Origin of the sequence: Saccharothrix longispora (assembly GCF_030852425.1) — a bacterium.
Taxonomy (GTDB): Bacteria; Actinomycetota; Actinomycetes; order Mycobacteriales; family Pseudonocardiaceae; genus Actinosynnema; species Actinosynnema longispora.
Genome location: NZ_NSDM01000016.1, coordinates 1 through 113,945, shown reverse-complemented (window position 1 = coordinate 113,945; position 113,945 = coordinate 1). Strand labels below are relative to the sequence as shown.

Sequence of the window (113,945 nt, the reverse complement as noted above, 5' to 3'; positions counted from 1 at the left end):
GATCGACCAGCGGGCCTTGAGCGCCAGGTCGACGGTGAGCACCAGGTAGATGGCGTAGAGGAAGCCGTGCACGGGGCCGACGACGCGCATCATGGTCTCGGTGCCGCCCGCGTACTTGGCGATCATGGCGACCACGAGCAGCAGCAGGCCGACGCCGACCACGTAAGCCATGAACCGGAACCTGGTCAACGCGCCGCTCATCGCCCTACCTTCGCCTCACCGCTGGTCCCGCGCGTGGAGCTCGGCGAGCATGCGGTTGTAGGCCGCCAGCTCGTCGTCCCCGTCGTGCGCGGGTGTCCTGACGGGTTCAACGGTAACGACCGGCTTCGGCGGCTCGGCCACCGGCTCCCGGGTGCCGCCGTCGGCGGCGGCCTCGGCCTCCTCGGCCCGGCGACGGGCGTCCAACCTGCGGATGCGCCACACCATGAACGCCGGGAACAGGCCGAACAGGGGCCACTGGAACACGTAGCCGAGGTTCTGGAAGCTGCCGCCCGCCTGGGAGAACCGCTCCCACTGCCAGTAGGCGAGGCCGCAGCACACGACGAGCGCGGCCACGCAGACGGCGGCGATGGCGACGCGCTGGGGGGTGACGAGGCGGCCGTGCACACCTCAAGGGTACTTCGTGCGAGCTGAGAACCCCTCGGGCCGGGGCTCCCGCGCGGGAGCCCGCCCCTCACCGGGCGTTGGGCCCCTCGACCACAGGAGCCCGCCCCGACTCGTCGATCCGACTCAGGCCACGCCGTCCCGGCGTTGCCTCTGCAACCTGGCCACGCACCAGGCCGCCGCACTGCCCCGACGCAGGTGCTGGAGCACCGTCATCGGGCCGAGGCGACGACCGAGGTCGGCGGGCGTGAGCCCGGCCGCCCGGTAGTCCAGAGCGCGCTGGTCCAACGGGCTGATGCCCGCGTCCCACCACTGCTCCGCCTCGGACAGGTCGCCCACCAGCTGCCAGTAGCTGGCGGCGGCCGCGAGGAGGACCTCGGGCACCTCGGGCGCCCGCTTCCTCATCGCCACCACGTACGCGGGGTCCGCGGACTCGACCCTCATCAGGCCGCGGTTCCCGCCGTTCGCCCGCTGCACCGGGATGCCCGGGGACGGCGGGGCTTCCGCGAGCCACGCGTCCTTGATCCGGTTCACCTCCTGCAGCTCGGCGTCGTCCGAGCGCTCAGCCGCCCACTGCCGCAGCAGCTCGTCGACTCCGGAGTCCTCGACCATTCTGCCTCCTCGTCGGTCGAAGATCAGCCAATGCGACGCACCGTATTAGCGGGTACCGACAACCGCTAGACCCAGCTTTGTCAAAAACCCTGTTACCAGCGCGTTATAGCCCTCATTCCACCCGGACGGTGCAACGTCGCCCGCCCAATGTCACTCCCGGTGACCGCATTGAGCGGAGTTCCGCGGGCGGCCCGCGGCGACGGCTAGGCGAAGAGGCTGCGGACGAAGGTGATGATCGACTCGGCGCCCGACTGGAGCCACCCGAGCGCGGTCTTCACCGCGTCGGCCGACTCGTTGGGCTGGGTGACGAGCAGGAACAGCACCAGCGCGACCGCCGCCAGCGTCACCACCTTCTTGACGTTCACTGATCGGTCTCCGTCCGTTCACAGGGCAGGGCCCGGCGGTCGCCGTACCCGTCACGTCACCGGCCATGGTCCCTCATTCACCCGGACGATGAGCGCCCAACCCGCCGACGTCCCCCGACCGGCCGCTCCGAGGTCCGCTTGACCACGCATGGGCAGCGGCTGGCGTCACCCGATCGGACTATCAAGGGGACCAGCGGTCCCGCCGATCACCTAGATACGGGCAGTCGCCCATCCCCCGGCACGGACACCGAGGTTCAACGACATCGTCACACCCGCACAGCACATCACCTGATTGCGCCGACGCACGCACCCAGCGTGACAAAGGCCGATGTCGGCCGACGGTAATTCTCCAGTACCTCTTCAGGTGATTTCACGCGTTCATTTCCCGGTCACCCGGCCGCCTTCAGGCGACCACGCCCGCCGAACGCAGCGCCGCCACCTCGTCACCGGTGAGCCCCAACCCGGCCAGCACCTCGTCGGTGTCCGCGCCGGTGGTGGGCGGCGCGGTCGGCTCACCCGCCGGGGTCCGGTCGAAGCGCGGCGCGGGCGCGGGCTGCGGAACGCCGCCGACCTCGACGAACGTCCCGCGTTCCGCGTTGTGCCCGTGCGCCGGCGCCTCGCCGGGGGCCAGCACGGGTGCCAGGCAGGCGTCCGTGCCCTCCGCCAGCGCCGCCCACTCGTCCCTGGTCCGGGTGGCGATCGCCGACGCGATGCGCGCGCGCAGCTCGGGCCAGCGGGCCGGGTCGCGGCGGTCGGGCGCGTCCGCCAGGTCCAGCAGGGCGACCAGTTCGGCGTAGAACTTCTCCTCCAGCGCGCCGACGCTCACGTACCGCCCGTCGGAGGCCTCGTACACGTCGTAGAACGGCGCGCCGCCGTCCAGCAGGTTCCCGCCCCGCCCGCCGGACCACGCCCCCGCCGACGACATGCCGTGCAGGAACGTCGTCAGCAGCGCCGCGCCGTCGACCATCGCCGCGTCCACGACCTGGCCCCGCCCGGAGCGCTCCCGCTCGTAGAGGGCCGCCAGCAGGCCCAGCGCCAGCAGCAGCCCGCCGCCGCCGAAGTCGCCCACCAGGTTCAGCGGCACGGTCGGCGGCTGACCGGGCCGTCCGATCGGCTCCAGCGCGCCGGCCACGGCGATGTAGTTGATGTCGTGCCCGGCGCGGTCGGCCAGCGGACCGGACTGGCCCCAGCCGGTCATCCGCCCGTAGACGAGCCGGGGGTTGCGGGCCAGGCACTGCGCCGGCCCGATGCCCAGCCGCTCGGTGACGCCCGGCCGGAAGCCCTCGACCAGCACGTCGGACTCCGCGACGAGCCGCAGCACCAGCTCCGCGCCCTCGGGCCGCCGGACGTCCACGCCGATCGAGCGGCGACCGCGACCGAGGACGTCGCCGGGCACGGCCGGCGCGGCGCCCACCCGGTCGACGCGCACCACGGACGCGCCGAGGTCGGCCAGCACCATGCAGCCGAACGGCGCGGGCGCGAGGCCGGCCAGCTCGACGACCTTCAGCCCTTCCAGGGGTCCCGGCATGTCAGAGGGACCTCGCGATGATTTCCTTCATGATCTCGTTCGTCCCGCCGTAGATCTTCTGCACGCGCGCGTCCGCCCACGCGCGCGCGATCGGGTACTCGGTCATGTAGCCGTAGCCGCCGAACAGCTGCACGCACTCGTCCACGACCCGGCACAGCCGCTCGGTCGACCACCACTTGGCCATGGCCGCGGTGGGCACGTCGAGCTCGCCCGCGAGGTGCGCCTCGACGCACTCGTCGACGAACGCCCTGGTCACGCGGGCCTCGGTGGCGCACTCGGCGAGCGTGAAGCGGGTGTTCTGGAACTTGATCAGCTCGCGGCCGAACGCGGTGCGGTCCTTGACGTAGTCCAGGGTGAGGGCGACGGCGGCCTCGATGCCCGCGATCGACGCCACCGCGATGATCAGCCGCTCCTGCGGGAGCTGCTGCATGAGCTGGATGAAGCCCTGCCCCTCGCCGGTGCCGAGCAGGTTGTCGGCGGGCACGCGGACGTCGTCGAAGAACAGCTCGGCGGTGTCCTGGCCCTTCAGGCCGATCTTGTCGAGCACCCGGCCGCGGCGGAAGCCCGGCGCGGCGGCGGTCTCCACGACCAGCAGCGAGATGCCGGTGGCGCCCTGCGACGGGTCGGTCTTGGCGACCACCACGACCAGGTCGGCCTGCGCGCCGTTGGTGATGAACGTCTTGGAGCCGCTGATCACGTACTCGTCGCCGTGCCGCAGCGCCCGCGTCCTGATGTTCTGGAGGTCGGAACCGCCGCCGGGCTCGGACATGGCGATGGCGCCGACGTACTCGCCGGAGGCCATCTTCGGCAGCCAGCGCCTCTTCTGCTCCTCGGTGCCGTAGGAGGCGAGGTAGTGGGCGACGATGCCGCTGTGCACGCTGTTGCCCCACGCGCTGTCGCCGCACCGGGCCTGCTCCTCCAGCAGCACGGCCTCGTGCGCGAACGTGCCGCCGCCCCCGCCGTACTCCTCGGGGATGGACAGGCACAGCAGGCCCAGCTCCCCGGCCTTGTGCCAGAAGCCCCGGTCCACCTGCTTCTGCGCCGCCCAGCGCTCCTGGTGGGGGACGGCCTCCTTCTCGAAGAAGGTCCGGGCCAGCCCGCGCAGCTGGTCCAGGTCGTCGGTCATCCATGCGGAACGGCGAGTCGGCATGCCCCGACGGTGCCACCGACGGCGTTCCGGCGCCATGACCGCCGCCGCCACGGTGAGCGCCGATCGTGAGCGCAAATGTCATGGAGGCGTGCGGCGCACGACCGCTCATGACCGCGATGGCGCGCGTGGTGAGCTGATAAGTCACCTCGTGCGGTCATGGGCGCGGGCGGCGCGGCACCTTACCGTGGAGTACATGAGCGAAGCCTTGATCTTCGACGCGGTGCGCACACCGCGTGGCAGGGGAAAGCGCGGTTCGCTGCACAGCGTCAAGCCGATCACCCTCGCCTCCGGGGTGCTCGACGCGCTGGCGCGGCGCAACGACCTGGACACCTCGGCGGTGGACGACGTGGTGTTCGGCGTCGTGTCACCGGTCGGCGAGCAGGGCGCGGACATCGCCCGCACGGCGGTGCTGGCCGCCGGCTGGGACCTGCGGCCCGCGGGCGTGCAGCTCAACCGGTTCTGCGCGTCCGGTCTGGAGTCGGTCAACCTCGCCGCGGCGAAGGTGGCGTCCGGGTTCGAGGACCTGGTGGTGGCGGGCGGCGTCGAGTCGATGTCGCGGGTGCCGATGGGCTCCGACGGCGGCGCGTGGATGGCCGACCCGGAGACCAACATGGCGGTGAACTTCGTGCCGCAGGGCGTGAGCGCCGACCTGATCGCCACCCTGGAGGGCTTCGGCCGCGAGGACGTGGACGCCTACGCGCTGCGCTCGCAGCAGCGGGCGGCGCTGGCCCGCGACAAGGGCTACTTCGACCGGTCGCTCGTGGCGGTCGTCGACCGGAACGGCTCGATCGTGCTCGACCACGACGAGGCGATCCGCCCGGAGACGACGCTGGAGGGCCTGGCCGAGCTCAAGCCGTCCTTCGCGTTCCACGGCGACCTGGGCTTCGACGCCGTCGCGATCGACCGCTACCCCACCGTGGAGCGGATCGACCACGTCCACACGCCGGGCAACTCGTCGCAGATCGTGGACGGCGCGGCGGCCATGCTGATCGGCAACGCGCGGATCGGCGAGGACCTGGGCCTCACGCCCCGCGCGCGGATCATCGCCACCGCCGTCGTCGGCACCGAGCCCACGATCATGCTCACCGGTCCGGCCCCGGCGGCGCGCAAGGCGCTGGACAAGGCGCGGCTGGCCGTCGAGGACATCGACCTGTTCGAGGTCAACGAGGCGTTCTCGTCGGTCGTGCTGAGGTTCCAGCGGGAGCTGGACCTGCCCGACGACAAGGTCAACGTCAACGGCGGCGCCATCGCCCTGGGCCACCCGCTGGGCGCCACCGGCTGCATGATCCTGGGCACCCTGCTCGACGAGCTGGAGCGCCGGGACCTGCGCCGGGGCCTCGCCACGCTGTGCGTGGGCGGCGGCATGGGCATCGCGACGATCATCGAGAGGGTCTGATGGCCATCCACTTCGAGCGGGACGACGAGGGCATCGTCACCCTCACGATGGACATGTCGGGTTCGGCGAACGTGATGAACGCCGAGTACCACGAGGCCATGGGCGAGACCGTCGCCCGGCTGGAGGCCGAGCGGGACCACATCACGGGCGTCGTGCTGACCTCGGCGAAGAAGACGTTCTTCGCGGGCGGCGACCTCAACCTCCTCATCCGGATCACGCCCGAGAACGCGAGCGAGGCGCTCGGGTTCCTGGAGGAGGTCAAGGCCCAGCTGCGGCGGCTGGAACGGCTCGGCAAGCCGGTCGTCGCGGCGATCAACGGCTCCGCGCTGGGCGGCGGGTTCGAGATCGCGCTGGCGTGCCACCACCGGGTCGCGCTGGACGACGACCGGATCAGGATCGGCCTGCCCGAGGCGACGCTGGGCCTGCTGCCCGGTGGCGGCGGCGTGACCCGGGTGGTGCGGCTGCTGGGCGTGCAGCCCGCGTTGCCGCTGCTCATGGAGGGCAGGCAGCTGCGGCCCGCGCGGGCGTTGCAGGCCGGTCTGGTGCACGAGCTGGCCTCGACCCGCGAGGAGCTGGTCGAGAAGGCGCGGGCGTGGATCAGGGCCAACCCCGCGCCCGCGCAGCCGTGGGACGAGCCGGGCCACGGGGTGCCGGGCGTGCGGTTCGGCGACCCCGACCTGTACGGGCTGCTGGCCGCCGCCCCCGCCGTGCTGCGGAAGAAGACGCACGGCGCGTACCCGGCGCCGGAGAAGATCCTGGCCGCGGCCGTCGAGGGCGCGCAGGTGGACTTCGACACGGCGTTGCGGGTGGAGGCCCGGTACTTCGTGGAGCTGGCCACCGGCCAGGTCGCCAAGAACATGATCAACACCTTCTGGTTCCAGCTCAACGGGATCAACGCGGGCGGGTCGCGCCCCGCCGGGGTCGAGCGGTCGGCGGTGTCGAAGGTCGGCGTGCTCGGCGCGGGCATGATGGGCGCGGGCATCGCCGAGGTCAGCGCCAAGGCGGGCATCGAGGTCGTGCTCAAGGACGTGACGCTGGAGGCCGCGCGGCGCGGCGCCGGTGACACGCCGGGCATCACGCCGACCGACTCCGACGCCGACCTCGCGGGCTGCGACCTCGTCATCGAGGCCGTGTTCGAGAACCGCGAGCTGAAGAACCGGGTGCTGCCGGCGGCCGAGGCGGCGGCGCTGCCGGACGCGGTGATCGCGTCGAACACCTCCACGCTGCCGATCACCGGCCTGGCGTCCGCCGTGTCCGACCCGACCCGGTTCATCGGCCTGCACTTCTTCTCGCCGGTGCCGAAGATGCGGCTGGTGGAGATCATCCGCGGCGAGCGGACGTCGGACGAGACGCTGGCGCGGGCGTTCGACTACGTGCTGCGGATCGGCAAGACGCCGATCGTGGTCAACGACAGCCGCGGCTTCTACACGTCGCGGACGTTCGGCACGTACGTCACCGAGGCCGTGTCGATGGTCGCCGAGGGCGTGTCGCCCGCGCTGGTCGAGAACGTGGCCAAGCGGGCGGGCATGGCCGTGGGGCCGCTGGCCGTGTCGGACGAGGTGACGCTGACGCTCCAGCTCAAGATCCGGGACCAGGCGCTGGCCGACGACCCGGCGGCGGGCGCGCTGGGCGACCACCCGGCGTTCGCGGTGCTGGAGGAACTGGTCGCCGAGGGCCGCACCGGCAAGTCCGGCGGGGCGGGGTTCTACGAGTACCCGGAGGGCGGCAGGAAGTTCCTGTGGCCGGGGCTCTCGCGCTACGCCAAGGCGGACGCGGGCGTGACGGAGAAGGACGTCGAGGACCGCCTGCTGTTCATCCAGTCGCTGGAGACCCTGCGGTGCCTGGACGAGGGCGTGCTGACGTCGGTCGGCGACGCGAACGTCGGCAGCGTCTTCGGCTTCGGCTTCGCGCCGTGGAGCGGCGGCACGGTGCAGTTCGTCAACTCCTACGGCCTGACGAGCTTCGTCGAGCGCGCGGACTACCTGGCCGACACCTACGGCGAGCGCTTCCGCCCGCCGGCCTCCCTCCGCGACCGGGCCGCCACCGACACCCCCTACTGACCCGCGAGTCGTAAACCCACGCCCCGCGAGTCGTAAACCCAGCCCTCCGAGTTCCACGTTCGCGCACCGCGATCGATCACGAACATGGAACTCGGGGGGCTTGGACCTACGACTCGCGGGGCGCGAACTTACGACTCGCGGGGCTTGGGTTTACGACGCGTTGACGGTGGTGTGCCGGGTCGTGCCGTTCACGGTGACGGTGAGGGTGACCGTGGCCGGGCGCAGTGCGGTCAGGGTGCCGGTGCGCGGGTCCAGGTGGGCCGCGTGCCAGGGACGGAGGCCGGTCGGCGGGCCGACGTGCAGGTTCGGCGAGCCCGACCAGTCCGCGCTGACCGGGTGGTCCACCGGGACCTGGCGGGAGCCCTGGGTGACGGTGGCCGTGACCGGGACCGGCGCGCCCACGCGGACGACGGGCGGCGCGGTCAGGGTCAGCGCGTCCACGTGCGGGCGGACCTCGGCGGCGATCCAGTCGTCACCGGGGTGGCGCGCGCCGACGCCGAGCATGGTCCAGCCGGTGAACCCGCCGCGGCCCGCGTCACCGGCGGGGGCCTTGCCCGAGTTGCCGTTCACCAGGTACGGCACGCCGTCCACCCGCGAGGCGTGGAACAGGCCGACGTGCCCGCCGACGAACGCCGCGCCCTTGCCGGTGGTGCGCCGGAAGTCCGCCAGCCAGTCCTCCACCAGGTCGGCCTCCAGCCGGTCCGACAGCTGACTGCCCTTGGTCGGCGTCGGGTCGCGCGGCGGGTGGTGCTGCACCACGACGACCGAGCCGACCGCCGAGTGGTCGCGCAACGCCTCGCGCAGCAGCACGGCCTGCTCGAACCCGCCGCCGCGCAGGGTGCCGGTGGACGAGTCGAGCAGCACGAACCGCGTGCCCCGGTGGTCGAACACCCGGTGCGCGGCGCCGAACTCGCGGCGGAAGTTCTCGATCGTGCCCGGCCCCATGATCTCGTGGTTGCCGGGCGCGTAGTACCAGGGCAGCTCGTCGCCCAGCTCCTCGGTGAGCACGCGCCGGGCCAGCGCGAGGTCCTCGGGTGACGCCTCGTCGACGAAGTCGCCCGCGATCACCAGGAAGTCCGGTCGCTGCGCCTTGACCTCGCGCAGCGTGCGCCGCGCGGCCCGCACCAGGGCGCTGTCCGGGTCGCGCGCCACGAACTGCGCGTCCGACAGCACGGCGAACCGCCACGGCCGGTCGGCGACGGTGCCGTCCGCCACGACCAGCCGGTCCTCGACCGGCTCGGTGACGGGCAGCTCGACGCTCGGCGGCACCTTGGCCACGATGTCGTCCACGAGCACCTCCCCCGTGTACTGGCGGTCGGCGTTGATCTCGATCGTGTAGAACCTGTTCACCCGCACGGGGAACGCGAGCGCGGTGGGCACCGGCACCTCCAGGTACCGCCACCCCGTCCAGGTGATGTGCGGGCCGTACAGCGACCGGCTCTGGCCCGACGCGTCGGTGACGGTGAACGCCGTCCACTCGCCGCGGCCGTGGCCGTGGACCCACGCGCCGAGCGCCAGCGGCTGGCCGGGCACCTCGATCGGCGCGGGCGGGACGGCGTAGGCGGTGCGCGTGCCGGTCGACCGGGTGAAGTCGTAGGTCATCCGCAGGCCGGGACCGGTGCGCCCGGCGGCGGGTTCGACCGAGCCGGAGCCGCGGGCCGACCCGAACGTCCAGGACGCCCCGTCGTCGACCCCGGCGACGAGCCGCTCCTCCAGGCCGACGGTGACGGGCAGGCGCACCTCGTGCGCCCCGACGCGGGCCACGACCGTCGTGGCTCCCGGCGCGAGGGCGGTGACCGCCAGCCGGCCGTCCCGGGGCACCACCCGCACCACGGCCGGGTCGTGCTCCAGGACCAGGTCGGCGGGTTCGACCGGCGCGGTGAACCCGTCGCCGTCCCGGCCGACCACTCCGACCTCGCCGGTGGCGCCGACCTCGGGCAGGCTCAACCGCGCGGTCGTCGCGGACAGGCCCGCGAGCGGTCCCAGCACGGTCAGCGCGACCTCGCCGGACACGCCGCCGCGCCGCGCGACCGCGGTGGTCGTGCCGGGCCGGGAGGCGCGGAACACGCCGTCGCCGCCCACCCGGCCCACGTCGGGCCGCGTCGTGCGCCACTCGTGCCGCTCGTCGCGCGCCGGGCCGTAGGTCTCGTCGTACCCCTCGGCGACGAGCGGCCTGGTCAGGCCGGGGAAGACGCGGTCGGGCCGGCCGCCGGGGACGGTGCCGTCGCCGGGCGCGTCGCGCGGGTCGAGGGCGGTGCCCACCCGGAACCCGGTCAGCTCGCCGCTGCCCTCCGGCGCGTACAGGGCGAGCCCGTTGGGCACGGGCCGCTCGCCGCCCTCGGACGGGCTGTTCTCCACGCTCACCGACTCGGCGCCGGGCTCGCGCGCCAGCAGCGTCGACGAGCCGCCGCCGTCGAGGTTGAGCGCGTTGTGCGCCCCCATCTCCTTGAGCACCGAGGCGACGTCCCGGAGGCTCAGGCCCGGCTGGTACGCCGACTGGCGGCCGTCCACGGTGAGCAGGAACATCCGCTCGCCGGCGGCGTCGAAGCCGATTGCGGTGCGGGGGTTGAGCGGGTCGTCGGGCGCGACCACGACGCCGTTCTCGACCAGCAGCTGGTTGCCGCCGACGGCGGCGCGCAGGGCGGTGCCGTCGGCGGCCTTCGCGGTGTGCTCCAGGGCGACCCGCTCGCCCACCGCCAGGGTCTTGAGCACGTCGGCGCCCGCCTCGCGGCCGACGAGGGCGAAGCCGTCGGGCGGGACCGGGTCGTCGCCCGCGCGGTCGCGCAGCTCGGTCACGACGCCGCCCCGCACCACGACCTCGGTGACGCTCGTCGCGCCCCGCACGGCGCGCGCCCGGCTGTAGGAGCCCCACAGCGGGTCGAACACGCCGATCCCGCCGTTCCGGACGAGGACGTTGTTGAGCTGGTCGAGGCGGATGGACGTGCCGTCGGCGCGGGTGACGCGGCCGTCGAAGAGGACCTCCATCACGCGGCCGACGCCCGCCGCGTCCACCCCGGCGGCGCGGCGGTGGTCCGCGTCGGGCGACTTGACCGTGCGGCCGCCCTGGACGCCCACGCCCCGCGGCGCGTTGGAGTTGCCGATGTCGAAGAAGTCGCCGTTGACGGCGGCTACCGCGCGGGTCCGGTCCGCCTGGGCGGACAGCGGTTCGGCGGCCGAGACGGCGCCGGGGTGCAGGTAGTCGACGCGGGTTCCGGCGGTCAGGTCGACGGTCAGCGCGTCTCCCCGCACCCAGCCGCCCACGTCGCCGGGCTCGTACCAGTCGAAGGAGTCCAGGGTGACGCCGGGTGCGACCGGGCGGGTGCTGCGGGCGGTCTCGATCCGGCGGGCCGGGTCGACGGCGAGGGCGCGGCCGACCGGAGGTTCGAGCAGGTCCGGGGCGGACTCCGCCCGCGTCGACACCGGGGATGTCGGTGCCGGGGGTGTCGGCGCGGGTGGGGCCGGCGGTTCGGCGTGGGCGGCGGGCAGGGGCAGGAGGAGGGCCGCGACCAGGGAGGCGGCCACGGAAGCGGAGCGAGGACGTGGGGTCACGGGCACTCCCGCGGGGTGTGGTGATGAGTTTTCGCGATACCAGTGCACCGCGTGGGAGATTCGCCGGACACGTCCGTTCGGCCGCAGTTCCGCACCGGGTCAGCCGACCCCGCCCCGGTAGGTGCCGGGGCTGGTGCCCGTCCAGCGCTTGAACGCCCGGTGGAAGGCGCTCGCCTCGGAGAAGCCCAGCCGCAGCGCCAGCTCCTCCACCGATTCGCCGCCCCGCACGAGGCTCGCCACCGCCTGGTCGCGCAGCAGCTGCTCGCGCACCTCGCGGAACGACGTGCCCTCGGCCGTCAGCCTGCGGCGCAGGGTCGGCGCGCTCACGCCGAGCCGCGCGGCGACGTTGTCCAGGCCCACCACCCCGCCGCCGAGCATCCGCCGGACCTGGCTGGACGCGTCCGCGCCGTAGTCGCGCCGGGAGAGCAGCTCGGCGGGCGAGTTGCGCAGGAACCGCCGCAGCGCCGCCTCGTCCTGCACGACCGGCATCCGCAGGAACCGCGTGTCGAACGTGAGCGTGGTCGCGGGCGCGCCGAACCTCAGCGGCGCCCCGAAGATCAGGTGGTACTCCGCGCCGTGCGGCGGTTCGGGGTAGGCCAGGTCGACGCCGCGCAGCGGGATGCGCCGCCCGATCAGCCACGACGAGAAGCGGTGCCACAGCACCAGCAGCGACTCGACCAGGAACCGGTCCGGGTCGTCCACGTCCTGCGCGGCCAGGGTGAACGCGGCGGCGCCGTCCCGCTCGCCCAGCGCCATCGCGGGCCGCACGTCGAACAGCCCGTAGAACGCGAGCCCGCGCCGCAGCGCGTCGTCCAGCGACGGGCAGTGCACCGCGAGCAGGCACATCGTGGCGAACGTGCCGCGCTTGCTCGGCCTCGGCCCCAGGCCCACGAACTCGTCGCCCAGCACGTCCCACAGGGCCCTGACCAGCGTGGAGTACTGCTCGGGCGTGACCCTGGCGCGCTCGTCGCCCAGCAGCGCCTCGCCGATCCCGGCGGGTCCGAGGAACTCCGCGGGGTCGTGACCGCACCGAACCGCCCCGCGCAGCGCCGCGGTCACGTAGTGGATGGCGATGGTCCTGGTGAGCATCGCACCCAGTGTGCATCAGGTGCGGCGTGCGTCACGTCCGGGGACCGTGTGCGGCGGCGCGACTCGGGGAGAGAGGTGCCGCGCCGCCGCCAACGGGTGGCCCACCCCAGTGAGCCGGCTCCTCGTCGGTGGGGCATCCGCCCGCCCACCCACGAGGGACGTTGTGCTGCCCATCACCCTATGTGGTCTAGACCAGATACGTCAATACGGCGAAAGCCCGGAACCCGCCCGGGTCGCCGGGTTCGTGTTTCCGCGCGGTGTCACGGCTGTTCCAGGGGTGCTACGGCGAACCCGGCGGAAAACCTCTCGCACCAGATCACGACGCTGCGGACGGCGTCCAAGGCCGTTCCGGCCGGCACTTCGTAGACCTGGTCGCCCCGGTTCGCCCGCAATTTCCCCAGGTTCGTGAAACCGGAGCCGAACGCGGATTCCGGCGAGTCCGAGGGCTTGTCCGACAGGTACACGTACAGGTCCGGGCCGTCACTGGTGTCCAGCGACTCGAACTGCACGGCGTGCCCACCACCCGGCAGCCGGACCAGCGTCGCGCTGCCCGTCGTGGCGTGCTCCAGCGAGCGGAACGGGCCGGAGGCCAGCGCCACCGGCCCCGCCGGCGTCGTGGTGGTCGGGACCGCCGACGCGGTGGACGCCGCCGACGTGGCCGGGGCCGTCGCGACCGGGACGAGGAGGGCCTCGTCGGCCGTCCGGTCCGTCCACAGCCGCCACGGCTGGAACAGCGCCACCCCCACCACGAGCCCCACCACCACGACACCGGCCACCACGGTCACGACCACGCGCTTGGACATCGTCCGCCTTCCTCGTCCGTCCCCGGTCGGGGACTCCCGACAAGCCTGGCGAATCGGGCGTCACCCGTGTCCGCGAATCGCCTTACGAAGTCCTGACGTCGCGCGGCGGCGTTGTTAGGGTCACCCGGTGGGCGAAAGGGCGGGGTTGGCGGTCGTGTGCGCGCTGATGCTCGGGTGCGCCCTGTTCGGCTCGTTCCCCAGCCCCGTGCCGCTGCTGTTCGCCATCGCGGCGGTCGGCGCGGCCAACGCCGCGTTCCCGCTGATGCGCACGTTCGGCTCCGCGCTGCTCGGCGGGGTGTCGGCGGCGAGCATCGGGTTGGCCCCGGTCCCGTTCGTCACCTGCTCGTCGGAGAAGTTCACCGAGGTATTCACCTGTACGGGTGATTCGCCGACCTGGCACATGACCGGCGCGGTGCTGGTGGCGGGCCTGTCCGGGGCCGGGCTGGTGCTGGCGCGCGTGCTGGGCACGGCGACGCTGGATCGCAGGTTGGCGGCGCTGCGACGCGGGGAACGCGGGTGAGCGGGGCCGGCCCGGGCCCGCCGACCCCGCTTCCGCCGGGCGGTACTGTTCTGCCGCTCGGCGTGTGCTGCACGGATGCGTTCTGAGGAGGACTGCGGTGCGGGTGCTGTGGGCGACGTGCGGCCTGGCCGTGGCGGCGTCGGCGCTGACGGGGGTCCTCATCGGCCTGTACATCGACGCGTCGGCCGGCGGCGCGGACGCCGACATCCCCTCCTCGACCTGGATCACCGGTCGCCCGTCGACCACCACGTCGTCGACGCCGAGCGCGGTGACCACCGACGCGGTGACCGCGCCGTCGAGCTCGACCACCACGACGACGGTGAGGACCACGACGACCACCACCCCGACACCGGTCGCGCCGCCACCGCCGCCGGTGGAGACCACCGAGGCGCCGCCGCCGGTGACCACGACCACGAAGACGCGCAGCACCGAGTGGCCGTGCAGCCCGCTCAACCCGCTGCCGCCGCCCTCCTGCCGGGACTGACGCCGGGCCGACGGGACCGACGGGATCGTCAACGGGCCCGAAACGCCCGCGTCCCCGATCGGCAACCTCGCCGCAGCAGCCTGGGCGCATGGAGCCCACACCGAAGACCTGGCGGCTGCGCGTCGAGCTCGACGACAGCCCCGGCGCGCTGGCCCGGATCACCACGAGGCTGGCCGACCGGGACTGCAACGTGCTGGCCCTGTCCGTGATCCCGGTGCCCGGAGGGGTGCTCGACGAGCTGGTCGTGCGGGGCGGCGACCCGGACCTGCTGCCCGCCGACCTGGTCGCGGCCGTGCGGGCCGAGGGCGGCCGGTGCGTCGGCATCACCCGGGCGGACGTGCGCGACCTGGTGGACGCGCCGACGGCGGCCCTGCGGGCGGCCGGCCACGCCGTGCGCGACCCCGGCACGCTGTGCGACGCGCTGCGCGCCGTGCTGGCGGCCGACTCGGTGGTGGCCGTGCCCGACAGCGGCGTCGAGGACCCCGGCGAGAACTCCGCGCGACTCGTCGCGCGGGACGGCACGGTGGTCGTCGCCCGGCGCGGCTGGGCGCCGTTCACGCAGGTGGAGCTGGCGCGGGCGCGGGCACTGCTGGACCTGCTGGCGGGCGGCGGCGTGGTCGCGCCGCAGCCGACCGCGCTGGTCACCGGGGACGGCATGGCCGTCGTGCTGCGGCCCGGCCGCACGGGTGACGAGGACGCGGTGGCCGCGCTGCACGCGCGCTGCTCGATGGGCACCCTGTTCAACCGGTACCACGCGGGGGTGCGGACCGTGCCCAGGCGCTGGCTCCACCGGCTGCTCAGCCCGCCGCGCGGCACCACGGTCGTCGCCCACTGCGCCGACCGGGTCATCGCGCTCGGCCAGCTGATCCCGATGTCCACTCCGGACAGCGCCGAGGTGTCGCTGCTGGTGGAGGACGCCTGGCAGGGTCGGGGCGTGGGGACGGCGCTGCTCGGCGCGCTGGTCCGCACCGCGCGTGCCGCCGGGTACGCGGAACTGGTCGGCTGGTGCCTGCCCGCGGAGACCGGGCTGGTGCGCACGGCGGCCCGCGCGGGCCTGGTCGCGTCGACCCGCCGGGAGGACGGCCTGCACCGCGTGTCGATCTCCGCGACCGGTGCGGGGATCGCCCGTCCGGGCGTGCGTGAGAGCGCTTCCCAACAGATCGCCTCGGGCTAAGCTGGACCTCGTACGGCGATCGTCGAGGAGTGGTGCTCGTGTCCGTCCAATCGCACAGCGCCCGGCCCACGCTGGAGGACGTAGCGGCGAAGGCTGGCGTTTCCCGTGCGACGGCGTCGCGGGTGCTCAACGCCTCACCCCGGGTGAGCCCGGAGGCGCACGAGGCGGTCACCGCGGCCGTGGTGGAGCTGGGCTACCAGCCCAACCACGCCGCGCGGGCCCTCGTGACCAGGCGGACCGGCGCGGTGGCGGTGGTGTTCTCCGAGCCGGAGCCGAAGATCTTCGACGACCCGCACTTCGCGTGGCTGATCCGCTCCGCGGCGCGCGCGCTCGCCGACGCCGACGTGCAGATGGTGCTGATGCTGGTGCACTCGCCGCAGGACCAGGCGCGCGCCGAGCGGTTCCTGGCCGGCGGGCACGTGGACGGCGCGCTGATGTTCGTCCCGCACAAGGGCGACCAGATCCTCCAGGCGACGCGCAAGCTGCCGCTGCCCGCCGTCTTCGCCGGCCGCCCGTGGGGCTCGCTGCGCGGCCTGCACCTCGTGGACCACGACAACGAGGGCGGCGGCCTGCTCGCCACCGAGCACCTGATCTCGATGGGGCGCAAGAAGATCGTGTCGGTGACGGGCCCGTTGGACGAGCACTCGGCGATGGACCGGCTCGCGGGCTGGCGGCTCGCGGTGGGCGCCGACGACGAGACCACGCAGCTGATGACCGAGGACGGCGGCTTCTCCCGCGAGGGCGGCAAGCGCGCCATGCAGGCGCTGCTGGCCCGGGTGCCCGACCTCGACGCCGCGTTCATCGCCTCCGACCACATGGCGGCGGGCGCGCTGGACGCGCTGCGCGAGGCGGGCAGGCGCGTGCCGGAGGACGTGGCGGTCGTCGGCTTCGACGACCACCCGATGATCGCGCCGCACACCACCCCCTCCCTGACCAGCGTGCGGCAGGACACGACCGCCCAGGTGCGGCACATGGTCACCCACCTGCTGCGGCTGCTGCGCGAGGAGCCGGTCAAGGCGCGGCGCGAGGTGCTGCCGACCACCCTGGTCAAGCGCGAGTCCGCGCCGTAGCGGGCCGGCCCCTCCCCTCGGAGGGCCCGGCCCGCCGGACCCGGCGTCACACCACGTCGTACCCGGTCGCCGGCACGGCGTTCGCGCCCACCACGCGGGCGAGGGTGCGGCCGCTGCGCTTCACCGTGCGGACCTGCGTGGCGTAGTCCACGTGCACGATGCCGAACCGCTGGCTGTACCCGGCGGCCCACTCGAAGTTGTCCAGCAGCGACCACGCGAAGTACCCGCGCACGTCCACGCCCGCCTGCACCGCCCGGTGCACGGCGCGCAGGTGGTCGACCAGGTAGCGGGTCCGCTCGACGTCGTCCACCTCGCCGTCCACGACCTCGTCGGGGAACGCCGACCCGTTCTCGGTGACCACCAGCGGCACGTCGACGTCCCGGCCCAGGCGTTCCAGCAGGGCGGTGAACGACGACGCGTCCACCTCCCAGCCGAACCCGGTGACCTCCCCCCTCGCGGGCAGGAACTCGACCCCGCGCAGACCGGGGTGCGGGCCGCCGGGGACGAACGCCGGGTCGTCGGACAGCGCGACGCGGGTGGGGCTGTAGTAGTTGACGCCCATCCAGTCGAGGGGCGCGGCGATCACGTCCAGGTCGCCCTCCCGCACCACCGCGGACCAGTCGCCCAGCCACGCGGTGTCGGCCAGCACGTCCTCCGGGTAGCCGCGACCGGCCAGCGGGTCGAGGAACAGCCGGTTCTGGAGGCCGTCGACGCGGCGGGCCGCCTCGGGGTCGGAGTCCGGCGTCACCGAGCAGAAGTTCAGCACGATGGAGAGCCGGTGGTCCGCCGGCGCCTGCGCGCGCATCGCCTCCACCGCCAGGCCGTGACCGAGCAGCAGGTGGTGCGCGGCCTCCAGCGCGCCCTTCGGGTCGACCACGCCGGGCGCGTGGACGCCGTCGGCGTACCCGAGGAACGCCGAGCACCACGGCTCGTTGAGCGTCGTCCACAGCTGCACCCGGTCGGCCAGGCGCTCGTGCACGAACGCCGCGTAGTCGGCGAACCGGTACGACGTGTCGCGCGACCGCCACCCGCCCGCGTCCTCCAGCGCCTGCGGGAGGTCCCAGTGGTAGAGCGTCGCGACCGGGCGCACGCCCCGGCCGAGCAGCTCGTCCACCAGGCGGTCGTAGAAGTCGAGCCCCCTCGGCTCGACGCGGCCTGCGCCGGTGGGCTGCACGCGCGGCCACGCGACGGAGAACCGGTAGGCGCCCAGGCCCAGCCCGGCCACCAGCTCCACGTCCGAGGCGTAGCGCCGGTAGTGGTCGCACGCCGGATCGCCCGTGTCGCCGCCCAGCACCGCGCCCGGGCGTGCCGCGAAGGTGTCCCAGATGGACGGTCCGCGCCCGTCCTCGGTGGTGGCGCCCTCGATCTGGAACGCCGCCGTCGCCGCGCCCCACAGGAAGTCCGGCGGGAAGCGCAGCAGGTCGACCTCGGTGGCCGGGTCGGTTGTCGTCATTCGAGTCCTCACCCCTTGACCGCGCCCTGCATGATCCCGCCGACGATCTGCCGTGCCAGCAGGAGGAAGATCGCCACGACCGGCAGCACCGCGAGCGACGCGCCGGAGAGCATCAGCGAGTAGTCCGTGTAGTAGCCGCTCGCCAGCGTGGACAGCGCCACCTGCACGGTCGGGCTGTCGTTCGGGTCCAGCACGATCAGCGGCCAGAAGAAGTCGTTCCAGGCCGTCATGAACGTGAACATGCCCATCACCGCCGCCTGCGGCCGCACCGCCGGGAACGCGACGTGCCAGAACGTCCGCAGCACCGAGCAGCCGTCCACCCGCGCGGCCTCGACCAGCTCGAACGGCACGGACTCCTCGCACGCCTGGCGCATCCAGAACACCGAGAACGCGCCGATCAGCGCGGGCACGATGACCGCCTGGAGCGTGCCGTACCAGTCGAGGTCCGACATCAGCATGTAGAGCGGGATGACGCCGAGCTGCGTGGGCACCATGGACGTGCCGACGACGACCAGGAACAGCGCGTTGCCGCCCCGGAACCGCAGCCGGGCGAACGCGAAGCCCGCGAGCGTGCCGAGCACGACGTTGCTGATCGCCACCGTGCCCGCGACGACCAGCGAGTTCTGCATGGCGAGCCAGAAGTCGACGGTGTCGAACACGCGGGCCAGGTTCTCGAACAGGTTGCCGCCCGGCACGAGCGACGGCACCGCCTCGCCGAGCGCCGAGTTGTCCTTGCTGGCGATGAGGAACGAGTAGTAGAGCGGGAAGACCGACGCGAGCAGCACCACGACCAGCACCGCGTAGGCGAGCGGTCCGGCCTTGGTGGCGGAGAACTTCGCGCGCACCGGCCTCACCCCTTCGACGCGATGCGCCGCGTCACCGCGAAGTTGACCATCGCCACCACGAGGATGAGCAGGAACAGCACCCACGCGATGGCCGACGAGTAGCCCGCGTCGAACAACCGGAAGCCCTTCTCGTACAGGTACATCACCAGGGTCTGGAACTGCCGGTCGTCGCCGCCGGTGCCGGTGGCCGTGCCGCCCGGGTCGAACAGCTGCGGCTCGACGAACAGCTGCATGCCGCCGATGGTGGACACGATGACGGTGAACAGGAGCGTCGGCCGGATGCTCGGCACGGTGATCGACCAGAACACCCGCCACCGGGACGCTCCGTCGAGCATCGCCGACTCGTACATGTCCTTGGGCACGGACTGCATGGCGGCCAGGTAGATGAGCGCGTTGTAGCCGACCCACCGCCACATCACCATCGAGCTGATGGCCAGGTGCGAGGCCCACGTCTCGGCCCGCCAGTCCACCGGGTCGACGCCGACCAGGCCGAGGAGCGAGTTGACGATGCCGAAGTCGCGGCCGTAGAGCTGGGCGAACACCAGCGCCACGGCGGCGACCGAGATGACGTTGGGCAGCAGCACGCCGGCCCGCCAGAACGCCCGGCCGCGCAGTCCCCGGTCGAGCAGGGCGGCCAGGCCGAGCGCGGCGAACAGCTGGGGCACGGTCGAGAGCAGGAACAGGCTGACCGTGTTGCCCAGCGCGTTCCAGAAGTTGCCGTCGGAGAGCAGCTCGGCGTAGTTGGCGAGGCCGGTGAAGCCCTGGTCGCCGTCGATGAGCTGCCAGTCGTGCAGGGAGACCCAGGCGGTGTAGAGCAGCGGGTACAGGCCGAAGACGCCGAACACCAGGAAGAACGGCGCGATGATCAGGTACGGCGTGTACTTGCCGTCCCACCGGGTGAGCTTGTCCCGCCACGACAGGCGCACGGGCGGCGGGACGGGCGTCGTGCCCCGTCCCGCCGCCGTCCGTTCGGGCGCGACCGTCACTTGGCGGACGCCGCCTTCGCCTCGTTCACGGCCTGCTCCCACGCCTCCGCACCGGACTGCTTGCCGGTCTCCACGCGGGAGAGCGCGTTGTTGAACACCGGCGTGACCACGGAGTCCTTGGTGCCGCGGTAGGTCGGCTTCAGGTTCTCGGCGGAGTTGCCGAAGATCCGGCCGACGGGCGCGGAGTTGAAGTACTCGTTCGTGGTCGCGGTGACCTCGGGGTCCTGGTACGCGGCGGGCTGGCTGGGCAGGTTGCCGGTCTCCTTGAAGATCCGCTTCTGCTGCTCGGGCGCGGTCAGCCACTTGGCCAGCTCCGCGGCCTCCTTGACGTGCTCGCCCTGCTTCGGCACGGCCAGGAACGAGCCGCCCCAGTTGCCGCCACCGCCGGGCGCGGCGGCGACGTCCCACTTGCCCGCGGCCTCGTCGCCGGCGCCGGCCTTGATCAGCGCGAGCGCCCACGCCGGGCACGTGGTGGTGGCGAAGGACGCCTGCTTGAGGGCGACGTTCCAGTCCTGGCTGAACGGGGCCAGCGCGCCGGTCTGCTTCTTCTCGCCGAGGCTCGCGGCCAGGGTGAACGCCTTCTCCACCTTGTCGTTGGAGTCGGCGATGAAGCCGTCGTCTGCCTTGGCGAAGTAACCCTCCTCGGTCTGGTCGAGGATGGCCTTGTAGACGTTCTGGGCGGCGTCGACGAACTTCTTGTCCGGCGTCTTGGCGGTGAAGGTGTCGGCGACCTCCAGGTACTTCTCCCAGGTCGGCCAGAGCTTGCCGACCTCCTCGCGCTCGACGGGCAGCCCGGCGGCCTGGAACAGGTCGCGCCGGTAGCACAGGGCGAGGCTGCCCATGTCGGTGCCGAGGCCCAGGACGAACTTCCCGTCGTCGGTGGTGCCCTGGTTCCACTTCCAGGCCGCCCACTGGTCCTTCAGCTCCAGGGCGCCGTGGTCGGCGAGGTTGACGAACTTGTCCTTGGACTGGCGGAACTGGGCGATGTTGCCCTCTTCGATCGCCACGATGTCCGCCGCGCCCCGGCCGCCCGCGAGCTGGGTGGCGAGCTGCGTGTGGTGCTGCTCCATCTTGACCGTGCGCTGCTCGATCTCGATGCCTGGGTGCGACTCCTGGTACTCCTTGATCAGGTTGGTGAACCCGAAGTCGGAGAAGATGCCGATCGACAGCTTCACGGTGCCGTCACCCGCGTCACCTCCCCCGCCGCCGCAGGCCGCCACCAGCGTGGCGGTCAGGGCGACCGCGGTGATCGCCGTCGTCCGGCCGACCGAAGTCCTGCTCATCCGTCCTCCTCGACGCACTCGCCGGGAACCGCCCGACGTCGTGAGAGCGCTCTCATGAGAGCGCTCTCACCCTGTGACCCGCGGCACGGCACGTCAAGGAGTACCGGGATTCTCGACACCGTTCCGTAACTTTCTGAAGCGCTCCCGTAACGAGGAGCGACCAGAAATGACGTTGTGTGAGCCCGGAGGCGGCGGAACGCACGACGCGGGGTGGCCCGGCCCTCGCTCGGGCCACCCCGCACCCCGTTAGAGGCGAACCGCGCCGAACCGTGACGCGCGCCCCCGCGATTCCCGCGAACGCACGACTCGCCGGACGCGAACGCACGACACGCCGGACGCGAACGCACGACACGCGCGGTGTTCGGCGTGTCGTGCGTTCGTCCCCGGCGAGTCGTGCGTTCGCGACCCTCGTGTCGTGCGTTCGCGGTCAGGCTTCGGCGATGCCCGCGATCACGGAGGTGCGGGCCGCGCGCCGGGCGGGCAGGGCGGCGGCCAGGACCGCGGCCACCACGGCGCCCGCCAGCATCACGCCGATCTGCCCGAACGGCACGACCAGGTCGAACGGCACGGTGTCCGACGACACGGCCTCGATGACCACCCAGCCGAACCCGATGCCCAGCACCAGGCCGATCGCCGCGCCCATCACCGCCATCAGGACCGACTCGATCACCAGCATCAGGCGCAGCTGGCCCCGCGTCAGGCCGAGCGCGCGCAGCAGCGCCGACTCGCGGGTCCGCTCCAGCACCGACAGGGTGAGCGTGTTGGCGATGCCGAACAGGGCGATCACGACGGCCAACCCGATCAGCGCCCAGATGAACCCGAGCACCTGGTCGAGCTGCGAGTTCAGCTGCTCCTTGGTCTCCGCGGCGCTGTCGAGCACGGCGAGCGGCGACGCGTCGGTGACCTCCTCGACCGCCGCGCGGCCGTTCGCCGCGCCGTCGCGCAGCTTGATCAGGATGCTGTCGTAGCCCTCGGCGGCCCGCGTGAACCGCTTCGACGTCTCCAGCGTCATCAGGCCGTCCGGCAGCCCGTTGCCGGTGACCACGGCCACCACGCGGAGGTCCTGCGACCCGCCGCCCTCGGACTCGCGGACGGTGAGCGTCGACCCGACGGACAGGCCGGCCTCGGTGGCGTACTCGTCCCGCACGGCCACCGCGCCGTCGACCAGGTCGTCGAGCGAACCGCTCGTGACCTCCGGTCGGAACAGGTCGCCCAGCGCGTCGCGCGGGACGCCGTCGAAGTACGCCCGGTCGCCGTACACGCGGGTGGTGGGCGCGACCTCCTCGACCTCGGGGACCGCGGCGAGGTCGGTCGCCAGCCGCTCGGGCAGCGGGCGGTCGTGGACGGAGGACGTCACCGTGTAGTCGGCGGGCATCCGCTGGTCGATCTGGGCGTTCGCGGTCTCCTTCGCGCTGTTGGCGACCACCGTCACCAGGGACACGACGGTCACGCCGATGAGCAGCGCGGCGGTGGTCGCGGCGGTGCGCTTGGGGTTGCGGGCGGCGTTGGCGGAGGCCAGCTTCGCGGGCACGCCGAACAGCATCCGCGGCACGACGCCGAGCGCCCGGTTGACCGGTCCGACCAGCAGCGGGCCGAGGACGATCACGGCGGCGAGCAGCGCCATGGTGCCCCCGCCGCTGACGACCATCGACGCGTTCTCGTCGTCGATGCCCATGCCCAGCACGATCGCGCCGACGCCGACCACCGCGAACAGCGCGGCCGTCAGGACCCGCAGCACGCCGGTGCGCCGGACCTCCTCGCCGCTGTCGGGCTGGCTGCGCAGCGCGGCCACCGGCGGCACGCGGGTCGCCTTGCGGGCGGGCAGCACGGCGGCCAGCACGGTCACCAGGGTGCCCACGGCGAACGCGGCCAGCACGGTGGTCGCCGACACGGGCAGGCTCACCGCGCCGGTGCCGCCGTCGAAGCTCCCGATCACCTTCTGGAGCAGCGCGGAGACGCCGAGCCCGGCGAACAGGCCGAGCACGGACGCGACGAGCCCCATCACCAGCGCCTCGGCCAGCACGCCGCGGAACACCTGGGCGCGGCTCGCCCCCACGCACCGCATCAGGGCCAGCTCGCGGGTGCGCTGGGCGACCAGGATGGTGAACGTGTTGTAGATGACCATGGCCGCGACGACGAGCGCGATGAGCGCGAACGCGAGCAGCACGGTGGTGAACTCGCCGGCCTGGGAGGCGACCTGGCGCAGCGCCTCCCGCGTCAGCTCCTCGCCCGTCAGGAACCGGTAACCGTCCCCGCCGACGGCCTCGCGGAGGTCGTCCACCAGCTGCTGCTGGGTGACGCCGGGCGCGGCCACGACGACCACCTCGTAGGGCGGCCGGTCCTCGGCGAACTCCCGGAGCGCGGCGGGCGTGAGCACGACGTGGTCGTTGCCCGACACCTGGACCCGGCCGACGCCCTGCGCGTAGGTGCCGACGACGGTGAACGCGCGCTCCGACTGGTCCGGCGCCAGCAGCGTGACCGTGCCGCCGACGGTGAGCTTCGCGGTCGAGGCGGTGCGCTCGTCGACCGCGATCTCGTCGTCACCGGTCGGGTAGCGCCCGTCGACGAGGTCGAACTCGCGCAGCCGCTCGGTGGAGGCCAGCGGCGCGCCCCACGCGTTCTTGGCCTTGCCGTCGCCGCCGATGAGCGGGACGGACGCGAGGTAGCGGGTGTCGACGCCGGCCACGCCGGGGGTCTGCCGGACCTTCTCCAGCACCTCCGGCGTGATGCCCTTCGGACCGTCCTCCGACGTGCCGGACGGGGTGATGGAGGCGTCGACGTTGCGCGCGCTCCTGGCGAACTGGTCGTGCAGGCTCGCGTTCATCGCGTCGCCGAGCACGAGCGTGCCGGTCACGAACGCGACGCCGAGGGCGATCGCCACCGAGGAGAGGACGAGGCGCGCGGTGCGGGCCCGCAGGCCCGCGATGATCGTGCGGAGCATCAGGTCACGCGCCCAGGTGCTTCAGGGCCGCGAGCACGGAGTCCGCGGTCGGGTTGGCGATGTCGCCCGCGAGCCGGCCGTCGGCGAGCAGCACGACGCGGTCCGCGTAGGACGCGGCGACCGGGTCGTGCGTCACCATGATCACGGTCTGGCCGAGCTTGCGCACCGACATGCGCAGGAAGTCGAGGACCTCGGCGCCGGAGCGCGAGTCCAGGTTGCCGGTCGGCTCGTCGGCGAACACCACGTCGGGCCGCGCGACCAGGGCGCGGGCGCAGGCCACGCGCTGCTGCTGGCCGCCGGACAGCTCGGTGGGCTTGTGCGCGAGGCGGTCGCGCAGGCCGAGGACGTCGACGATGTTGTCGAACCACTCGCGGTCGGGCTTGCGGCCGGCCAGCTCCAGGCCGAGCAGGATGTTGGCCTCGGCGGTGAGCGTGGGCAGCAGGTTGAACGCCTGGAACACGAAGCCGACGCGGTCGCGGCGCAGCTTGGTCAGGTCCTTGTCGTTGAGCGAGGTGATCTCGGTGCCGCCGATGCGCACGTTGCCGCCGTCGACGTTGTCCAACCCGGCGAGGCAGTGCATCAGCGTGGACTTGCCGGAGCCCGAGGGCCCCATGATCGCGGTGAAGCGGCCCGCCTCGAAGGCGACGCTCACCCCGTCGAGGGCGCGGACCGCGGTGTCGCCCTTGCCGTACACCTTCACCAGGTTCGCGGCCTCTGCGGCGGTGCGGGTCCCGACGTCGGACACCAGTGCGGACATGCTCCCTCATTCCCTCGGTCTTCTCGATCGGGGAGAAAGCTATGGCCGGCGGGCGTAACCGGTCGTCACCTCGGCGGCGGAACGCGCCGTCAGCCGGCGGGATGACGCCGGGTGGTCCTGAGGTCTGACGCCGCCCGGTCCGGCGCCGCGTCAGTCGGGCAGGTCGAGCAGGCCCCGGTCGAAGGCGTTCGCCACGGCCTCGGCCCGCCTGCTCGCGCCGAGCTTGGCCATGATCCGGCTCAGGTGCACGCTGACCGTCTTCTCGGAGATGTAGAGCTCCTCGCCCACCTGCCGGTTGGTGCGCCCCCGCGCGACCAGTTCCAGCACCGACCGCTCGCGCGGCGTGAACGGGTCCACCCGGTCGCGCGGCCCCGTGTCGCGCAGCGCCACCCGCGCCCGCCGGGCCACCAGGTCCAGCGCCTCCCGCAACGGCGCCGCACCCAGCCGGTCGGCCACCGCGCCGGCCTGCCGCAGCGCGGTCACCGCCTCGTCGCGCAGGTCGGCGGCCAGCAGCGCCTCGGCCAGCCGCCACCGGCACACGGCCTGCTCGAACACCGCCCCGAAGTCGAACCCGTCCGCGGCGCGCCGCCACAGCGCCGGGTCGCCGGGACCGGTCAGCCGGGACTCCTCGGCGGCGGCGCGGGCCAGCCACGCGCGTCCCTCGGGGCCCAGCTCGCCGGTGCGCGGCGTGCCCAGGTCGGCCGTGGTGCGGGCGTACCCGGCCAGCTCGCGCCCGGCGCGCACCGCCGCCTCCTCCGCGGCCCGGTCGCGCCGCCGCCGCGCCCGCACGGCCAGGTCGGCGTGCCCGGCGACGCCCAGGGCCGCCAGCCGGATGCCCGCCAGGAACCACTCGTCGCCCTGGCGCGACCACTGCACGGCGTCGGCGACCCGCTCCACGGCCAGCTCCGGCTTGCCGCGCCACAGCGCCAGTTCGGCGCCCGTGCCGCCGGTGATGAGCGCGATCTGGAGGTCGCGGTGCCAGTCGGCGCGCAGCTCGCGGATCATCCGCTCGGCCTGCTCGAACTCGCCCCGGCCGACCGCGACGTGCGTGCCGGCCGCGGCGAGCCGCGCGGACACCGTGCTCGACACGCGCAGGCCCGGCGGTTCGGCGGCGGTCGCCGCGTCGTCCCACGCGCCGGTGCAGTACTTGGTCAGCACCTGGAGGATGCGCAGTTCCACGCCGAAGGAGCTCCACGTGAGGCCGGTCGCCCTGGCCCGCGCCACGCCCTCGTCGAACACCCGCGCGGCCTCGGCCGGCTCGCCCAGGTCGTAGTGGTGCACACCGAGGAAGTAGCGGGCGCGCAGCTCGGTGCTGACCGCGTCGGCCTCCATCGCGCACGCCACGGCCGCGGTCAGGTGCTCGCGGGCCGGGGACACCTCGCCCGCGGCCTCGTCGAGCAGGCCCAGCGTGGTCAGCGCGTCCGCCACCGCCGCCTCGGCGCCCGCCGCGCGGCCGTCGGCCACCGCCAGCCCGGCGCGCTCCCGGGCCCGCGCGTACTCGCGGTCGTGGCGCAGCGCCGCCGCCCACACCGCCAGCACCCAGGCGCGGGCCGGGGACGCGGGCCGGTCGCACACGAGCCGCCACGCCTCCTCGATGGCGCGGAACTCCTCGTCCTCGGTGCCGTCGAGCACCTGCAACGCCTGCGCGAAGCGCCGCCACATCTCGGCCGCGGTCTCCGGGTCGACCCCGTCGAGGACCGTCGTGCCGGTGCGGGCGAACGCGACGGCCCGCTCCGGGTGGCCGGACGTGCCCGCCGCCCACGACGCGCGGCGCAGCAGCACCAGCTCGCTCACGCCCGGCGGCCGGTCGGCCTCCGGGACGGCGGGCCACAGCTCCTGCGCCCGCTCCAGGTGCCTCAGCGCCTCGGCGGGCGCGCCGGCGGCCTGCGCCTCCTGCGCGGCCTCGACCGACGCGCGCAGCGCGCGGGGCAGGTCGTGGGACTCCAGGCTGTGGTGGGCGAGCGCGGCGGCGGCGCCCCGGCCGCCGCCGGCGGCGGTGCGGTCGGCGTACGCGGAGTGCAGGCGGGCGCGTTCACCGGGCAGCAGGTCGCCGTACACGGCCTCGCGCAGCAGGGCGTGCCGGAACGCGTAGCCGCCGGCGCGGTCCACCAGCAGCACGTGGTGCTGCACGGCCTCGCGCAGGGCGGTGTCGAGCGCGACGTCGTCCACGGCCGCCACGTCGCGCAGCAGCCCGTGCCGGACCGACCGGCCCGCGACGGAGGCGATCCGCACGACGCGCTGCGCCTCCGGTCCGAGGCGCTCGACGCGGGCCAGCAGCACCTCGGCGAGCGTCCACGGCACGTGCCCGGCGCCGGAGGTGGCGAACGCGATCAGCTCCTCGGCGAAGAACGGGTTGCCGTCCGAGCGCTCGGCGACCTCCAGCACCACGTCGTCGGGCAGGTCGTCGGACAGCGCGGCCACGAACGAGCGGGCGTCGATCGCGCTGAGCGGGGTCAGGTCGAGCCGCTGCACGGCGGGCAGCCGCACCAGCTCGGCGAGCAGGGGCCGCAGCGGGTGGCTGCGGTGCAGGTCGTCCGAGCGGTAGGTGGCGACGACGAGCAGCCGCTGCGCGCGCAGCCGGGAGAGCAGGAAGGACAGCAGGTGGCGGGTGGAGGCGTCGGCCCAGTGCAGGTCTTCGAGGACCAGCAGCACGGGCCGCTCGCCGGCCAGGTCGCCGAGCAGGCCGTGCACGGCGTCGAACAGCCGGAGCTGACCGACGTCCTGCTCGGAGCGGCGGCCGACCGGGTGCGGCGCGCCGGACACGGACCGGCCGCCCTCGTGGGCGGCCGGCAGGGCGAGTTCGGGGATCAGCGGGGCCAGCGCGGGCCGGGCGGCGACGTCGAGCAGGCCCGCCTCCCGCACCTGCCCGAGGGCCTCGGTGAAGGGCAGGTACGGGAGGCCGGTCTCGCCGACGTCCAGGCAGCGCCCGGTGAGCACGAGCGCGTCGCCCGCGGCGGCGGTCAGCTCGTCCACCAGCCGGCTCTTGCCGACGCCCGCGTCGCCGGCGAGCAGGACCGCGCCCGCCGTGCCGCGCGCGGCGTCGTCGAGGGCGGCGCGGAGCCTGGCCATCTCCCGGCTACGCGCCACCAAGGGAATTCCGGAACCGAGGCGTGCCACACCTGGCATGCTGTCACACCTCAGGCGGCCTCCGGGCGGCGATTTCCCCCCTCGCCCGCCTCCGGCGCCGCGCGGTGGCCCAGTCCCCTCCACCACGGGCGCCTCGGCGTGCGGGGCTGGCGGGAGGCGCGTGCCCGCGCCGCGTCCGCGCGCAGCGCGGCCTGCCGGTAGTCGATCTCCGCCTTGACCGCCTCGGGCGTCCACTCCATGACGTGCTCCTCGTGTCGTCGTGTCCGATGACGTGAAGAGTCGTGCTGAGGCGCCGGTGCGGGCATCGGTCGTCCGCGCGCACCGCGGGGGTGGTTCCCTTACCCGCCGCCGCGAGGCGTGGCAGGCGGCGGGTAAGGGGTGCTCCGAAGGCCTTACCCCGGACCGGTGTCAGCAGGCCCCGAGGTCGCGCCAGACGCCCCACTCGCCCGTGGCGCCGGGCTCCTCGCCCTGCGTCCACCACCGGGCCGTCCACTTCCCGCCGCGGTGCGACACCTCGTTGCCGCTGTTGTAGACCTTGGCGCGGTCCCACGCGGGCGTGGCGCAGCCCGGCTGGTCGGTCGTCGTGGTCGTGGTCGTGGTGGTCGGGTCCGGACCGCCGGCGACGCCGCGCGGGTGGTCGGAGGCGATGGCGTGGACCTGTCCGCCGAAGGTGATCCGGAAGTTCGACGGCGAGGCGATCGGCAGCTGGTAGCTCAGCGCCACCTCCACCGAGGCGCCGGGCGCCGGCGGCTGCCAGGTCGGCAGGGTCGGCTCGACGTGCTGGAAGTCGCCCCTGAGGCCGCCGACGTCGGAGCCGGAGTGGCCCTTGGCGACGACCCGCAGGCCGAAGCCCGACTGGTCGGACATGCTGCCCGGCGCGCTGGTGCCGTAGTCGAACTCGACCTTCGCGCCGCCGGGGATCGTGGTGGTGGAGTTGTCGGTGATCCTCAGCTCGGGCGTGATCGGGTAGTTGCTGTCGCCCAGCGCGAACCCGGACACGGTGGCGGAGACGTCCGGCACGCGGGACGGCGCGGGACCGGTCGCCTTGCGGTTGCCGTACGGCGCGGCGGCGCGCAGGCCCTCGTCGATCTTCGTGAGCAGGGTGTCGCCGACGGTGTACTGGCCCTTGGCGGCGACGAAGCGGTAGTCGCCCGCCAGCTCCCGGATCATGATGCCGCCGAGGCCCTTGTCCGCCACGTACTTCGCCTTCGCGGCGATGGACTGCTCGTCCTCGGTGGACAGGAAGACCTTCTTCTCGGCGTTCCACAGCCACGGCGCGGTGAGCGTGCTGTCGTAGTGGCGGGTGTAGTCGCCGGTGAGGCGGTCGGTCGGGTCGCCGACCGGGTCGAGGCCGTGCCGCGCCAGGTAGTCCGGCGTGATGCCGTGCTCCAGGTTCTTGGTGTGCCACAGGGGGTTCACGCCGCTGGGCACCTCGGCGCCGCCGGCGGTGGAGTCGTGCCACAGGTCGTCGATGCCGACCGCGCCGTGCCGCACGGGGTGGTGCTGCCGACGGTGGAACCGGTGCCGGGCGGGCACTTGGTCTGGTCGGGCAGGGCCGCGCGGCCCCACAGGCCGTCGACGCCGCCGGTGACGCCCTGCCAGCCCCGGCCGTAGAACGGCACGCCGATGTTGATGCGCCCGGCCTGCATCGCGCCGCGGTAGTAGTGGTACGCCCAGTCGGTGTTGAGGTAGCCCATGCCCTCGTACTGCGGCGCGGTGTAGACACCGCCCGCGGCCAGCTCGCCGTCCTCGCCGTCGTCGTGGAGCGCGGCGTTCGGCCCCACGAAGTGGTTCCACGCCCCGTGCAGGTCGTAGGACATCACGTCGAGGTAGTCGAGGTAGCGGGTGACCTGGTACGCCTCCTGCCCGCGCAGCGGCCAGCCCGACGCGGGCACGGCGGCGGTGAGCAGGTAGTGCCTGCCGTCCTGCGCGGAGGCGCGGTCCGGCTTCTCCCGCGGCGACTTCATGATCTTCTCGTAGCCGGCCCACAGCGTGCCGCGGTTGGCGTCGGAGATCCGGAAGTCGTCGGGGTTGCCCGCGTGGTTGTTCGACGTGGCGTACTCGTAGTCGATGTCCACGCCGTTGAAGCCGTACTCCCGGATGAACTCCACCGCCGAGTCGGCGAACGCGTCGACGGTCGCCCGGGGCTGCGCGCCGAGCTCGTAGAAGCCGCCGGACGCGGTGCGGGTGCCGTCGGGGCCGGGGAAACCGCCCGTCTCGGCCCAGCCGCCGACGGAGATCAGCGTCTTCACGTCCGGGTGCTGCTTCTTGTGCTTGGCGAGCAGGTTGAAGTGCCCCTTGTAGGACAGGGTCGGGTCGGGGTCGGCGCCCGGCCACGTCATGCCGGTGGACGGGTTGTCCGGGCCGTCGGGACCGACCGACACCCGGTACTGCGCGTCGAGGTGGGCGAACGCGTGGTTGAGGTGCGTGACCTTGTCCCACGGGATGTCGGGCGCGAGGTAGGCGGGCGTGCCGCCGCGACCGGTGCGCCAGCTCGTGAAGTAGCCGATGACGCGGCGGGCGTGGTCCGCGCCCATCCGCTCGCGGCCCTCGGTGTCGTAGACCGTGCAGTACGGGACGGCGACGCCGGGGGTCTGGTAGAGGCCGTCGGGGCGGCACTCCTCCCCGGCGGCGGCACCGGCGGGCGACGGGGACGCGGCGGTGACGACGAGTCCGGCCACCGTGGCGAACAACGCCAACAGCGGCAGCAGGTTTCCGGGACCGACCTTGCGCACTCGGGTGCCTCCTGCACCAGGCGGCGGCCACGACGCAGCTCCCCGAAAGCTCAAGAGGTCTAGACCTATCTGTCAATAGGTCCAGCCCACTCAACCGATCAGGGGTCCGCCGCGCCGGCCTCAGGTCGACGCGGCGGCGCGGGCGCGGGCCAGGCGCGCCCTGACCTGGTCGGCCTCCGGCGCGCGCAGCTCGGTCAGCAGCGCCAGCGCCCGCTGCCAGTGCGCGATCGCGCCCGGCGTGCCCTGCCGGTCGAACACGGTCGCCAGCCGGTCGTGGGCCATCGCCTGGTGGTACGGGCTGGCCGCGGCCGAGGCCACCTGGAGCGCGGTCCGCGCCGACGCCACCGCGTCCGCCTGCTCGCCGGACTCCAGCAGCACCATGGCGAGGTCGGTGTGGCAGGTGGACTCGCCGCACTGCTCGCCCACCTCCCGGTACATGTCCACGGCGGCGCGCAGCCAGGACTTCGCGTCGTCGTAGCGGCGCGACGCCAGTTGCAGCAGCCCCAGGTTGTGGTGGGCGCTGGCCTCGGCCCAGCGCGCCCCCGCGGCGCGGCTGACCGCCAGCGCCTCCCGGTAGGACGCCTCGGACTCGTCGGCGCGCCCCAGGTGCTGGAGGATGTCGGCGACCGTGGTGAGCGCGCGCGCCTGGGCGTTGACGTCACCGCAGGCGCGGGCCACCTCCAGGGCCTCGCGGTGCCGCGCCAGCGACTCGTCCATGCGCTGGAAGTGCGCCAGGGCGGCGCCGAGGTTGAACAGCATGACGAACCGGCCCTCGGGGTCGCCCAGCGTCGTGGCGGCCTTGAGCGCGGCTTCCGTGGTGTGCAGCCAGGTCGCCCGGTCGGCGCGCAGCCAGAAGAACCGGGACAGCGTGTACGGCAGCTGCCAGGCGTGCACCAGCCAGGCCCGGTCGCCGCCCTCGGCGGCCAGCTCGGCGGCGGCGATGATGTTGCCCTGCTCGGCGTCCAGCCAGGCGATGGCCTCGGCCGACCCGGCGAACCCCGGCACCTCGGCCGGCACGTGCTCCGGTGCCACCCGGACGCTGCCCCGGCCCACCGGCAGCAGGCCGTCCGCGAGGTCGGCGCAGTGCAGGTAGTAGTCGAGCATCCGGCTGGTCGCCAGGTGGCGCTCCCCGGGGGCCAGCTCGGCGGCCAGCGTGCGGGTGTAGACGCGGACCAGGTCGTGCGCGCCGTAGCGGCCCGTCTCGGTGGGCGACAGCAGGTTCGCGGTGACCAGCGAGTCCAGGGCGCGCTGCGCCTCCCCCAGCCGGACGCGGGCCATGGCGGCGGCGACGTGCGCGGTCACGTCCGGGCCGGGGTGCAGGCCCAGCAGGGCCAGCAGCCGCGCCGGCAGCGGGGACAGCGCGCGGCGGGACGCGTCCAGGGCGGCCCGCACGGTGGAGTCCTCGTCCTCCAGGCCCAGCGCGGCCAACCTGCCGTGCTCGTCGTCCAGCTCGGCCACCAGCTCGGCGACCTTCAGCGACGGCGCCACGGCCAGGCGCGCGGCGGCGATGCGCAGCGCCAGCGGCAGCCCGTCGCACAGCACGGCCAGCCGGCGCAGCGCGGCGGACTCGGTGCCGTCCCGGCCCGCCACCCGGCCGACGACCGCCACCGCGGCGTCCACGTCCAGCATGTCCAGCTCGACCAGGCGCGCCTCGGCGTGCGCGACCAGGCCGACCAACCGCCGGCGGGACGTCACCAGCACGCACGAGGGCGGGCCCGGCAGCAGGGGCAGCAGCTCGGTCGAGCCGCGGGCGTTGTCGAGCATCACGATGGTGCGCCGGTCGGCGGTGAGCGTCCGGAACAGCGCCGAGCGCTCCTCGACGGTGACCGGGAGGTCCGCCGACGACACGCCGAGCGCGCGCAGCAGGCGGTTGAGGACCTCCCCCGCGCCCAGGGGCTCCTGGTTGGGGTCGTAGCCGTGCAGGTCCACGTAGAGCTGGCCGTCCGGGAAGTCCTCGCGGACCCGGTGCGCCCAGTGCAGGGCGAGCGCGGTCTTGCCGACGCCGGCGGGACCCGTGACGACGAGGACCAGGCCGCCGTCGGGGTGGGCGGCGAGCAGGCCGTCGAGGCGGTCGAGCTCGTCGTCGCGGCCGATCAGCGTCACCGAGGCGCGCGGCAGCTGGGCGGGCGTGATGGCGGGCGCGGGCTCGGGGGTCGCGGGCAGCGTCATCGGGCGGGTGGGCGGCTCCGGCTCGGGGTTCTCCCCCGCCAGCACGGCCTGCTGGAGCTTGCGCAGCTCCGGGCCCGGTTCGACGCCCAGCTCGTCGATCAGCACCCGGCGCGCGTCCCGGTAGGCGGCCAGCGCCTCGGCCTGCCGGCCCGCCTGGCACAGCGCGCGCATCAGCAGCCCGTGCCCGCGCTCCCGCAGCGGGTGCTCGCCGACCAGGGCGGTCAGCGGCCCGACCAGCTCCGCGCCGCGGCCGATCAGCAGCATCAGCTCGGCGCGCTCCTCCTGCACGGCGAGCCGCCGTTCCACCAGGCGGTCCCGCTCCACCTCGGCGAACAGGCCGACGATCCCGCCGAGGGGTTCGCCGCGCCACAGGCGCAGGGCGTCGTCGAGGGCGTCGGCGGCGGCCACCAGGTCGCCGGCGGAGCGCAGCCGCCCGGCGGCCACCACCCCGCGCTCGAAGTCGTCCAGGTCGACCGCGCCCGCGGCCACCCGCAGCAGGTAGCCGTCACCGACGGAGGTCAGCAGCTCGGCCGGGGCGCGACGGGCGCGGCGGGGCTCCAGGGCGCGGCGCAGACCGGCGACGTAGGTCTGCACGAGGTTGACCGCGCTGGTGGGCGGGGTGTCGCCCCACACCGCCTCGATGATCTGGTCCCGGCTGACCGGGGTGTTGCGGGCGAGCAGCAGCACCGCCAGCACGGCGCGCTGCTTCGCCGCGCCGAGGTCCACCTCCGCACCGCCGCGCACCGCCCGGAGGAGGCCGAGCACCTCGAACCGCAAGCGCTCCCCGCCGACGTCTTCCACCGACCGAATCCTTCTCGAAGGTCTCTCCCGCGACCGAGCCTAGGAGATCACTTCAGTCCGGCTCCAGTCGCGCTGTAGCCGCATTCTTACGCTAAGCGTGTCCGACCGACCACACAGGGCGAACCCCCGGTGGGGAGGTTGGACCGGACAGCGGAACATCCGCTGCTCCCCCTGAACGACGAGGGCAGGCCGGCGTGCAAGGGGCATCCAGCCCGCGGCGGCGGAACGCCGGCCCGCCCTCGTCCCCTTCTCCACGTGGAGAGGGGTCATCCGGTAGGGGATGGCCCTCCTCCTTTGCCCTCCCCCAGTGGAAGGGGCCGCGGCCGGGAACCGAACCCCCGACCGCGGCCCCTTCGACGCGTCCGGGCTCAGGCCACTTCCTCCAGCTCCGCGGGTGCCGGCGCGGTGCGGGCGGCGGCCCGGCGGCGGCGCAGCACCACGACGGCGCCCACCAGGACCGCGACGCCCATGAGGCCCCACATCGCCCCGTTGAAGACCGACTCGATGTACTTCGCCGAGGCGCCCGCGGCCGAGCCGATGCCGATGTGCAGCGCCGACCAGCACACCGCGCCCGCGATCGAGGCGGGCAGGAACCGGCGGTACTCCAGCTTCGAGGCGCCCGCCGAGGCCGGCACCAGGGTGCGGACCACCGGCATGAACCGGGCGACGAACACCGCCCACGCGCCGCGCTTGCGCAGCAGGGCGCCGGCCTTGTCCCAGTGCTCCTGGCCGATCCTGCGCACCACGCGGCTCTCCCGCAGCCGGTCGCCGTACCGGCGGCCCAGGAAGTAGCCGATGCTGTCGCCCGCGACGGCGCAGACCGACACCACGAGCCACATCACCAGGAACCTGGACACGCTGGTGACCGTGGTCGCGGCGAGCAGCAGGGCGCTCTCGCCGGGCGCGATGAACCCGACGCCCAGCGTGCACTCCGCCAGCGTCAGCGCGCCCGTGACCGCCAGGACGGCGGGTTGGGGCAGACCGGCCAGTCCCTCCAGGGCGTCGGTCAGCAGAGCCATGTGTGGTCCCCCAGTGATCGCGGTGTGCGCCCGACGCGGTGAACGGCCGCGCGGGACGTGCCGCCGCGCAGGGTATGGCCTTCGGGTGTCGGACGGGTGGAGTGGGGACCCGTGGAGCGGGCCCCGGACAAGTCCACCGCGTTCGGGCGGAACCGCACATCCGACCGGAGTCTGATACGACCCCTGACCTTCGGTAGTGGTCCGGGCCGGTCGGGCTCAGGGGTGTTCGGCCGCCGGCGCGGCATCACCACCGGTCGGCCTAGGGGATCGGGGAATCAGCGCGGGTCGAGCGCGCCGTTCTTCGCGGAACCCAGGAAACGCGACCACTGCGCGGAACCGAAGTCCAACTCGCCGGCGGTTCGGTTCTTCGAATCGCGCACGCCGGCGCGCACGGCGTCGAGCGCGATTTCCACGCACTCCGGGCCGCCGGCGGACGAACGCGTGCTCTTGCGCCACTCACGTTCCATGTGCTCCCACGCTCCACAGACTAGGCGTGCTCGCGCGCCACCCGCTCGATGAGCGCGGCCGACGCCGCCGGGTCGAGCGATCGGGCGCAGAGCCGCGCGAACATGTCGGAATAGCCCGCGACATCGGCCGGCTGTTCCAAATAGACGTCGCTCCTCGTGCTTTCGATGTATACCACGTCCGGGTCGAGCTTCTCGGGGAACGCGAGTACCACGAACCGGCCGTCCATCGCGGCGTGACCGCCCGCGGCGAAAGGAATGACCTGGAGGGTGACATTCGGCAGTTCGCCGACTTCGCCGAACCTCCGCATCTGCTCGCGCATCACGGCGGGGCCGCCGACCACGCGGCGCAGCGCGGCCTCGTCGACGACGACGTGCAGACGCAGCGGGTCGTCCTCGCGCAGCAGGGCCTGGCGCGCCTTGCGCAGCCTCACCCGCCGGTCGACCTCGGCCGGGGCGGCGTGCGGCAGCACGTCCGCGATCAGCGCCCTGGTGTAGGACTCGCACTGGAGCAGGCCCGGCACCATCAGCCCCTGGTAGGCGCGCACCGACTCGGCGTCGGCCTCGAACCCGACGTAGCGGCCGGGCGCGATGTCGCCGAACTCGTCCCACCACGCCTTGCGGCGCGCCTCGCGGGCGAGCTGCACCAGCTCGTCGCGGGTGTCCGGGCCGGCGCCGTAGGCGTCGAGCATGTCGCGCACGTCGCGCGGCGTGACGCCGACGCGGCCGGTCTCGATCCGGCTGACCTTGGAGGCGGAGCACTCCAGTCGCTCGGCCACCTCCTCGATGGTGAGGTCGGCGGCCTCGCGCAGCCTGCGCAACTCGGCGACCAGCCTGCGCTTGCGCAGGGTGGGGCTGCTGCCGCGGGGCATCCGCGCCTCCTCATGACGACGACCGCCCACCAGTCTGTGCCGGTCACCCGGTGGAGCAAAGGGACGTCATCCATTCGTGTAGTGCAACTTGCAGTTCGACGGCGGGCGGGCCCAGGCTGCGTGGGCAACCGACCCGGGAAGGAGCGCTGAAGGTGTCCGTCACCGTCTTCAGCCAGCTCGACAAGTCCCTGCACGAGCACCTGGACGCACTGGTCCGCCTCGCGGCGACCGGCGACGACGAGACGGCGGTGGACCTGGCCCGCGGCGAACTGCCCCGCGTGGTCACCGCGCTCCGGTCGCTGCTCACGGAGCACACGCCCGACGAGCACGGCCGCTGCCCGACGTGCCGCACGCGCCGGTGGAGCCGCCGCCTGCCGTCGCCGTGCCGGGCCTACCTCGGCGCGCAGCTGTGCCTGACCGTGTCGGGCGACGAGCCCTCCGGTCGGCGCAGGCACCTGCGCAGCGTCGGTTAGCCCCCTGGACGAGCGGGTCCGCCCCGCTCCCGCCGGACGACACCACTCCCCGGAGGACGAACCCCGCCGGTGCCGTCCGGCGCAGTGCCCGGGGCGGGACCGGTCCCGCACCCCCGACCGGGGCCGGTCCCGCACCGCGGCCCTGCCGTCACACCCGCACCGGCTCCAGGCCGTCGCGCTCGGGGTCGACCAGGTAGACGCGGGCCTCGGAGATGTCGAAGTACATCCCCACCAGGCGCAGCGAACCCGCCGCCACGGCCTCCCGCACGATCGGGTAGGCCATCAGGTTGTCCAGCTGCTGGGCGACGTTGGCCACCGCCAGCCGCTCCACCACCGGCAGGTCCGAGTCGCCCGCGTGGAACCGGATCAGGCTGGGCTCGACCGCGCGCAGCCACGCGTGCAGCCGCGAACCGGGCCGCGCGGCGCCGTGCACGACGGCCTTCATCGCGCCGCAGTCGGAGTGACCGCACACCGCGATCGTCTCCACGGCCAGCACCTCCACCGCGTACTCGACCGCCGCGCCCACCGAGTCGTCGGCGTCCAGCGGCACCAGGTTGCCGATGTTGCGCACGCAGAACAGGTCGCCCGGTCCGCTGGTGGTGATCAGGTTGGGCACCACGCGCGAGTCGGCGCAGGTGATGAACAGCTGCCGCGGGCGCTGGCCCCGCGCGGCCAGCTCGGCCAGGAACGGGCGCACGAGCGGCGCGGTGGCGCGCTCGAACTCGCGCATGCCCCGGATCATCGGGTCGGCGCCCGCGGGGGCGCGGTCCACCGGGTCGGCGTCCCCGCGCTGCCGGGGCACGGTGACCGCGCGCGTGCGCTGCCAGTGCGACCACGGCGCGAACCAGCGCGGCAGCGGCGACAGCGGCGTCTTGCGCAGCGCCGGGATGCCCCTGGTGGCCTTGCTGAACCAGGTGTCGTGCACCTCGTCCACCTCGACGGAGCCGCCCAGCCGCTCGTAGCCGGTGCGCCAGTCGTCGATCGCCTCGTAGGCGCCGTGGTCGAGGAAGTCGATGTGCAGCTCCAGCACGACGCGCCGGCCGAGCGGGATGTCGCGCAGCGCCCGCACCAGCCGGCCCGCGCCGAGGAACACCAGCGAGCCGCGGATGACCGCGCGCCACCCGTCGTGCTCGGGCTCGACCCGCACGGAGCTGCGCGTGAGGCGGTGCAGGGAGCGCAGCGCCGCCGCCGCGACGCCCAGCAGCACGCCCTCGACCAGGCCGAGCGCGACCACGCCGACCGCGGTGACGGCGTAGGCGGTGAACTCGCCGTGCCGCCACAGGGCGCGCATCCGCCGCACGCTGACCAGCCGCACGCCCACGACCAGCAGCACGCCCGCCAGCGCGGCCAGCGGGATCAGCTCCAGCACCGAGCCCAGCGCGAGCACGAACACCGCGATCCACACGCCGTGCAGCACGGTCGAGGCGCGGGTGCGGGCGCCGGCGGCGACGTTGGTGGAGCCGCGCGCGATGCCGCCGCTGACCGGCAGGCCGCCGAGCGCGCCGGCGACGGTGTTGGCCACGCCCTGCGCGACCAGGTCGCGGTCGAGGTCGGCGCGCGGTCCGGGGTGGAGCTTGTCCACCGCGACCGCGGACAGCAGCGACTCGACGGCCGTCACCACGGCCACGGCGAGCACGGCGAACGCGATGCCCGCGACCGCGCCGGACGGCATGCGCGGCAGCACGAGCTGGTCCAGCGCGTTCTCCGGGAGGTCGACCCTGGCCGCGGGCAGCCCGCTGCCCGCGGCGGTCGCGGCCAGCACGGCGACCAGCGGCGCGGGCACGTACGAGGAGCGCGGCACGGCGGGCCACGCGACGAGCACGACCACCGCGACCGCGCCGACCAGCAGCGCGCCGCCGCCCACCGGGCCGGTCAGCCGGGCGAGGTTGTCGAGCACGGAGGGACCGGCCCGGCCGCCGAGGACGACGACGAGCTGGCCCACCGCGATCGTCACGCCGATACCCGCGAGCAGGCCGTGCACCACGGCCGGAGACAGGGACAGCGCGACGCGGCCGACGCGGGTGAGGCCGAGGGCCACCTGCACGAGGCCCGCGCCGGCGGTGATCATCGCGGTGGCGGCCCAGCCGTACTCGGCGATGATCCCCGAGGTGATCACCACCATGCCCGCCGCCGGGCCGCTGACGGTGAGCGGCGCGCCGCCGAGCGCGCCCGCCACGACGCCGCCGACGACGGCCGAGACGAGGCCCGCGATCAGCGGCGCGCCGGTCGCGGCGGCGAAGCCCAGCGACAGCGGCACGGCGATCAGGAACACCACGACCGAGGCGGGCAGGTCGTGCCGCAGCACGCCGGCGAGCCCGCCCGGTGGGCCCGCCGTGGTGTGCTCGCCGGCGTGGGACTTGGTGGGACGTGGTCGGTCCATCGCGTTGTCCGTCCTGTGTGGAGTGACCGGTGCGGTCCGGTCCGGTGCGGTCTGGTTCGGGTGCGCGGGGCCGACGCCCGGCGGTGGCCGGGGGCGTCGGGCGGGTGGGGTGCCTACCGCCGTGCCGGGGGCAGCGGCGGGCGCGGCCGGGGGGGCGGCGAGTCGGGGCTCGGCCCTGGCGCGGTGGTGGGGGGTCGCCACGGTGGCACCTCCGTGTCGGCACAGTGGACGTGTCGGCACAGCCCGCGTCGTACAGGTCGCGTCGGGACCATCATGACGACGGAGTGGCGGATCTGACAGCCGTTCCACCCGGTCGTGTTGATCATCGGGTGGGCCGTCACTGCTGGTGACGGCCGTCTAGCGGCCGACCGCCGCGTACGCCCGGTGCACGGCGAGGGCACCCGCGCACACGCCGACGAGGACGGCGGCGACGTGGCCGACGGCGTCGGGGTCGGGCAGTGGGCCGGTCCAGCGGGCGCCGAGGGCGGCGCAGGCGAGCGGGAGCGCCGCCCAGGGGACGCGCAGCACGCCGGGCGCGAGCGGGGTGACCGCGCCCGCCGCCGCGAACGCCACGCGGTCGACGCCCACGTCCGCGTGGTGGGCGAAGTCCTGGGCGTAGGGGGCGCAGGACAGGACGAGGGCCGTCACGAGGGCCGCGCCGACGTGGCCCGCCAGGGCGACGGACGCCGCGCGCCACGGGCCGACCTCGCGCTCCAGGGCGCCGAGGAACACCGCGACGGCGAACAGGGCGAGGCCGGCGAGGACGACCCCGTGGGCCGGGTCCAGCACGAACGCGCTGCCCAGCAGGGCGCTCACCGGGTGGTGGTCGAGGGTGGCGGCGCTGGTGCTCAGCGACTCCCGCACCTGCGCCGACATCCCGTCCGCGAACACGAACCCGGTCAGCAGCGCCAACGCCGTCACGGCCAGCAGGTAGCCGGCCGTGACGGGGTTCCGCCGGAAGCGCTCACGCACCCGGCCATGATCGGGGCGCGGGCGTCAGGCGTCCACTTGGGACCTGTCACCCGACCAGAGGGTGTGGAAGCTGCCCTCGCGGTCGGTGCGGCGGTAGGTGTGGGCGCCGAAGAAGTCCCGCAGGCCCTGGACGAGCGACGCGGGCAGGCGCTCGGAGCGCAGGCCGTCGTAGTAGGCCAGCGCCGACACGAAGCCGGGTGCGGGCACGCCCGCGGACACCGCCTTCACCACGACCCGGCGCCACGCCGCCTCGGCGTTCGCGACCGCGTCGCGGAAGTAGTCGTCGACGAGCAGCGAGGCCAGCCCGGGCTCCTTGTCGTACGCCTCGCGGATGCGGTCGAGGAACCGGGCCCGGATGATGCACCCCCCGCGCCAGATCGTGGCCATGGCGCCCAGGTCGAGGTCCCAGCCGTACTCGGCGCCCGCCGCGCGCATCTGGTCGAAGCCCTGCGCGTAGGCGACGACCTTGGACGCGTAGAGCGCCTGCCGGACGTCGTCGACGAGCTGCTCGACGTCCTGGTCCGAGACGGCCGGCTCGCCCGCGCCGAACGCCCGGCGCACCGCCTCGCGCTGGCCCACCCGGCCGGACAGCGAGCGGGCGAACACCGCCTCGGCGATGCCGGTGACCGGGACGCCCAGCTCCAGCGCCTCCTGCACGGTCCAGCGGCCGGTGCCCTTCTGCTCGGCCTCGTCGGCGATCACGTCCACCAGCGCCGCGCCGCTCCCGGCGTCGACGTGGCCGAGCACCTCGGCGGTGATCTCGACCAGGTAGGACTCCAGGTCGCCGGTGTTCCAGCCGCGGAACACCTCGGCGATCTCGGCGGGCGCCAACCCGCCGACCCGCCTGAGCAGGTCGTACGCCTCGGCGATGAGCTGCATGTCCGCGTACTCGATGCCGTTGTGGACCATCTTGACGAAGTGGCCGGCGCCGTCGGGTCCGACGTGGACGCAGCACGGCACGCCGTCCACCTGGGCCGCGATGGACTCCAGGACCGGCCCGAGGTGCCGGTAGGACTCCTCCGACCCGCCGGGCATGATCGACGGCCCGTTGAGCGCGCCCTCCTCGCCGCCGGAGATGCCGGCGCCGACGAAGTGCAGGCCGGTCTCCTTCAGCGCGGCCTCGCGGCGGCGGGTGTCGGCGTAGTGGGCGTTGCCGCCGTCGATCACCATGTCGCCGGGCTCCAGCAGGGGCGCCAGCTCGTCGATGACCGCGTCGGTGGGGGCGCCCGCCTTCACCATGATGATGATCTGGCGGGGTGTCCGGAGGCTCGCGACGAGCTCCTCCAGCGTCTCGGCGGGCACGAAGTCGCCCTCGTGGCCGTGCTCGGAGATCAGCGCCTCGGTGCGGGCGGAGCTGCGGTTGTGCACGGCGACGCGGAAGCCGCGCCGGGCGAGGTTGCGCGCCAGGTTGCTGCCCATGACGGCGAGCCCGGTGACGGCGATCCGCGCGGGTGCCTCGGAGGTGGTCATCCCCCAAGCCTGCCGAAGTCCGGGCCCGCGCGCACCTGTGCGACCCCCTGAACGCGGAGGGCCGCTGTGCGCGACCGGGGCTGTAACATCGTGAAACAGGATGTGGAACAAGGGAGTGGCATGACCAGGGCGACCGTGCGGGATGTGGCGAAGGCGACCGGGTTGTCCATCGCCACCGTGTCCCGCGTCCTCAACGGCCAGGCCAACGTCGCCCGGCACACCCGCGAGCTGGTGCTGCGGGCCGTGGACGAGCTGGGCGCGCAGGCGCCGAGGCCGCGGGGCGCGAAGCCGGTCGGCTCGATCCACGTGCGCTGCCCGTACCTGCTGGACGACTACTTCGGCCTGATCGTGTCGAGCGTGGCCGAGACCCTGGCCCTGCACGGCAGGCAGGTGCTGCTGGACGCCGGCACCCCCGGCCAGCGCACCACCGTCCTGCCCGGTCTGCCCAGCCGCTCGGACGTGGACGGCGCGCTGCTGATCCTGCCGCCGGAGCCCGCCGAGGAGCTGGTGCGGCTGCGCGACCGGCGGTTCCCGTTCGTGGTCGTGGACCCGCGCACCGAGCTGCCGCGCGACGTGGCGTCGGTGTCGGCGGCCCACTTCGCGGGGGCGCGGCGGCTGATGGCGCACCTGGTGGAGCTGGGGCACCGGCGCATCGGCATCATCGGCGGCCCGTCCGACTGGCTGGCCGCCGACGGCCGGCTGGCCGGGTACGCGGCGGCGCTGTCGGACGTCGGCGTGCTGCCCTCGGCGGAGCTGCTGCGGCACGTCGACGAGCCGACCACCGGCCACGGCCACCGGGTCGCGCGCGAGCTGCTCGGCCTGCCCGACCGGCCGACCGCGCTGGTGGCGTTCAACGACAAGATGGCCGTCGGGGTCCTGCGCGCGGCCCGCGAGCTGGGGTTGTCGGTGCCGGGCGACGTGTCCGTGGCCGGGTTCGACGACCTCGACCTGAGCCGCGCCACGCGACCGGAGCTGACCACCGTGCGGCAGCCGCTGCAGGAGATGGGGCGGATGGCCGTGACGCTGCTGATGCGCCTGCTGGAGCGGCACGAGCTGGAGGCGCTGCACGTCGAGCTGGCCACGGAGCTGGTGGTGCGCGAGTCCACGGGACCCGTCCGGCCGGCTTGACGCGGACCGTTCCACACCTCTTTCACGGTATTTACCGGGCTGGGCGCGCGACCTTGACACCCGTCGCGGATGCATTGTTTCCTTTGTTCTACGAGCAAGTTCCACATTTGTTCCATTTGTTACAAGTCGCCGCTGTCCCCTGTCCACAACGTCGTGAAAGGAGTCCGAGGTGCCCTCATCCCACCGTCGGGCTTTCATCAGCGCCGGCGTCACGGCGGTCGCCTTCGCCGCCGCCATCACGGCCGTCCCCTCCCCCGCCGCGGTCGCCGCGGGCGAGTCGGTCGCCATCCACCTGACCACCACCTCGGACAGCGGCGGACGCACCGTCACGCGCGGGCTCCAGCCGCAGTCCCCCGTCGCGTTCAGCACCAGCGCGGGCGGCGCCACGCACACCATCACCGTCAACGAGGGCATGACCTACCAGCAGTTCGAGGGCGGCGGCGCGTCGATCACCGACACCACCGCCCACCTGCTGCGCGGTGGCGCCGTCTCGGCCGCCACCCGCGACGCGGTGATGCGCAGGCTGTTCCACCCGGTCGACGGCATCGGCCTGTCCTTCGTGCGCAACCCGATCGGGGCGTCCGACCTGTCGCGGCCCGGCCACGTCTCGCTCGACGACACGTGCTGCGACCTCGACGACTTCGGGGCCAACGGCTACGACACGAACGTGCGGCTGCTCACCCAGCAGGCGCGCCAGCTCAACCCCGCCCTCACCGTCAAGGGCGTGCCGTGGAGCGCGCCGGGCTGGATGAAGGACAACGGGCGCATGGACCAGATGGGCTGGCTGAAGTGGGAGCACTACCCCACCTACGCCCAGTACCTGGTCAAGTACGTGCAGAGCTACCAGGCCGCCGGCGTGCCGATCAAGTACATCTCGGTGCAGAACGAGCCGAACTGCTGCCAGGCGTCCAACCCGACCGCGATGGACTACCCCGGCATGAGCTGGAACCCGGCCGGCCTGGTCGAGTTCACCAAGAACTTCGTGTACCCGGCGTTCCGCGCGGCGGGCCTCACCACCAAGGTGATGGTGCACGACTGGAACTACGGCGACTACGCCAACTTCGGCGCGGCCATCCTGGGCGACGCGGGCGTGCGCGACGACCCGCTGTTCGGCGGCATCGCCTGGCACGGCTACTTCGGCGAGCCGGCCGTGGGCACGCAGGTGCACGACCAGTACCCGAACGTGAAGCAGTTCAGCACGGAGCACTCCGGCGGCACGTGGATCTCGAACCAGCACAACGAGGACCTGGCCGACATCGTCGACTACGCCCGCAACTGGAGCGGCAGCCTGGTGAAGTGGAGCCTGGCGCTCAACCAGAACAGGGGCCCGCACAACGGCGGCTGCGGCACGTGCACCGGCCTGATCACCGTGCAGGAGGGCGGCGCGCGCGCCGGCCAGGTCGACTACACGGTCGAGTACTACACGACCGGTCACCTGACGAAGTTCGTCAAGCCGGGCGCGCACCGGATCGACTCGACCGCCAACGGCACCGTGCGGAACGTGGCGTGGAAGAACCCGGACGGCTCCAAGGCCCTGATCGCGCACAACGGCGGCACGTCGGCGCAGTCGATCCGGGTGGACTGGGGCAACCAGGCGTTCACCTACAACCTGCCCGCCCGCACGACCGCGACGTTCACCTGGTCGGGCACGCCGGGCGGCGGCAACCCGCCCGTCGGCGGCGCCATCACCGGCCTGGGCGGCAAGTGCGTCGACGTGGCGGGCGGCTCGTCGGCCGACGGCACCGCGGTGCAGCTCTACACGTGCAACGGGTCGGCCGCCCAGCAGTGGACCCGGCCCGGTGACGGCACGATCCGCGCGCTGGGCAAGTGCCTCGACGTGAAGGACCGGTCGACGGCGGACGGGGCGCAGCTCCAGCTGTGGTCGTGCGGCGGGACGGCGAACCAGCAGTGGAACCTCACGGCCGGGCGCGACCTGGTGAACCCGGCGGCGGACAAGTGCGCCGACGCCACCGGCAACACCAGCGCGGACGGCACCAGGCTCCAGATCTGGACCTGCACGGGCGCGGCGAACCAGAAGTGGACCGCGGCCTGACCCGGTGAACGGCGGGGACCCGTCCCGATGGCGGGCCCCCGTTCCCCGGGCACCCCCCGGGGAGGCGTGGTCCGCCCGGTGACGGCGGCTGCCGGGCGGACCACGCCGCGCTCTGCCGCCGCGGATCTCCCGCTGCGGATTTCCTGCGGTGAGCCGAACCGGGTTCCGCCGCCGGCACCGCGGACGTTCCACGATCGGGTCATGAGACTCCGCGCGCTCGTCCTCGCCGCCACCACCCTCGCCACCGCACTGGTGGCCCCCGGCCAGGCGTCGGCGACCTGGTCCCTGACCACCGCCCAGCGCCGGGCCTACCTGGCGCACTACGCGCCGGTGCTGCTCAAGCGCGGTGACGAGAACGACGGCAAGGCCGGCCGCGACTGGATCACGAACTTCGACTTCGACCGCGACGGCGACTACGCCACGAACCGGGCGAACTGGCGCGACGTGCCCGCGCACGTGGCGGGCGGCCACCCCGGCTGGCGGATCAGGCCCACCCTCTACACCGCGCTGCTGGAGTTCACCGAGGGCGGCTCGAAATCGCTGGTCCTGCTGTACCACGTGTACAACGCGGCCGACAAGGACGGCCGCGAGATCCACGACTGGGAGCGCGTCGAGATCGTCGTGCGCGGGGTGACCGGCACGCCGGGCGGGGCGGGCGAGTCGTTCGCCAACGCCACCGTGACGCACCACAAGGACCACGTCATGCGCCGCGCGTCCGACCCCGACGTGCGCTTCCTCGGCTCCCACCTGCTGCTGTGGCAGGCCGACGAGAGCGACTTCGACCTGCCGTCCGCGGGACCGCACGCGCACGAGCTGCGGTACGTCACCGACCCGTGGGCGACGATCGCGGGCCGGATGGCGTCCGGGGCGAAGGCCGAGGTGCACATCTCCGGCGCCGACGACGCGCGCAACGTGCACTACGCGTTCGTGCCCGGCGGTGCGGCGGACGCGGTGGCGGCGTTCGGCGCGGTCCCGCTGACCCCGTCGGCGGCCAGCCGCGTCGACAACGGCACGAAGGTGGCGTGGCCGCAGGTCAAGCGGCTCACCTACGAGCTCCAGGACCTCGCCGACATCGTCCCGTCGCACTGGTCGGGGTCGGCCTGGCAGCGGCACTGGCTGGCCGACGACGTGGTCGACGTGCGGTTCGAGACGCCCGCGCTGGGCATCGGCACGGGCGTGCAGCGGTTCCACAACCGCTCCCGCGACAACGCCGCCTCCGACCTCACCGACGGCCGCGAGGGCTACCTGTCGAAGGCGTGGTTCTTCGGCGCGTACTCCGCCGAGCTGGACGAGGACACCCCGTCGGGCTCGGACGACTTCGGCGGGTTCGCCGGGACCGGCGTGGACAGCGCGGGCCGCACGCGCGGCGCGGTGAGCGGCGACCCGGCCTCGCACGGCGCGTACTGGCGGCAGCACGAGTACTTCGTGCACGACGGCGGCCTGGACGACGCCAGGAGCCGCGAACGGGGCACCTGGCTCGCGCCGGGCTGGCACCTGCCGGTCAACGGCGGCTTCGACGGCCGCTGGCAGCCGCTGTTCGACGACCTCCCGTGACCCTCTTCGGGGAGCTGCCCGCTAGTCGACCAGCAGGTCCCAGGGTTGCCCCTCGCGCAGCGCGGAGGTCGCCACCAGCAGCCGGTCCCGCACGGCGACGGTCACGCCGCCGGCGACCGCCACGTCCCGGTTCCGGGCGCGCAGCCGCTCGGTGAGCACCCGGCCGTCCCGCGGCGACAGGGGTTCCTCCAGGACGCCGAGCAGGAACGTCCCCCGGTCCGGGTGCACGGGGTCCACGGGCACCCACCGGCCCCGGAGCCGCCGGTCCGCCAACCGCACCGGGGTCTCCGGCGCCGACGCGTACAGCTGCCGCGTGAGCAGGGGCAGCGTTTCCCGACCGGCCGAGAACATCGCCTCGGCCGACCCCGGGCCGGTCGACCGGGGCGGGGGGCGTTCGGCGTCCGGTCCCGCGCCGGGCGGGCCGTCCGGGTCGACGGGCGCCCGCGCGTCCCCCGCCGCTCCGGCGGGCACGTCGTCGGCGGGCACGTCCTCGGTGGGCACGTCCTCGGTGGGCACGTCGAGGTACAGGTTCGACGACGGGGGCCGGGACTCGCCGATCGGGGCGTCGAGCCAACTGCCGCCTTCGGCGGACGAGTAGAGGTTGACCGTGACCCCGGCCTCGGTCAGGTGCGCCCAGGTCATGACCAGGGGCTGCTTGTGGGCGTCCACCCAGGGCAGCAGGGTGTTGAGCCGCTTCTCCTGCTGGAGGGTGGACGCGGCGGGGCGGGACGACCGGCCGCGGGCCTCACCGGCCAGCAGCAGGTCCGCCGTCCGGAACAGCAGGTCGGGGCGCACCCGCGACTTCGCGTACTTCCGCGCCAGCGACACCGGGAGGGCGTCGAAGTCGCGCAGCGCGTCCGGGCCCGCGACCCACTCGTAGGCGCTCTGCACCGCGGCGGACAGCATGCCGAGCCCGAACGACTCGCTGACGAAGCGCCGCACGTGCGGGGAGCTGGACGCGAACCCGCCGCCCGCCAGGTGGAGCGCGCCGTCCGCCTTGTCGAGCAGGCAGCTCCGCAGGAGGCGCAGTTCGTCGACGCGCGTCGCGTACTCGATCCGCAGGGACGCCGTCGGGGCCATGGCGTTCACGAGGATGACGTCGGCCACGTCGACGGGCAGCTTCCGGAGATCCCCGTACGGGGCGATGCCGTACACCAGCGGCAGGTCGTCGGGTCCGGTCCTGGTCGTCCAGCGGAACTGCCGAAGGGTCACCCAACTCATCCGCCCAGCTTAGGGACCGCCCGGTCCGAAGATCACCCAGCTGCCCGCCGCCGCTGCACGACCAGCGGCGGCGGGCGCTCTCCTAACCGGTGGCGCGGTAGGCCTCGCCGGCCCGGTTGGGTGTGCCGCCGGGCAGGTACAGCCCCGTGCCCGGCTTGTCGGCGGGCAGCGCGAACCACGCGTACCGCTCCAGGTAGGGCAGGCCCTCCAGCATCCGCGACGACCCGCCGGCGAAGTCGGCCAGCTGCCGCTCGTCCGGGTAGCGCACGCCGCCGCCGGAGAAGTCCATCAGCGAGTACTCGGTGAGCCAGACCGGCAGGCCGTAGCGGGCGCTCACCGCGTCCAGGTAGTTCCTCAGGTGCCCCACGGCGGCCGGGCCGAAGTCCGAGCCGTACCAGTGCAGCGCGATGAAGTCGACGCGCAGGCCGCGCTGCTCCGCGCCCGCCATGAACCGGTCGAGCCAGCCGCCCGGCTTGTCGGCGCTGTGCGCCACGGCGGGGCTGCCCAGGCGCATCCCCGTCGCCTGGAGCCGCGGCCACAGGTCCAGCGCCTGCTCCACGGTCATGTTCGACTGCTCGGCGAGGTCGGGCTCGTTGAACCCGAGCAGGGTGGTGCCCTGCCGCGCGACCGCCTCCAGGTCGGCCGGGGTCACCGTCTTCGCGCCCCAGATCATCGGCACGTACTCGACGCCCGGCGGCACCTGGACGTTCTCCGGGGTCGTCGCCCAGTTGTAGACCCAGCCCGCGCCGATGTCGGACAGCGCCCGCGTGACGCCGTCGAAGTGCCAGGTGCTGACGCCCTTCTTGGCCGACGCCGCCGCGGGCGGGCGGGGTGGCGGCGGCGCGGCGGCGACCGGTCGGGCGGCGGTCGTCGCCGCGGTGGTGGTCGTGGTGGTCGCGCCCGTCGTGGTGGGTGCGGTGGTCACGGGCGCCGTCGTCGTGGTCGTGACGGCGACCGGCGCGGCCACCGGCAGCGGCGGTGGCGGGTCGTTCGGCAGCAGCACCACCCCGCCCGCGACCGCCGCCACGGCCGCGGCGGCGACCAGTGGCTTGGCGGCGGCGTGCGCCCAGAACCCCTTCTCCACCGCGATCGCGGCCTTCGACCCGGTGGTGGGCCGCACCACGACCGCGGGATCGGCCGGGAGCACCGCGGTCCCCGTCTGCCCGAGCAGGTCGAGGCCGGGCGGCAGCGGCACGAGCGGGATGCGGGCGACCAGGCCGTCCACGTTCGCCAGGTCGTCGAAGCCGCGCGCGCAGCGGTCGCACTCGCGGGCGTGCCGCACGATCCGCTTGCGCCACAGCGCGCCGGGCACGCCGTCCCAGCCGGAGACGACGGCGGCCAGGTCGTCGCAGCGCGGCATGGCCAGCACCCGCACGACCACGCGGGCCGCGTCGAGCTGCGCCTTCATCCGCTGGACGCGCACGGCGGCGTGCTGCGGGGTGAGGTCCAGCGCCTCGGCCAGCTCGGCGCGGGTGATCCGGCCCACCGACTCCAGCCACCACAGCGACAGCAGCTCGCGCTCGTCGTCCCCGATCCACCGGGTGGCGGCGACCACCTCGCGCCGCTGCCCGCGCAGCTGGAGCCGCGTGATGGCGTAGTCCGCGAAGTCGGCGCCGGGGTCGGCGCGGTCGAGCACCTCGTGGTCCACCGGCAGGGGCGCGTTCCGCCGGTGCCGGTCGCGGACCTGGTTCATCGCGATGACGAGCAGCCACGACCGGAACGACTCCGGGTCCTGGAGCTTCGACAGGCCGTCCACCGCGCGCAGCATGGTCTCCTGGACCACGTCGTCGGTGTCGGGGTGCCCGCCGAGGGCGCGGCCGACGACGTTGTAGACCAGCGGCAGGTAGTCCGCCACCAGCGCGTCCAACGCGCCGGGCTCGCCGCGCTGCGCGGCCGTCACCGCCGCGGCGTCCCCTGGTGTGCGCATACCGATCCTCTCACCCGAGCCGGACTCACCCCCAGGAGACGACCGGTGCGCGACACCATAACCACTTTTCCCGAACCCGAGGGTCCAACGTCCAGGTCGGGTGAGTTCTACGTTCGGGCTTGACGCTGTGACGCCCGAACGTAGAACTCAGGGGACCTGGGCGTTGGACCCTCGCGGCCCGGGTGGGCCGGTCAGGTGGTGAGGACGGTGGCGGCCATGGTGATCAGGGCGGCGCCGCAGGCGCGGTCGAAGAACGGGCGCACGCGCGGGTGGGCGAGCAGGCGGGCGAGGCGGGTGGCGAGGGGGACCACGACGGCCCAGAAGCAGGCGAAGACGGTCACCGCCACCGCGGACAGGAGCGCGGCCTGGGGCAGGGGCGGGGCGGTCGGGTCCATGGCCTGCGGCACGAGGCTGAGGAAGATCAGCATCACCTTCGGGTTCAGCAGGTCGCACAGGAGGCCGCGCAGGAACAGCGAGCGGTCGGACGTCGCGGCCCGGCGGATCGGGCCGCCGCGACGGGCCGCGCGCAGGGTGGCGAAGCCCAGGTACGCGAGGTAGGCCGCGCCGACCGCCTTCACCGCCAGCAGCGCCGCCGGGGCCGCGGCCACCAGCGCGGAGAGGCCGAGGGTGGCCAGCAGGGCGTGCACGAGCAGCCCGGTCACCACGCCCAGCGCCGTCACCGCGCCGTACCGCGCGCCGCGCACCGCGTTCCCGGTCACCAGCACGAAGTCCGGACCGGGCACGACGGTGACCACGACGAGCGCGAGCAGGAAGGACGTCCAGGCGATGTGCACGCCGCGATCGTGTGACACCGGTTCGGTTCCGCTCCACCGCGCACGTACCGTGTGCGGTTGTGGGCGAGGTAGCCGAACTGGATTCGGTCGACTGGCAGATCCTGGAGGAGTTGCAGAACGACGCGACCCTCCAGAACCGGGCGCTCGCCGACCTCGTGGGCATCGCGCCCTCGACGTGCCTGCAACGGGTGCGCCGACTGCGCGAACTCGGTGTGATCACCGGGTTCCACGCCGTGGTGGACCCGCGCGCCGCCGGCCTGTCGCTGGAGGCCGTCGTCTCGGTGAACGTGCGCCCGCACACCCGGCCGGTGGTGGCGGCGTTCCGGGCGTTCGTCATGGCGCAGCCGGAGACCCGCTCCCTGTTCCACGTCAGCGGCACGGCCGACTTCCTGGTGCACATCGCGGTCGCCGACAGCACGCACCTCCAGGCGTTCCTGGTGGACAAGATCGCCTCGCGCACCGAGGTGCGGAACCTGACCAGCTCGGTGGTGCTCGAACGCGTCGAGACCCGCGCCCTGACCCCGCCCGGCGACCGGCGTCCGACCCACCGCAGGCGGCGCGTCTACCGTGCGGGGCATGAAGCCTGAGGAGTTCCGCCGGATCGGCCACGAGGTGGTCGACTGGATCGCCGACTACCGCGCCCGCGTCGAGGACTTCCCCGTGCGGTCGCAGGTGGAGCCCGGCTGGGTGCGGGGGCAGCTGTCCGCGCTGCCCGAGCGCGGCGAGGGGTTCGGCCCCCTGCTCGCCGACCTGGACCGGGTCGTGCTGCCCGGCACCACGCACTGGCAGCACCCCGGGTTCTTCGCGTACTTCCCGTCCAACGCGTCCCTGCCGTCGGTGCTCGGCGACCTGCTGTCGTCGGGCCTGGGCGTGCAGGGGATGCTGTGGGCCACCTCGCCCGCCGCCACCGAGGTCGAGCAGCACCTGATGGACGAGCTGGTGGCCGCGATGGACCTGCCGCGGTCGTTCCTGGGCGGCGGTGTCATCCAGGACACGGCGTCGTCCGCCGCGCTGGTCGCGGTGCTGGCGGCGCTGCACCGCTCGTCCGGCGGCACGTGGCGGCGGTCCGGCGTGGACGGTGCGGAGACCGTGTACGTGTCGTCGCAGACCCACTCGTCGCTGGAGCGGGCGGCGCGGCTGGCCGGGCTCGGCGAGCAGGCCGTGCGGTCGGTCCCCGTGTCACCGTCCACCCTGGCCATGGACGTCGCCGCCCTCGCCGAACGGGTGCGCGCCGACGTGGCCGCGGGCCGGCGCCCGGTCCTGGTGTGCGCGACGGTCGGCACCACCGGCACCGGCGCGGTCGACCCGCTGCGCGAGATCGCCGACGTGTGCGCCGAGCACGGCATCTGGCTGCACGTGGACGCCGCGTGGGCGGGCCCGGCGGCCCTGTGCCCGGAGTTCCGCGACCTGTTCGACGGCCTGGAGCGGGCCGACTCGTTCACCGCGAACGCGCACAAGTGGATGCTGACCGCGTTCGACCTGTCGCTGTTCTGGACGGCCCACCCGGGCGTGCTGGTGGACGCCCTGGCGATCCTGCCCGAGTACCTGCGCAACACCGCGACCGAGTCGGGCGCCGTCGTCGACTACCGCGACTGGCAGATCCCCCTCGGCCGCCGGTTCCGCGCGTTGAAGCTGTGGTCGGTGCTGCGCTGGTACGGCCTGGAGGGCGTGCGCGCCCACCTGCGCGGCCACGTGGAGCTGGCGGCGCTGCTGGAGTCGTGGGTCGGCGCGTCGGAGGACTGGGAGCTGGTCACGCCGCGCACGCTGTCGCTCGTCACGATCGCCCGCCGGGACGGCGACGACGCGACGCGCGCGGCGATGGACCGGGTCAACGGGTCGGGCCGGGTCTTCGTCACGCACACCGTGGTGGACGGCCGGTTCGCGATCCGCGTGGCGATCGGCGCCGAGGCGACCCGGGAGGAGCACGTCCGGGCGCTGTGGAAGGCGCTGGACGCCTGAGGTGCGCCGTGCCACCGGGGCCTTCCCGGTGGCACGGCCGCGGGCTCACCCGAAGGCGATGGTCTCCAGCACCGCGCCGGCCGCGTCGCGGGTGGTCACCGTGCCCGACACCCCCGCGGCGGCCCCGCCCGGCACGGGGAGGGCGACGCTGCCGGCGACCGGTTCGGCGGTCACCTCGTCCCGCCCGGTCACGGACAGGACGACGGTGGCCACCCGGTCGTCCAGCACCTCCGCCAGCAGGGCGAGCGAGTCGCTCGCCGTGTACTCCACGCCGCTCTCGGGATCGGTCTCCGGCGTGAAGCCGTGGTAGGCGGTCGTCCCGCGCACGGTGCGGCCGACGACGCCGACGTGCGACGGGGCTTCGACCTCGCGGGTCAGGTCCTGCACGGCGCTCCTGCCGTCGGCGTGGCAGGTCACCAGGAGCCCGTCGTAGAAGCCCAGCTGGATCGACTCGCCGAGCGCGGCGGCCGTGTCCATCCCGGGCCGCCACGCGTCGGGGTCGGCCACCGGCGGCTGGTGGGCGGCCAGGCACCGCCCCAGGCGGGCCCCCTCGGGGCTGGTGCGGTCACCGCCTGGGCCGTCCCGGTCGACGACGGTCGCCGGCGGTGCGGGCGCCACCAGGGCGGTGTGCTCCTGGAGTTCCGAGGAGTCGCCCACCTCGCGGACGGCGGTGAGCCGGTCGGTGGTGGCCCGGTCGATGGCGGGCCGGTACGAGTTGGGCGCGAGCCAGACGGCGCCGAAGCGGGCGGTGTACGCCCTCGGCGACTCCGCGTCGGGGCCCAGGGCGAACTTCCGCGGGTCGGGCCCGGTGAACCCGGCCAGCGAGCCGGTGGCGGTGGCGAAGGACACCGCGAGGGCTCCCGGGTCGGCGACCGGCGCGGACGCGGTGACCGCGCGGGGCGTCAGCTCGCAGAACACCACGCCGGCGGGGGTCGTGAAGGCGACCAGGTCCACGCGGTCCTTGGACGCGGTGGCGATCGGCACCCACCCCTCCGCGCCGCCGCAGCGGGACGCCGCGCCGCCGGGGGCCTCCCCCTCGCGGACCCGGTACCAGCTCCCCTGGTCGGGCATCGGGAGTTCGGGGACCGCCGCCCGCCGCTCGGCCGGGTCCACGGCGGTCCCGGCGGGCGGGAACGCCGCGACCGCCGCGATCCCCGCGACGGCCACCGCCGCCGCCACCGCCGCCGGCGCGCGCGGGGACCGGCGCCGGCGCATCCCCTCGTGGAGCTTCAGCCGGGCCGCGCCGCGCACGTCGTCGGGCAGCGGGCGCTCGGAGGGCAGGTCGAGGTCATGCATCGTCGTCCCCCTGGGTGAGGTCGCGGAGTCGGGCACGGGCGCGGGACACGCGGGAGCGCACGGTGGCCTCGGTGATGCCGAGCAGCCGGGAGGCGTCCGCCGCGGACATGCCGCCGAGCAGGCACAGCCGGGTGATCTCCCGCTCGGCGCGGGGCAGCCGCTCGACGGCGGCGAGCACCGCTCGCAGCCTGCGCGCGGCGACGTCGGAGTCGGCGACGCCCTCGGCGTGGTCGGCGTGCGGTTCGCGGGCGCCCAGCCGCCGGAGCAGGCGCACCAGGCGGGCGCCGGCGCGGCGTTCGTCGCGGGCCAGGTTGGCGGTGACGGTGAACAGCCACGGACGGGCCGACTCGCGGGCGAGCACCACCCGGGACCGCAGCCGCCAGGCGGTGAGGAACGTCGCCGACAGCAGGTCATCGGCGCTGCTCCAGGACGCGGTGAGCCGGTAGGCGTAGTTCCACACCGCCTCGGCGTGCCGCTCGAACAGGGCGGTGAACGCGGCGTCCGCGTCCGGGCCCCGGGAGGTGGCGCGCAGCCACAGCTCCCGGTCGCCTTCGGGTGGCGGTCCCTCGCGGGCGTCGGTCGGCGCCGTCACGCCGGTCGCACGGGTGGTCATGCTCTTGTGGGGCCGGCTCACCCGCACGTGTGGCGTGCCGGGCGGGTGACCCGGGTCACCCGCGGCGCGCGGGCCGCTAGTCCAGCACCCGCAGCAGGCCCTCCTGGACCACGGTCGCGGCCAACTGCCCGTCCCGGGCGTAGAAGCGGCCCGTGGCCAGGCCGCGCGCGCCCGACGCGGACGGCGAGGCGCAGTCGTACAGGAACCACTCGTCGGCGCGGAAGCGGCGGTGGAACCACATGGCGTGGTCGAGGCTCGCGCCCAGTACCTTGTCCGTGCCCCAGTACACGCCGTGCTTGACCAGCACCGAGTCCAGCAGGGTCATGTCGGAGGCGTACGCCAGCACGCACACGTGCAGCAGGTCGTCGTCGGGCAGCGTGCCGTCCGCCCTCATCCACACCTGGCTGCGGGCCTCGGACGGGCCGTCCTCGCGGGCCTTCCACGGCGGCGTGGTCACGTAGCGGATGTCGATCGGCCGGGGCAGCCGGGCCATGCCGACCTTCTCCAGGTACCCGGCGGCCGACTCGGCGTAGGTGGGCAGCTCCTCCGGCGACGGCACGTCGGGCATCGGCTCCTGGTGGTCCAGGCCGGGCTCGTCGAGCTGGAAGGACGCCGACAGGGAGAAGATCGCCTTGCCGCGCTGGACGGCCACCACGCGGCGGGTCGTGAACGAGCGGCCGTCGCGGATGCGGTCCACCTCGTACACGATCGGGATGCGCGGGTCGCCCCCGCGGATGAAGTACGAGTGCAGGGAGTGCACGCGCCGGTCCGGCTCGACGGTCCGGCCGGCCGCCACCAGCGCCTGGCCGGCGACCTGCCCGCCGAACACCCGCACGGGCGACTCGGCGGGCGACACCCCGCGGAAGATGTTCTCCTCGACGCGCTCCAGGTCCAGCAGCGCGACGAGGCGGTCGAGCACGGGCTGCCCGTGCGGGACGCCGTCCGCGTCCCGGGGTACGTCCGAGAACCCGGCGGTAGCCGCGGCACGGGCAGCCTCGGTCACGTCATCTCCTAAGCGTGGTCTTCCTCCCCCAGGCGGTGGACCCGGATGAGGTTGGTGGAGCCGATGGTCCCCGGCGGGGAGCCTGCCACGACCACCATCAGGTCGCCCGCCTGGTAGCGGCCGATCGACAGCATGGACAGGTCCACCTGGCGGACCATCTCGTCGGTGGAGTCCACCTTAGGCACGATGAACGTCTCCGTGCCCCAGGTGAGAGCAAGCTGACTGCGCACGCTCGGCTCCGGCGTGAACGCCAGCAGCGGCAGGTGCGTGTGCAGCCGGGCCAGCCGCCGCACGGTGTCACCGGACTGGGTGAACGCGACGAGGGCCTTGGCGTTCAGCCGCTCGCCGATGTCGCGCGCCGCGTAGGAGATGACGCCGCGCTTGGTGCGCGGGACGTGCGTCAGCGGCGGGACCACGACGGACTCGGTCTCGACGGCCTCGATGATGCGGCCCATGGTCCGCACCGACTCGATGGCGTACCGGCCGACCGAGGTCTCGCCGGACAGCATCAGCGCGTCCGCGCCGTCGAGCACCGCGTTCGCGACGTCGGACGTCTCGGCGCGGGTCGGGCGGGAGTTGGTGATCATCGAGTCGAGCATCTGGGTGGCCACGATCACCGGCTTGGCGTTCTCGCGGGCGATCTGGATCGCGCGCTTCTGCACCAGCGGGACGTGCTCCAGCGGCAGCTCGACGCCGAGGTCGCCGCGGGCGACCATCACGCCGTCGAACGCGAGCACGATGGCTTCGAGGTTGTCGACCGCCTCGGGCTTCTCGATCTTGGCGATGACGGGCTTGCGGCCGTGGCCGACCCGGTCCATGACCTGGTGGACCAGGTCGATGTCCGCGGGCGAGCGCACGAACGACAGGGCGATGAAGTCCACGCCCAGGTTGAGCGCGAACTCCAGGTCCTCGATGTCCTTCTCGGACAGGGCCGGCACGGAGACGTCCATGCCGGGCAGGGACAGGCCCTTGTTGTTGCTGACGGGGCCACCCTCGGTGACCTCGCAGACGACGTCGGGGCCGTCGACCTCGAGCACGGTCAGGCCGACCTTGCCGTCGTCCACCAGGAGGCGGTCACCGGCCTTGGCGTCCTGGGCCAGCTGCTTGTAGGTGGTGGAGACCCGGTCGTGGGTGCCCTCGACGTCCTCGACGGTCACCCGAACGACGTCACCGGTGCGCCACTCGACCGGACCGTGGGCGAACCGGCCGAGCCGGATCTTGGGTCCCTGGAGGTCGGCGAGGATGCCCACCGCGCGCCCCGACGCGTCGGCCGCGTTGCGGACGAGGTCGTAGACCTGCTTGTGGTCGGCATGGCTGCCGTGGCTGAAGTTCATCCGGGCCACGTCCATACCGGCCGCCACCAACTCGTTGACCTTGTCCTCGGTCCCGGTGGCAGGGCCCATCGTACAGACGATCTTCGCGCGTCGACTCACGTTAGGTCAGAGTAGTCCTTGTCACTGGACCGATCAGGATGTACCCGGGGGTAACCTCCGCGAAACGGGGAGAATGGCCCTCGTGGGCCCGAGAATCCTTCCGTTCGTGACCGCGGCGTTGCTGAGCGTCATCGTCCTGTTCACCCCGCAGTCAGGTGTGCCGGACTCCCCGCCGGGGACGGACAAGGTCGTCCACTGCCTGCTGTTCGCCCTGCTCGCGGCCACGGGCCTGTACGCCCGGCTGCCGCGCGTGCCGCTGCTGGCGGGCCTGGTCGGCTACGCGGCGGTCTCGGAGGTGCTCCAGTGGCTCCTGACCGCGCTGGGGCGCGGCGGCGACGTGCTGGACGCGCTGGTGGACGTGGCGGGCGTCGCGGTCGGCGCGCTGGTGTTCCGGCTGCTGCCGGTCAGCGGCGGAAGCCGACCTCGCTGAGGCCGACGTGGTCGGCGCACCAGTCGACCAGCGGGGTGACGTCGCGCCACGCGTCGCGGACGCGCTCCAGGCTGCCCGGCTCGTGCAGGACGTCGTCGGGCGGCCACACCTTCGCCACGTAGATCCGCCGGTGCTTGAGCAGCTCGATCCGGGGGTGCCCGGGGTCGGCGCCGCGCGGCGCGCGCTTGAGCTTGTCGCCGCGAAGCTCCCACCCGGCGTCGACGAGGCCCGCGACCAGCTTCTCCAGCCGCTCGCCGCGCACGTCGTCGGCGACGGACTCGCGGTAGCGCGCGAGCTGGTCGGGGGCCATCGCGAACGACCCGCCGGCCACGAACAGGCCCTCCGGTCCGACCTGCACGTAGTGCGCGCCCCCGCCGCGGCCCAGCTCGACCACGCCGCCGCAGTGGTCCTTGTAGGGCGTCTTGTCCTTGCTGAACCGCACGTCCCGGTACGGCCGGAACACCTTGCCCTTGCCGAACTCCGGCTCCAGGGCGGCGAGCAGCGCCTCCATCGGCGCGCGGACGTCGGAGTGGTAGACGTGCTTGTGCTCGTCCCAGTAGGGCTTCGAGTTGTCGACCACGAGCCCGTCGAAGAAGTCGATGGCGTACTCGCCGAAGCCGGTGAACTCCACGGCGCGCAGTCTACGTCCGGTGCCCCGGCGCTACGGTGATCCCCATGGCAGGCCTGAGCTTCGACCGCTACCGCACGGAGATCGTCACCCAGACCGAGCAGCTGGTGTCGCAGGTGGACGGCGCGGACTTGGCGACGCCCGTGCCGACGTGCCCGGGCTGGGACCTCGGCAGGCTCCTCCACCACGTCGGCGCGGGGCACCGGTGGGTCGAGGAGGTCGTCCGGAGCAGGGCCGTCGAACCGCTGCCCGACGACGCCCTGCGCGTCGAGCCCGACGAGCACCCCGCCGACCACGGCACGTGGCTCGTCGAGGGGGCGCGGCAGCTGTCGGACGCCCTGGGCGAGGCCGGGCCGGAGGCCGAGGTGTGGACCGCCGCGCCGGGCGGGAAGCCGGTCTTCTGGGCCCGCCGCTTCACGCACGAGACGCTCGTGCACCGCGTCGACGCCGCCCTGGCGCTGGGCGAGCCGGTCGAGGTGGCGCCCGAGGTCGCCGTGGACGCGCTCGACGAGTGGATGGAGCTGGGCGCCCTGCCGGAGATGGTCGAGTTCCACCCGGAGCGCCGCGAGCTCCTCGGCCCCGGCCGCACGCTGCACCTGCACGCCACGGACGCCGACGACGCCGAGTGGGTGGTGGACCTGACCGGTGACCGCGTCACGTGGCGGCGGGCGCACGAGAAGTCGGCCGTGGCGGTGCGCGGACCGGTGGTGGACCTGCTGCTGACCGTGTACGGCAGGCAGGCCCCGCCGGACGTCGTCGGCGACCGCGCGCTGCTCGACTTCTGGCTCGGACGGGTCAGCTTCGGCTGACGGGTGCGGCCGTCCCCGACGCCGTTGTCGGGGACGGCCGGCGGGGCGCCTACACCACGGCGAGCGGGAGCTGGTTGGGGATCACCGGCGCCGGCAGGTCGGACGAGCCGGTCAGGAAGCGGTCCACCGCGTTGGCCACCGAGCGGCCCTCCGCGATGGCCCACACGACGAGGGACGCGCCGCGGTGGGCGTCGCCGCAGACGAACACGCCGGGGGCCTGCGTCTGCCAGTCCGAGCCGCACGAGACGGTGCCCCGCGAGGTGAGGTCGATGCCCAGGCCGTCGAGCAGCGGCATGTGCTCGACGCCCTCGAAGCCGATCGCCAGCAGCACCAGGTCGGCGGGCAGCAGCTCGACCTCCTCGGACGTCGGCACGACCACGCGCCGGCCCGAGGCGTCCCGCTCCACCCGCACCTTGCGCAGCTGGATCTGCCGCACGTGCCCGTCCTCGTCGCCGACGAACTTCTCGACGGCCACCGCGAACTTCCGCTCGCCCGCCTCCTCGTGCGCGGGGTAGGTGCGCAGCACCCACGGCCACACCGGCCACGGCGAGCGCTCGTCGTCGCGCCGCGACGGCGGCATCGGGTACTGGTCGAGCTGGAGCACCGAGGCCGCGCCCTGGCGGGCCGCCGTGCCGTAGCAGTCGGCGCCGGTGTCGCCGCCGCCGATGATCACGACGTGCTTGCCGGCCGCGTCGATCGACGGGGCCCCGTCGCCCTCGCACGCCCGGTTCGCGGGCACGAGGTGCTCCATCGCCAGGTGGACGCCGGCCAGCTCGCGGCCCGGCGTCGTGGTGTCGTCGCGGCCGCGCAGCGCGCCCACCGCCAGCACCACGGCGTCGAACTTCTCCCGCAGCTCCTCGACGGTCAGGTCCACGCCGACCTCGCAGCCGGTGACGAACCTCGTGCCCTCCTTGCGGAGCTGCGCGAGCCGCCGGTCCAGGACCTTCTTCTCCATCTTGAACTCGGGGATGCCGTAGCGCAGCAGGCCGCCGAGCCGGTCGTCCCGCTCGAACACGGTGACCTCGTGGCCCGCGCGCGTCAACTGCTGGGCCGCCGCCAGCCCGGCCGGGCCGGAGCCGACGACCGCGACCCGCCTGCCCGACACGACCTGCGACTGGCTGGGCTGCACCAGCCCCTGCTCCCAGGACACGTCCGCGATGGTCTGCTCGACGCGCTTGATCGCGACCGGGCCGCCCGCGTCGTGGCTGATCGACAGCACGCACGCCGCCTCGCACGGCGCGGGGCACAGCCGCCCGGTGAACTCCGGGAAGTTGTTCGTCGCGTGCAACCGCTCCGACGCCTGGCCCCAGTCGCCCCGGCGGACCAGGTCGTTCCACTCCGGGATCAGGTTGCCCAGCGGGCAGCCCGCGGACCCCGAGTGGCAGAACGGGACGCCGCAGTCCATGCACCGCGACGCCTGGGTGCGCACCTGCGAGTCGCGCACGTCGGGCTCGACGTCGAGGTACACCTCGTCCCAGTCGCCCAGCCGCTCGGACACCGGGCGCTTCTTCGCCTCGGCGCGGGAGTGCTTCAAGAAACCGTACGGGTCAGCCACGGCTGGCCTCCATGATCGCCTGGTCCACGTCCCGACCCTCCGCGCGGGCGAGCCTCATCGCTTCGAGCACGCGCTGGTAGTCGCCGGGCATGACCTTGGTGAACGCGGCGGAACGCCGGGGCCAGTCGCCGAGCAGCGACGCGGCCACCGCCGAACCGGTGAGCTTGTGGTGCTTCTCCACCACCTCGCGGAGCCAGCGCAGGTCGTCCGCGCCGGGCCGCTGGAGCTCGACCTGCGCCCGGTTGACCGCCGCCGGGTCCAGGTCGAGCACGTACGCGATGCCGCCGGACATGCCCGCGGCCAGGTTGCGGCCGGTCGGCCCGAGCACCACGGCCCGGCCGCCGGTCATGTACTCGAACGCGTGGTCGCCGACGCCCTCGGCGACGGCCAGCGCGCCCGAGTTGCGCACGCAGAACCGCTCGCCGACGCGCCCGCGCAGGAAGATCTCGCCCGCCGTCGCACCGTAGCCGATCACGTTGCCCGCGATGACCTGCCGCTCGGCGGCGAACGGCGCGTCCGGGTGCGGGCGGACCACGATCCGGCCGCCGGACAGGCCCTTGCCGACGTAGTCGTTGGCGTCTCCGACCATCTCCAGCGTGATGCCGCGCGGCACGAACGCGCCGAGGGACTGGCCGGCCGAGCCGGTGAGCGTCACGTGGATCGTGTCGTCGGGCAGGCCGTCGCCGCCGAAGCGGCGGGTGACCTCCGCGCCGAGCAGGGTGCCGACCGTGCGGTTGACGTTGCGCAGCGGCAGCTCCAGCCGCACGGGGTGCGCGTCCTCCAGCGCCGCCTCGGCGAGCTGGATGAGCGTGCGGTCCAGGGCCTGCGCGAGGCCGTGGTCCTGCTCGCGGACCTTGCGCTTGGCCGTGCGGTACGGGGTCTCGGGCACCGCGAACACCGGCGACAGGTCCAGCCCGGCCGCCTTCCAGTGCTCGACGGCCCGGTCGGTCTCCAGCAGCTCGGCGTGGCCGACGGCCTCGTCGATGGTGCGGAAGCCGAGCGCGGCCAGGTGCTCCCGAACCTCCTGGGCGACGAAGTGGAAGAAGTTCACCACGTGGTCGGCCTGGCCGGTGTAGCGCTTGCGGAGCTCCGGGTTCTGCGTCGCCACGCCCACCGGGCAGGTGTCGAGGTGGCAGACGCGCATCATGACGCAGCCCGCGACGATCAGCGGGGCGGTGGCGAAGCCGAACTCCTCGGCGCCGAGCAGCGCGGCGACCACCACGTCGCGGCCGGTGCGCAGCGCGCCGTCCACCTGCACGGTGATGCGGTCGCGCAGGCCGTTGAGCAGCAGCGTCTGCTGGGTCTCGGCGAGGCCGATCTCCCAGGGCGTGCCCGCGTGCTTGAGCGAGTTGAGCGGGGACGCGCCGGTGCCGCCGTCGTGGCCGGAGACGAGCACGACGTCCGCGTGCGCCTTGGCGACGCCCGCCGCGACCGTGCCGACGCCGACCTCGCTGACCAGCTTGACGTGCACGCGGGCCTGCTCGTTGGCGTTCTTCAGGTCGTGGATGAGCTGGGCGAGGTCCTCGATCGAGTAGATGTCGTGGTGCGGCGGCGGCGAGATGAGGCCCACGCCCGGCGTGGAGTGCCGGGTGCGCGCGATCCACGGGTACACCTTGTAGCCGGGCAGCTGGCCGCCCTCGCCGGGCTTCGCGCCCTGCGCCATCTTGATCTGGATGTCGCTGGCGTTGACCAGGTACTCGCTGGTGACGCCGAACCGGCCGGACGCGACCTGCTTGACCGCGCTGCGCCGCTCCGGGTCGTACAGGCGCTCCGGGTCCTCGCCGCCCTCGCCGCTGTTGGACCGGCCGCCGAGCCGGTTCATCGCGATGGCCAGCGTCTCGTGCGCCTCGGCCGAGATCGAGCCGTAGGACATGGCGCCGGTGTTGAAGCGCTTGACGATCGAGGAGACCGGCTCGACCTCGTCGATCGGGACCGGGGTGCGGCCCGCGGTCCTGAGGCTGAACAGGCCGCGCAGCGTGCCGCCCTGGCGGGACAGCGCCTCCACCTCGGAGGTGTAGCGGCGGTACACGTCCTCCTTGCCGGTCCTGGTGGCGTGCTGGAGCAGGAACACCGTCTCCGGCGTGAACAGGTGCAGCTCGCCCTCGCGGCGGTAGGCGTACTCGCCGCCGACCTCCAGCCTGCGGTGCACCCGGTCGGTCGGGTTGTCCGGGTGGGCGCGGCGGTGGCGCAGCGCCACCTCCTCGGCCAGCACGTCCAGGCCCGCCCCGCCGAGCTTCGACACCGTGCCGGTGAAGTACTCGTCCAGCAGGTCCTTCGACAGGCCGACGGCCTCGAAGACCTGGGCGGCGGTGTACGCGCCGACCGTGGAGATGCCCATCTTGGACATGATCTTCAGGGTGCCCTTGACCAGCGCGGTCACGTAGTTGCGCACGGCTTTGCGCGGCTCGATGCCGGTGATCGCGCCCTGCGCGATCAGGTCCTCGATCGTCTCGAACGCCAGGTACGGGTTGACGGCGGCGGCGCCGTAGCCGAGCAGCGCGGCGATGTGGTGCACCTCGCGGGCGTCGCCCGTCTCCACGACGAGCGCCACGCGCAGCCGCTCCTTGGTGCGGACCAGGTGGTGGTGCACCGCGGAGACCAGGAGCAGCGACGGGATCGGCGCCATCCGGTGGTCGGAGTCGCGGTCGGACAGCACCAGGGTGCGCGCGCCGTTCGCGATGGCCTCGGACGCCTCGCGGCGCACCCGCTCGACGGCCTCCGCCAGGGCCGCGCCGCCGCCGTCCACCTCGTACAGGCCGGACAGGACGGTGCACGCGAAGCCCGGGAGGTCGCCGTCGTCGTTGATGTGGATGAGCTTGGCCAGCTCGTCGTTGTCGATGACCGGGTAGGTCAGCTTGATGTGGCGGCAGCTGACCGGGCCGGGCTCCAGCAGGTTCTGCTCCGGGCCCATCACCCGCGAGACGCTGGTGACGATCTCCTCGCGGATCGCGTCCAGCGGCGGGTTGGTGACCTGGGCGAAGTTCTGCACGAAGTAGTCGTAGAGCAGGCGCGAGCGCTGCGAGAGCGCGGCGACCGGGGTGTCGGTGCCCATCGAGCCGAGCGGCTCGGCGCCCGCCGTGGACATCGGGGCGAGCAGGACGCGCAGCTCCTCCTCCGTGTAGCCGAAGGTGAGCTGGCGGCGCACCACCGACTCGTGGCTCTGCACGACGTGCTCGCGGTCGGCGAGGTCGGCCAGCTCCAGCAGGCCCGCGTGCAGCCACTCGTCGTAGGGCGACTCCTCGGCGAGCCGGGACTTGACCTCGTCGTCGTCGACCAGGCGGCCCTGCGCGGTGTCGACCAGGAACATCCGGCCCGGCTGGAGGCGGCCCTTGGCCACGACCTGGTCCGGGGGCACGTCGAGCACGCCGGTCTCGGAGGCCAGCACGACGCGGCCGTCGGCGGTCTGCCACCAGCGGGCCGGGCGCAGGCCGTTGCGGTCGAGCACCGCGCCGACCAGGGAGCCGTCGGTGAACGTGACGCAGGCCGGGCCGTCCCACGGCTCCATCAGGCTGGCGTGGAACTCGTAGAACGCGCGGCGCTTCGGGTCCATCGACACGTGGTTCTCCCACGCCTCGGGGATCATCATCAGCACCGCGTGCGGCAGGCTCCGGCCGCCGAGGTGCAGCAGCTCCAGCACCTCGTCGAAGCTGGCCGAGTCCGAGCCCTCGGGGTGGCAGATCGGGAACAGCCTCGTCAGGTCGCCCGGGATGAGGTCGGAGGCCAGCAGCGCCTCGCGGGCCCGCATGCGGTTGCGGTTGCCGCGCACGGTGTTGATCTCGCCGTTGTGGGCGACGTACCGGAACGGGTGCGCCAGCGGCCACGACGGGAAGGTGTTGGTGGAGAAGCGGGAGTGGACCAGGGCGATGGCGGACGCGAGCCGCTCGTCGCGCAGGTCGGGGAAGAACGCGGGCAGCTGGCCCGTGGTCAGCATGCCCTTGTAGACGATCGTCCGGGCGGACAGCGACGGGAAGTAGGTGCCCGCGCCGGCCGCGGCGGACTCGTGCTCGACCCGCTTGCGCAGGGCGAACGTGAGGCGGTCCAGGTCGACGCCGGTGCGGCCGTCCTCGCCGCGGACCACCAGCATCGCGAAGTGCGGCATCACCGAGCGGGCGGTGGGGCCGATGCCGGCGTTGTCCGGGTCGGTCGGCACGTCGCGCCAGCCCAGGACGACCAGGCCCTCCTCGGCGGCGATCCGCTCGGCCAGCCCGACGGCCTCGGCCCGCTGCCCGGCGTCCGCGGGCAGGAACGCGATGCCCGCCGCGTAGCCGCCCGCCCCGGGCAGCTCGAAGTCGAGGACGTCGCGCAGGAAGGCGTCGGGCAGCTGGAGCAGGATGCCCGCGCCGTCGCCGCTGGTGGGCTCCGCGCCCGCGGCGCCGCGGTGTTCGAGGTTGGCCAGCGCGGTGAGCGCGTCGACGACGATGTCGTGCGAACGCCGGCCCCGGATGTCGGCGACCATGGCCACACCGCAGGCGTCACGCTCCGCAGTCGGGTCGTAGAGCCCCTGCGGGGACGGGATGGCGGAGAAGATCACTGCGCAGACCTCCTTCGTCGTCCTGCTAGAGAACGAGTCCTCGTGTCCAGTTCCTGGATTCCGGCTGCTGGGCACGGGACGACGATGGCCCGCGTGTTGACGCGACTTTAACAGTCGTGAAACCGAACCACACCATCCTTCGGGTGATCTCGGTCGTCGACGCGTAACGATTCGATTCCCCGGAACGACAGTGGGGCCGACGTTGTTACGCGTTGTTAAGCATAACCGACCGGTAGGCGCACCGCCCCGCGGTGAGAGCCGCGTGACACGCCCGGGTGACCCGTGTCGGTGATCCGGACCACAGCGTCTCGAATGCCGGAGGCCCCGGCGCTCTCGGGAGCGCCGGGGCCTCGTGCGTGCGCGGGCACGTCGGCGGACAGCTGCCGACGGAGGGGTGTCAGCGGGCGCCCGCGCCGGCGGGCTGCTCCTCCTCGACCTCGTCCTCGCCGTGCCGACGGTCCATCAGGGCGTCCACGTCGACCCGGTCCGGGTCGTCGAGGACCTCCCTGAGCCGGTCCCGGTCCAGCTGGCCCTGCCAGCGGGCCACGACCAGCGTGCCCACGCCGTTGCCGATGACGTTGGTGATGGCCCGCGCCTCGGACATGAACCGGTCGATGCCCACGATCAGGGCGATGCCGACGGCCGGGATGGCGCTGTTCGCCTCGAACGCGCTCAGCGAGGCGGCGAGGGTGACCAGGCCCGCGCCGGTGACGCCCGCCGCGCCCTTGCTGGCCAGCAGCATGAACAGCAGCAGGCCGATCTGGGTGCCGAGGCCGACGTCCGTGCCGGTGGCCTGGGCGATGAAGATCGCGCCCATGGTCAGGTAGATGCACGTGCCGTCGAGGTTGAACGAGTAGCCGGTCGGGATGGTCAGGCCGACCACCGACTTGTCCGCGCCCGCCGCCTCCATCTTGACCAGCATCCGGGGCAGCACCGACTCGCTGGACGACGTGCCGAGCACGATCAGCAGCTCGTCCTTGATGTAGCGGAGGAACTTGAAGATCGAGAACCCGGCGTAGAGCGCCACGCCGCCCAGCACCAGCAGGACGAACAGCAGGCAGGTGGCGTAGAAGGAGCCCATCAGCCAGGCGAGCTTGCCCAGGATCGTGCCGCCGAACTTGCCGATCGTGTACGCGATGCCGCCGAACGCGCCGATCGGCGCCGCGTACATGACGATCTTGATGACGCCGAACATGACCTTGGCGACGGTGTCCAGGGCCCGCACGACCCGCTCGCCGGTCCTGCCCATGCCCGCCACGGCCACCGCGACCAGGACCGCGACCACCAGGACCTGGATGAGCTGGCCGTCGGTGAACGCGCCGAAGAACGACTTCGGCACCAGGCTGAGGATGAACCCGGTGACCCCGGTCTCCGCGGTCTTGGCGTCCTCCAGGGTCTTCGCGGCGGCGTCGTCGTTGATCGGGATGGCCGGGCCGTGGTGGCCGGGCTGCACGACGTTCACCACGAGCAGGCCGATCGCCAGCGCGACCGTGGTCATGGCGGTGAAGTACAGGATGGTGCGCAGCGCCAGGCCGCCCGCCTTGGCGAGGTTGCCCAGGCCCGCGATGCCCACCACGATCGTGCAGAAGATGGTGGGCGCGATGACGACCTTCACCAGGGCGACGAAGAAGTCGGCGAGCCACTTCATGCCCGACGCCTGCGCGGGGAAGGCGTAGCCGACGACGACGCCGAGCACGATCGACACCAGCACCCAGAAGTACAGGTGCTTCCAGATCGGTTTACGGGTCTCGGTCTTCGCGACCACGACTCCTCCAGGGGCTCCATCGCGACTGTGGGGTTGGGTCGTGATCCTGGGCACACGCCGGGGCCCGGTAAAGGGCGCGCGGGGAAACTTCAGGTCCCTCTGACGTAACACCCCGTTCACCGGCCGTCGGGGTTAACCTGCGACGCGTGCCCGTCTCCCGGCGCTCGGTGCTGCTCGCCGCCCTCGCGGCGGGCGTGCCCGCCTGCACCGCCGCGGAGGTCCCCGCCCCGGAGGAGCTGGTGCTCGCCACCGGTCCCGACGGCGCGGTGTTCCAGGAGGTCGGCGGCGCCCTCGCCGAGGCGCTGGCCGACCGACTGCCCGCCACCCGCGTCGTCGCCCGCCCGACCGGCGCGTCGGTGGAGAACGTGCGGCTGCTGGCGGAGGGACAGGTCCACCTGGGACTGTCCTCACTGGACCCGGTCGACGGCGCCCTGCTCAGCGCGGACGACCCGAACGGCATCAGCGCGGTGGGCCGGCTCTACGACAGCTTCATGCAGGTCGTCGTGCCCGCGTCCGCGCCGGTCCGGCGGCTGGCCGACCTGGCGGGCAGGCCGGTGTCGTTCGGCCCGGTCGAGTCGGGCTCCGAGTTCACCGCCACCCGCCTGCTCGACCTGCTCGACGTGCCGGTGGACGCACGGAACATGGCCCACGACGAGGCCGCGCACCGGCTGGCCGGGGGCGAGCTGGACGCCCTGTTCGCGCTGACCGGCATCCCCACCCCGGCGGTCAGCGGCATCCTCGGCACGTTCCCCCTGCGCCTGCTGGACCTGCCCGAGGAGGCCGAGCTGCTGGCCGACACCTACCGCGGCCCGTACGTGCCCGCGACGATCCCGGCGACCACCTACGCCGGCCTCGGCCCGTGCCGCACGTTCGCCGTGCCGAACCTCCTGCTGGCCCGCACCTCGCTGTCCGCCGACCTCGTCGAGGTGGTGACCCGGACCGTCTTCACCGAGTCCGCCCGCATCGCGGCCGACCACCCGGAGGCGAGCCGCATCAACGTGCGCACCGGCATCGCCACCGGCCAGGTGCCACTGCACCGCGGCGCCGAGCGCTGGTTCCGGGCGAACAAGCGCTGACCGCCCGCCGTCAACCCGCCCACCGGTCGAGCGCGGCGCGCAGGAACGCGTCCCGGCGACGCGCCAGGACGTCCGCCGTCAGGTCGGTGCGGCCCTGGTCGTGGATCGCGGGCAGCCAGGCCGCCACGTCGGCCGGGCCGCTCAGCGCGGCCACCACGTCCCACCGGGCGACGTCCCGCGCCGGCCCGCCCGCCGCGGCGCACCACCCGTCGAGCACCAGGTCGGGGGCGTCCCCGCCGAGCAGCATCGCCGCGTCGCAGCGCAGGTTCCCCAGGTCGACGCCGGGCGCGCCGACACCCGCGCACTCCCAGTCGACGACCCCGGACACCTCGTCGCCGACCCACAGCACGTTGCCCAGCCACAGGTCGGCGTGGACGAGCACGGTCGGCCCGACCGGCGCGGGCAGGCGGTCCACCCGCGCCACGGCCTCGGCGACCGGCGCCGACCCGACCGCGTCGCGGACGCGGACGAACCCGCCACCCGGTCCGTCCATGGGCCACCGGCGGACCGGCAGCCCCGGCCGCGGGTCCACGACGACCTCGTGGAGGGCCGCCGCGGCGGCGCCCAGCGCCCTCAGCCGGGAGGCGGGCGGGTCGGGCGGCATCGCGCTGCGGCCGGGCAGCGCCGTGGTGAGCAGCGCCGGGGAGCCGGCCTCCGCGCCGTCGACGTCGGCCGCGAGCACCCTCGGCGTCGGCAGGGCGTGCCGCTCCGCGAGCCGCAGCGCCGCGACCTCGGTCACGAACCGCGCGCGGACGTCCGGGTCGTGCCGGCCGGTCCGGAGCACGGCCGGGGGACGTCCGTCGAGGTCGAGCAGCCAGGGCGACCCGCCCTCGCGCAGCCCCCGCGAACCCACCACCCGCGCGGCGCGGCGTTCCACCCAGCGCAGCGCGCCTCCCGCGGGACCGGTCACAGCGGCACGCTACCGGTGCCGCGCGTGGAGCCGGACCACCGCGTCCAGGCCGTGCGGCTCGGCGGCGCGCAGGGTCAGCGCGCCGCCCGCCGACTCGATCAGCTCCGCGCAGATCGACAGGCCCAGGCCGGTGCCCGCGACGTTCTGGTGGCGCGGCGCGCGCCAGAAGCGGCCCAGGGCGTCGGCGCGCTCCCGCTCGGTCAGGCCCGTCCCGTCGTCGGTGACGTGCAACTCCACCCGCCCGTCGGCGGTCCGGCCCCAGACCCGCACGCGGGTGCCGCCGGACAGCCGGATCGCGTTGCCGACCAGCTCGTCGAGCACGCTGCCCAGGCCGCCGGGCGGCTCCAGGACCCGCAGGTCCGGCGGCACGTCCACGTCGAGGCCCACCCCGCCCGCCGACGCCAGCGCCCGCCAGCCCGGCACGTGCGTGGCGAGCAGGCCGTCCACCTCGACCGGTTCGGCGGCGGAGGCGCTGTCCAGGCGGGTCGCGGCCAGCAGGGTGTCCAGCACGCGGCCCATCTCCTCGGCCTCGTCCACCGCGATGCGGTGCGCCTCGCGCCCCTCCTCGCCGGTCACGTGCGGCTCCAGGTTGTCCACCGCCAGGCGCAGGCTCGCCAGCGGGTTGCGCAGCTGGTGGGAGGCGTCGGAGACGAACGCCCGCTGCCGGCGCAGCGCCCGGCCGACCACGCCGACCATGGCGTTGAAGCTCGTCGCGAGCCTGCGCAGCTCCGGTGGCCCGCCCACCTCGTCGGCCCGCGCGTCCAGCTCGCCGCCGGCGACCGCGGCGGTGGCCTCGTCCAACCTGCGGACCGGCCGCAGCACCCACCGCGACATCGGCCACGCCACCGCCGCCACCCCCAGCATCGGCACCAGGCCGACGAGGGCCAGCAGGCCCCACTGGCGCAGGATCGCCGAGCGCAGGCCGCCCGTCGGCGAGACCGTCACCACGGCCGCGACCACCTCGCTGTCGCGGCCCACCGGTTCGACGACGACCAGGTCGACGTCCTCCCACGGCCACACCGACTGGTCCGTCTCACCCCGGTAGCCGCCGAACGCCGCCTCCAGGCCCGTGGTCACGGTCGGGTCGGTCAGGTCGAACGGCTCCCGCGACGCCGCCACCACCGCGCCGTCCGTGCCGATCAGACCCGCCCGGATGCCGTACAGCCGGTCGTAGCGGACCAGTTCCTCGCGCAGCGCCGTGAGGCGGCCGGACGCCAGGGCGTTCTCCGCCAGCGAGGCGAACCGGCTCGCGTCGCCCAGCCGGTCCAGGTACGTCTCCTGGCTCTCCCGCTGCACCACCGCGAACGCGAGCGGCACGCCCAGGGCCGCCACCAGCGCGACGAGCAGCGGCACGATCAGGGCCAGCAGGCGGCGCAGCACGTGGGGCAACCTCCCCGGGGTGGTCCGCGTCATCCAGGTCGAGGGCCGTGGTGGCCCGTGACGAGGGGGAGTGGAAATGGTACGCAGAACTGCGCTGCTGCTCGCGGCGGTGCTGGGCGTGGCCCTGGCCGCGCCGGGCGCGGCGACGGCGGCCGACGCGTGCGCGCCGGTCGACTGGGGCTCGGGCGACGAGGTCGTCGCGTCGGGCACCCAGGGCGCGCTGACGAACGTCCGCGCCGGGCAGCACGAGTGCTTCGACCGGCTGGTGTTCGACTTCAGCGGGGTGAACGAGGGCTACTCGGTCGGGTACGTGAGCGAGGTGACGCAGGAGGGGTCCGGCAACGTGGTCCCCCTGCGCGGTGGCGGCAAGCTCCAGGTCGCCGTCTCCTCCCCCGCGTACGACGGCGGCGGCAACCCGACCTACACCCCGGCCGACCGGCGGGAGCTGGTCGACGTGACCGGCTACGCGACGTTCCGGCAGGCGGCGTGGGCCGGGTCGTTCGAGGGGCGGACGACGATCGGCCTGGGCACGCGCGCCCGGCTGCCGTTCCGGGTGTTCACCCTGCCGGGGCGGGTCGTCGTGGACGTCGCGCACACCTGGTGAGCTCACGGGGTGTGGGTCGCCGCCGCGCGGTAGCCCACACCCCGGATCGTCTCGATGCGGACCGCGTCCCCGAGCTTGCCGCGCAGGGCCGCGATGTGCGTGTCGAGGGTGCGCGACGGCGCCTCCCAGTGCGCCTGCCACACCTGGTCCACGATCAGGTCGCGGCTGACCACCGTGCCCGCGCGGCCCACCAGCAGCGCGAGGAGGTCGAACTCCTTGCGGGTCAGCGGCACGGGCACGCCGTCCACCCTGGCCTCCCGGCTCGCCGGGTCCAGGGTCAGCGGACCGAGCGTGACCTCGTGCCCGCGGTGCTCGCGCTCGGCGGCGCGGGCCGCGCGGGTGCGGCGCAGCACCGCCTCGACGCGGGCCAGCAGCTCGGCCGTGCCGAACGGCTTGACCACGTAGTCGTCGGCGCCCAGGCGCAGGCCGAGGACCCGTTCGCGCTCCTCGCCGCGGGCGGTCACGGTGATGACCGCCGTGCCCGGGCGGCGGCGCAGCTCGCGCAGCACGTCCAGGCCGTCACCGTCGGGCAGGCCGAGGTCCAGCAGCACGACGTCCGCGGCCGGGGCCGTCAGCGCCGACGCGGCCGTGCCCACCCGGTGGACCTCGTAGCCCGCGTGCTTCAGGGCGGTGAGCAGGCCGCGCGCCACCCGGTCGTCGTCCTCGACGACGAGGATGCGCACGGTCGCCTACTGGCCCGGCTTGTCGCCGTGGTCCCCGGGATCGGTGTCCGGCACCGTCTTCCTGTCGGGCACCCCGGCGGTGTCGCCGGTGGTGTCGCCGGTGGTGTCGCCGGTCGCCGTCCGGTCCGCGGCGGTCTCCCCCGCGCCGGTCCTCCCCGCGCCGGTCGCCCCTCCGGCGTCGTCCTGCTCGCCGTCGGGGTCGGGCCGCACGATGACCTCGCGGTCGCCCTTCTTCGCGGCCAGCACGAAGTAGGCGACCGCGCCGAGGAACACCAGGACCGAGGTGATGACGTTGATGCGCATGCCGAAGACCTGGGTGGCCGGGTCGACGCGCATGATCTCGATCCAGAAGCGGCCCGCCGTGTAGCCCGCGACGTACAGCGCGAACACCCTGCCGTGGCCGAGGCGGAAGCGGCGGTCGGCCCACACGATCAGCAGCGCGACGCCGACGTTCCACAGCAGCTCGTAGAGGAACGTGGGGTGCACGACGTCGATCGGCGTGTGGTCCAGCGCGACGCCGCCCAGCTCGTCCTTGAACCCGGTGTCCGGGTCGACCCGCTCGTAGATCTCCAGGCCCCAGGGCAGCGTGGTGGGACCGCCGTAGAGCTCCTGGTTGAAGTAGTTGCCGAGGCGGCCGATGGCCTGCGCCAGCACGATGCCGGGCGCCAGCGCGTCCGCCATCGCGGGCAGCGGGATGCCCTTGCGGCGGCACGCGATCCACGCGCCCACGCCGCCCAGCGCGATGGCGCCCCAGATGCCGAGGCCGCCGTTCCAGATGGCCAGCGCCTCCAGCGGGTTGCGCCCCTCGCCGAAGTACTTGTGGTAGTCCGTCGCCACGTGGTAGAGCCGGCCGCCGACCAGGCCGAAGGGCACCGCGAAGACCGCGATGTCCGTGACCTCGCCCTTCAGCCCGCCGCGGGCCACCCAGCGGCGCTCACCCCACCAGATCGCCGCGACGATGCCGGCGATGATGCACAGGGCGTAGGCGCGGATCGGGATCGGTCCCAGCTGCCAGACGCCCTGGTCCGGGCTGGGGATCGTCGCGAGGTAAGTCGTCACCACGCCGACCACCGTAGTGGGTGCCCGGGGGTGCTCTGCGCCGACAGCTCGATTGTTACCGGGAAGGGGCGTTCGCGCTCCGGCACGCCGTCCCGGCCGCGGGCGCTCTCGACGTGCTCCCCTGTCGTGTGGAAGGAGGGAGCGGGGTGGGCGGCCACGAGCCCGCTGTGCCCGCGCCCACCGACGGTTCCGGCCCTCACAGCCCCCGGACCGCGTCGTTCACCCGAGCGTGCGCGCTACACCGTTGCGGTCTCGCGACGGACCCCGCCGGCCAGCTCCCGGGTCAGCGCCTCCACCGTGCCGTCCTCGACCGCCGACACGAACGCGGACCCCACGATCACGCCGTCCGCGAACGCCGCCAGCTCGGCCGCCTGCGCGCCGTTCCGCACGCCCAGCCCCACGCCCACCGGCAGGTCGGTGTGCTCGCGCACCCGCCCGACCAGCGCCGGAGCGGCCGACGACACGACGTCGCGCGCACCCGTCACGCCCATCACCGACGTCGCGTACAGGAACCCCCGCGACGACCGGGCGGTCATCGCGATCCTCTCCTCCGTCGACGACGGCGCGACCAGGAAGATCCGGTCCAGGTCGTGCTCCTCGGTCGCGGCGATCCACTCCGCGCCCTCGTCGGGCACCAGGTCGGGCGTGATGACGCCCAGGCCGCCGGCCGCCGCCAGGTCGCGCGCGAAGCGGTCCACGCCGTACGCCAGCACCGGGTTCCAGTAGGTCATGACGACCGCCCGCCCGCCCGCCGACGCCACCGACTCGACCACGCCGAACAGGTCGCGCACCCGGAAGCCCTCGCGCAGCGCCCGCTCGGCCGCGCGCTGGATGGTGGGGCCGTCCATCACCGGGTCGGAGAACGGCAGGCCGACCTCCACCAGGTCGCACCCGGACGACACCATGGTCCGCAGCACGTCCTTCGAGCCCTCGACGGTGGGGTACCCGGCGGGCAGGTAGCCGATCAGCGCCGCGCGCGACTCCGCCCGGCACGCCTCGAACAGCGGGGCAAGCCTGCTCATGCGTCCACTCCCAGCCCGAACCACTTGACGGCGGTGTCCATGTCCTTGTCGCCGCGCCCGGACAGGTTCACCAGGATGAGCGACTCCGGTCCCAGCTCGCGGCCGAGCTTGATCGCGCCGGCCAGCGCGTGCGCCGACTCGACCGCCGGGATGATGCCCTCCTCGCGGGAGAGCAGGGCGAACGCGTCCATGGCCTCCGCGTTCGTCACCGGCCGGTACTCGGCGCGGCCGATGTCCTTGAGGTGGGCGTGCTCGGGACCGACGCCCGGGTAGTCCAGGCCCGCCGAGATGGAGTGCGCCTCGGCGATCTGCCCGTCGGCGTCCTGGAGGACGTACGACATGGCCCCGTGCAGCGAGCCCGGCGTGCCCTTGGTGAGGGTGGCGCCGTGCCGCGCGGTCTCGATGCCGTCGCCGCCCGGCTCCAGGCCGACCAACCGCACGGACGGGTCGTCGATGAAGCCGTGGAAGATGCCGATCGCGTTCGACCCGCCGCCGACGCACGCGGCGACGACGTCGGGCAGGCGCCCCGCCTTCTCCAGGACCTGCTGCCGCGCCTCGATGCCGATGACGCGGTGGAAGTCGCGCACGAGCACCGGGAACGGGTGCGGTCCCGCCGCGGTGCCGAGCAGGTAGTGCGTGTCGTCGACGTTGGCGACCCAGTCGCGCAGCGCCTCGTTGATCGCGTCCTTGAGCGTCCGCGAGCCGTTCTTCACCGGGACGACCTCGGCGCCGAGCAGCCGCATCCGGGCCACGTTGAGCGCCTGCCGCTCGGTGTCGACCTCGCCCATGTAGATGACGCAGTCCAGGCCCATCAGCGCGCACGCGGTGGCCGTGGCCACGCCGTGCTGGCCCGCGCCGGTCTCGGCGATGACCCGCCTCTTGCCCATGCGCTTGGTCAGCAACGCCTGGCCCAGCACGTTGTTGATCTTGTGCGAGCCGGTGTGGTTGAGGTCCTCGCGCTTGAGGAACACCCGCGCGCCGCCCGCGTGCGCCGCGAACTTCGGCGCCTCGGTGAGCAGCGACGGGCGGCCCGCGAAGTCGCGCAGCAGCCGGGCGAACTCGTCCAGGAACTCCGGGTCGACCCGGGCCTTCTCGTAGAACGCGGCGAGCTCGTCCACCGCGGCGATCAGGGCTTCCGGCATGAACCGGCCGCCCCACGGCCCGAAGTGACCCCGCTCGTCCGGGTCGTGGGGTGTCGGAGCCAACTGGCCGCGCGACATGCGCTCTCCTCCTACCGGCTGGGCCGGGGGCACGCGGGGTGCGACCCCGCCGTCACCAGCTTGTTCACCGCGACCTTGGGGTCGCCGCTCGTCACCAGGCTCTCGCCGACCAGCACCGCGTCGGCGCCCGCCCCCGCGTACGACATCAGGTCGCCCGGCCCGGTGACCCCGGACTCGGCGATCTTGATGGTGTCGAAGGGCAGGCCGGGCGCGATCCGCCCGAAGACGTCCTTGTCCACTTCCAGGGTGTGCAGGTTGCGGGCGTTCACGCCGATCACGCTCGCCCCCGCCTCCAGCGCCCGGTCGGCCTCCTCGGCCGTGTGCACCTCGACCAGGGCGGTCATGCCCAGCGACTCGACCCGGTCCAGCAGCGACACCAGCGCGTTCTGCTCCAGCGCCGCCACGATCAGCAACACCAGGTCGGCGCCGTGCAGGCGCGCCTCGTGCACCTGGTACGGGCTGACGATGAAGTCCTTGCGCAGCAGGGGGACCCCCACCGCCGCGCGCACCGCGTCGAAGTCGGCCAGCGACCCGCCGAAGCGGCGCTGCTCGGTCAGCACGCTGATGCACCGCGCACCGCCCAGCTCGTACTGGACGGCCAGCTCCGCGGGCTCCGGGATGTCGGCCAGCGCCCCCTTCGAGGGACTGCGCCTCTTGACCTCGGCGATCACGCCCACGCCCGGTCCGCGCAGGACCGCCATCACGTCCTGCGGCGGCGACACCTTGGCCGCCTGCGCCCTCAGCGCGTCGAAGGGCAGTGCCGCCTCGCGCACGGCGAGGTCCTCGCGGACACCTTCGATGATCGACTCGAGAACGGTCATCCGAGCACCTCGCCCGGCTCCGTCGGACCTTCCGGTTCCCTCGCAAGCTCCCGCACGTCACGCTCCCCTTCCCGCCACGAGGATGCTAACCCCGTCACGGACCGCGTCCGGCCACCGGGGGTCACCGCGTTCGCCCTGCTGACCGGGGTCCTCACGGGCCCACGTGCGCGAACGTGCGGCATCGGCCGGTCACCCGGGGGCCACCGGGGCGTCAGTCGCGGTCCGTCGGGTCGTCACCGCGCTCCAGGGCGTTCCACAGCTCGCGCTCGGGGTCGGCGTTCCGCCGCGCCGCGCCGGGCGTCTGGTAGCCGCCGCCCAAGCGGGGCATCGCCGCGCCCCTGACCAGCAGCAGCAGCCCGGCCGCGGCCATCAGCAGCACGCCCGCGAGGGCGACGGCGTACGCCCCGGCCGGCGGCGAGGCCGCGACGACCACCCGGCTGACCACGATGGCCGCGAGCACCACCAACGCGCCCAGCACGCGGCGCATCCAGCCCGCGAGCGCCACGGCGGCGGCCACGGCCGCCACGCAGAACAGCGCCATCGGCACGAGCGCGGGCTGCACCTCGGCGCCGGTCGCGTCCGGCTTCACGCGGGTGGCGCCCCACGTCATGGTCGAGGTGACCCACAGGGCGCCCGCGGCGAGCACGAGCAGCAGCACGGCGATCCACAGTGGACGGCGCAGGGCCGCCCGCCGCCGCGCCGCCGCGGCTTCGGGGTCGGCTTCGGGGACCGGGGGGACGGACTCGGGCTCAGACACCGGCCGGGTCCGCCGCCGGGGCCATGGTCTGCGCCGTGGCGATGGCCGACAGGACCGCGCCCGCCTTGTTCAGGCACTCGTTGTCCTCGGCGACCGGGTCCGAGTCGGCCACGATCCCGCCGCCCGCCTGCACGTACGCCACGCCGTCGCGCACCAGGGCGGTCCGGATGGCGATGGCGGTGTCCGCGTCGCCCGCGAAGTCCAGGTAGCCGACGACGCCGCCGTACAGGCCGCGCCTGGTCGGCTCCAGCTCCTCGATCAGCTCCATCGCGCGCGGCTTGGGCGCGCCGGACAGGGTGCCCGCCGGGAAGCACGCCGCCACCGCGTCGAACGCGGTCCGCCCCTCGGCCAGCTCGCCGGTGACCGTGGACACGATGTGCATGACGTGCGAGTACCGCTCGACCTTGAAGAAGTCGACCACGGTCACCGAGCCCGGCTTGCACACCCGGCCCAGGTCGTTGCGGCCCAGGTCGACGAGCATGAGGTGCTCGGCGCGCTCCTTGTGGTCGGCCAGCAGGTCCTTCTCCAGCAGCGCGTCCTCCTCCTCGTCCACACCGCGCCACCGGGTGCCCGCGATCGGGTGGGTGGTCGCCTTGCCGTCGCGCACCGTGACCAGGGACTCGGGGCTGCACCCGACGATGTCGAAGTCGTCGAGCCGCAGCAGGTACATGTACGGGCTGGGGTTGGACGTGCGCAGCACGCGGTAGACGTCCAGCGGGTCGGCGGTGGTGCGCATCTCGAACCGCTGCGACAGCACGACCTGGAACGCCTCGCCCGCGCGGATGGCCGCCTTCGCCTTCTCCACGACCTCGTGGTGCTCCTCGCGCGTGCGCCGCCGGGTGAACTCCGGCTTGGGCCGGGAGAACACCGCGGCCGTCGCGGGCGCGGGCGCCTGGAGGTCGCGCGTCATGAGGTCCAGCCGGGCCACCGCGTCGTCGTAGGCCGCGTCCACGCGCTCCGGCGAGTCGTCCCAGTTGATGGCGTTGGCGATGAGCGTGACCGTGCCCTCGTGGTGGTCCAGGGCGGCGAGGTCGGTGGCGAGCAGCATGACGAGTTCGGGGACCCGCAGGTCGTCCTCGGCGAGGTCCGGCAGCCGCTCCAGGCGGCGCACGGCGTCGTAGCCGATGTAGCCGACCATGCCGCCGGTCAGCGGGGGCAGGCCGGGCAGCGGGTCGGTGCGCAGCACCTCGATGGTCTCGCGCAGCGCCGCCATCGGGTCGCCGCCCTCGGGGAGGCCGACGGGGTGCGGCCCGATCCAGTGCGCCTCGCCGCCGGTGGCGGTCAGCGCGCCCGCGCTGCGCACGCCGACGAACGACCAGCGCGACCAGGAGCGGCCGTTCTCGGCCGATTCGAACAGGAACGTGCCCGGCCGGTCCGCAGCCAGCTTGCGGTACAGGCCGACCGGTGTCTCCGCGTCCGCCAGGAGCCGCCGCACCACGGGGACGACCCGCCGCTCGGCGGCCAGCTCGCGGAACTCCTCGCGCGTCGGGCTGATCTCGCCCAGACCCGCGCCTGCACCGATGACGCTCACCATGGGCGACATTGTGCCCAATGCGGGCCCCCCGGTCCGCCTCCGGGCGAATTCGCCACGCGGTGGACGATTTGCGCCGGTCACCGATGATGGAGCCGTGGACCACAGCCCGAACCGCACCGAACCCAAGCGCCGAGGCCGCCGCGCGGGCGGTGAGGACACCAGGGCCGCCCTGCTCCAGGCCGCGCGCGAGGTGTTCGTCGAACGCGGTTTCGAGGGGGCGACGGTGCGCTCCATCGCCTCGCGGGCCGGGGTGGACGCGGCGATGGTCAACCACTGGTTCGGCGGCAAGGAGGGCCTGTTCGCCAAGGCCGTGCTCCAACTCCCGATCGACCCGAACACCCTGGTCGAACGCCTGCTCGACGGTCCGCCGGAGCTGATCGGCGAGCGGATCGTGCGCAACTTCGTGACCATCTGGGACGCCACCGGCGGCGGCCAGTTCGCGGCCATGGTCCGCAGCATCACCTCGCAGGAGCAGGTCGCCGAGGTGCTCAGGCAGTTCTTCGTGCAGACCCTGCTCAGGCGCGTCATCGCCCACCTCGGCTCGTCCGACGCCGAGCTGCGCGCCACGCTGACCGCCAGCCAGATCTTCGGCATGGGCATCGTCCGGTACGTGGTGCGCATCGAGCCGTTCGCCTCGGCCGACGTGGACACGATGGTCAGGGCGATCGCGCCGAACCTCCAGCGCTACCTGACCGGCGACATCAGCTAGCCGGGGCCCGCTCCTCTGGCGCCAGCAGCAGGTCGGCGTCGAAGCACGTCGCGTCGCCGGTGTGGCAGGCGCCGCCGACCTGGTCCACGACGAGCAGCACCGCGTCGCCGTCGCAGTCCAGCCGCACCTCGTGGACGTGCTGCACGTGCCCGGACGTCTCGCCCTTCACCCACTGCCGCTGCCGGCTGCGCGAGAAGTACGTGGCGCGGCGCGTGGTCAGCGTGCGGTGCAGGGCCTCGTCGTCCATCCAGGCCACCATCAGCACCTCGCCGGTGCCGCGCCGCTGCACCACGGCGCACACCAGGCCGTCCTCGGTGCGCTTGAGCCGGGCGGCGATCGACGGGTCGAGCGCGCTGGTCACCTGCGTCCTCCGGTGAAGTGGATGAGTGCGGGTCGGGTGTTGAGCAGCACCACGGCGAACACGTGGGCCGCGGAGAGCAGGCCGGAGAGCACCCTGACCCACACCGGGCCCTGGTTGAGCACGGCCAGCAGGTGGATCAGGGCCACCAGGCCGAAGACGAACGCGGCGGTCAGCCGGGCGGGGCGCCACCCGGCGGCCAGGCCGACCGACGCCAGCAGCCCCAGCACGGCGACGACCACCGGGAACCGCACCCAGGTCGCGTCGGCCTCGACCTGCCACTGCACGACGCCCATGAGCACGAACAGCGCCGCGCCCGCCCCGCCGATGGCGGTCGCCAGGAACACCTCGACCGGCGCGTTGCGGGGGTGGAGCATCAGCGGACCTCCACGCCGGCGTCGCGCAGGCTGTTCTTCACGTCGCCGATGCGCAGCGCGCCGAAGTGGAACACGCTGGCGGCGAGCACCGCGTCCGCGCCCTCGGCCACCGCGGGCGGGAAGTGGTCGAGCCGCCCGGCCCCGCCGCTGGCGATGAGCGGCACGTCCACGACCGCGCGGGTCAACCGGATCAGCTCCAGGTCGAACCCGGCCTTGGTGCCGTCGGCGTCCATCGAGTTCAGCAGGATCTCGCCGACGCCCAGCTCCTGGCCGCGCGCGGCCCACTCGACCGCGTCGACGCCGGTGCCCTCGCGGCCGCCGTGCGTGGTGACCTCGAAGCCGGACGGCGTGGGCCGCCCGCCCTCGGGCACTCGGCGCGCGTCGACCGACAGCACGATGCACTGCGCGCCGAACCGGCGGGACAGCTCGCCCAGCAGCTCGGGGCGCACGATGGCCGCCGTGTTCACGCTCACCTTGTCCGCGCCGGAGCGCAGCAGCTTGTCCACGTCCTCGGGCGTGCGCACGCCGCCGCCCACGGTGAGCGGGATGAACACCTGCTCGGCGGTGCGGCGGACCACGTCGAACGTGGTCTCCCGGTCGCCGGAGGACGCGGTCACGTCCAGGAAGGTCAGCTCGTCTGCCCCCTCGGCGTCGTAGGCCCGCGCCAGCTCGACCGGGTCGCCCGCGTCGACGAGGTCGGTGAAGTTGACGCCTTTGACGACCCGCCCCCGGTCGACGTCCAGGCAGGGGATCACGCGCACCGCTACTGACATGGGCAAAAGCCTACGGGGATCACCCGATCGTGGTTCGCGCGGGACATCCGGCCCGAAGTGTGCTTAACTGTACGAGGTCGAAGGTTTTGTGTCCGTGTCATCCACGCTCGCGAAACGCGTTTGAGCGTGTGATTCCTCAGGGTCCATGCGTTTGGACCGGCCCCGTCGGTGCGTTCGCCCGGCGGCAGCAGTATGAGGAGATTTGAAGATGGCTCAGGGCACCGTGAAGTGGTTCAACTCCGAAAAGGGCTTCGGCTTCATCACCCCGGAGAACGGTGGCGCGGACGTGTTCGTCCACTACTCGGAGATCCAGAGCGGCGGCTACCGCAGCCTGGAGGAGAACCAGCGGGTGAGCTTCGACGTCGGCCAGGGCGCCAAGGGCCCCCAGGCCACCAACGTCCAGGCCATCTGACCTGACGTGACGTCGAGGCCCTGTCCCCCACCAGGGGGGCGGGGCCTTTGCTCTTTCCCGGCCCCCATACGTTGGGGGCATGGACCTCGGAGACGGCAAGTACCTGCTGCTGACCACGTTCCGCCGCAGCGGCGTGGCGGTACCCACCCCGGTGTGGGTGGCCCATGACGGCAGCGCGCTCTACGCGTGGTCGGCCGCCGACGCGGGCAAGGTCAAGCGCATCCGCAACAACGGCGAGGTGCGGATCGGTCCGTGCGACGTCAGGGGCAGGCCCACCGGCGAGCAGGTGCCCGCCCGCGCGTCCCTGATGGACCGCGAGGGCAGTGAGCGGGTGCGGTCGATGATCGCGCGCAAGTACGGCCTGTTCGGCCGCATCACCCTGCTCGGCAGCCGGCTGCGGCGCGGCCCGGAGGGCACCGTCGGCATCGAGATCCACCCGTCAACCGGGAGTTGACGCCCTCTCGCGCGTCAACCTACAGTTGACGCATGGTCGTCACCCCGGTGCAGCTCACCGACCTCATCGTCGCCGTCGCGGCCGAGCACGCCGACGCGCTCGGCCGGCTGACGGCCGCCGTGGAGCTGAGCGGTCAGCTCGACGAGCTGGGCGACCACCTCATCGGGCACTTCGTGGACGAGGCTCGCCGGTCGGGCGCGAGTTGGACGGACATCGGCGAGAGCATCGGCGTGACGAAGCAGGCCGCGCAGAAGCGGTTCGTGCCGAAGGAGTCGGCCGACTTCACTCCGGCCGCGTTCGACCGCTACACCGACCGGGCGCGGCGGGTCGTCGTGCTGGCCCGCCACCACGCCCGGTTCAGCGCGCGGATCGGCACCGAGCACCTGCTGCTGGGCCTGCTCGACGAGTCCGGCGGCCTGGCCGCGAAGACCATCGCCCAGCTGGAGGCCGCCGAGGGCACCACGCGGCTGACCGTGCTCAAGAGGCTGGACCCGACCGTCCACGAGCGACCCGACCCGCAGCCGTTCAGCACGCACTGCAAGAAGGCGCTGGAGCTGGCCGTGCGCGCGTCACTGCGCCTGGGCCACCGCTTCGTGGGCACCGAGCACGTGCTGCTCGGCCTGCTCGCCGAGCACGACGGCACCGCCGCCGCGGCCCTGGCCGACACGGGGGTCACCAGGGAGGCCGCGGAGGCGCACGTCGTGCGGGAGATCGACGACGCGATCAGCCGCGCACAGCGGCGAGCGCCTCGGGGAGCGTGAACGCGCCCGCGTACAGCGCCTTGCCGACGATCGCGCCCTCCACGCCGTCGCGGTCCAACGCGGCCAGCGCCACCAGGTCGGCGACGCTCGACACGCCCCCGGAGGCGATCACCGGCGCGTCGGTGCGCGCGCAGACCTCGCGCAGCAGGTCCACGTTCGGGCCGGTGAGCGTGCCGTCCTTGCTCACGTCGGTCACCACGTAGCGGGCGCAACCGTCGCGGTCGAGGCGCTCCAGCACGTCCCACAGGTCGCCGCCGTCGGTCGTCCAGCCGCGGCCGGCCACCCGGTAGCCCTCCCCGGTGATCCGCACGTCCAAGCCGACCGCGATCTTCTCGCCGTGCTCGGCGATGGCCTTCGCGCACCACTCGGGGTTCTCGATCGCGGCGGTGCCCAGGTTGACCCGGGCGCAGCCGGTGGCGAGCGCGGCGGCCAGCGACGCGTCGTCCCGGATGCCGCCGGACAGCTCCACGGCCACGTCCAGCTCGCCGACCACGCGGGCGACCAGTTCCCGGTTGCTCCCCCGGCCGAACGCGGCGTCGAGGTCGACCAGGTGGACCCACTCCGCGCCGTCGCGCTGCCACGCGTGCGCGGCGTCGAGCGGGCTGCCGTAGGAGGTCTCGGTGCCGGCCTCGCCCTGGACGAGGCGGACGGCCTGGCCGTCGACCACGTCGACGGCCGGGAGGAGCGTGAAAGTCACGCGAACAGCCTAGTTGACGGTCTTGAGCCAGTTCTCCAGCAGGTGCGCGCCCGCGTCGCCGGACTTCTCCGGGTGGAACTGGGTCCCCCACAGCGGTCCGTTCTCGACCGCGGCGACGAACCGGTCGCCACCGTGCTCGGACCACGTCACCAGCGGCGGCGTGAGCGCGCCGGTGTCGTTCAGCTCCCACTTCCGCACGCCGTAGGAGTGGACGAAGTAGAACCGGGTGTCCGCGTCGAGGCCGGCGAAGAGCTTCGAGCCCTCGGGCGGCTGCACGGTGTTCCAGCCCATGTGCGGCACCACGGGTGCCTCCAGCCGCTCCACCGTGCCGGGCCACTCGCCGCAGCCCTCGCTGTGCACGCCGTGCTCGATGCCCTTCTCGAACAGGATCTGCATGCCGACGCAGATGCCGAGCACGGGTCGCCCACCGGCCAACCGCTGCCCGATCAACCGGCCGCCCTTGACCGCGTTCAGGCCCTCCATGCAGGCGGCGAACGCCCCGACGCCGGGCACGACCAGCCCGTCGGCCTCCAGCGCGGCACGGTGGTCGGCCGTCACCTCGACGTCGGCCCCCACCCGCTGGAGCGCCCGCTCGGCGGAGCGGAGGTTGCCAGATCCGTAGTCCAGAACGACGACTCGTGCCACACCACCAGCCTACCCCGGGTCGTGGACCAGCCCGGCGAGTCATAGGTCCACGCCCCGCGAGTCGTACGTTCACGCCCCGCGAGTCGTACGTTCGGCCTTACCGCGAGCGGACCTCGGCAGGCCGCAGGTGTTCGACTCACGGGGCGTGGACCTACGACTCGCGGGGCGCGAGCTTACGACTCGCGGGGCGTGGACCTACGACTCGCGGTCAGGGGAGGGGGGAGCCGCCGGTCACCGGGACCACCGGGAGGACGGTGTTGATGGGGTGGCCGGCCGTGGTCGGGAGGGTGGTCACCCAGGCGTCGGCGCGTCCCTCGTCGACCAGCGCCCTGACCTCGGCCGCGTCGGGCGGCAGGGCTGCGGGGCCCGGCCTGGCGTCCAGGCGCCACCAGCGCAGCAGGCCGACCAGGCGGCGGGGCGAGCCGGTGAAGCCCGCCTGCTCGCCGTCGGTCCACACCTCGCCGTTCGGGCTCCAGCGCACGAGGAGGGCCGACGTCCCGGTCGCCCGCACGCGCCCGGCCAGGTCGTCCGCCGCCGCGAACCCGATCTGCCTGCGCGGCAGCAGCACCGTCCCGGACGCCACGGGCACCAGCGCGGCCGGGCCGGCCAGCGCGCGGTGCAGGTTGAGCTGGAGCTCGGCGGTCGGCGCGGGTGTCCAGATCAGGGTTCTCGGCACGCTCACAGGCGGAGATCATGCCGCAGCCGCCGGCGGGCCGAACATCCGACGCACGGCCGCGGCGACACCCGGCACGTCGAGGTCGTGCGCCGAATCGTGGTCCTCGGCCGTGCCGTAGGCGCGCAGCTCGGCGTCCCGGCGCACCCCGAGCGACCGCAGCCGGTGCGGCACGTCGGCCAGCGCCTCGGCCACCAGGTGCGCCGACGTGCCCTCCAGGTACGGCTCCACCAGCAGCACGTCGTTCGCCCGCCCCCCGCGGACGGCGGCGAGCAGGCCGGCGGCGTCGAACGGCCGGACCGTCGTGGCGTAGAGCACGGTCACGTCGACGCCCGCGGTGGCCGCGAGCACGGTGTCCAGCACCGGCCCCACCGCCACGACCACACCCCGGGCCCCGCGCCGCACCTCGGTGAACCCCTCGACCACCGGGTGCGGCGACGCGTTCCGCCGCAGCGAGAGCCTGATGTAGACGCGGTCGTCGCCCGCCAGCGCGCGGCGCACGAGCGGGCCGACCTCCTCCGGGTGCCCCGGCACGTGCACGGTCCAGCCGGGCAGCGTGTCGAACAGCGCCACGTCGCCGGGCGCCTGGTGCGTGCGACCCCACGCCGGGTCGTCGTAGGAGGCGCCGATGCTCACCAGCACCCCGCCGACGTCCTGGTGGCCGAAGTCCAGCTTGACCTGCTCGAACGGTCGCTCGACCAGGAACGGCGCGTAGCTGTGCACCACGGGCCGCATCCCGGTCAGCGCCAGCCCCGCGCCGACGCCCACCATGGCCTGCTCGCGGATGCCGACGTTGACCACCCGCTCCTGCGGGCGGAACGCGTCGCGCGAGATCTCCGCGAGCACGACGACCACGCGCGGGTCGTGCCGCATGACCTCCTCCACGGTGTCCACGAACACCTGCCGCATGCCGCTCACCGCTCCCCCTCGACCTTCGCCACCACGACCAGCGGACGACCGGGGTGGGCCTGCGTGAGCGCGTCGTGCAGCGCGCCGTGATCGCGTCCATCCACTGTGGACGTCTGCCAGCCCTCGACGGCGAACCGCGCGGCCACCCCGCCGGGCCAGCCGTGCGTGCCCGACTCGTTGTCCACCACCACGGTGGTCAGCGAGTCGAGCCCGAACCGCCCGGCCAGCGCGATGGCCTCGTGGTTGCTGCCCTCGTCGAGCTCGGCGTCGCCGACCAGCACCACGGTCCGCGCCGAGCGGCCCTGGAGCCGCAGGCCCAGCGCGGTGCCGACGGCCAGCGGGAGCCCGTGGCCGAGCGATCCGCTGCCGATCTCCGCGCCGGCGACGAGGACGCGGTCCGGGTGCTGTCCCAGCGGCGAACCCCACGACGTCCAGTCGTCCAGGAGGGACGGTTCCAGGAACCCCTTGGCGGCCAGCACCGCGTAGTAGACCATCGGCCCGTGCCCCTTCGACAGCAGGAACCGGTCGCGGTCCGGGTCGTCCACCCGGTCCGGCGACACGTCCAGCACCCGGTCGTAGAGCACCCACAGCACGTCGAGCGTGGACGCCGCCGCCCACTCGTGCTTCTCGTCCCCCGTCATGCGCCGGAACAACGCGGGGAGGTCCGCGTGACCCGGCTCGCTCTGCACCGTCATGAACCCAGCGAACAACCTCGACTTAAGTCGAGGTCAACACCTAGGATGCGCACGTGGCCAAGTTGCCGGAGATGTTGACCATCGGCCAGGTGGCCGAGCGCAGCGGCGTGCCGCACACCGCGCTGCGGTTCTACGAGGAACGGGGCCTGATCGCGTCCGAGCGGACGGCGGGCAACCAGCGGCGGTACCCGCGGTCCGTGCTCCGGCGGCTGGCGTTCATCCGCACCGCGCAGCGGGTCGGCCTGTCGCTGGAGGACGTGCGCGACGCGCTGGCGGCCCTGCCCGACAACCGGACGCCCACCAAGTCCGACTGGAGCAGGCTGTCGGCCGGCTGGCAGACCGAGCTGGACGCCCGGATCGACGCGCTGATCCGGCTGCGCGACCGGCTGACGTCGTGCATCGGGTGCGGGTGCCTGTCGCTGCGCAGTTGCTACCTGCACAACGTCGGGGACGAGCAGGCCGCGGACGGGCCGGGCGCGCCGAAGCTGAAGCCCGCGAGCGAGGGCGGCACGTGAAACCCGCTTGTGCGGCGTGCTGCACTTGAGGTCGTGCAGGAGAAGAACGACGTGGTCCGCTTGTCGAAGCGGATGTCCAAGGTGCTGCGGCACGCCCCCGGGTCGGCCGGGCTGACCCTCGACGCGGCGGGCTGGGTGGACCTCGACCGGTTCGTCGCGGCGCTGCGGGTGCCGCGCGACCGCGTGCTCGACGTCGTGGCGCGCAACGACAAGAAGCGCTTCGAGGTGGTCGACGGCCGCATCCGCGCCGCCCAGGGCCACACGGTGGAGGTCGAACTGGGCCTGCCGGTGGCGGAACCGCCCGCGGTGCTCTACCACGGCACGGTCGGCTCGGTGCTGCCCGACGTCCTGCGGGACGGCCTGCTGCCGATGCGGCGGCACGACGTGCACCTGTCGGCGACGGTGGAGACGGCGGTGCGGGTCGGGTCGCGGCGCGGCCGGCCGGTGGTGCTGGTGGTGGACGCGGCGGCGATGCGCGCCGACGGCCACGAGTTCCGGGTGAGCGCGAACGGCGTGTGGCTGACCTCGGCCGTGCCGCCGCGCTACGTGAGCACCCTGCCGGCGTAGACGCGCCGGGTGAGCCAGTCGAGCCCGGCCACGACGTCGTCGGCGGCCAGGCCCAGCACCTGTCTCTGGTACCGGTAGACCTCCGGCGCGAGCGGCGCCATGAGCGCGTCCACGACCGCCGCCGGCGCGTCGTCGACCAGCGACTCCACGTGCCGCCGCCAGAACCCGTAGGCACCCGCGCGGAGCCGCGCCCCGCCCCTCTCGGCGCCGAGCACCAGGTGCAGGTGCCGCTCCAGCAGCGCGATCATGGCGCGGTAGAAGGCCGCCAGCCGCTCCTCGGGGGCCGCACCCGGCCCCAGGGGCGGCGGACCGCCCAGGATGCGCTCCGTGATCCCGGCCTCGTGCTCGTCCAGCAGGGCCTGCGCGATCGAGGTGACGTCCGGGTAGCGCCGGTAGAGCGTGGCCCGCCCGACCCCGGCCGCCCGCGCGATGTCCTCCATGGTGACCCCGACGGCCCCGCCGGCGGCGAGGAACACCTCGTCCGCCGCCGCCAGCACCCGGGCGCGGTTGCGGGCCGCGTCAGCACGTTCGCGGGGACGGCCGGCCACCGCGGCGGCCTCGGCTGGTGACGACATGTGACCAACCATACGCAGACAGCCAAGCAGGGGCACGGTGCATCGTTCAACAATCCAACAGCGTCCCGCCGGACTGTCGAACGACGCGCCGCGGTCTAGACGAACCAGGCGACGGCGCCGCCCACGGCCATCAGGGCCAGGACCGCCAGCACCACCGACAGGCCCCGCGCGGTCTTCCACGTGCTGTACACGCCACCGAGCAGGAAGCCGGCCAGCGCCAGCAGCCCGATCACCACCAGCGACTGGGACACCTACAGCACGCCCTTGGTCGAGGGGACGCCCCCGACGCGCGGGTCCGGCTCGACGGCCGCCCGCAGCGCCCTGGCGACGGCCTTGAACTCCGCCTCCGTGATGTGGTGCGGGTCCCGGCCGTACTCCACGCGCACGTGCAGCGCGATGCCCGCGTGGAACGCCAGCGAGTCGAACACGTGCCGGTTCAGCACGAACGGGTAGTTCCCGCCGATCGTGAAGGCGTTGAACTGCTCCGGCTCTCCCACGTGCACGCAGTACGGCCGCCCCGACACGTCGACCGCGGCGTGCGCCAGCGTCTCGTCCATGGGGATCCAGGCGTCGCCGAACCGGCGGATGCCCGCCTTGTCCCCCAGCGCCTCGCGCAGCGCCTGCCCGAGCACGATCGCCACGTCCTCCACCGTGTGGTGGGCGTCGATCTCCACGTCACCCGTCGCCCGCACGACCAGGTCGAACGACCCGTGCACGCCGAGCGCCGTCAGCATGTGGTCGTAGAACGGCACCCCCGTGTCGATCTCGACCTTGCCCGTGCCGTCGAGGTCGATCTCGACGTGCACCGACGACTCCCTGGTGGTGCGCTCCACCTTGCCGACCCGGCTCACCGGTCAACCTCCCTGCTCGCCGCGAGGAACGCGTCGTTCTCCTCCGGAGTACCGACCGTCACCCGCAGATGTCCGGCGATGCCGACGTCCCTGATCAGCACACCGCGTTCCAGATACGACCGCCACGTGGCCCGCGCGTCCTCGAACCACCCGAACAGCACGAAGTTCGCGTCGCTCGGCACCACCGCGAAGCCCATGGCGGTCAACTCCGCCACCACCCGGTCGCGCTCGGCGGCGAGCTTCGCGACGGACCCCAGCGTCTCCGGGGCGTGCCGCAGCGCCGCCCGCGCCGCCGCCTGGGTCAGCGCCGACAGGTGGTACGGCAGCCTGACCAGCAGCAGCGCGTCCACCACGGCGGGCGCGGCGGCGAGGTAGCCCAGCCGTCCCCCGGCGAACGCGAACGCCTTGCTCATGGTCCGGCTCACGATCAGCTTGGCCGGGTGGTCGGCCAGCAGCCCGACCGCCGAGGGCCGCGACGAGAACTCCGCGTACGCCTCGTCCACCACGATCACGCCGGGCGCGGCCTCGATCAGCACCCGCAGGTCGTCGAGCGGGAGGCTCTGCCCGGTCGGGTTGTTCGGGCTGGTCACGAACACGACGTCGGGCGCGGCGGAGGCGATGGTCCCGGCGGCGCGCGCCACGTCCAGCGAGAAGTCGGCGCGGCGCGGCGCGGGCGCCCACCCGGTGCGCGTGCCCGCCGCGATGATCGGGTGCATCGAGTACGACGGCTCGAAGCCCAGCGCCGTCCGCCCCGGTCCGCCGAACGCCTGGAGGACCTGCTGGAGGATCTCGTTCGACCCGTTCGCGGCCCACAGGTTGGCAGCGGTCAGCGGCACGCCGGTCGCCGACGCCAGGTAGGCCGCGAGGTCGTCGCGCAGGGCCACCGCGTCCCGGTCGGGGTAGCGGTGCAGTTCGGCGGCCGCCGCGGCGACCTCCTTGGTCACGTCGTCCACGAGGCCGGGCGTGGGCGGGTACGGGTTCTCGTTCGTGTTCAGCCGCACCGGCACGTCGAGCTGCGGCGCGCCGTAGGGGGTGCGTCCGCGCAGGTCGTCCCGCAGGGGCAGGTCGGCCAACTCCACCCGCTCGCCGACGGGCTTCACCGGCGGAACCTCGCCGTCACGGCCTGGCCGTGGGCGGGCAGGTCCTCGGCCTCGGCCAGTGCCACCACGTGGTGCGCGACCGAGCGCAGCGCGTCCTCGTCGTAGTCGACCACGTGGATGCCGCGCAGGAAGGTCTGCACGGACAGCCCGGACGAGTGCCGCGCGCAGCCGCCGGTGGGCAGCACGTGGTTGGAGCCCGCGCAGTAGTCGCCGAGCGACACCGGCGAGTGCGCGCCCACGAAGATCGCGCCCGCCGCGCGGACGCGTGCCGCGACCGCGCGCGCGTCGGCGGTCTGCACCTCCAGGTGCTCGGCCGCGTACACGTCGACGACCCGCAGCCCGTCGTCCAGGGTGGACACCAGCACGACGCCGGACTGCGGACCGGTCAGCGCGGTGCGCACCCGTTCGTGGTGCTTGGTGGCCCCGACCTGGCGCTCCAGCTCGCGGTCCACCGCGTCGGCCAGCTCGTCGGACGTGGTCACCAGCACGCTCGCGGCGAGCGTGTCGTGCTCGGCCTGGCTGATCAGGTCGGCGGCCACGTGCACCGGGTCGGCCGTGTCGTCGGCCAGCACGGCGATCTCGGTGGGGCCGGCCTCGGCGTCGATGCCGATCACGCCGCGCAGCAGCCGCTTGGCGGCGGTCAGGTAGACGTTGCCGGGCCCGGTGACCATGTCGGCGGGCTCCAGCCCGGAGCCGTCGGTGTCCGTGCCGCCGTACGCGAGCAGGGCCACGGCGAGCGCGCCGCCCACCGCCCACACCTCGGTCACGCCGAGCAGCGCGGCGGCGGCCAGCACGGCCGGGTGCGGCAGGCCGCCGAAGTCCGCCTGCGGCGGCGAGCAGACCACCAGCGACTCGACCCCGGCGAGCTGCGCCGGGACGACGTTCATCACCACGCTCGACGGGTAGACGGCCAGGCCGCCGGGCGCGTACAGGCCGACGCGGCGCACCGGGACCCACCGCTCGGTGACCGTCCCGCCGGGCACGACCCGGGTGGTCGTGTCGGTGCGGCGCTGGTCGGCGTGGACCGCGCGGGCACGGGCGATCGACTCCTCCAGCGCGGCGCGCACGGCCGGGTCCAGCTCGGCCAGGGCGCGCTCCAGCTCGGCGGCGGGCACGCGGACGGCGGCCGGGCGGACCCCGTCGAACCGCTCGGTGTGCTCCAGGACCGCGTCGACGCCGCGGGTGCGCACGTCGTCCACCAGCGGTCGCACGTGATGCAGGACCGCGTCCACGTCGACCTCGGCGCGCGGCAGCGCGGCACGCAGTTCGGCGGGTGACGGGACTCGACCTCGCAGGTCGATGCGGTTGAGCATGCCCACAAGGGTAAGCGGTCGACAATTCCGTCAACTGTCAGCCCGGGGCCGCGTGGCGAACCCGACAAACGGGGGCTACCTCGATCCGTGAGCGAGGGGCGACGCTGCGTGGGCACATCTCCGTCGCAAACCCTGCTGATGATGGAGGCTTGATGTTCACCAAGCGGCGCGGCCTCGTGGCCGCCGCGATCGTCGCGAGCGCGGCCCTGGTGCTGCCCCTGCACACCGGGTCGGCGCAGCCTTCGACGGCGCAGTCCCCCGAGCGGACCCTCTTCGAGGTCACCGCCACCACGCCGGAGGCGCGGACGAAGGTCGCCCGGACCGGGGTCGACGTCCTCGGCCAGTCCGGCGACACACTCACCGTGATCGCGGAGCCCCGCCAGCAGTGGGCGCTGCGCGCGACCGGCCTGCGGCTGAAGTCCCTGGGCGACGCGGACGCGGAGCTGGCCGCCCTCGGCGCGGCCGACTTCACCGACCGCGTTCCCGGCGAGGTCGGCGCGCAGGACTTCCCGTCCGGCTACACGGGGTACCACAACTACGCCGAGATGGTCTCCGAGCTGAACCAGGCGGTCAGCGACCACCCGAACCTGCTCACCCTGCGCAGCATCGGCAAGTCGTACCAGGGCCGCGACATCTGGGCCGTCAAGATCAGCGACAACCCGGGGTCCGACGAGGCCGAGCCGGAGGCGCTGTTCACCTGCAACCAGCACGCCCGTGAGCACCTGACCGTGGAGATGTGCCTGCACATCGTCAAGCGGTACACGGACAACTACGCGTCGAACAGCACGATCAGGAACACGGTCGACAGCCGGGAGATCTGGGTCATCCCCAGCGTCAACCCGGACGGCGCGGAGTACGACATCGCCACCGGCTCGTTCCGCGCGTGGCGCAAGAACCGGCAGCCGAACTCCACGGCGGTCGGCACCGACCCCAACCGCAACTGGGGCCACCAGTGGGGCTGCTGCGGCGGCTCCAGCGGCAGCGGCTCGTCCGACACCTACCGCGGCACGGCGGCGTTCTCCGCGCCGGAGGTCGCCCGGGTCCGGGACTTCACCAACAGCCGCGTGGTCGGCGGTGTGCAGCAGATCAAGTCGCACATCGACTGGCACACCTACTCGGAGCTGATCCTGTGGCCGTACGGCTACACCTACAACGACACCGCGCCCGGCCTGGACGCCACCCAGGCCAACGTGTTCCAGACGATGGGCCGGCGGATGGCCGCGCTGAACGGCTACACCCCGCAGCAGGCCAGCGACCTGTACGTCACCGACGGCAGCGTCGACGACTGGATGTGGGCGGCGCACAAGATCTGGAGCTACACGTTCGAGATGTACCCGAAGTCCGCGAGCGGCACGAGCGGCTTCTACCCGCGTGACACGCAGATCGCGACCCAGACCGCGCGGAACGACACGGCGGTCCAGCTCCTGCTGGACTACACCGACTGCGTTCCCCGCATCACCGGCCGCACCTGCTGACCGGCGACACCCGGGAGACGTGCCCGTCGGGGGAACCCGGCGGGCACGTCCGCGTCAGCGGGCGGTGACCTCGCCGACCAGCCGCACGGCCCGGTCCACCTCGTCCAGGCCGACGAAGTAGTGCGGTGAGGCGCGGACCACCTCGGTGAGCCCGCGCCGGGTCATGTCGAGCAGCGTCGAGGGGGCGCCGCTCACGGTGACCGTCACGCCGCGCCCGGCCAGCCGCCGCTTCACCTCGTCGGCGGCCAGGCCGTCCGCGGTGAAGGTGACGATGCCGGAGCGGCGCTCGCCGATGTCGCGGACGGTCACGCCGGACAGCGCGGACAGGCCGTCGCGCAGCCGCCCGGCGCGTTCGCCGACCTCGCGCTCGATCACGTCGAGGCCCTTGGCCAGGGCGTGGCGCACGGCGGCGAGCAGGCCGAGCCGGTCGGCGACGCTCGTCTCCCACACCTCGTGCACGCGGGCGTCCTCGCGCAGCCGGACCTCGCCGGGCCCGGTCCACCGCGCCCCGTGCAGGTCGACGAGCCGGGGGCGCAGCACCTCCGCCGCCGCGCGCCGCACCACCAGCACGCCGGTGCCGCGCGGGCCGCGCAGCCACTTGCGGCCGGTGCCGGTGACCACGTCGACGCCCAGCTCGTCCGCGCGCACCGGCAGCTGCCCGATCGACTGGCACGCGTCGAGCAGCACCAGCGCGCCCACCTCGTGCGCGGCGGCGGCGACCTCGCGCGCCGGGTTGACCAGGCCGCTGTTCGTGGGCGCGTGGGTCAGCGAGACGAGCTTGACCCGCTCGTCGAGCATCGCGGTCAGCGCGTCGAGGTCCACCTGCCCGCGCGGGTCGGACGGCACGACCTCGGCGACCGCGCCCACCTCCCGCGTCCGGCGCAGGATCGGGATGGCGGTGCCCGCGTACTCGGCCTCGCTGATGAGCACCCGGTCGCCCTCGGCCAGCGGCACGGCGTCGAACGCGGTCAGCCACGACCGGGTCGCGCTGTCGGTGAACGCGACCTCGTCCGGCCGCGCGCCCAGCAGCTCGGCGACCAGGCCGTACCCGGCCTCCAGGTCGGCCTCGCGCTCCTCCGCGGCCAGGTACCCGCCGACCTCGGCCTCCCGGCGCAGGTGCGCGACGACCTCGTCCACGACCTCCCGCGGCGGGAGGGAGGAGCCGGCCGAGTCCAGGAAGATCGTCATCGGGGCGCCCACTTCTCCAGGTTCCACCAGGGTCCCCACGACAGCGCGCCGTGCACGTGCGGGTCCACCACGGGCTGGTAGCCGGTCCAGTTCTCCCGCACCACGTACGCGTGCTGCACGGACGCCAGCACGACCATGCCCGGCGAGGCCAGGTAGGCCCGCTGGAACTGCTTGTACGCCGCCGCCCGCTGCGCCGGGTCCAGCAGCGTCCGCCCGGTGTCCAGGGCGGCGTCGACCCGCGGGTTCGAGTAGCCCCACGGGTTGCCGGTGTGCAGCACCGGGTAGGTCGTCGGGTCGGGGTCGAACGGCGAGCCGCCGCCGTGCAGCAGGGCGTCCGCGCCGAGCCGGCCGGCGATCGCCTCCCGGCCCAGGCCCGCGAGCTGCACGTCCACGCCGACCGCCTTGGCGTCCGCGGCGAACGCGGTGGCCAGGTCGGCGCGGACCGCGTCGCCGAGCGGGTACATCAGGGTGAACCGGGCGGGCACGCCGTCGCGCACGCGCACGCCGTCCGCGCCGCGCGCCCAGCCGGCCTGGTCCAGCAGGAGGTTGGCCAGCACCTCGTCGTGGGGGAACTCCGCGTCGGGGTCGAGGAACTCCGGCAGGGCGTCCGGCACCGGCGTGCTCGCCGGGCTGCCCTTGCCGCCGAGCAGGCCGTCGACCAGGCCCCGCCGGTCGACGGCGTGGTTGAGCGCCATCCGGATCGCGCCGTCGCCGGTCACCGGGCCGGTGGGCAGGGTGACGGAGCGCAGGTCGGCGCTGCGGTGCGTGATGACGCGCAGCCCGTCGCCGTCGGACTCGTCCGCGAGGCGCGGCGGCAGCTCGGCGCCGTCGAACTCGCCCGCGCGCATGCGCTGGGCGCGGGTGTTGTCGTCCGGCACGAACACCACGGTGAGCTTGCGGATGCGGGGCTCGCCGGCGAAGTGGGAGGCGTTGGCCTCCAGCACCATCCGGTCGCCCTTCTTCCACTCCACCAGCTTGTACGGGCCGGTGCCGACCGGTCGGACGTCGGCCAGCGGCACGCCGAGCGCCTCGCTGGGCAGGATGCCGAGCGTGAGCAGGTGCGGGAACGCGGCCCAGGTGTGCGCCAGGGTGAACCGGACCGTGTGCACGTCGAGCTGCTCCACGCCGGTCAGGCCGGCGTACCCGGCCCGCTCGGTCGAGCCGGTGGCCGGGTCCAGCAGCGCCCGGTAGGTGGCCAGGACGTCCTCGGGGCCGAACGTCGTGCCGTCGGCGAACGTCACGCCCTCGCGCAGGGTGACGGTCCAGCTCAGGCCGTCCGCGGCGGGCTCGGGCGGTTCGGCGGCGAGCTGGGGCCGCACGCTGCCGTCCGCGCGGTGCTCGACCAGGCCGTCGTAGATCTTGGAGACGCCGCCGCGGCCGTAGCCGAGCAGCGGGTTCAGCGAGGTCGGCTCCTCCGGGTCGGCGAGCACGATCGAGCTGCCGTCCGGGGTTCCCTCGGCGCTCTGCGTCGGGCCGCCCGTGCACCCCGCGGCGACGAGGGCGAGGGCGGTGAGGACGAGCGGGGGCAGGAGGGAGCGCACGGTTCCCGACACTACCTAGAGTGGGTGGCATGCGTGTCGCCCTGTGCCAGATCAGCTCCTCCACCGACCCGGCGGCCAACCTCGACCTGGTGCGGGAGGGGACGGCGCGCGCGGCGGCCGACGGCGCCCGCGTGGTCGTGTTCCCCGAGGCGGCGATGTGCCGGTTCGGGGTGCCGCTCGGACCGGTCGCCGAACCGCTGGGCGGACCGTGGGCGACGGCGGTGCGCGACGTCGCCCGCGAGCACGGCGTGGTGGTCGTGGCGGGCATGTTCACGCCCGCGCCCGACGGCCGCGTGGCGAACACCCTGCTGGTGACCGGCGGTGGGCACCACGTGGGCTACGACAAGATCCACCTGTTCGACGCGTTCGGCTTCACCGAGTCGCGCACCGTGGCGCCGGGGTCGTCGGTGGTGGCGGTCGAGGTGGACGGGGTCGTGCTGGGCCTGGCCACCTGCTACGACGTGCGGTTCCCGGAGCTGTTCCGGGCGCTGGCGGACCGGGGCGCGTCGGTGGTGCTGGTGTGCGCGTCGTGGGGCGCCGGCCCGGGCAAGCGGGAGCAGTGGGAGCTGCTGGTGCGCGCACGGGCGCTGGACTGCACGTCGTGGGTGCTGGCCTGCGGCCAGGCCGACCCGGCGACCGACCACGGCGGCGCGCCGACGGGCGTCGGCTTCAGCACGGCCGCCTCGCCGCTGGGCGCGGTGGTCGGGCAGCTGGCGGGCGAACCCGGGACCCTGCTCGTCGACGTCGACGCGGAATCGGTCGAGGCCGCCCGGCGCACGCTGCCGGTCCTCGCGAACCGCCGCCTGTGAATCCCTTTCGGGGGGTCGCGCATCCCTCGTACGTGTGGTGACCCGCATGGGTGTCCGCGTGGCCCGGGAAGCCCTTCTCCGGAAGAGCAGCGACGGCGAAGGGGAACGCGATCATGATCAACCAGGCCGAAGTGGACCGGCTGTACGACTGCGAGGTCATCGACGAGCACGGCGAGCGGATCGGCTCCGTCAAGCAGATCTGGCTCGACGACCGCGACGGCCGGCCGATGTGGGCCTCGGTGCACACCGGCCTGTTCGGGCTCAGGGAGTCGTTCGTCCCGATCCAGGACGCGACCATGGGCAACGGCACCATCACCGTGCACGTGGACAAGCAGCAGGTGAAGGACGCGCCGCGGGTGGACGTGTCCGACCAGCACATGTCCGACGAGCAGCAGGACGAGCTGTACGCGCACTACGGGATGATCCCCGCCCACCGCAGCGGCGACCACGACCGGCTGCCCGGCGGGAAGGCCCGCTCCGGCGGGCAGGCCGCCGGGGGCATGGCCGCCGGCCCGGCGGCGGGCGGCGGGGTCGCCGACCGGACGCCGGGCAGCGCCGACGAGCGCGGGGTGGCGTCCCGCCAGGGCCGCCACGAGACCCGCGCCGACGACGCGGTGACCAGGTACGAGGAGGACGTCCACGTCGGCACGCGCGAGGCGGAGGCCGGCCGGGTGCGCCTGGTGAAGCACACCGTGACCGAGCAGCGGGACATGACGGTGCCGGTCACGCACGAGGAGGTCAGGGTCGTCCGCGAACCGGCCGACGGCGCGCCGACCGACCGGGCGTTCACCGACGAGGAGGCCTCGGTGACCCTCCGCCGCGAGGAGCCCGTGGTGGAGAAGACCACGAAGCCGGTCGAGCGGGTGCGGCTGGAGAAGGAGGCCGTCACCGAGCAGGAGCGCGTCAGCGGCCAGGTCCGCAAGGAGCGCGTCGACGTCGAGCGCGACGACCGCCGCGACTCCTGACCGGTGCACCTCCCGACCGAACGCGCCCGCGTCCCCGTGCCGGGACGCGGGCGCCCTCCCGTCGCGCTCAGCGCAGGTCGAGCCCGAGGTCCAGGGCGGGCGCCGAGTGGGTCAGGCCGCCGACCGCCAGGTAGTCCACGCCGGTCTCCGCGTACGCCCGGGCCACGTCGAGGGTCAGCCCGCCCGACGCCTCCAGCCGCACGCCGCCCGCCCGCCGGACGGCCTCGGCGCAGTCTGCGACGGTGAAGTTGTCCAGCAGCACGAGCTCCGCGCCCTCGGCGACGGCCTCGTCCAGCTGCTCCAGCGAGTCCACCTCGACCTCGCACGCCAGGTCGGGCGCGTGCGCGCGCACCGCGGCCAGCGCGGCCCGCACGGACCCCGCCGCCCGGACGTGGTTGTCCTTGATCAGCACGGCGTCGCCCAGGCCCAGCCGGTGGTTCACGCCGCCGCCCGCGCGCACCGCGTACTTCTCCAGCAGCCGCAGGCCCGGCAGGGTCTTGCGGGAGTCGCGGACGGCCGCCCGGGTGCCCGCGACCTCGTCCACCCACGCGGCGGTCAGCGTCGCGATGCCGGACAGGTGGCACACCAGGTTCAGCGCGGTGCGCTCGGCGGTCAGCAGCCCGCGCACGGGACCGCGCAGCACGAGCGCCGGTTCGCCGGGGACCGCCTTCGAGCCGTCCTCGCGCTCCGCCAGCACCTCCACGTCGGTGACCTGGCGGAACACCTCCAGGGCGGCGGGGACGCCGGCGAGCACACCGGCTGCGCGGGGCGTCAGCTCGGCCACGGCCACGGCGTCCGCGGGCACGGTGGCCTCGGTCGTCGCGTCCGGTCCGTAGCGGAGGTCCTCCGCCAGGGCGGTCGCGATCACGCGCCGCAGGTCGTCGAGGTCCAGGTCGTTCATGCCACTCCCCTCGCCGCGACCGGGTCGGCCAGCACGGGCTGCCCGGACGGGTTGAGCCGGACGACGTGGCTGCGCCGCCCGCGCAGGTCGTCGCGTTCGGTGAAATCGGTGCGCACGTGGCAGCCGCGCGACTCCTCGCGCTCGGCCGCCGCCGCGATCAGGGCCCGCGCCGCCACGGTGAGCGCCGCGTCCTCGACCAGCTGCCGGGTGTCGAGCACCCGGTCGACCGTGGAGAGGTCGAGCACCGAGCCGACGACCGCCAGGCCCTCGGCGTCGCGCCCGATGGCCGCGTAGCGGGACATCACGCGCTGGAGCGAGTCGCGGTCGGCGACCGGCGCGGTCGGCAGCGACGCCGTGCCGGCGCACCGCGCCAGGAGGCCCACCGCCAGGTCCGCCGCGACCGCCTCGGCCGCGCGCGTGCCGACGACCAGCCCTTCCAGGAGGCTGTTGGACGCCAACCGGTTCGCGCCGTGCAGGCCGGTCCGGGCCACCTCGCCCGCCGCGTACAGGCCGGTCACGCCGGTCCGTCCGTCCACGTCGGACACGACGCCGCCGCACGCGAAGTGCGCGGCCGGGGCCACCGGGATCGGCTCGGCCGACGGGTCCACCCCCGCGGCCAGGCACGCCGAGTGGACGGTCGGGAACCGCCGCGCGAGGTCCGGGATGCCGGTCGCGTCGAGGAACACGTGGTCGTCCACGCCGCCGGGCGCGCCGGCCAGGTGCCGGGTGATCGCCGCGGCCACGACGTCGCGCGGCGCCAGGTCCTCCAGCGGGTGCACGCCGCGCATGACCCGCGCGCCGGTCGCGTCGACCAGCACCGCGCCCTCGCCGCGCACCGCCTCGGTGACCAGCGGGCACCGGCCGCGCGCGCCGCGCCCGGTGTAGAGCACGGTCGGGTGGAACTGGACGAACTCGACGTCCGCCGCGACCGCGCCCGCCCGCAGCGCCAGCGCCAGGCCGTCGCCGGTGGCCACCTCGGGGTTCGAGGTCGCCTGGTAGAGCTGCCCGAGGCCACCGCTGGCCAGCAGCACGGCGGGTGCGGTCAGCACGCCCGGCACGCCGTTGCCGTCGAGCACCAGCAGCCCGCAGACCTGGCCGAGCGGCGTGCGCACGGCGTCCACCGCGATGTGGTCCTCCAGCACCGGGACCTGCCCGTGGGACGCGGCGAGCAGCGCGCGCTCCACCTCGGCCCCGGTCGCGTCGCCGCCGGCGTGCACGACGCGGAACGCGCTGTGCCCGCCCTCCCGCGTGCGCGCCAGGGCGCCGCCCGGCAGGGCGTCGAACACGGCGCCGCGCTCGCGCAGCCGGGTGACCGCCGCCGGACCGCCGCCGACCACCGCCCGCACGGCGTCCTCGTCGCACAGGCCCGCGCCCGCGACGAGCGTGTCCACCACGTGCGCCTCGACGGAGTCGCCCTCGTCGTGCTCGCCGGGCAGCACGACGGCGACGCCGCCCTGCGCCCACCGGGTGTTGCCGTCGCCGCCGGACGCCTTGGTCACGACCAGCACGCGCAGGCCCAGCTCACGCGCGCGCAGCGCCGCCGTCAGGCCGGCCACCCCCGTGCCGACGACCACCAGGTCGGCGCGGGCCTCCCACAGCGGGCCCCGTCCCGGCGTGGCGCTCACTCGCCGCCGCCGGGCTGCCCGATCTCGATCATGCGCTGCACGGCGCCCCGGGCGCGCTCGGCGGTCCCCGGGTCCACGTGCACCTCGTCCTTGCCCTCGCGCAGGCCGCGCAGCAGGGCCGTCGGGGTGATCATCTTCATGTACCGGCACGACGCACGGTCGTTCACCGCGCGGAAGTCGATCTCCGGCGCGGCGCGGCGCAGCTGGTGCAGCATGCCGATCTCGGTGGCCACGAGCACCGACGTGGCGCTGGTGGCGCGGGCTGCGGTGATCATGTCGCCGGTGGAGAGGATCTTGACCTTCTCCGCCGGGACGGTGCCCTCGCCCGCGAGGTAGAGCGCGGAGGTCGCGCAGCCGCACTCGGGGTGGATGAACAGGTCGGCGTCCGGGTTGTCGGCCGCGCGCCGCGCCAGCTCGGGGCCGTTGATGCCCGCGTGCACGTGGCACTCGCCCGCCCAGATGTGCAGGTTCTCGCGGCCGGTCTCGCGCTTGACGTGCGCGCCGAGGAACTGGTCCGGCAGGAACAGCACCTCGCGGTCGGCCGGGATCGAGGCCACCACGTCCACCGCGTTCGACGACGTGCAGCAGATGTCGGTCTCCGCCTTCACCTCGGCGGTGGTGTTCACGTAGGACACGACGACGGCGCCGGGGTGCTCGGCCTTCCAGGCGCGCAGCTCGTCGCCGGTGATCGAGTCGGCCAGCGAGCAGCCGGCGCGCTCGTCCGGGATCAGGACCGTCTTGTGCGGGGCCAGGATCTTGGCGGTCTCGGCCATGAAGTGCACGCCGCAGAACACGATGGTGGACGCGTCGCTCGCGGCCGCGATGCGGCTGAGCGCCAGCGAGTCGCCGGTGTGGTGGGCGATGTCCTGGATCTCGGGCAGCTGGTAGTTGTGCGCGAGGATGACGGCGTCCCGCTCCCGGGCCAGCCGCAGCACCTCGTCCCGCCAGTCGGCGTCGGGCTCGATGCCGTCGTACGCGCCGTCCGAGGTTCGCTCCACGTAAGCGGTAGCGACCATGCTTCCTCCTTGGGCCAAGGTTTTCGCCTATCGGTCGAAAACACTGCCGATAGTATCAGCCGGTGGGTCTCGCGGGACATGAGGTGCTGGCCGCAGTGCTCCAGGTGAGAGCCGGATCACTCCAGGTCATGTTGTGGCGGCGCGCGCGGGAACCGCACGCTCACCGCTGGTCACTGCCCGGAGGCGGTCTGGGGGATTCCGAGGACGTCGAGTCGTCGATCCGGCGCCAGCTGGCGGAGAAGGTCGACGTGCGACAGTTGTCACACGTGGAGCAGCTGGCCGTCTTCAGCAACCCCGCCCGGGTGCCCGGACCGCGCGTCGTGGCGACCGCGTTCCTCGGCCTGGTGCCCTCCGACATCGACCCCGTCGTGCCGTCGGACACCGAGTGGCACCCCGTGGACTCCCTGCCCCCCACCGCGTTCGACCACGAGTCGATCTGCCGCCGCGCCCGCAGCAGGCTCGCGTCCAAGCTGTCCTACACCAACCTCGGCTTCGCGCTGGCGCCGCCGGAGTTCACCATCTCCGCGCTGCGGTCGCTGTACTCGGCGGCGCTGGGCTACACGGTGTCCGCGACGAACCTCCAGCGCGTGCTGTCCCGCCGGGGCCTGCTCGAACCCACCGGCGCCACCGCGCCGCCCGGTCCGTCCGGCGGCCGGCCCGCGGCGCTGTTCCGCTTCTCCTCGGGGGAGATGCGGGTCACGGACCCGTTCGCCGTGCTGCGGCCACCCGCCACCCGTAGCTTGGGTCCGTGACCACGACGCTCCCCCTGTTCCCGCTGGGTACCGTGCTGCTGCCCGGGGCGTCCCTGCCGCTGCACGTGTTCGAGCCCAGGTACCGCCAGCTGACGGTGGACCTCGTGACGGGCGCCGTGCCGGACCGGACGTTCGGCGTCGTGTCGATCAAGCAGGGCTGGGAGGTGGGGTCGGAGAACGTCGAGGCGCTCCACGCGGTCGGCTGCACGGCCGTGCTCCAGGACGCGAAGCGCCTGCCGGACGGCCGCTTCGACCTGACCACGCGGGGAGGGCGGCGGTTCCGCCTGCTGGAGGTCGACGAGGAGAGCGCGCCGTACCTGGTCGGCTCGGTCGAGTGGCTGCCCGACGCCGCGACGCCGCCCGAACTGGAGGCCGCCCTCCCGCTGCTGGCCGCCGGCGCCCGCGCCGCCCACGGCCGCTACCGGGAAGTCGCCTACCAGGGCGACGGCCACCGCCCGCCGGCGGACGACACCGGTCCCGACGAGCTGGCCTACGCCCTGGCCGCCGACTGCCTGCTCACCATGGAGGACCGCCAGCACCTGCTGGAGGAGACCTCGCCGGCCCGCCGGCTGCGCATGATCCGCCGGGTCATGCACCGCGAGGCGGGCATCCTGACGGCGCTGAGCGCGGTCCCGGCGCCGCTGTCGGAACTGGGCCACCTCCCCCACCGCAACTGATCCCGCGCGCCCGCGCCCCGGTCACCCCGCCGCCCGCGGGAGGGCCGGGGCCCTTCGCGCGCCCGCAGCGCTCACCCGATCGTTCCCGTGTTGATTCGCCCTATTGCCCCCTGGTGGGATTGTTCAACAATCCCCTACGGTGTGGTCCACGGCACATCCCTCCGGCTGCGAGGTGACCCGACATGAGCACGACAGACACCACACCCACCGCCACCGGCCCGTTCGCGTGGTTCCACACCCTGGGCCGCAACGGCAAGCGCGCCTTCGTGGGCGCGTTCGGCGGCTACGGGCTCGACGCCTACGACTTCCAGGTCCTGCCCCTGGGCCTGGTCGCCATCACCGCCTACTTCGGCATCAGCCAGGGCCAGGCGGGCCTGCTGAACACCGTCACGCTGGTCGTCTCGGCCATCGGCGGCGCCGTCGCGGGCATCCTCGCCGACCGCATCGGCCGCGTCCGCACCCTCATGATCACCGTGATCACGTACGCCGTCTTCACCGTGGCCTGCGGTTTCGCCACCAGCTACGAGATGCTGATGGTCTTCCGCGCCCTCCAGGGCCTCGGCTTCGGCGGCGAGTGGGCGGCGGGCGCGATCCTGGTGGCCGAGTACTGCAAGCCCCGGTACCGGGGCCGCACGATCGCGTTCGTGCAGAGCTCGTGGGCCGTCGGCTGGGCCCTCAGCGTGATCGTCTACACCGCCGTGTTCAGCTTCGTGCCCCAGGACACGGCCTGGCGCGTGCTGTTCTGGACCGGCGCGATCCCCGCCGTCCTCGTCTTCTACATCCGCCGCAACGTCGAGGACGCGCCCAGGGCCGACGAGGTCCGCGCGACCAGCACCCGCAAGGGCAGCTTCCGGGAGATCTTCCGCGCCCCGCTCGGCCGCACGACGTTCTTCGCCGCGCTCCTCGCCACCGGCGTCCAGGGCGGCTACTACACGCTCGCCAGTTGGGTCCCGACGTTCCTCAAGACCGAACGCGGCCTCAGCGTCGTCGGCACGGGCGGCTACCTGACCCTGCTCATCGGCGGGGCGTTCGCGGGCTACCTCACCGGCGGCCACCTGACCGACCGGCTGGGCCGCAAGCGCACGTTCACCCTGTTCGCGGTGCTGAGCGCGCTGCTGATCGTGCTGTTCACCCAGATCCCGGCGGGCGGGAACGGCATCCTGCTGCTCGTCACGTTCCCGCTCGGCTTCAGCACCTCGGCCATCTTCAGCGGCTTCGGCTCGTACCTCGCCGAGCTGTACCCGACGGACCTGCGCGGCACGGGCCAGGGCTTCACCTACAACTTCGGCCGCGGGATGGGCGCGCTGTTCCCGACGGCGGTGGGCTTCCTGGCCACCACGATGGGCGTCGGCGGCGCGATGGTGTTCGGCGCGCTCGGCTACGGCATCGCCGTGGTCGCCCTGTTCGGCCTGCCCGAGACGAAGGGAGTGGAACTGCGATGACGACGACGACCCCCCGGGAGGTCCGCCGCGCGCACGCCGGCCCCACCGCCGGTCTCGCCGACGGCTACGCCCAGGCCAACCTGATCGCCGTGCCGCGCGACTGGGCCTACGACGTCCTGCTGTTCGCCCAGCGCAACCCCAAGCCGTGCCCGATCCTCGACGTCACCGACGAGGGGAGCAGCGGCACCGTGCTGGCGGACAACGCCGACCTGATGCGCGACCTGCCCCGCTACCGCGTGTGGGAGCACGGCGAGCTGCGCGGCGAGTTCACCGACGCGGCGCCCTTCTGGCGCGACGACCTGGTGGCGTTCCTCATCGGGTGCAGCTTCACCTTCGAGTCGCGGCTCAGGGCCGCCGGCGTGCCGCTGCGGCACGTCGAGCAGGGGCGCAACGTGCCGATGTACGTCACGACGATCCCCTGCCGCCCCGCCGGCCGGCTGCACGGCCCGATGGTCGTGTCGATGCGGTACGTCCCGGCCGCGCTGGTCGGGACGGCGTGGGAGGTGACCGCCCGGATGCCGGCCGTCCACGGCGCGCCGGTCCACGTGGGCGACCCCGCCGAGCTGGGCATCCCGGACCTGGACCGGCCGGACTTCGGCGACCGCACCGAACCGCACGACGGCGACGTCCCCGTGTTCTGGGCGTGCGGCGTCACCCCGCAGGCCGCGGTCGTGGCGTCGAAGCCGCCGTTCGCGATCACGCACGCGCCGGGGCACATGTTCGTCACCGACGTGCCCGACACCGCGTACGCGCTCTGACGGGCTACCCCAGCCGTCGCCCGAGGTCGTCCATCCCGTTCCACGCGGCCAGGCAGCCGTAGGCCAGCGCCGCGCCCAGGGGCCACGCGAGCAGTCCCCACCACGTCTCCAGGACGGGGGCCAGCGCGATCACGTCGCCGACCCCGGGCGCGGCGCCCAGCGCGTACTCCCCGCCCGCGGCGCCGAGCCCGGTGCGCTGCGCCAGGAACCCGGCGAGGGCCGACCCGAGCACCGCGCCCAGCATCACCACGGGACCGCGCCGCTCGCGCAGCATCCACACCGCGATGCCGATCAGCAGCCCGGCGACCAGCCCGATCAGCACGAACAGCATCAGCCCGTCGAGCCGGTGGTAGCTCTCCCCGGTCACCGGGACCAGGGACGCGTCGTCCTGCACGACCACGTTCTGCGGCGGCGCGAGCCACGCCCACAGCCACCCGGCGGGCAGCCCCACCAGGGCGACGGCCGACAGCACGGAGAACGCGGGCAGCAGGTCGCGCTTCACCACGACCCGCGGCCGGCGCACCACGTAGTAGTGCTCGAACGCCGGCGCGGGTGGCACCCGAACGGGCGCGACCCGCTCGTCCACCGGTTGCTCCGCCACCCGACGACCTCCCTGCACCCCGCGGCCACCGCACCCGTGACCGGATGCAGGGCAGGTTACCGCGCGGAGGTGGTCTCCCCGTGCCGGCTGCACGTGGCGGTCCAGCCGGCCGGGGTCACCTGCACCACCATCCGCCGCGCGCACCGGGCGCAGAAGCGCGGCGGGTCGATCACGCCCAGCCGGGCCGCGCACGCCGCGTGGTCCGCACCGGCCACCTCGCCGCCGCAGTACCCGCAGTACGTCGCGGCGCCCGTCGTCACGGCATCCGCCATCAGAGGGTCTTGCCCAGTTCCTTGATCGGCATGGACAGCTCGGTGAGCATGTCGAGGTCCTGCTGCGCGGGCCTGCCGAGGTTGGTCAGGTAGTTGCCGACGATGATCGCGTTGACCCCGCCGAGCATGCCCTGCTTCGCGCCCAGGTCGCCGAAGGTCAGCTCGCGCCCGCCCGCGAAGCGCAGGATCGTGCGGGGCAGGGCCAGGCGGAACGCGCCGACCGCGCGCAGCGCGTCCGGGCCCTCGACCACCGGGTAGTTCTCGTACGGCGTCCCCGGGTTGGGGATGAGGAAGTTCAGCGGCACCTCGTCGGGCTCCAGCGCGGCCAGCTGCACGGCGAACTCGGCGCGCTGCGCCAAGGTCTCGCCCATGCCGATGATGCCGCCGCAGCACACCTCCATGCCCGCCTCGCGGATCATGGTCAGGGTGTCCCACCGCTCCTCCCACGAGTGGGTGGTGACCACGTTCGGGAAGTGGGAGCGCGCCGTCTCCAGGTTGTGGTTGTAGCGGTGGACGCCCATCGCCACCAGCTCGTCCACCTGCTCCTGGGTGAGCATGCCGAGCGAGCACGCGATCTGGATGTCGTTGCCGTCCTCGCGGATGGCCTCGATGCCGTCGCGGACCTGGGACAGCAGGCGCTTGTCGGGGCCGCGCACCGCCGCCACGATGCAGAACTCGGTCGCGCCGGTCTCGGCGGTCTGCCGGGCGGCCTTCACCAGGCCGGGGATGTCGAGCCACGCCGAGCGCACCGGGGACGGGAACTGGCCGGACTGCGAGCAGAAGTGGCAGTCCTCGGGGCAGCCGCCGGTCTTGAGCGACACGATGCCCTCGACCTCGACCTCCGGCCCGCACCAGCGCATCCGCACCGCGTGCGCCAGTTCCAGCAGGTCGGGGATGCGCTCGTCGGGCAGCCGGAGGACTTCGAGCACCTGCTCCTCGGACAACCCGACGCCCCGCTCCAGCACCTGCTCGCGCGCGACTCCGAGGACGTCGACCTGTTCGGGGGCTGCGGTCACGACTTCTCCTCCATCGTCGGCGGTGGTCGGCGGCCAGTCTGCCGCACGGACCACCGGGTGCCCAGCGACGTACGTCACTGGGTCCGCATCACTGTTCCGGTGTCACTGTTCCGGGCGGCACGAGTGCGACGCGGTGAACTCCTCCGGGTCGAACGTGCCGCCGAACCACGGCGACAGGCCGGCGCGGGCCGCCCCGGTGAACTCGGCCCGGCCGAGCGCCGCCGCGCCGTCGGGCAGCACGCCGAGCAGCGGCGCGCCGGCGGCCTCGGGCAGGTCGACGAGGTTGCTCAGGGAGGCCAGGTCGGGGTCGGCGGGCCAGCGGCCCACCACCACGCCCACCGACTCCAGGCCGCGCCGCAGCAGGGCCTCGGCCGTCAGCGCGGTGGCGTTCAACGTGCCCAGGCCCGCCTGGGCCACGACCAGCACGGGGGCGTTGAGCGCCCACGCGGCGTCGGCGATCGTCGAACCGGCCTCGTCGAAGCGCACCAGCAGCCCGCCCGCGCCCTCCACGAGCACCAGGTCGTGCGTCGCGTCCAGCTCCACGGCGGCGGCGGCCACGTCGGCGGGGTGCACGGTCGGCTGCCCGGAGCGGCGCGCGGCGGTGGCCGGGGCCAGCGGCTCGGGATAGCGCCGCAGCTCACGGGTGGTGACCGGGCCGGCGAGCCGGGCCACCTCGGCCAGGTCCCCCGGTTCGCCGTCGGCGATGCCGGTCTGCGCGGGCTTGAGCACGGCGACCCGTCGGCCGTCGGCGACCGCCAGGGCGGCCAGGGCCGCGACGACCACCGTCTTGCCGACCTCGGTGCCCGTGCCGGTGATCACGAGGACGCTCACGGGCTCTCACCCTAGGCCTGCACGGAGCGTGGCGATCGTCCGCGTTCTACAGTCACCGGCATGGGTGAGATCGTTCTCTACGGTGCGAACTGGTGCGGTGACTGCCGGCGTGCGAAGGCGTGGCTGCGGGAGCACGCGGTGCCGTTCACGGAGTTCGACGTCGAGCACGACGACGCGGCCCGCGACCGCGCGGTCGAGCTGGCCGGCGGCAGGAAGAACATCCCGGTCGTCCTGCTCCCGGACGGCCGGGTGCTCGTCGAGCCGACGAACACCGAACTGGCCGCCGCGGTCGAGGTCTGACGTGGGCGGGTCCGGCAGACGCGGGCGTCGTCGGCGGAGCGGTCCGCCGGGCGGGACGGCGTACGCCGCCGGGCGGCAGGCCGTGCGGGCACAGCGGAACTGGTTCAACCGGCAGGGCGGCGGGACGCAGACCCTCGTCGTCCTCGGCGGGATCGGGTTGGCGGTCGGGCTGCACTTCCTGCTGTGGGGCGAGGTCATCCCCGCGGTGGGCGCGCTGGTCGGCCGGGTACCGGTGCTGTCGACCGTCGTCGGCTGGCTGTACGGCGGCGGCGCGGTGATGGCGTGGGGCGTCTACGCCGTCAACCGCGCGACGGCGAACCCCGCGGTGCGGAAGAGGCTGCTCACCACGGCGTGGGCGTGGACGCCGATCGCCCTGGCGTGCTTCCCCAGCGACTACGCCGACTCCACCGCGCTGCCCACCGACTACTGGGCGGGCGTGTACGCGAGCGCGTACGGCGTGATCATCGTCCCGCTGGCCGGCATCGTGATCAGCCTGCTCTCGGCGTTGCTGGTCAAGCTGTTCCCGCGGCTGGGGGACGTGGACGGCGGGTGGCTGGGCTGGGCCTGGATCGGCTACTCGGTCCTGCTGCTGGTGTGGGCCTCGACCCTGCTGCGCACGTGAGGGGGGTGCGACGTGGGCAAGAAGGGCAGGCGCAGGCGGCGGCAGGCCGAGAGCGCGCGCAGGTACGACGAGGAGGTGCTGGCCCCTCGCCTGCGGCAGGTGGCGATCGCCGCCGCGGCGGAACGTGCGAGGAGGGTGGTCCCCGCGCGGGAGAACTGGTTCGCCCGGCAGCGGTTCGGCGTCCGACTCCTGGTCGTGCTGCTGGTGGCCGCCGTCGTGGTCGCCGGGCACTTCCTCGTGTGGGGCGGGCTGATGCCGTGGGCGGGGTACGCGTTCGAGGAGACCCAGGTGTTCTCCACCGTGGCCGGCTGGCTGTGGGGCGGCGGCGCGATCGCGATGTGGGGGGTCTACGCGATCAACCGCGACACGGCGGACGCGGCCATCAGGACGGACCTGGTCGCGCTGGCGTGGACGTGGACGCCGGTGGCGCTGGCGTGCCTGCCCAGCGGTCTCGCCGACTTCGCCGCCCTGCCCCCGGACTACGCGGCGGGCGCGTTCGCGGGCGCGTACGGCGTCGCCGCGATCTGCCTGGCCGTCCTGCTCTCACCGGTGGCGACCAGGCTGTTCCCCCGCCTCGGGCGGACCCGCAGCGCGACGCTGGGGTGGCTGTGCGTGGGCTACTCGGTCCTGCTGCTGGTGTGGGCGTCAACGCTGCTGCGCACGTGACGCCTCGGCCGCCGCCACCACGGCGGCCGAGATCGCGGCCACGTCGTCGTCCGTGCTGACGAACGGCGGCATGGTGTAGATCAGGTCCCGGAACGGGCGCAGCCACACGCCGCGGTCGACGGCCGCGGCGGTGGCGGCGACCACGTCGACCTGGTGGTCGAGCTGCACCACGCCGATCGCGCCCAGCACCCGCACGTCACCCGGCGCGTCGGCGAGACCGGCGCGCAGCCCGTCCGAGACGCGCCCCACGGCGCCCCTCCAGTCCTGCGACAGCAGCAGTTCCGTCGAGGCCAGCGCCACCGCCGAGGCGAGCGGGTTGCCCATGAACGTCGGGCCGTGGGCGAGCACGGGCACCTCGCCGCGCGAGATGCCGTCGGCCACGGCGGACGTGCACAGGGTCGCCGCCATCGACAGGTAGCCGCCGGTCAGCGCCTTGCCCACGCACATGACGTCCGGGCTGATCCCGGCGTGGTCGGCGGCGAACAGCTCGCCGGTGCGGCCGAAGCCGGTGGCGATCTCGTCGAAGACCAGCAGCACGTCGTGCGCCAGGGTCAGCTCGCGCAGCACGTGCAGGTAGCGCGGGTCGTGGAACCGCATGCCGCCCGCGCCCTGCACCACGGGTTCGACGACGACGGCGGCCAATTCGTGCGCGTGCCGCTCGACCAGGTCGGCCAGCACCCGCACGTAGTCGGTCTCCAGCTCGCGCGGCGGCGCGGGGGCGAACACCTGCTCGGGCAGCACGCCCCGCCACAGCGAGTGCATCCCGCCCTCCGGGTCGCACACGGACATCGGCTGGAACGTGTCGCCGTGGTAGCCGCCGCGCCAGGTCAGCAGCCTCCGCTTCTCCGGGCGCCCCCGGGAGCGCCAGTACTGGAGGGCCATCTTGACCGCGACCTCGACGGACACCGACCCCGAGTCGCACAGGAACACGTGCTCCAGCGGCGCGGGCGTGATCTCCACGAGCTTCGCGCACAGCGCCACCGCGGGCTCGTGGGTGAGGCCGCCGAACATCACGTGGCTCATCCGGCCGAGCTGGTCGCGCACCGCCGCGTCGAGCACGGGGTGCCGGTAGCCGTGGATCGCGGCCCACCACGACGACATGCCGTCGACCAGCTCGCGCCCGTCGTCCAGCCGGAGCCGGACCCCCGAGGCCGACGAGACCACCAGCGGCTCCAGGGTGCCCGGCATCGGGCCGTACGGGTGCCAGACGTGCGCCCGGTCCAGCTTCAGCAGTTCATCGCGCTCCACGGGGCGTGAGGTTAACCGGCAGCTCCACCAGCCCCCTGATCAGCGTCCCCGGCCGCCACGGCAGCGACTCCGGGTCCTCGGTCGGCGTCACGTCGAAGCGCTCCAGCAGCATGCCCACGGCGATCTCGCCCTCCAGCCGGGCCAGCGGCGCGCCCAGGCAGAAGTGGATGCCGTGCCCGAACGCCAGGTGCCCGCCGGTCGGCCGGGTGATGTCGAACCGGTCGGCGTCGGGGAACTTCGCCTCGTCCCGGTTGCCCGACAGCAGCGACACCAGCACCAGGCTGTCCTTCGGGATGACCACGTCGCCCAGCTCGACGTCCTCGGTGGTGTAGCGCACCGTCGCCTGGTTGATCGGGCTCTCGTAGCGCAGGAACTCCTCCACCGCGCCGGGCAGCAGCGACGGGTCGTCGCGCAGCTTCGCCAGCTGGTCGGGGTGGCGCAGCAGGTGGTAGACGCCGTTGGCGATCAGGTTGACCGTCGTCTCGTGCCCGGCGACGAGCAGCAGGAACGCCATCGCGATCAGCTCGCCCTGGTCGAGCCGGTCCCCGTCGTCGCCGGCGTGGACCAGCTCGGAGAAGAAGTCGTCACCGGGGTCGGCCCGCTTGTGCTCGACGAGCTGGAGCAGGTAGCCGGCCATCGCCTGCCCGGCCGCCTGGATGTCCACCGGCTCGAAGCTGCCGCCCACCAGCACGTTCGACCACTGCCGGAAGTCGTCGCGCCGGTCCATCGGCACGTCGAGCATCTCGCAGATGACCGTGATGGGCAGCGGGAACGCCAGCGCGTCCACCAGGTCGACGTCACCCCGCGCCGCCGCCTCGTCCAGCAGGGACCGGGTGATCTCCCGGACGCGGGGGCGCAGCAGCTCGACGCGGCGGGCGGTGAACGCCTTGGTGACGAGCTTGCGCAGCCGCGTGTGGTCCGGCGGGTCCATGTTCAGCATGGTCCTGGCCAGCGACTCGTCGAACGCCGGTCCCTCGACCCCGTCCGGGCGGGACAGCTCGACCACCCGCCGGAAGCCCTCGTGGTGCTTGCTGAACCTCGGGTCGGCGAGCACCGACCGGGCCTCCTCGTACCGGGTCACCAGCCACGCCCTGGACCCGCGCGGCAGCACCACCCGGGTCGCCGCCGCTCCCTCGCGGAACGCGGCGTGGTACGCGTGCGGATCGGCGAAGTACTCCTCGCCCAGCACGTCGAGACCGGCGATCTTCTCCCCCATCGGAGAGCCCCTCCCAGTTTGAGTTAACCCTGTTCACTCAAACGAATCGAGAGGTGCTCGTGTCCCCGCAACCGGCCGGTATCACCCGATCAGCCCAAGCACCCCGGACCGAGCAGCGCCTTCAGGTCTCCCATCAGGGACGGGGTGGGGGCGACCCGGAGCGCGTCGTCCAGCTTCAGCAGCGTGTTGCGGCTGCTGTTGATGACGAGGTTGAGGTGCACCTCGGTCGAACCCGGGTGGGCGCGCAGCACCTCCTTGAGGGAGGTCACCGTCCTCGGGTCGCACCGCGACGCGGACAGCTTCAGCTTCAGCGCCTGCGACCCCAGCTCGGCCAGGTCCGGCACCACCAGGTCGTTGGCGATCAGCGAGGTCCGGTCGTCCCGCTTCGCCACCCGCGCCTTGACCAGCACGATCGCGTCCTCGGCCACCGACATGCCGTGCACGATGTAGCTCTTGGGGAAGAACAGCACCTCGATGCCGCCGGCGAGGTCCTCCAGCATCGCCGACGCCCACGGCTCGCCGTTCTTGTTCACCCGGCGCGTCACCGAGGCGAGGATGCCGCCCAGCGTGACCTGCTGCCCGTCCGGCACGTCGCCTTCCAGGATGCGCGCGATCGAGGTGTCCGAGTAGGACGAGAGGATCTGCTCCACGCCGTTGAGCGGGTGGCCCGACACGTACAGGCCCAGCATCTCCCGCTCCAGGGTGAGCTGGTGCTTGGACTCCCAGTGCTCCTCGGGGATCCTGACGTCGAACACCGACGCGCCGTCGTCGCCGCCGCCGTCGCCGAACAGGTCGAACTGGCCGCGCGCCTCCTCCTTCTTGGTCAGCATGACCGCGTCGACCGCCTCGACGTGGACCATGTGCAGGCCCTTGCGCGGGTGGCCGAGCGAGTCGAACGCGCCCGCCTTGATCAGCGATTCGACGACCTTCTTGTTGCACGCCTGGGCGTCGACCTTGCGCAGGAAGTCGGAGAAGTCGGTGAACTTCCCCTTCTCCTTGCGGGTCGCGATGATCGCGTCGACCACGTTCGCGCCGACGTTGCGGATCGCGCCCAGGCCGAACCGGATGTCGTCCCCGACCGCGACGAACTCGCGTTCCGACTCGTTGACGTCCGGCGGGAGCACCGTGATGCCCATCCGGCGGCACTCGGCCAGGTAGATGGCCGACTTGTCCTTGTTGTCCGAGTTCGTGGTGAGCAGGGCGGCCATGAACTCGGCCGGGTAGTTCGCCTTGAGGTACGCGGTCCAGTAGGAGACCAGGCCGTACGCGGCGGAGTGCGCCTTGTTGAACGCGTAGTCCGCGAACGGGACGAGGATGTCCCACAGGGTCTTGATCGCGTCGGCCGGGTAGCCGTTGTCGAGCATGCCCTTCTCGAAGCCGGCGAACTCCTTGTCCAGGATCTCCTTCTTCTTCTTGCCCATCGCGCGGCGCAGCAGGTCCGCCTGGCCGAGCGAGTAGCCCGCCAGCTTCTGCGCGATCGCCATGACCTGCTCCTGGTACACGATCAGGCCGTACGTCGTGCCCAGGATGTCCTCCAGGGCGTCGGCCAGCGCCGGGTGGATCGGCGTGATCTCCTGGAGCTTGTTCTTGCGCAGCGCGTAGTTCGTGTGCGAGTTCGCGCCCATCGGGCCCGGGCGGTACAGCGCGCCCACGGCCGAGATGTCCTCGAAGTTGTCGGGGCGCATCAGCCGCAGCAGGTCCCGCATGGGGCCGCCGTCCAGCTGGAACACGCCCAGCGTCTCGCCCTTCGACAGCAGGGCGTAGGTCTTCTTGTCGTCCAGGCCGAGGTGGTCGAGGTCGACCGGCGCCTTGCCGTTCAGCTCGATGTTCTTGAGCGTGTCGTCGATCGTGGTCAGGTTGCTCAGGCCCAGGAAGTCCATCTTCAGCAGGCCGAGCGTCTCGCACGTCGGGTAGTCGAACTGGGTGATGATCGAGCCGTCCTGCGGGCGCATCCAGACCGGGATGTGGTCCGTCAGCGGCTCCGCGGACATGATCACCGCGCAGGCGTGCACGCCCGCGTTGCGGATCAGGCCCTCCAGGCCGCGGCCGGTGTCGATGATCTCCTTGACCTGGGGGTCCGTCTCGTAGAGCGCCCGGACCTCGGCCGCCTCGGAGTACCGCTTGTGCGCCGGGTCGAACACGCCCGACAGCGGGATGTCCTTGCCCATCACGGCGGGCGGCATGGCCTTGGAGATGCGGTCGGCCACCGCGTAGCCCGGCTGCCCGTACAGCACGCGGGCGGAGTCCTTGATCGCCGCCTTCGCCTTGATCGTGCCGAACGTGATCACCTGGGCGACCTTGTCGGCGCCCCACTTCTCGGTCACGTACCGGATCACGTCACCGCGCCGGCGCTCGTCGAAGTCGATGTCGATGTCGGGCGGGCTGACGCGGTCCGGGTTGAGGAACCGCTCGAAGATCAGGCCGTGGGCCAGCGGGTCGAGGTCGGTGATGCCCATCGCGTAGGCGATGAGCGCGCCCGCGGCGGAACCGCGGCCCGGGCCGACGCGGATGCCGTTGGCCTTGGCCCAGTTGATGAAGTCGGCGACCACCAGGAAGTAGGACGGGAAGCCCATCTGGAGGATGACGCCGATCTCGAACTCGACCTGCTTCTCGTGGACCTCGTCCACGCCGTCCGGGAACCGGCGGCGCATGCCGGCCCAGACCTCCTCGCGGAAGTAGTCGGCCTCGGTCATGCCCGCCGGCACCGGGTAGCGCGGCATCAGGTTCTGGAAGGCGAACATGCCGGTCGTGTCGACCTTCTCCGCCACCAGCAGGGTGTTGCGGCAGCCCTGCTGCCAGGCGTCGGACGAGTCGATCGCGCGCATCTCGTCGGGCGACTTCAGGTGGTAGCCGGTGCCGTCGAACTTGAACCGGGTCGGGTCCTGGAGCGTCTTGCCGGTCTGCACGCACAGCAGCGCCTCGTGCGCCTCGCGGTCCTCGGCGTAGGTGTAGTGCGAGTCGTTCGTCACGACGAACGGGATGGCGAGCTTCCTGGCGATCTCCAGCAGACCGCCGCGCACCCGGCTCTCGATCTCGATGCCGTGGTCCATCAGCTCGACGAAGAAGTTGTCCGCGCCGTAGATGTCGCGCCACTTGGCGGCGGCCTCCAGGGCCTCCCGCTCGTGGCCGAGGCGCAGGCGGGTCTGCACCTCGCCGGAGGGGCAGCCGGTGGTCGCCATGAGCCCCGCCGAGTGCTCGGCGATCAGCTCGGCGTCCATGCGCGGCCACTTGCCCAGCTGGCCCTCCGTGGAGGCCCGGCTGGAGAGCTTCATCAGGTTGTGCAGGCCCTCGTTGGTGCGGGCCCAGATGGTCTGGTGGGTGTACGCGCCGCTGGCGGAGACGTCGTCCGACTTCTGCCCCGGGTCGCCCCACAGCACGCGCTTCTTGTTGAAGCGGGACTCGGGGGAGAGGTACGCCTCGATGCCGATGATGGGCTTGACGCCGGCGGCGGTGGCCTGCCGGTAGAAGTCGTAGGCCCCGTACATGTTGCCGTGGTCGGTGATCGCGGCCGCGGGCATGCCCATCCGCTCGCACTCGGCGAACATGTCCTTCAGCTTCGCCGCGCCATCGAGCATCGAGTACTCGGTGTGCACGTGGAGGTGCACAAACGAGTCGGACACCCTAACCCCCTTGTGTACCACATACGGTGAACGGATCGCGGGGACGAGACCGCCGCCCGCAGCACACTAGTCCGACCGTGGAAGCGACGACCAGTCGACGGGCCGATGCCGCGAAGATCGCACCGAGCGGGTAGCGTTCGGTGGTGTGGTAACGCCGGACCCCGTAGACGCACGCCTGCTCGCGCTGCTCGCCGAGTCGGGCCGGGCGGCGGTCCACGAGCTGGCGGCCAAGCTCGGCATGGACCCGCGGGAGGCGGCCACCCGGCTGATCACCCTGTCGGGCAGCGGCCTGCCGCTGCTGGTCGGCGTCGAGTGCGACCCGAACGGCATCCGCAAGGCGCTCGCCAACAGCATGGCCTGGGGCAACTACGCGGGTCCGCCCGCCGGGCAGGTGCGCGGCACGCCCAGCGGGCCGTACCCCGGCGCGGGCACACCGTCGGGCCCCTACCCGCCGTACGCCCCGCCGCAGGGCCCGCCCAGCCAGCCGTTCCCGGCGCAGCCGCAGCCGCACCAGTCCGGCCCCGTGCCGGCGCCCGAGCCGATGAGCGTGTGGGGGGTGCCCGGCACGTCCGGCTGGGCGCGGGGCGACCAGCAGCCCACCCCGCGCTCGCGCACCGGCAAGATCGGCAGCGCGCTGGAGACCGAGGGCCTGGAGGGCGCCCGGCTCACGATCCAGCTGGTCGAGGTCGTCGACCCGGCCGACTTCCTGTTCACCGCCGCCGGCTACAAGCTGGCCCCCGGCGAGCGGGCCGTGGTCGTGCACACGGAGCTCGCGAACACGGGCAAGGTGCCGTTCAACGCGCTGCCCGACATGTACCTGGTGCTGATGACGACCACCGGCGAGACGGTGGGCAAGGCCCCCGTCTCCCTGTCGTCCCGGCCGCCGCACAAGATCGGCGTGCAGCCGGGCGAGACGGCCGGCGGGCACACCGTCTACGTGCTGCCGGAGGACACGGCGATCTTCTCGGTCCGCTGGAGCTCCCGCCCGGAGACCGACCTGAACACCCTGGTCTGGACGATCGACGACTAGGTGTTCTGTCCTGTGAGGTTGGGGACGCGGCTGGCGGGTGGTTGGCCCTTGAGCGCGGTGTGGCCGCGGTGGTGATTGTAGGTGTGCAGCCATCGCGGCAGTGCCGCTCGTCGTT

The 113,945-nt window shown here is 73.7% G+C and carries 104 protein-coding genes and 1 pseudogene (1 of these 105 running past the window's edge); 33 read left to right on the top strand and 72 right to left on the bottom strand.

The features are described 5' to 3' along the window. From CKY47_RS30825 to CKY47_RS30800, 6 genes are all read right to left on the bottom strand, one after another. Nucleotides 1-201, bottom strand: the 5' portion of a protein-coding gene (locus CKY47_RS30825; RefSeq protein WP_306749842.1) for a DUF3817 domain-containing protein. 102 nt of this gene lie to the left of the window's left edge; the window shows 201 of its 303 coding nt (coding positions 1-201); it begins with the start codon at nucleotides 199-201; the stop codon falls past the left edge of the window. Between the two features lie 15 nt (nucleotides 202-216). After that, nucleotides 217-606 (bottom strand): hypothetical protein, encoded by a 390-nt coding sequence (locus CKY47_RS30820; protein ID WP_306749841.1) that lies wholly within the window; start codon nucleotides 604-606, stop codon nucleotides 217-219. A gap of 123 nt (nucleotides 607-729) precedes the next feature. Further along, complete coding sequence (locus CKY47_RS30815; RefSeq protein ID WP_306749840.1) at nucleotides 730-1,215, bottom strand: helix-turn-helix transcriptional regulator; 486 nt, start codon at nucleotides 1,213-1,215, stop codon at nucleotides 730-732. A 203-nt stretch (nucleotides 1,216-1,418) separates the two neighbouring features. Beyond that, a complete protein-coding gene (locus CKY47_RS30810) occupies nucleotides 1,419-1,580 on the bottom strand; it encodes a hypothetical protein (protein ID WP_306749839.1) in 162 nt (53 codons plus the stop codon). Between the two features lie 403 nt (nucleotides 1,581-1,983). Continuing rightward, nucleotides 1,984-3,108: a CaiB/BaiF CoA transferase family protein gene (locus tag CKY47_RS30805; RefSeq protein ID WP_306749838.1), complete on the bottom strand. Its 1,125-nt coding sequence runs from the start codon at nucleotides 3,106-3,108 to the stop codon at nucleotides 1,984-1,986. Nucleotide 3,109: 1 nt separating this feature from the next. After that, nucleotides 3,110-4,258, bottom strand: a complete 1,149-nt coding sequence (locus tag CKY47_RS30800) for an acyl-CoA dehydrogenase family protein (protein WP_306749837.1) — start codon at nucleotides 4,256-4,258, stop codon at nucleotides 3,110-3,112. 193 nt (nucleotides 4,259-4,451) lie between these two features. Between CKY47_RS30800 and CKY47_RS30795 the strand changes: the two genes are divergently transcribed. Together CKY47_RS30795 and CKY47_RS30790 are read left to right on the top strand one after the other, a co-directional pair. Continuing rightward, nucleotides 4,452-5,654 (top strand): acetyl-CoA C-acetyltransferase, encoded by a 1,203-nt coding sequence (locus CKY47_RS30795; RefSeq protein ID WP_306749836.1) that lies wholly within the window; start codon nucleotides 4,452-4,454, stop codon nucleotides 5,652-5,654. After that, nucleotides 5,654-7,714: a 3-hydroxyacyl-CoA dehydrogenase NAD-binding domain-containing protein gene (locus CKY47_RS30790; RefSeq protein WP_306749835.1), complete on the top strand. Its 2,061-nt coding sequence runs from the start codon at nucleotides 5,654-5,656 to the stop codon at nucleotides 7,712-7,714. The genes CKY47_RS30795 and CKY47_RS30790 overlap by 1 nt, the downstream gene beginning before the upstream one ends. 150 nt (nucleotides 7,715-7,864) lie before the next feature. On the opposite strand, the gene CKY47_RS30785 is transcribed toward CKY47_RS30790, so the two are convergent. From CKY47_RS30785 to CKY47_RS30775, 3 genes are all read right to left on the bottom strand, one after another. Next, the gene (locus tag CKY47_RS30785) at nucleotides 7,865-11,263 is read right to left on the bottom strand and encodes a phosphodiester glycosidase family protein (protein ID WP_306749834.1); all 3,399 of its coding nucleotides are present in this window, start codon (nucleotides 11,261-11,263) and stop codon (nucleotides 7,865-7,867) included. Between the two features lie 99 nt (nucleotides 11,264-11,362). Continuing rightward, nucleotides 11,363-12,352, bottom strand: coding sequence for an AraC family transcriptional regulator (locus tag CKY47_RS30780; RefSeq protein WP_306749833.1), 990 nt, complete (start codon nucleotides 12,350-12,352; stop codon nucleotides 11,363-11,365). Between the two features lie 260 nt (nucleotides 12,353-12,612). Further along, complete coding sequence (locus CKY47_RS30775) at nucleotides 12,613-13,155, bottom strand: DM13 domain-containing protein (RefSeq protein WP_306749832.1); 543 nt, start codon at nucleotides 13,153-13,155, stop codon at nucleotides 12,613-12,615. A 127-nt stretch (nucleotides 13,156-13,282) separates the two neighbouring features. On the opposite strand from CKY47_RS30775, the gene CKY47_RS30770 reads away from it, so the two are divergent. From CKY47_RS30770 to CKY47_RS30755, 4 genes are all read left to right on the top strand, one after another. Next, nucleotides 13,283-13,675 carry a hypothetical protein gene (locus CKY47_RS30770; RefSeq protein ID WP_306749831.1) on the top strand — a complete coding sequence of 131 codons (393 nt, stop codon included), beginning with the start codon at nucleotides 13,283-13,285 and terminating at the stop codon, nucleotides 13,673-13,675. Nucleotides 13,676-13,772: 97 nt separating this feature from the next. After that, complete coding sequence (locus CKY47_RS30765) at nucleotides 13,773-14,159, top strand: hypothetical protein (protein ID WP_306749830.1); 387 nt, start codon at nucleotides 13,773-13,775, stop codon at nucleotides 14,157-14,159. An 88-nt stretch (nucleotides 14,160-14,247) separates the two neighbouring features. Continuing rightward, a complete protein-coding gene (locus tag CKY47_RS30760; RefSeq protein WP_306749829.1) occupies nucleotides 14,248-15,333 on the top strand; it encodes a GNAT family N-acetyltransferase in 1,086 nt (361 codons plus the stop codon). 38 nt (nucleotides 15,334-15,371) lie between these two features. Further along, nucleotides 15,372-16,403 (top strand): LacI family DNA-binding transcriptional regulator, encoded by a 1,032-nt coding sequence (locus CKY47_RS30755; protein WP_306749828.1) that lies wholly within the window; start codon nucleotides 15,372-15,374, stop codon nucleotides 16,401-16,403. Between the two features lie 46 nt (nucleotides 16,404-16,449). Here the strand turns inward: CKY47_RS30755 and CKY47_RS30750 are convergent, their stop codons facing one another. From CKY47_RS30750 to CKY47_RS30690, 14 genes are all read right to left on the bottom strand, one after another. Continuing rightward, nucleotides 16,450-17,856 (bottom strand): GH1 family beta-glucosidase, encoded by a 1,407-nt coding sequence (locus tag CKY47_RS30750; protein WP_306749827.1) that lies wholly within the window; start codon nucleotides 17,854-17,856, stop codon nucleotides 16,450-16,452. Nucleotides 17,857-17,864: 8 nt separating this feature from the next. Then, on the bottom strand, nucleotides 17,865-18,701 hold the full coding sequence (locus CKY47_RS30745; protein WP_306749826.1) for a carbohydrate ABC transporter permease: 837 nt from the start codon (nucleotides 18,699-18,701) through the stop codon (nucleotides 17,865-17,867). A 5-nt stretch (nucleotides 18,702-18,706) separates the two neighbouring features. After that, a complete protein-coding gene (locus CKY47_RS30740; RefSeq protein WP_371320766.1) occupies nucleotides 18,707-19,627 on the bottom strand; it encodes a carbohydrate ABC transporter permease in 921 nt (306 codons plus the stop codon). 56 nt (nucleotides 19,628-19,683) lie between these two features. Continuing rightward, complete coding sequence (locus CKY47_RS30735) at nucleotides 19,684-20,970, bottom strand: ABC transporter substrate-binding protein (RefSeq protein WP_306749825.1); 1,287 nt, start codon at nucleotides 20,968-20,970, stop codon at nucleotides 19,684-19,686. A gap of 427 nt (nucleotides 20,971-21,397) precedes the next feature. Then, nucleotides 21,398-23,911: an ABC transporter permease gene (locus CKY47_RS30730; protein ID WP_306749824.1), complete on the bottom strand. Its 2,514-nt coding sequence runs from the start codon at nucleotides 23,909-23,911 to the stop codon at nucleotides 21,398-21,400. A gap of 4 nt (nucleotides 23,912-23,915) precedes the next feature. Continuing rightward, complete coding sequence (locus tag CKY47_RS30725) at nucleotides 23,916-24,668, bottom strand: ABC transporter ATP-binding protein (protein WP_306749823.1); 753 nt, start codon at nucleotides 24,666-24,668, stop codon at nucleotides 23,916-23,918. Between the two features lie 150 nt (nucleotides 24,669-24,818). Then, the gene (locus CKY47_RS30720; protein WP_306749822.1) at nucleotides 24,819-27,794 is read right to left on the bottom strand and encodes a helix-turn-helix transcriptional regulator; all 2,976 of its coding nucleotides are present in this window, start codon (nucleotides 27,792-27,794) and stop codon (nucleotides 24,819-24,821) included. Between the two features lie 11 nt (nucleotides 27,795-27,805). Next, nucleotides 27,806-27,994, bottom strand: coding sequence for a hypothetical protein (locus CKY47_RS30715; RefSeq protein ID WP_306749821.1), 189 nt, complete (start codon nucleotides 27,992-27,994; stop codon nucleotides 27,806-27,808). Between the two features lie 169 nt (nucleotides 27,995-28,163). Then, the gene (locus CKY47_RS37075) at nucleotides 28,164-29,249 is read right to left on the bottom strand and encodes a chitinase C-terminal domain-containing protein (RefSeq protein ID WP_371320763.1); all 1,086 of its coding nucleotides are present in this window, start codon (nucleotides 29,247-29,249) and stop codon (nucleotides 28,164-28,166) included. Then, nucleotides 29,171-30,490, bottom strand: coding sequence for a glycoside hydrolase family 18 protein (locus CKY47_RS37070; protein ID WP_371320762.1), 1,320 nt, complete (start codon nucleotides 30,488-30,490; stop codon nucleotides 29,171-29,173). Before CKY47_RS37070 ends, CKY47_RS37075 begins: the two co-directional genes overlap by 79 nt. 120 nt (nucleotides 30,491-30,610) lie before the next feature. Continuing rightward, nucleotides 30,611-33,460: an AfsR/SARP family transcriptional regulator gene (locus CKY47_RS30705; protein WP_306749820.1), complete on the bottom strand. Its 2,850-nt coding sequence runs from the start codon at nucleotides 33,458-33,460 to the stop codon at nucleotides 30,611-30,613. 368 nt (nucleotides 33,461-33,828) lie between these two features. Beyond that, the gene (locus CKY47_RS30700) at nucleotides 33,829-34,479 is read right to left on the bottom strand and encodes a DedA family protein (RefSeq protein ID WP_306749819.1); all 651 of its coding nucleotides are present in this window, start codon (nucleotides 34,477-34,479) and stop codon (nucleotides 33,829-33,831) included. 275 nt (nucleotides 34,480-34,754) lie between these two features. After that, nucleotides 34,755-34,946, bottom strand: a complete 192-nt coding sequence (locus CKY47_RS30695) for a DUF397 domain-containing protein (protein WP_306749818.1) — start codon at nucleotides 34,944-34,946, stop codon at nucleotides 34,755-34,757. 20 nt (nucleotides 34,947-34,966) lie between these two features. Beyond that, the gene (locus tag CKY47_RS30690) at nucleotides 34,967-35,815 is read right to left on the bottom strand and encodes a helix-turn-helix domain-containing protein (protein ID WP_306749817.1); all 849 of its coding nucleotides are present in this window, start codon (nucleotides 35,813-35,815) and stop codon (nucleotides 34,967-34,969) included. A gap of 152 nt (nucleotides 35,816-35,967) precedes the next feature. Between CKY47_RS30690 and CKY47_RS30685 the strand changes: the two genes are divergently transcribed. After that, nucleotides 35,968-36,288 (top strand): hypothetical protein, encoded by a 321-nt coding sequence (locus CKY47_RS30685; RefSeq protein ID WP_306749816.1) that lies wholly within the window; start codon nucleotides 35,968-35,970, stop codon nucleotides 36,286-36,288. A 148-nt stretch (nucleotides 36,289-36,436) separates the two neighbouring features. Here CKY47_RS30685 and CKY47_RS30680 read toward each other — a convergent pair whose 3' ends face one another. The 3 genes from CKY47_RS30680 to gndA form a co-directional block, all read right to left on the bottom strand. Beyond that, nucleotides 36,437-38,668 (bottom strand): SulP family inorganic anion transporter, encoded by a 2,232-nt coding sequence (locus CKY47_RS30680; RefSeq protein WP_306749815.1) that lies wholly within the window; start codon nucleotides 38,666-38,668, stop codon nucleotides 36,437-36,439. Nucleotides 38,669-39,025: 357 nt separating this feature from the next. Continuing rightward, nucleotides 39,026-39,640, bottom strand: a complete 615-nt coding sequence (locus CKY47_RS30675; protein ID WP_306749814.1) for a rhomboid-like protein — start codon at nucleotides 39,638-39,640, stop codon at nucleotides 39,026-39,028. 24 nt (nucleotides 39,641-39,664) lie between these two features. Further along, nucleotides 39,665-41,110 carry an NADP-dependent phosphogluconate dehydrogenase gene (gene gndA, locus CKY47_RS30670; RefSeq protein ID WP_306749813.1) on the bottom strand — a complete coding sequence of 482 codons (1,446 nt, stop codon included), beginning with the start codon at nucleotides 41,108-41,110 and terminating at the stop codon, nucleotides 39,665-39,667. 120 nt (nucleotides 41,111-41,230) lie between these two features. Between gndA and CKY47_RS30665 the strand changes: the two genes are divergently transcribed. The 3 genes from CKY47_RS30665 to CKY47_RS30655 all read left to right on the top strand — a co-directional run bounded on the left by CKY47_RS30665 (nucleotide 41,231) and on the right by CKY47_RS30655 (nucleotide 45,845). Further along, a complete protein-coding gene (locus CKY47_RS30665) occupies nucleotides 41,231-42,238 on the top strand; it encodes a LacI family DNA-binding transcriptional regulator (protein ID WP_306749812.1) in 1,008 nt (335 codons plus the stop codon). Between the two features lie 169 nt (nucleotides 42,239-42,407). Further along, a complete protein-coding gene (locus CKY47_RS30660; RefSeq protein WP_306749811.1) occupies nucleotides 42,408-44,291 on the top strand; it encodes a ricin-type beta-trefoil lectin domain protein in 1,884 nt (627 codons plus the stop codon). Nucleotides 44,292-44,492: 201 nt separating this feature from the next. Continuing rightward, complete coding sequence (locus CKY47_RS30655; protein ID WP_306749810.1) at nucleotides 44,493-45,845, top strand: hypothetical protein; 1,353 nt, start codon at nucleotides 44,493-44,495, stop codon at nucleotides 45,843-45,845. A gap of 21 nt (nucleotides 45,846-45,866) precedes the next feature. Here CKY47_RS30655 and CKY47_RS30650 read toward each other — a convergent pair whose 3' ends face one another. The 3 genes from CKY47_RS30650 to CKY47_RS30640 all read right to left on the bottom strand — a co-directional run bounded on the left by CKY47_RS30650 (nucleotide 45,867) and on the right by CKY47_RS30640 (nucleotide 49,787). After that, nucleotides 45,867-47,066 carry a hypothetical protein gene (locus CKY47_RS30650; RefSeq protein WP_306749809.1) on the bottom strand — a complete coding sequence of 400 codons (1,200 nt, stop codon included), beginning with the start codon at nucleotides 47,064-47,066 and terminating at the stop codon, nucleotides 45,867-45,869. Nucleotides 47,067-47,148: 82 nt separating this feature from the next. Next, nucleotides 47,149-48,993: a sigma-70 family RNA polymerase sigma factor gene (locus CKY47_RS30645; RefSeq protein WP_306749808.1), complete on the bottom strand. Its 1,845-nt coding sequence runs from the start codon at nucleotides 48,991-48,993 to the stop codon at nucleotides 47,149-47,151. A gap of 191 nt (nucleotides 48,994-49,184) precedes the next feature. Continuing rightward, a complete protein-coding gene (locus CKY47_RS30640; protein WP_306749807.1) occupies nucleotides 49,185-49,787 on the bottom strand; it encodes a LysE family translocator in 603 nt (200 codons plus the stop codon). Nucleotides 49,788-49,846: 59 nt separating this feature from the next. Between CKY47_RS30640 and CKY47_RS30635 the strand changes: the two genes are divergently transcribed. Next, nucleotides 49,847-50,374 carry an Lrp/AsnC family transcriptional regulator gene (locus tag CKY47_RS30635; protein WP_306749806.1) on the top strand — a complete coding sequence of 176 codons (528 nt, stop codon included), beginning with the start codon at nucleotides 49,847-49,849 and terminating at the stop codon, nucleotides 50,372-50,374. Continuing rightward, a complete protein-coding gene (locus CKY47_RS30630) occupies nucleotides 50,364-51,746 on the top strand; it encodes an aminotransferase class I/II-fold pyridoxal phosphate-dependent enzyme (RefSeq protein ID WP_306749805.1) in 1,383 nt (460 codons plus the stop codon). The genes CKY47_RS30635 and CKY47_RS30630 overlap by 11 nt, the downstream gene beginning before the upstream one ends. A gap of 45 nt (nucleotides 51,747-51,791) precedes the next feature. On the opposite strand, the gene CKY47_RS30625 is transcribed toward CKY47_RS30630, so the two are convergent. The 4 genes from CKY47_RS30625 to pyk form a co-directional block, all read right to left on the bottom strand. Then, the gene (locus CKY47_RS30625; RefSeq protein WP_306749804.1) at nucleotides 51,792-53,042 is read right to left on the bottom strand and encodes a hypothetical protein; all 1,251 of its coding nucleotides are present in this window, start codon (nucleotides 53,040-53,042) and stop codon (nucleotides 51,792-51,794) included. Beyond that, complete coding sequence (locus CKY47_RS30620) at nucleotides 53,035-53,655, bottom strand: RNA polymerase sigma factor (RefSeq protein WP_306749803.1); 621 nt, start codon at nucleotides 53,653-53,655, stop codon at nucleotides 53,035-53,037. The genes CKY47_RS30625 and CKY47_RS30620 overlap by 8 nt, the downstream gene beginning before the upstream one ends. A gap of 76 nt (nucleotides 53,656-53,731) precedes the next feature. Then, entirely contained in the window at nucleotides 53,732-54,658 is a 927-nt protein-coding gene (tesB, locus tag CKY47_RS30615; protein ID WP_306749802.1) for an acyl-CoA thioesterase II, read from the bottom strand. Between the two features lie 8 nt (nucleotides 54,659-54,666). Then, on the bottom strand, nucleotides 54,667-56,091 hold the full coding sequence (pyk, locus tag CKY47_RS30610) for a pyruvate kinase (protein ID WP_306749801.1): 1,425 nt from the start codon (nucleotides 56,089-56,091) through the stop codon (nucleotides 54,667-54,669). 106 nt (nucleotides 56,092-56,197) lie between these two features. Between pyk and CKY47_RS30605 the strand changes: the two genes are divergently transcribed. Then, on the top strand, nucleotides 56,198-56,521 hold the full coding sequence (locus CKY47_RS30605; RefSeq protein ID WP_306749800.1) for a VanZ family protein: 324 nt from the start codon (nucleotides 56,198-56,200) through the stop codon (nucleotides 56,519-56,521). Here CKY47_RS30605 and CKY47_RS30600 read toward each other — a convergent pair. Next, entirely contained in the window at nucleotides 56,496-57,152 is a 657-nt protein-coding gene (locus CKY47_RS30600; protein WP_306749799.1) for a DUF2461 domain-containing protein, read from the bottom strand. The genes CKY47_RS30605 and CKY47_RS30600 overlap by 26 nt on opposite strands. A gap of 44 nt (nucleotides 57,153-57,196) precedes the next feature. On the opposite strand from CKY47_RS30600, the gene CKY47_RS30595 reads away from it, so the two are divergent. Next, nucleotides 57,197-57,958, top strand: a complete 762-nt coding sequence (locus CKY47_RS30595; protein WP_306749798.1) for a maleylpyruvate isomerase family mycothiol-dependent enzyme — start codon at nucleotides 57,197-57,199, stop codon at nucleotides 57,956-57,958. A gap of 49 nt (nucleotides 57,959-58,007) precedes the next feature. Here the strand turns inward: CKY47_RS30595 and CKY47_RS30590 are convergent, their stop codons facing one another. The 3 genes from CKY47_RS30590 to dctA form a co-directional block, all read right to left on the bottom strand. Then, nucleotides 58,008-59,513 (bottom strand): glutamate synthase subunit beta, encoded by a 1,506-nt coding sequence (locus tag CKY47_RS30590; protein ID WP_306749797.1) that lies wholly within the window; start codon nucleotides 59,511-59,513, stop codon nucleotides 58,008-58,010. Further along, the gene (gltB, locus tag CKY47_RS30585) at nucleotides 59,506-64,044 is read right to left on the bottom strand and encodes a glutamate synthase large subunit (RefSeq protein ID WP_306749796.1); all 4,539 of its coding nucleotides are present in this window, start codon (nucleotides 64,042-64,044) and stop codon (nucleotides 59,506-59,508) included. Before gltB ends, CKY47_RS30590 begins: the two co-directional genes overlap by 8 nt. 397 nt (nucleotides 64,045-64,441) lie before the next feature. Continuing rightward, nucleotides 64,442-65,809 (bottom strand): C4-dicarboxylate transporter DctA, encoded by a 1,368-nt coding sequence (gene dctA, locus CKY47_RS30580; protein ID WP_306749795.1) that lies wholly within the window; start codon nucleotides 65,807-65,809, stop codon nucleotides 64,442-64,444. Nucleotides 65,810-65,955: 146 nt separating this feature from the next. Here dctA and CKY47_RS30575 point away from each other — a divergent pair, with 146 nt between their 5' ends. Next, entirely contained in the window at nucleotides 65,956-66,885 is a 930-nt protein-coding gene (locus tag CKY47_RS30575) for a TAXI family TRAP transporter solute-binding subunit (RefSeq protein WP_306749794.1), read from the top strand. A gap of 10 nt (nucleotides 66,886-66,895) precedes the next feature. Here CKY47_RS30575 and CKY47_RS30570 read toward each other — a convergent pair whose 3' ends face one another. Further along, nucleotides 66,896-67,795: a phosphotransferase family protein gene (locus CKY47_RS30570; RefSeq protein WP_306749793.1), complete on the bottom strand. Its 900-nt coding sequence runs from the start codon at nucleotides 67,793-67,795 to the stop codon at nucleotides 66,896-66,898. Nucleotides 67,796-67,804: 9 nt separating this feature from the next. Then, entirely contained in the window at nucleotides 67,805-69,208 is a 1,404-nt protein-coding gene (locus CKY47_RS30565) for a sensor histidine kinase (RefSeq protein WP_306749792.1), read from the bottom strand. Nucleotides 69,209-69,251: 43 nt separating this feature from the next. On the opposite strand from CKY47_RS30565, the gene CKY47_RS30560 reads away from it, so the two are divergent. After that, nucleotides 69,252-69,779, top strand: a complete 528-nt coding sequence (locus CKY47_RS30560) for an AMIN-like domain-containing (lipo)protein (RefSeq protein ID WP_306749791.1) — start codon at nucleotides 69,252-69,254, stop codon at nucleotides 69,777-69,779. 2 nt (nucleotides 69,780-69,781) lie between these two features. On the opposite strand, the gene CKY47_RS30555 is transcribed toward CKY47_RS30560, so the two are convergent. The 7 genes from CKY47_RS30555 to CKY47_RS30525 all read right to left on the bottom strand — a co-directional run bounded on the left by CKY47_RS30555 (nucleotide 69,782) and on the right by CKY47_RS30525 (nucleotide 76,875). Then, nucleotides 69,782-70,462: a response regulator transcription factor gene (locus CKY47_RS30555; RefSeq protein WP_306749790.1), complete on the bottom strand. Its 681-nt coding sequence runs from the start codon at nucleotides 70,460-70,462 to the stop codon at nucleotides 69,782-69,784. Between the two features lie 6 nt (nucleotides 70,463-70,468). Next, a complete protein-coding gene (gene lgt, locus CKY47_RS30550; protein ID WP_306749874.1) occupies nucleotides 70,469-71,521 on the bottom strand; it encodes a prolipoprotein diacylglyceryl transferase in 1,053 nt (350 codons plus the stop codon). A gap of 236 nt (nucleotides 71,522-71,757) precedes the next feature. Beyond that, nucleotides 71,758-72,543, bottom strand: coding sequence for a tryptophan synthase subunit alpha (trpA, locus tag CKY47_RS30545; protein WP_306749789.1), 786 nt, complete (start codon nucleotides 72,541-72,543; stop codon nucleotides 71,758-71,760). Then, entirely contained in the window at nucleotides 72,540-73,763 is a 1,224-nt protein-coding gene (trpB, locus tag CKY47_RS30540) for a tryptophan synthase subunit beta (RefSeq protein ID WP_306749788.1), read from the bottom strand. Before trpB ends, trpA begins: the two co-directional genes overlap by 4 nt. An 11-nt stretch (nucleotides 73,764-73,774) precedes the next feature. Further along, nucleotides 73,775-74,584, bottom strand: coding sequence for an indole-3-glycerol phosphate synthase TrpC (gene trpC / locus CKY47_RS30535; RefSeq protein ID WP_306749787.1), 810 nt, complete (start codon nucleotides 74,582-74,584; stop codon nucleotides 73,775-73,777). A 211-nt stretch (nucleotides 74,585-74,795) separates the two neighbouring features. Then, nucleotides 74,796-75,341 carry a Trp biosynthesis-associated membrane protein gene (locus CKY47_RS30530; RefSeq protein ID WP_306749786.1) on the bottom strand — a complete coding sequence of 182 codons (546 nt, stop codon included), beginning with the start codon at nucleotides 75,339-75,341 and terminating at the stop codon, nucleotides 74,796-74,798. After that, the gene (locus CKY47_RS30525) at nucleotides 75,334-76,875 is read right to left on the bottom strand and encodes an anthranilate synthase component I (RefSeq protein ID WP_306749785.1); all 1,542 of its coding nucleotides are present in this window, start codon (nucleotides 76,873-76,875) and stop codon (nucleotides 75,334-75,336) included. The genes CKY47_RS30530 and CKY47_RS30525 overlap by 8 nt, the downstream gene beginning before the upstream one ends. A gap of 94 nt (nucleotides 76,876-76,969) precedes the next feature. Between CKY47_RS30525 and CKY47_RS30520 the strand changes: the two genes are divergently transcribed. Continuing rightward, the gene (locus CKY47_RS30520) at nucleotides 76,970-77,584 is read left to right on the top strand and encodes a TetR/AcrR family transcriptional regulator (protein WP_306749784.1); all 615 of its coding nucleotides are present in this window, start codon (nucleotides 76,970-76,972) and stop codon (nucleotides 77,582-77,584) included. On the opposite strand, the gene hisI is transcribed toward CKY47_RS30520, so the two are convergent. Genes hisI through hisF form a run of 3 tightly spaced genes read right to left on the bottom strand, consistent with a single transcriptional unit; the run spans nucleotide 77,577 to nucleotide 79,092 of the window. Further along, entirely contained in the window at nucleotides 77,577-77,945 is a 369-nt protein-coding gene (gene hisI, locus CKY47_RS30515) for a phosphoribosyl-AMP cyclohydrolase (RefSeq protein ID WP_306749783.1), read from the bottom strand. The genes CKY47_RS30520 and hisI overlap by 8 nt on opposite strands. Next, nucleotides 77,942-78,319 carry a hypothetical protein gene (locus CKY47_RS30510; RefSeq protein ID WP_306749782.1) on the bottom strand — a complete coding sequence of 126 codons (378 nt, stop codon included), beginning with the start codon at nucleotides 78,317-78,319 and terminating at the stop codon, nucleotides 77,942-77,944. Before CKY47_RS30510 ends, hisI begins: the two co-directional genes overlap by 4 nt. After that, a complete protein-coding gene (gene hisF / locus CKY47_RS30505; RefSeq protein WP_306749781.1) occupies nucleotides 78,319-79,092 on the bottom strand; it encodes an imidazole glycerol phosphate synthase subunit HisF in 774 nt (257 codons plus the stop codon). Before hisF ends, CKY47_RS30510 begins: the two co-directional genes overlap by 1 nt. Nucleotides 79,093-79,300: 208 nt before the next feature. Here hisF and cspE point away from each other — a divergent pair, with 208 nt between their 5' ends. From cspE to CKY47_RS30490, 3 genes are all read left to right on the top strand, one after another. Then, nucleotides 79,301-79,504, top strand: a complete 204-nt coding sequence (cspE, locus tag CKY47_RS30500) for a transcription antiterminator/RNA stability regulator CspE (RefSeq protein ID WP_306749780.1) — start codon at nucleotides 79,301-79,303, stop codon at nucleotides 79,502-79,504. A gap of 79 nt (nucleotides 79,505-79,583) precedes the next feature. After that, nucleotides 79,584-79,958, top strand: a complete 375-nt coding sequence (locus CKY47_RS30495) for a PPOX class F420-dependent oxidoreductase (RefSeq protein ID WP_306749779.1) — start codon at nucleotides 79,584-79,586, stop codon at nucleotides 79,956-79,958. A 32-nt stretch (nucleotides 79,959-79,990) separates the two neighbouring features. Then, nucleotides 79,991-80,719 carry a Clp protease N-terminal domain-containing protein gene (locus CKY47_RS30490; RefSeq protein WP_306749778.1) on the top strand — a complete coding sequence of 243 codons (729 nt, stop codon included), beginning with the start codon at nucleotides 79,991-79,993 and terminating at the stop codon, nucleotides 80,717-80,719. Here the strand turns inward: CKY47_RS30490 and priA are convergent. From priA to CKY47_RS30465, 5 genes are all read right to left on the bottom strand, one after another. Next, nucleotides 80,682-81,416 (bottom strand): bifunctional 1-(5-phosphoribosyl)-5-((5-phosphoribosylamino)methylideneamino)imidazole-4-carboxamide isomerase/phosphoribosylanthranilate isomerase PriA, encoded by a 735-nt coding sequence (gene priA / locus CKY47_RS30485; RefSeq protein WP_306749777.1) that lies wholly within the window; start codon nucleotides 81,414-81,416, stop codon nucleotides 80,682-80,684. The genes CKY47_RS30490 and priA overlap by 38 nt on opposite strands. Nucleotides 81,417-81,425: 9 nt before the next feature. Then, complete coding sequence (hisH, locus tag CKY47_RS30480) at nucleotides 81,426-82,061, bottom strand: imidazole glycerol phosphate synthase subunit HisH (RefSeq protein ID WP_306749776.1); 636 nt, start codon at nucleotides 82,059-82,061, stop codon at nucleotides 81,426-81,428. Nucleotides 82,062-82,269: 208 nt separating this feature from the next. Further along, complete coding sequence (locus CKY47_RS30475; RefSeq protein WP_306749775.1) at nucleotides 82,270-82,743, bottom strand: hypothetical protein; 474 nt, start codon at nucleotides 82,741-82,743, stop codon at nucleotides 82,270-82,272. Nucleotides 82,744-82,752: 9 nt separating this feature from the next. Then, nucleotides 82,753-83,643: a transketolase family protein gene (locus tag CKY47_RS30470; protein ID WP_306749873.1), complete on the bottom strand. Its 891-nt coding sequence runs from the start codon at nucleotides 83,641-83,643 to the stop codon at nucleotides 82,753-82,755. A gap of 5 nt (nucleotides 83,644-83,648) precedes the next feature. Further along, nucleotides 83,649-84,338, bottom strand: coding sequence for a thiamine pyrophosphate-binding protein (locus CKY47_RS30465; RefSeq protein WP_306749774.1), 690 nt, complete (start codon nucleotides 84,336-84,338; stop codon nucleotides 83,649-83,651). A gap of 53 nt (nucleotides 84,339-84,391) precedes the next feature. Between CKY47_RS30465 and soxR the strand changes: the two genes are divergently transcribed. Together soxR and CKY47_RS30455 are read left to right on the top strand one after the other, a co-directional pair. Beyond that, on the top strand, nucleotides 84,392-84,853 hold the full coding sequence (soxR, locus tag CKY47_RS30460; protein WP_306749773.1) for a redox-sensitive transcriptional activator SoxR: 462 nt from the start codon (nucleotides 84,392-84,394) through the stop codon (nucleotides 84,851-84,853). 33 nt (nucleotides 84,854-84,886) lie between these two features. After that, nucleotides 84,887-85,420 (top strand): RNA 2'-phosphotransferase, encoded by a 534-nt coding sequence (locus CKY47_RS30455; RefSeq protein ID WP_306749772.1) that lies wholly within the window; start codon nucleotides 84,887-84,889, stop codon nucleotides 85,418-85,420. Here the strand turns inward: CKY47_RS30455 and CKY47_RS30450 are convergent. The 5 genes from CKY47_RS30450 to hisD form a co-directional block, all read right to left on the bottom strand. Beyond that, entirely contained in the window at nucleotides 85,396-85,995 is a 600-nt protein-coding gene (locus tag CKY47_RS30450) for a TetR/AcrR family transcriptional regulator (protein WP_306749771.1), read from the bottom strand. The two genes, CKY47_RS30455 and CKY47_RS30450, sit on opposite strands and share 25 nt — an antisense overlap. 95 nt (nucleotides 85,996-86,090) lie before the next feature. Next, complete coding sequence (locus tag CKY47_RS30445; RefSeq protein ID WP_306749770.1) at nucleotides 86,091-86,246, bottom strand: CG2302 family histidine operon protein; 156 nt, start codon at nucleotides 86,244-86,246, stop codon at nucleotides 86,091-86,093. Then, entirely contained in the window at nucleotides 86,247-86,846 is a 600-nt protein-coding gene (gene hisB / locus CKY47_RS30440) for an imidazoleglycerol-phosphate dehydratase HisB (RefSeq protein ID WP_306749769.1), read from the bottom strand. Beyond that, nucleotides 86,843-87,946 (bottom strand): histidinol-phosphate transaminase, encoded by a 1,104-nt coding sequence (locus CKY47_RS30435; protein ID WP_306749768.1) that lies wholly within the window; start codon nucleotides 87,944-87,946, stop codon nucleotides 86,843-86,845. The genes hisB and CKY47_RS30435 overlap by 4 nt, the downstream gene beginning before the upstream one ends. After that, nucleotides 87,943-89,259 (bottom strand): histidinol dehydrogenase, encoded by a 1,317-nt coding sequence (gene hisD, locus CKY47_RS30430; RefSeq protein ID WP_306749767.1) that lies wholly within the window; start codon nucleotides 89,257-89,259, stop codon nucleotides 87,943-87,945. The genes CKY47_RS30435 and hisD overlap by 4 nt, the downstream gene beginning before the upstream one ends. A gap of 152 nt (nucleotides 89,260-89,411) precedes the next feature. On the opposite strand from hisD, the gene CKY47_RS30425 reads away from it, so the two are divergent. After that, on the top strand, nucleotides 89,412-90,734 hold the full coding sequence (locus tag CKY47_RS30425; protein ID WP_306749766.1) for a M14 family metallopeptidase: 1,323 nt from the start codon (nucleotides 89,412-89,414) through the stop codon (nucleotides 90,732-90,734). Nucleotides 90,735-90,788: 54 nt separating this feature from the next. Here CKY47_RS30425 and CKY47_RS30420 read toward each other — a convergent pair whose 3' ends face one another. Beyond that, entirely contained in the window at nucleotides 90,789-91,922 is a 1,134-nt protein-coding gene (locus CKY47_RS30420; RefSeq protein ID WP_306749765.1) for an aminotransferase class V-fold PLP-dependent enzyme, read from the bottom strand. Beyond that, nucleotides 91,919-93,463, bottom strand: coding sequence for an ABC transporter substrate-binding protein (locus tag CKY47_RS30415; RefSeq protein WP_306749764.1), 1,545 nt, complete (start codon nucleotides 93,461-93,463; stop codon nucleotides 91,919-91,921). Before CKY47_RS30415 ends, CKY47_RS30420 begins: the two co-directional genes overlap by 4 nt. A gap of 29 nt (nucleotides 93,464-93,492) precedes the next feature. Between CKY47_RS30415 and CKY47_RS30410 the strand changes: the two genes are divergently transcribed. Then, the gene (locus CKY47_RS30410; RefSeq protein ID WP_306749763.1) at nucleotides 93,493-94,272 is read left to right on the top strand and encodes a carbon-nitrogen hydrolase family protein; all 780 of its coding nucleotides are present in this window, start codon (nucleotides 93,493-93,495) and stop codon (nucleotides 94,270-94,272) included. Nucleotides 94,273-94,385: 113 nt separating this feature from the next. Further along, the gene (locus CKY47_RS30405) at nucleotides 94,386-95,237 is read left to right on the top strand and encodes a DUF2382 domain-containing protein (protein ID WP_306749762.1); all 852 of its coding nucleotides are present in this window, start codon (nucleotides 94,386-94,388) and stop codon (nucleotides 95,235-95,237) included. A 67-nt stretch (nucleotides 95,238-95,304) separates the two neighbouring features. Here the strand turns inward: CKY47_RS30405 and nadC are convergent, their stop codons facing one another. From nadC to nadA, 3 genes are read right to left on the bottom strand one after another with little or no spacing between them, the layout of a single operon-like run. After that, complete coding sequence (gene nadC, locus CKY47_RS30400) at nucleotides 95,305-96,138, bottom strand: carboxylating nicotinate-nucleotide diphosphorylase (protein ID WP_306749761.1); 834 nt, start codon at nucleotides 96,136-96,138, stop codon at nucleotides 95,305-95,307. After that, nucleotides 96,135-97,763 (bottom strand): L-aspartate oxidase, encoded by a 1,629-nt coding sequence (locus CKY47_RS30395; protein ID WP_306749760.1) that lies wholly within the window; start codon nucleotides 97,761-97,763, stop codon nucleotides 96,135-96,137. Before CKY47_RS30395 ends, nadC begins: the two co-directional genes overlap by 4 nt. After that, entirely contained in the window at nucleotides 97,760-98,779 is a 1,020-nt protein-coding gene (nadA, locus tag CKY47_RS30390) for a quinolinate synthase NadA (RefSeq protein ID WP_306749759.1), read from the bottom strand. The genes CKY47_RS30395 and nadA overlap by 4 nt, the downstream gene beginning before the upstream one ends. Nucleotides 98,780-98,841: 62 nt before the next feature. Between nadA and CKY47_RS30385 the strand changes: the two genes are divergently transcribed. From CKY47_RS30385 to CKY47_RS30370, 4 genes are all read left to right on the top strand, one after another. After that, nucleotides 98,842-99,531, top strand: coding sequence for an NUDIX hydrolase (locus tag CKY47_RS30385; protein WP_306749758.1), 690 nt, complete (start codon nucleotides 98,842-98,844; stop codon nucleotides 99,529-99,531). Beyond that, nucleotides 99,528-100,208 carry an LON peptidase substrate-binding domain-containing protein gene (locus tag CKY47_RS30380; protein ID WP_306749757.1) on the top strand — a complete coding sequence of 227 codons (681 nt, stop codon included), beginning with the start codon at nucleotides 99,528-99,530 and terminating at the stop codon, nucleotides 100,206-100,208. Before CKY47_RS30385 ends, CKY47_RS30380 begins: the two co-directional genes overlap by 4 nt. A 182-nt stretch (nucleotides 100,209-100,390) precedes the next feature. Then, a complete protein-coding gene (locus tag CKY47_RS30375) occupies nucleotides 100,391-101,650 on the top strand; it encodes an MFS transporter (protein WP_306749756.1) in 1,260 nt (419 codons plus the stop codon). Then, the gene (locus tag CKY47_RS30370) at nucleotides 101,647-102,408 is read left to right on the top strand and encodes a putative hydro-lyase (protein ID WP_306749755.1); all 762 of its coding nucleotides are present in this window, start codon (nucleotides 101,647-101,649) and stop codon (nucleotides 102,406-102,408) included. The genes CKY47_RS30375 and CKY47_RS30370 overlap by 4 nt, the downstream gene beginning before the upstream one ends. A gap of 4 nt (nucleotides 102,409-102,412) precedes the next feature. Here CKY47_RS30370 and CKY47_RS30365 read toward each other — a convergent pair whose 3' ends face one another. The 4 genes from CKY47_RS30365 to bioD form a co-directional block, all read right to left on the bottom strand. After that, nucleotides 102,413-103,009, bottom strand: coding sequence for a DUF2567 domain-containing protein (locus CKY47_RS30365; RefSeq protein ID WP_306749754.1), 597 nt, complete (start codon nucleotides 103,007-103,009; stop codon nucleotides 102,413-102,415). 56 nt (nucleotides 103,010-103,065) lie between these two features. Further along, on the bottom strand, nucleotides 103,066-103,281 hold the full coding sequence (bsaP, locus tag CKY47_RS30360) for a biotin synthase auxiliary protein BsaP (protein ID WP_306749753.1): 216 nt from the start codon (nucleotides 103,279-103,281) through the stop codon (nucleotides 103,066-103,068). Next, nucleotides 103,281-104,297, bottom strand: a complete 1,017-nt coding sequence (gene bioB, locus CKY47_RS30355) for a biotin synthase BioB (RefSeq protein WP_306749752.1) — start codon at nucleotides 104,295-104,297, stop codon at nucleotides 103,281-103,283. The genes bsaP and bioB overlap by 1 nt, the downstream gene beginning before the upstream one ends. A gap of 102 nt (nucleotides 104,298-104,399) precedes the next feature. Further along, entirely contained in the window at nucleotides 104,400-105,128 is a 729-nt protein-coding gene (gene bioD, locus CKY47_RS30350) for a dethiobiotin synthase (RefSeq protein ID WP_306749751.1), read from the bottom strand. Between the two features lie 60 nt (nucleotides 105,129-105,188). On the opposite strand from bioD, the gene CKY47_RS30345 reads away from it, so the two are divergent. The 3 genes from CKY47_RS30345 (at nucleotide 105,189) to CKY47_RS30335 (ending at nucleotide 106,716) form a co-directional block, all read left to right on the top strand. After that, nucleotides 105,189-105,428 (top strand): glutaredoxin family protein, encoded by a 240-nt coding sequence (locus tag CKY47_RS30345; protein ID WP_306749750.1) that lies wholly within the window; start codon nucleotides 105,189-105,191, stop codon nucleotides 105,426-105,428. A gap of 82 nt (nucleotides 105,429-105,510) precedes the next feature. After that, nucleotides 105,511-106,050: a hypothetical protein gene (locus tag CKY47_RS30340; protein WP_306749749.1), complete on the top strand. Its 540-nt coding sequence runs from the start codon at nucleotides 105,511-105,513 to the stop codon at nucleotides 106,048-106,050. Between the two features lie 12 nt (nucleotides 106,051-106,062). After that, complete coding sequence (locus CKY47_RS30335; RefSeq protein WP_306749748.1) at nucleotides 106,063-106,716, top strand: hypothetical protein; 654 nt, start codon at nucleotides 106,063-106,065, stop codon at nucleotides 106,714-106,716. Here the strand turns inward: CKY47_RS30335 and CKY47_RS30330 are convergent. The 3 genes from CKY47_RS30330 to dnaE all read right to left on the bottom strand — a co-directional run bounded on the left by CKY47_RS30330 (nucleotide 106,696) and on the right by dnaE (nucleotide 112,800). Next, a complete protein-coding gene (locus tag CKY47_RS30330) occupies nucleotides 106,696-107,964 on the bottom strand; it encodes an adenosylmethionine--8-amino-7-oxononanoate transaminase (protein ID WP_306749747.1) in 1,269 nt (422 codons plus the stop codon). The two genes, CKY47_RS30335 and CKY47_RS30330, sit on opposite strands and share 21 nt — an antisense overlap. Continuing rightward, a complete protein-coding gene (locus CKY47_RS30325) occupies nucleotides 107,951-109,180 on the bottom strand; it encodes a cytochrome P450 family protein (RefSeq protein ID WP_306749746.1) in 1,230 nt (409 codons plus the stop codon). The genes CKY47_RS30330 and CKY47_RS30325 overlap by 14 nt, the downstream gene beginning before the upstream one ends. An 89-nt stretch (nucleotides 109,181-109,269) precedes the next feature. Continuing rightward, nucleotides 109,270-112,800, bottom strand: coding sequence for a DNA polymerase III subunit alpha (dnaE, locus tag CKY47_RS30320; RefSeq protein WP_306749745.1), 3,531 nt, complete (start codon nucleotides 112,798-112,800; stop codon nucleotides 109,270-109,272). Nucleotides 112,801-112,945: 145 nt separating this feature from the next. On the opposite strand from dnaE, the gene CKY47_RS30315 reads away from it, so the two are divergent. After that, a complete protein-coding gene (locus tag CKY47_RS30315; protein WP_306749744.1) occupies nucleotides 112,946-113,830 on the top strand; it encodes an Lrp/AsnC family transcriptional regulator in 885 nt (294 codons plus the stop codon). Here the strand turns inward: CKY47_RS30315 and CKY47_RS30310 are convergent. Beyond that, nucleotides 113,827-113,945, bottom strand: a pseudogene (locus tag CKY47_RS30310) (IS481 family transposase); the annotation flags it as partial. The gene CKY47_RS30315 and the pseudogene CKY47_RS30310 sit on opposite strands and share 4 nt — an antisense overlap.

Coding starts and splice junctions, on each gene's coding strand:
- CKY47_RS30815 (WP_306749840.1), bottom strand. CDS start 1,215: ATGGTCGAGGACTCCGGAGTCGACGAGCTGCTGCGGCAGTGGGCGGCT.
- CKY47_RS30805 (WP_306749838.1), bottom strand. CDS start 3,108: ATGCCGGGACCCCTGGAAGGGCTGAAGGTCGTCGAGCTGGCCGGCCTC.
- CKY47_RS30800 (WP_306749837.1), bottom strand. CDS start 4,258: ATGCCGACTCGCCGTTCCGCATGGATGACCGACGACCTGGACCAGCTG.
- CKY47_RS30795 (WP_306749836.1), top strand. CDS start 4,452: ATGAGCGAAGCCTTGATCTTCGACGCGGTGCGCACACCGCGTGGCAGG.
- CKY47_RS30790 (WP_306749835.1), top strand. CDS start 5,654: ATGGCCATCCACTTCGAGCGGGACGACGAGGGCATCGTCACCCTCACG.
- CKY47_RS30780 (WP_306749833.1), bottom strand. CDS start 12,352: ATGCTCACCAGGACCATCGCCATCCACTACGTGACCGCGGCGCTGCGC.
- CKY47_RS30775 (WP_306749832.1), bottom strand. CDS start 13,155: ATGTCCAAGCGCGTGGTCGTGACCGTGGTGGCCGGTGTCGTGGTGGTG.
- CKY47_RS30760 (WP_306749829.1), top strand. CDS start 14,248: ATGGAGCCCACACCGAAGACCTGGCGGCTGCGCGTCGAGCTCGACGAC.
- CKY47_RS30750 (WP_306749827.1), bottom strand. CDS start 17,856: ATGACGACAACCGACCCGGCCACCGAGGTCGACCTGCTGCGCTTCCCG.
- CKY47_RS30735 (WP_306749825.1), bottom strand. CDS start 20,970: ATGAGCAGGACTTCGGTCGGCCGGACGACGGCGATCACCGCGGTCGCC.
- CKY47_RS30730 (WP_306749824.1), bottom strand. CDS start 23,911: ATGCTCCGCACGATCATCGCGGGCCTGCGGGCCCGCACCGCGCGCCTC.
- CKY47_RS30725 (WP_306749823.1), bottom strand. CDS start 24,668: ATGTCCGCACTGGTGTCCGACGTCGGGACCCGCACCGCCGCAGAGGCC.
- CKY47_RS30720 (WP_306749822.1), bottom strand. CDS start 27,794: ATGCCAGGTGTGGCACGCCTCGGTTCCGGAATTCCCTTGGTGGCGCGT.
- CKY47_RS30715 (WP_306749821.1), bottom strand. CDS start 27,994: ATGGAGTGGACGCCCGAGGCGGTCAAGGCGGAGATCGACTACCGGCAG.
- CKY47_RS30700 (WP_306749819.1), bottom strand. CDS start 34,479: ATGGCTCTGCTGACCGACGCCCTGGAGGGACTGGCCGGTCTGCCCCAA.
- CKY47_RS30695 (WP_306749818.1), bottom strand. CDS start 34,946: ATGGAACGTGAGTGGCGCAAGAGCACGCGTTCGTCCGCCGGCGGCCCG.
- CKY47_RS30690 (WP_306749817.1), bottom strand. CDS start 35,815: ATGCCCCGCGGCAGCAGCCCCACCCTGCGCAAGCGCAGGCTGGTCGCC.
- CKY47_RS30680 (WP_306749815.1), bottom strand. CDS start 38,668: ATGGACCGACCACGTCCCACCAAGTCCCACGCCGGCGAGCACACCACG.
- gndA (WP_306749813.1), bottom strand. CDS start 41,110: ATGACCACCTCCGAGGCACCCGCGCGGATCGCCGTCACCGGGCTCGCC.
- CKY47_RS30665 (WP_306749812.1), top strand. CDS start 41,231: ATGACCAGGGCGACCGTGCGGGATGTGGCGAAGGCGACCGGGTTGTCC.
- CKY47_RS30655 (WP_306749810.1), top strand. CDS start 44,493: ATGAGACTCCGCGCGCTCGTCCTCGCCGCCACCACCCTCGCCACCGCA.
- CKY47_RS30650 (WP_306749809.1), bottom strand. CDS start 47,066: ATGAGTTGGGTGACCCTTCGGCAGTTCCGCTGGACGACCAGGACCGGA.
- CKY47_RS30645 (WP_306749808.1), bottom strand. CDS start 48,993: ATGCGCACACCAGGGGACGCCGCGGCGGTGACGGCCGCGCAGCGCGGC.
- CKY47_RS30630 (WP_306749805.1), top strand. CDS start 50,364: ATGAAGCCTGAGGAGTTCCGCCGGATCGGCCACGAGGTGGTCGACTGG.
- CKY47_RS30625 (WP_306749804.1), bottom strand. CDS start 53,042: ATGCATGACCTCGACCTGCCCTCCGAGCGCCCGCTGCCCGACGACGTG.
- CKY47_RS30620 (WP_306749803.1), bottom strand. CDS start 53,655: ATGACCACCCGTGCGACCGGCGTGACGGCGCCGACCGACGCCCGCGAG.
- CKY47_RS30595 (WP_306749798.1), top strand. CDS start 57,197: ATGGCAGGCCTGAGCTTCGACCGCTACCGCACGGAGATCGTCACCCAG.
- CKY47_RS30565 (WP_306749792.1), bottom strand. CDS start 69,208: ATGACGCGGACCACCCCGGGGAGGTTGCCCCACGTGCTGCGCCGCCTG.
- CKY47_RS30560 (WP_306749791.1), top strand. CDS start 69,252: ATGGTACGCAGAACTGCGCTGCTGCTCGCGGCGGTGCTGGGCGTGGCC.
- trpA (WP_306749789.1), bottom strand. CDS start 72,543: ATGAGCAGGCTTGCCCCGCTGTTCGAGGCGTGCCGGGCGGAGTCGCGC.
- trpB (WP_306749788.1), bottom strand. CDS start 73,763: ATGTCGCGCGGCCAGTTGGCTCCGACACCCCACGACCCGGACGAGCGG.
- trpC (WP_306749787.1), bottom strand. CDS start 74,584: ATGACCGTTCTCGAGTCGATCATCGAAGGTGTCCGCGAGGACCTCGCC.
- CKY47_RS30525 (WP_306749785.1), bottom strand. CDS start 76,875: ATGGTGAGCGTCATCGGTGCAGGCGCGGGTCTGGGCGAGATCAGCCCG.
- CKY47_RS30510 (WP_306749782.1), bottom strand. CDS start 78,319: ATGCTCCACCCCCGCAACGCGCCGGTCGAGGTGTTCCTGGCGACCGCC.
- hisF (WP_306749781.1), bottom strand. CDS start 79,092: ATGTCAGTAGCGGTGCGCGTGATCCCCTGCCTGGACGTCGACCGGGGG.
- cspE (WP_306749780.1), top strand. CDS start 79,301: ATGGCTCAGGGCACCGTGAAGTGGTTCAACTCCGAAAAGGGCTTCGGC.
- CKY47_RS30495 (WP_306749779.1), top strand. CDS start 79,584: ATGGACCTCGGAGACGGCAAGTACCTGCTGCTGACCACGTTCCGCCGC.
- CKY47_RS30490 (WP_306749778.1), top strand. CDS start 79,991: ATGGTCGTCACCCCGGTGCAGCTCACCGACCTCATCGTCGCCGTCGCG.
- CKY47_RS30470 (WP_306749873.1), bottom strand. CDS start 83,643: ATGCGGCAGGTGTTCGTGGACACCGTGGAGGAGGTCATGCGGCACGAC.
- CKY47_RS30465 (WP_306749774.1), bottom strand. CDS start 84,338: ATGACGGTGCAGAGCGAGCCGGGTCACGCGGACCTCCCCGCGTTGTTC.
- CKY47_RS30450 (WP_306749771.1), bottom strand. CDS start 85,995: ATGTCGTCACCAGCCGAGGCCGCCGCGGTGGCCGGCCGTCCCCGCGAA.
- hisD (WP_306749767.1), bottom strand. CDS start 89,259: ATGCTCAACCGCATCGACCTGCGAGGTCGAGTCCCGTCACCCGCCGAA.
- CKY47_RS30425 (WP_306749766.1), top strand. CDS start 89,412: ATGTTCACCAAGCGGCGCGGCCTCGTGGCCGCCGCGATCGTCGCGAGC.
- CKY47_RS30420 (WP_306749765.1), bottom strand. CDS start 91,922: ATGACGATCTTCCTGGACTCGGCCGGCTCCTCCCTCCCGCCGCGGGAG.
- CKY47_RS30410 (WP_306749763.1), top strand. CDS start 93,493: ATGCGTGTCGCCCTGTGCCAGATCAGCTCCTCCACCGACCCGGCGGCC.
- CKY47_RS30405 (WP_306749762.1), top strand. CDS start 94,386: ATGATCAACCAGGCCGAAGTGGACCGGCTGTACGACTGCGAGGTCATC.
- nadC (WP_306749761.1), bottom strand. CDS start 96,138: ATGAACGACCTGGACCTCGACGACCTGCGGCGCGTGATCGCGACCGCC.
- nadA (WP_306749759.1), bottom strand. CDS start 98,779: ATGGTCGCTACCGCTTACGTGGAGCGAACCTCGGACGGCGCGTACGAC.
- CKY47_RS30375 (WP_306749756.1), top strand. CDS start 100,391: ATGAGCACGACAGACACCACACCCACCGCCACCGGCCCGTTCGCGTGG.
- CKY47_RS30370 (WP_306749755.1), top strand. CDS start 101,647: ATGACGACGACGACCCCCCGGGAGGTCCGCCGCGCGCACGCCGGCCCC.
- bsaP (WP_306749753.1), bottom strand. CDS start 103,281: ATGGCGGATGCCGTGACGACGGGCGCCGCGACGTACTGCGGGTACTGC.
- CKY47_RS30345 (WP_306749750.1), top strand. CDS start 105,189: ATGGGTGAGATCGTTCTCTACGGTGCGAACTGGTGCGGTGACTGCCGG.
- CKY47_RS30325 (WP_306749746.1), bottom strand. CDS start 109,180: ATGGGGGAGAAGATCGCCGGTCTCGACGTGCTGGGCGAGGAGTACTTC.